Raw genomic sequence first — 115343 nt, 5'->3', positions numbered from 1 at the left:
GCCGCCGGAAAGCGGCGACAGCCTCGAAAAGTGCTGAACACCAGTCAAATTCCGTTTTGCCCGTTTCCTGAGCTTCCTGAGAATCCGTGATCGATGACACATATTCGGATCCCGAACCGGAACGAGTGCGTGACTACGACGACACCTCGGTGCATCCTGGCAGGTATGGAATCCGCTGTTTCGGCCCAACTCGTCGACGGAAGCACCCTCACACACCCGTGGGGCGGGACGAGCAACATCACCGATCTCGGCGGTGACGTTCACTGGATCGACTTCGGCGGTCCCAACGGAGCGCCGCCCATCGTGCTCGTTCACGGTCTGGGCGGCTCGCACCTGAACTGGGTGCGGGTGGCACCGGCGCTGGCGGCGCGCACGCGCGTGTACGCACTTGACCTCGCCGGATTCGGACTCACCTCTGCCCGTGGGCGACACACCGGCGTCGATGCCAACACAGTACTTCTGAATCGCTTTCTCGACACAGTGGTGGGTGAGCCCACCGTCCTGTTCGGCAATTCCATGGGCGGAATGGTCTCGGCAATGTCGACCCATGCCAGTCCCGAATCAGTCGCCGGCCTGGTCCTGGTGGATCCGGCGCTCCCCCTGCCCGTCCAACTTCCCGATCTGACCGTCGCCGCCCAATTCGCGCTCTACTCGATGCCGTACGTCGGTGAGCAGGTTCTCGGCTTCGGACGCCGAAAGATGTCAGACCGGCAGTTGGCCGCTCAGATGACCAGATTGTGTTTTGCCGATCCGACGCGAGCCGACCCCGCGGTCCTCGACGCGGGCGCTGCCTTGACGGCGATTCGCCGCAACGAACCTACCCAGGATGCCGAATTCCTTCAGGCAGCACGGTCACTGCTGATGACCCTCGCCCGTCCTGCCTCCTATCGAAAGACATTGCGAGAGATCACGACTCCGACGCTCCTGATGCACGGCGATCGCGATCGGCTTGTCCCGGTCGAGGCCGCACGGGCAGCCGCTGCTGCACATCCACACTGGACCACCATCATTCTCGGCGACACCGGCCACACCCCACAATTGGAGATTCCGGACGAGTTCACCCGTCATGCGCTCGCGTGGCTCGATCGCACGGGGCTGATCAGGAGCTGACACGTACCAACACTCCCCGGTGGAACGCCCTTGCCGATCGAGCAAGTGCCCCATCAACTTCGGAGTATCAAGAACGATTCGGCGGTCGTCTACGTTGGCAGGTCCGGCCCACCGGGGAACGCGAAACGGACACATACCCCAAAGCTCTCGAACCCTGGGAATGTGTCGGGGTACGCGCGTAGCGTGAGATTCAGGCCTTCCTCGGCCAAGCATTTCCGCGTCCCCTGCTTGTGTATCCGTTTCGGTTAAGGAGAGTTTTCAGATGCCCGCACGCACAGCGCTCGACGGAACACCCTGTTGGATCGACCTCACCAGCTCCGACACCGAGGTTGCCAAATCCTTCTACACCAACGTGTTCGGCTGGCAGGCTGACACAAACGACGACCCGCAGTACGGCGGCTACGCGATCTTCAGCAAAGACGGGCAGCCCATCGCCGGGCTCGGACCCCAGCAGGAGGGAAACCCCTACGGCAACGTGTGGACCACCTACATCTCCTCGACTGATGCGGCAGCGTCGGCGTCCAAGGCCCAAGCCGCGGGCGGAACGATCATGATGCCGTCGATGCAGGTCGGTCCTCAGGGCAGCATGGCGATCGTGGGCGATCCGGCCGGTGCCGTCGTCGGCATCTGGCAGGCAGATCAGCATCACGGCTTCGGTTTGGTCGGCGAGGCCGGAGCGCCGGTCTGGCACGAGACCTTGTCCAAGAACTACGCCGCGGTCCTGCCGTTCTACACCGACGTGTTCGGCTGGACTTACGAGTCGATCGGTGACAGCGACGAGTTCCGGTACTCACAGGCCAAGCAGGGTGACACCGTCGTCGCCGGTTTGATGGATGCCAGCTCGTTCCTCCCGGCAGAGGCGCCGTCGTTCTGGCAGGTGTACTTCGGGGCGGACGACACCGATGCGGCCGTCGCCAAGGTCGTCGAATTCGGCGGCAGCGTCTTGCGCGATCCCGAGGACACGCCCTTCGGTCGTCTCGCGTCGGTGGCCGATCCACTAGGTGCCAAGTTCCAGATCTCCACGATCATGGAATGAATCTCCGCGCGGAGGCCGCACCGGTCCGCGGTCTCTGCGCGCTGATCATCTGGAAAGTCCGGATTTGACCGCACAGATTTGAACACTCGCCCAGAAGGTATGCAGTTTTCTGCGTCCAACGCCTAATCTCATGGGATGCCCGCCCCCGCCCCTCTCCTCGATGTGTACTCGCAGCCGACTCTGTCGACGCTTGCGCCGTCGGTACTCGCTTCTCTCGGAGTGAGCGGCGAAGCGAACCGTCTCGATCTACAGCCCAGCAAGAAGACCGTAATTCTGCTGGTAGACGGGATGGGCGCGAACTTGCTCGCCCGCAACGCCGAACATGCACCATTCCTGAATTCACTGATCGGAACGCCCATCCGGGCAGGCTTCCCCACGACGACGGCCACCAGCATCGTCTCACTGGGGACCGGTCTGCCTTCGGGAGCGCACGGCATCACCGGCTACCAGTCCTACGTCGAAGAAGCCGATTCGGTGTTCAACTGGCTGGGTTGGCACAGCGCGGGCAAGAAGGAATCTCAGACCGACTCCATCGTCCCGGAAACCCTGCAGCCGCAAGCCACGACGTTTGATCGCGCCGCCGCAGCCGGCATCACCGTTACAACCGTCGTACCGTCGAAGTTCGACGGCAGCGGCCTCACCCGTGCCGGGATGCGCGGTGCCCAGTTCGCCGGAATCCAGGCATACGGAGACCTCCTCGCTCGCACCGTGGCGGCGTCGAAATCTGCCGACCGCACGTTCACGTACTGCTACATCAGCGAGATCGATGCACTCGGCCACGTCTACGGACCCGAGTCCGAGCCGTGGATCTTCCAACTGATGCTGGTCGATCGACTGGTCGAGCAACTCGCCGCGGCTCTCGGCCCGGACGTGAGATTGCTGGTGACGGCAGACCACGGAATGGTCGACGTGTCGGACGAGAACAAGATCGACTTCGACAACACTCCAATTCTGTCCAAAGATGTACTCGCTCTTGCCGGTGAACCTAGATGTCGTCACATCCACACCCGAGAAGGCGCTGCACAAGATGTTGCGGACCGCTGGCGCGCCGAACTGGGTGACCGCATGTGGATCGGGACGAGGTCCGAGGGCATAGTCGCAGGATTGTTCGGGCCTGCAGTGCATTCCGAGTATCACGGCCGGATCGGTGATGTCATCGCCATTGCGTCCGGGGACGTGGCCGTCGTACGTCGATCTGTCGAATCGGGACTGTCCGGCCTCCGTGGACAGCACGGCGCCCTCACTCCGGACGAACTGCTGGTACCTCTCTTGTCCTCAGGACAGCAGTAGGGTTCGCGCCCGGCGAATCTCGGGAACACCGACGACCTTGCATGCACCCAACAGGACGACGGCACCAACGGCCGCACCCGCCGACAATGAAATAACAGCAGCAAGCCTGGGCTCGGGAACTCGGTTCTGAACCGCCACCACCAAAGCGAGCGCACAACCACCTGCCAGAATTGCCGCCGCCGAAATCCTTCCGACGGTGGCCTGCACGCGACGGAATCCCAACAGCCCGTATCGCTTTCGAAGAAGGATGTGGCCGAGCACCGCTCCACACACGTAGGAGAACGAGCCGGCGGCACAGACGGCCAGGACCAGCCTTTCGTCACTCGCCAACAGTGACGCAAGAAGGACGAGCACAGTCTTGGCGACCACCATCACCAGGGCGATCACCGCGGGAGTTCGGGTGTTGTTGTCGGCGTAGAACACTCGCAGCTGAAGCATGACCATCGCAAAGGGCACCAGCCCGAATGCACTGACCGCAACGGCCGTCCCGATCAACCGGGCACTGCTGCCGTCGACCCGGCCGAAGAAGATCAAGGTGGTCAACGAGGGACCGAACACCATGAGCGCCACAGTCACCGGGATCAGCGCCACCACAGAATACCGGGCTCCCCGGCCGAGATCGGATACGACGCCGACGTCGTCACCCGCAGCAACCGACCTGGCGATCCGCGGCATCAGCACCGTCAACAACGACACACCGAGAATGCCGTACGCCACTTGAAACAGCAGATCCGCGTGCGTGTACATCGAGTAGACGTGACGGGAGAGAGTGACCTTCATCGTCACCCACACACCGATCTGGCCGGCAACGACGTACACAAGTACCCAGCCGAGCAACGGCGCCCCGACGCGCACCGGTCGCCAGGTGTGCGGTACGACGCGCACGCGAAGGCGCCACCGAAACCCGTTGCGGTGCAGCGCTCGAGCAACGACGGCGGTTTGCGCCACGATCCCGAGCAGAGTGCCGATACCGATCACCAGAACCTGCGCGGTGGTCATCGACTCGGGAGTCAGAGCCACCGGCCCCGGGATACACAGGAAGACCGCGACCGTCACCAGAAGGACGACGTTGTTGATCACCGGCGCCCAGGCCGGCGCGCCGAACACCGATCGAACGCTGAGCACAGCCGTCATCATCGCCGTGACGCCGTAGAAGAAGATCTCCGGAAGAAGCAAGTAGGCGAAGAGCGTCGTGAGCTCTCGTTGAGCCGGATCATCGATCACGGCCGAGACCAGAGGCGGCGCGCACACCACGGCCACTACCGTCACGAGCGCAAGAGCCAGCGCTCCGACGGTGAGAACGCGCTGCGTCTGCTCTCGTTCGAGCGTCCGCCCACGGCTCCGTTGCCGCGTCAGATACGGAAGCAGGACGCTGGCGAGAATCCCGCCGAGGAGGAGCTGATAGACCATGTTCGGGAAGCTGTTGGCCGCGTTGTACGCATCACTGACGAGGGCGATGCCCAGGACCGCGGCAAGGGCAAGGGTGCGGACGAAGCCGGTGATCCGACTGACCGTGCTGGCGAGCGCCACTTGCCCGCCCATCTTCGCCAAGCTGCCGCCCGTCACACCATTACGTTCGGACTCCCGTTCGGACTCCCCCACGTTCTCGACCATCTCGCCAGAGTGCCACATCGCAGACGTTCGACGATCCGGACGGAAACGGAAGGGCGCCCCGAACCGTGGGTTCGAGGCGCCCTTCCGTAAGGAACAATCAGGCGGATTCTGCTCCAGCCAACGGCGGCATGACGACAACCTGACCGGCGAAGGACAGACCCGCACCGAAGGCGAGAAGCAATGCCTTGTCGCCCGGCTTGCACTGGCCGTCGCGCAGCATCTGCTCCATGGCGAGCGGGATCGAGGCCGCGGACGTGTTGCCCGTCTCGGCGATGTCGTTGGAGACGGGGAAGCCCTCGGGCAGCTTCATGCTGCGAGCGATGACCTCGTTGATGCGCTGGTTTGCCTGGTGCGGCACAAAAGCGTCGATGTCCTCGATGCCCAGCCCCGACTTCTCCAGGGTGCGAGTGGCGACCTTGCCCATCTCGAAGGCAGCCCAGCGGAACACGGCGGTACCGGCCATCTTGATCCACGGACGAGGTCCGGTCGGGTTCTTGGTGTAGTCGAGCCAGCTCGGCTCCTGAACGATGGCGTCGGACTGGCTGCCGTCCGAACCCCACTCGACCGGGCCGATTCCGACGGTATCGCTCGGGCCGACGACGACTGCGCCTGCGCCGTCACCGAAGATGAAGCGCACGCTGCGATCGGTGGGCTCGGTGGCCTCGCTCATCAACTCGACGCCGACGACGAGTACGTGATCAACCGTGCCACCGCGAACGAGGTCGCTGGCCACTGCAAGAGCGGTACAGAAACCGGCGCAGCCTGCCGCGACGTCGAAAGCAGCCGGACCCTTGATGCCGAGTTCGTGGGCGACGATGGACGCAGCCTGGGGAGTCTGCAGGTCCCACGTCGACGTCGCGATGATCACGGCACCGATCTGCTCGGGTGCAATGCCGCTGACGTCCAGTGCTTTACGGGCAGCGCTGATCGACATCGCGAGGATGCCTTCACCTTCGCCGGAGAACCGGCGCGACTTGATACCCGATCGCGTCTGGATCCACTCGTCGGTGGAATCGATCAGCTCGCAGATCTCGTCGTTGGTCACGACTCGCTCCGGGCGGTGAACGCCGAGCCCGAGAAGGACGGACTGCCGACCTCCGGCCACACTGGCAATCGGCTTACCCATTGATCGATCTCCTCGTTGGTTTCTGGTGATGACGCGCATTCGACATCACACGTTACGTACAGGACATAAGCCCCTGCCTCTCAGGTCACCGTTCGATCACGGCAACAACATGAGGCTGGCTCACATTACGCTTCGGTCAGGTATGTAGTCCAGATCCACGATCAGGCGCGCAAATGAGCTAGAACTGCCAAAACACGACGATGCCCGCTTTCGGAAGCCGACAGGCCGAGTTTTGCGAAGATATTTCCTATGTGCTTGCTCACAGCGGTGTCGCTGACGACCAGTTTCCTGGCGATTTCCTGATTTCCCAACCCCTCCGCCATCAGTCCGAGAACCTCGGACTCGCGTGGCGTCAGCGATCTGATCGGATCGTCGGCGCGTCGACGGCTCATCAGTTGGGATACGACCTCGGGATCCATCACCGTTCCACCGTCGACGACCCGGTTCAATGCGTCGACGAACTCGGCTACCTTCCCGACTCGTTCCTTGAGCAGGTACCCGACCCCGCCGGCGCCTCCTGCCAACAATTCACCGGCGTAGCGATCCTCGACGTACGCGGAAAGGACCAGGACGGGAAAGCCCGGGCGAAGCCTGCGCACCTCGATCGCCGCTCGAAGTCCCTCGTTGGTGAAAGTAGGAGGCATCCGGACGTCGAGCACCGCGGCGTCGGGGGCGGTCTCCTCGAACACCGTGAGGAACTGCGCGGCGTCGGAGACAGCAGACACCTCGAAGCCCTCTCCGCGGAGCAGCAGTGCCAGCCCCTCTCGCAGGAGAGCGTCGTCCTCGGCAATCAGAATCCGCACGGTAGTTCCACCCTCATAGTTGTCGGTCCACCCTCCGGGCTCTCCAATACTGCGGTTCCTTCGAAAGCCTCGACCCGGCGTCGAATACCCGCCACGCCGCCGCCCGGGCGTTCGTTCGCGCCGCCGTGACCGTCGTCGATCACGTCGATGAGCATCGTCTCACCCGACGAGTCGTCCGACGTCTCCGTCCGTGCCGTGACGGTGACCCTGCGGGCTCCGCTGTGTTTTGCGACGTTGGTCAAGGCCTCGGCGACGACGAAGTACGCAGCAGCCTCGACGGCAGCCGGGGCACGGCGGAGCTCGTCGATCTCGAGTACGCAGGGCACGGCGGAGCGCCCGGCGAGCGCCGAGATCGCGCCCTCCAGACCCAACTCGTCGAGGATCGGCGGGTAGATGTCGTGCACCAACGTCCGGAGTTCGCTCAACGCCTCGGTGGCCGCATCTTGGGCCCGATGCAGTTGTGGCAGAGCCTGGTCCGGATTGTTCTGCAACGACCGCTCGGCCATCCCCAACATCATCACCACCGCGACCAGACGGTTTTGCGCTCCGTCGTGCAGATCCCGCTCGATGCGCTTGAGTTCGGCCGAATGCGCGTCGAGCGCCGCAGCGCGGCTGGCCGTCAGGGCGGTGACGCGCTTCGAGAGGTCCGAACGCGTATCCGGCGCAAGCAAAGTCGTGGTCGACCAGCTGATCCATTTCGCCATCGCGGGGATCAACCACCACGCGATCAGGAAGTACAGGATGCCGATCAACGGCATTCCGGCAGCGCCCAGCCACGACGTCACGGGGTACGGATTGTTGACGGGTTCACCGGCGGGCATCTGCTGCCAGTACAGCGGGACTGCAATCGCATTGAGCGCACCGAGTGGCAGAGCAATGGTCAGCATCGCCGCGACGAAAGCACCCAGACCATGAATCGACAACCAGGCCGCGTCGCGCCTCGTCGACTGATCGGTGAGGAACCGGCTCCAGTCCCCGAATGTCGGATTGCTGGGCATCGGTGGGTATCGCTGCAGAACAGGGCGTCCGGTGTACGCAGCGGTGCGTTTGCGAGCCAGGCCGGCCCACCACCGGAGCACTCGCACGTACGACGGCAACAGCAACCAGCCGACGATCAGAATCGAGAGCGACAACAGAATGAGACCGACCATCAGAAAGAACAGGGAAACCACAGCTGCCGCGCCCTCGACGAGCACGTACACCGCAGCCCTGGTTCTCTTCTTCACTGCCCCAGCATGCCGCACCACACCGCACGATCCACTACAGCTGGCTACACCATTGATTCGGGACTCTGCTGGATGTCGACGAATGGCGAATCTCCATAGCGTTCTTCCCATGAAGAATCGACACTCGGTCCTCGCCCCGCCGGCTCCTGGTGCCACGGGAGCTCGAACATCTGCCGTGCGACTCGAAGGGGTCAGCAAGGTCTACGGCAACGGCCGCGGCGCCGTGACCGCCCTCGACAACGTCAGCCTCACTCTGCCGCGCAGCACCTTCACCGCAGTGATGGGCCCGTCCGGATCAGGTAAGAGCACTTTCCTGCACTGCGCCGCGGGCCTCGACCGACCGAGCAGCGGATCGGTGTGGCTGGGCGACACCGAAATTTCACAACTGAAGCCGAAGGCCCGCAGCATCTTCCGTCGCGATCACATCGGTTTCGTCTTCCAGGCCTACAACCTGCTCGGCGCTCTCGACGTCGAGCAGAACGTCACGCTCCCCCTACTCCTCGCCGGGCGACGAGCCGACAAGCAGTACCTGACCTTCGTCCTGGAATCCGTCGGACTCGGATCACACCGAAAGCGCAAACCCTCCGAACTGTCCGGCGGTCAGCAGCAACGCGTCGCAATCGCGCGCGCCCTCGTCACTCACCCCGACGCACTCTTTGCCGACGAACCGACCGGCGCCCTCGACTCCCGCAGCGCCAAGCAGGTTCTGGAGTTGTTGCGCCGGACGGCTGCCGAGTTCGATCAGACCATCGTCATGGTCACGCACGACCCGGTGGCCGCGTCGTACGCCGATCGTGTGCTGTTCCTCGCCGACGGGAAACTTGTCGGGCACATCGACCGCCCGACCCCGCAGCAGATCGCCGAGCGCATGACACACCTCGGGGACTGGTGATGATGAAAGCGCACACCTTTGCGCACCTGAAAGCGCATCGCTCCGGTTTCGTCGCCGTGTTCGTCTCCGTATTCTGCGCAGCGCTCCTCACCTGCGGTCTGGGTGTGCTGCTGGAATCGGGAGTGCGAGGCGGTGTCTCACCACATCTCTACGCCGGTGCCGACGCCGTCGTGAGTGCACCACAGGCGCTCGAGGTCAAGGAAGACGCCGATCAGCCCTTTGCCGAGCGAGTTCTCCTCGCCGGCGATACGGTCCGCAAGCTCGACGCACTCGATGTCACCGTGGTTCCCGACATCTCCGTCCCCGTCAGCACCGCCGAGGGCGTCGTACTCGACGCACATCCTTGGGAAACAGCACAATTGGCGCCGTACTCGCTCATCGAGGGGCGCGCTCCGCAGAGCCGCGACGAGGTGGTCTCGACCACGGGCGCCGCGCTCGGCGAGCGAATCACGCTGGCTCACGGCGCGATAGCCGACGAGTACACCGTCGTCGGCACAGCTGATTCGGCTTCGGCGCCGTCACCCGACCGTCCGGCACTCGTCTTCCTCGACGACGCAGAGGCCGAACGGTTGTGGCCGCACCAGAACTCGGTCACCGCAGTCGGATTGATCGCTCCCGAAGGCGTCAACGCCGCCGCTCTCGCTCGCGACGCACTCGCCGGATCCGGTGCGGAGGTCTCGACCGGCACCGCACGCGGAGGCATCGAATTCCTCGACGCCGGTGCTGCGCGGACGCAGTTGATCGTGCTCTGCGCGTCGTTTGCCGGTCTCGCGTTGATGGTCAGTATGTTCGTCGTTTCCAGCACGCTGTCGCTCTCGATCAACGCCAGACGCCGAGAGTTCGCTCTGCTGCGGGCAATCGGAGCCACCACGCGGCAAGTGCACGTCATGATCGGACGTGAAGTGCTGCTCGTTGCTGCTGCGGCGGCAGCTCTCGGCGCGGTGCCCGGATACCTGCTCGCCCGAGTGCTTGGCGCACAGTTCGCCGACGCCGGGGTCATGCCCACCGATTTCGCGCTGGCCTACAGCCCGCTTCCGGCGATCGCAGCTTTCCTGATCTGCGTACTCACTGCCCGCGCGGCAGCGGCGATCGCGGCACGACGACCGGCGAAGCTCGACCCCGTCGAAGCGCTTCGCGAATCCGAAAGCGGCCCGGCGAAACTGAGCCGCGGACGCATCGTCACCGGGCTGATCTTCGGCGCCGCCGGCCTCAGCGCCTGCGTCCTCCCTGCTTTCCTGCCCGGCAGCGTGGCGGCCGCTGGAGCCGGTTCGAGCGCACTGTTGTTGATCTTCTCGGTCGCGCTGCTCGGCCCCTTGTTGGTGCGCGGCATCATCAAGGTGATCGGCGGTCCGCTGCGCCGCAGTGGGTCGGCGTCCAAAGTTCTCGCTGCCGCCAACGCCGAATCCAATTCGAGACGGCTCTCGTCGGCGGTTGTTCCGTTGGCTCTCGCAATCGCACTGGGCTCGGTGCAGTTCTTCAGCCAGAGCACCGTCGCCGCCGAGGCGACCAACCAGTCGATCAAGGGCGTCACCGCCGACCTGATCGTCGGCGCACCAGCCGGTATCGCTCCCTCGCTCCTCGAGTCGATCGCATCGGTGCCCGGAGTGAGTGCGGCAAACCCGGTGGTCCGCAGTCAAGTCCTCCCGGTACCCAGCGGAGAGGAAGGCGGCTCAGCCGACAGCGCGATCGCGGCCCAGGGCATCGACGCCGCCAGCGCCGACGCGACCCTCGATCTCGCGGTGACCGAGGGCGACCTCAGCGCTCTGACCGGCGATACCGTTGCCGTGAGCGAAGACGGCGCCTTCACCCTCGGAGCCAAGGTAGGCCAGCGCGTCGACCTCTATCTGGGTGACGGAACACTGGTACATCCCATGGTCGTCGCAAAATATGGTCGCGGCCTCGGATTCGGGGACGTGACCATGCCGATCGAGACTTTGCGTCAGCACTCCACCGACGCTCTGATCGACACCGTTCTGGTTGCTGCCGAACCCGGACGGTCGGCCGAAGTCCAGCAGTCGTTGCGCTCGTTCCCCTCGATCGCCGCGATGAACCAGGACCAGTTCGGGGCCGCGGGCGAAGATCAGCGTCGTATGCAGTCGTGGGTCAGCATCCTCGCCGTCCTCGTCCTGCTCGGCTATCTCGCAGTCGCAGTCGTGAACACCCTGGTCGCCGCCACTGCCGAGCGTTCCCGCGAGTTCGCGCTCCTTCAACTGGTGGGCTCGCGGACGAGGCAGGTCCGAGCAATGATGCGCATCGAGTCGTTGATGGTGGTGGGAATCGCCGTCGTGGTCGGATCACTGATCGCCCTGCCGCCTCTGATGGGCATTGCCGTAGCGGTGTCCGGGCAGCCGATCCCGGCGATTTCACCGGCGATTTACGGTTCCATCGTCGCGGTGACCGCTGTTCTGGGATTTGTCTCCATCGCGCTCCCGACGCGCGCCGCTCTACGCAAGAACCCGATGGACGGAGTGCGTAACCACTGAGTGGCACTACCGTCGTCATCTATGGATGCGGCGGCCTGGGACAAGAAGTACGAAGAAACCGAGCTCGTCTGGGGCGCTCCTCCCAACGAATTGCTGGTGGAATACGCGACGGCCCTCCCCCACGGCCAGGCACTGGACCTGGCGTGCGGCGAGGGTCGTAACGCGTTGTGGCTCGCGACTCGCGGTTGGGAGGTCACCGGCATCGACTACTCGGCCGTCGCGATCGAGAAAGCCCGCACGATCGCGGCCCGCTCACCCCGATCGGTTCTCGACCGGCTCGACTACCGATACGGCGACGTCACCGTCGCGGATTACGCCTCGAGGAACGAGCAGGGATACGACTTGGCCCTGCTTCTTTACCTTCATCTGCCCGCACCACAACGCACCCTGGTTGTGAACCGTGCCATAAATTCTCTGAAACCTGACGGAATCCTCATGATTTTGGGTCACGACCGAAGCAACATCGACTACGGCGTCGGCGGGCCACAAGATCCCGAAATCCTTTACACACCAGAAGAATTGATGCAGGAGTTCCGCGGAAAGCTCGAGTTCGAGATCGCCGGAAATCCCCACAGGCACACCGAAACGGGAATCGCGGTCGACGCGCTTGTCATCGGACGCAAATCCGGTGTTGGCAATGCAAAGAACGGCTAGTAACATGTATTAAGTTACCGACGAGTAATAAACTTCGGGCGGTACTAGGAGTGCTGGACCGCACCACCTCACTGGGAGAAGCAGAAGACATGGGCCATTACAAGAGCAACGTTCGGGACCTGGAGTTCAACCTCTTCGAGGTTCTCGGACTGGAGAAGCCACTGAGCGAAGGCGCTTGGGGCGACCTGGATGCCGACACTGTCCGCAACATGCTGGCAGAGGTCGCACGCCTGGCCGAGGGACCGCTTGGCGAATCTTTCGCCGATGCGGACCGCAACCCCCCTGTCTTCGATCCCGAGACGCACACCGTTGCACTTCCGGAATCCTTCAAGAAGTCGTTCAAGGCTCTGTGGGATGCCGAGTGGTACCGCATGGGATTGAGCGAGGAGGTCGGCGGCGTGCCGGTTCCCCGCTCCGTCGTGTGGGCCATCGGTGAGCTGATCCTGGGCGCACAGCCTGCAGCGCACATGTACCAGGCCGGACCCGCCTTCGCGGACGTGCTGTTCAACAACGGCACCGAAGAGCAGAAGAAGTGGGCAGCCACCATCGTCGAACGCGGATGGGGCGCCACGATGGTCCTCACCGAGCCCGACGCCGGCTCCGACGTCGGTGCCGGACGCACCAAGGCGATCAAGCAGGACGACGGCTCCTGGCACATCGAGGGCGTCAAGCGCTTCATCACCTCGGCCGACTCGGACGACCTGTTCGAGAACATCTTCCACCTCGTTCTCGCTCGCCCCGAAGGCGCCGGACCGGGCACCAAGGGCCTGAGCCTGTTCTTCGTCCCGAAGACGCACTTCAACTTCGAGACCGAAGAGTTCGGCGAGCGTAACGGTGTCTTCGTCACCAACGTCGAGCACAAGATGGGCCTGAAGGTCTCCGCCACGTGTGAGGTCACCTTCGGCGGCCACGGCATCCCCGCACAGGGCTGGCTGGTCGGCGAGGTCCACAACGGCATCGCCCAGATGTTCGACGTCATCGAGCACGCTCGAATGATGGTCGGCACCAAGGCAATCGCCACCCTCTCGACCGGTTACCTCAACGCTCTCGACTACGCCAAGCAGCGTGTTCAGGGCGCAGACCTGACCCAGATGACCAACAAGGCAGCACCGCGCGTGACCATCACGCACCACCCCGACGTGCGTCGCAGCCTGGCAATGCAGAAGGCATACGCCGAGGGCCTGCGCGCGGTGTACCTCTACACCGCAGCACACCAGGACGAGGTTGTCGCCCAGCTCGTCTCGGGCGCAGACAAGGACACCGCGTTCCGCGTCAACGACCTGCTGCTCCCGATCGTCAAGGGCGTCGGCTCCGAGCGTGCGTACCAGTACCTGACGGACAGCCTGCAGACCCTCGGTGGCTCCGGCTTCCTGCAGGACTACCCGATCGAGCAGTACATCCGCGACTCCAAGATCGACTCGCTGTACGAAGGCACGACGGCCATCCAGGCTCAGGACTTCTTCTTCCGCAAGATCGCTCGTGACCGCGGCGTCGCGCTCGCTCACGTTGCGGGACAGATCAAGACCTTCATCGACAGCGAAGCCGGCAACGGTCGTCTGAAGGCGGAGCGCGCACTGCTCGCCACCGCACTCGAAGACGTCCAGGCCATGGCTGCCACGCTCACCGGCTTCCTCATGGGAGCTCAGGAGCAGCCCACCGAGCTGTACAAGGTCGGCCTCGGCTCCGTCCGCTTCCTGATGTCCGTCGGCGACCTGCTCATCGGCTGGCAGCTGCTCCGCCAGTCCGAGATTGCTCTCGCAGCACTCGACAACGGCGCTTCCGACAAGGACAAGGGCTTCTACGAGGGCAAGGTCGCCATCGCGTCCTTCTTCGCCAAGAACGTCCTGCCCGAGCTCACCGCTTCACGCGAGATCATCGCGAACACCGAGAACGACATCATGGAGATCGACGAAGCAGCATTCTGATTCGTTCCTGATTCATGAAAAGTGCCGGTCCCGAGAACGTTTCGGGGCCGGCATTTTCGGTTGTCGGCACTCGGTGGTGACTGGTGTCATCTGCGCTCGATGGTCGGGCAACTGATCTGCGCGGACAGTACCGACGTCGTCGGTTGCTCGCCCGGTCGTGCCGCCGTACCCGCCAGGGAAAGCGCCACGCGCCTGCGGTCCGGAGAACTGACTATTTCGACGGACTTGTCGTCGCCACCGCCGAAGGACACGAACTGTCCGCTCTGATCCGAGAACTTCATGATCGCGGACCCGTGCTGACCTGGTTCGGGTTTCTCGTTCACGTAGACCTGCAACTGGAAATCACGTCCCGGATATTCGCCGCCGCCGTCGTACTCGTAGAAGGAACTCGTGTGCACCTCGTAGGCCCACTGACGGTGACCGGCGGGCAGCGAATCCGCCCAGTTGTGCTCGAAACACGTGACGGATCCAGGCAGCGAGACATTGGCTGCGCCGCTCCACCCACCGGACAGGGTGATGGCTCCGTATGGCGCTGCTTCGGACTCGTGCCGATCGGAGGGCAAGGGCGGCACCGTCAAGGGTCCGACATTGCGACCGGTGAACTCGAAAAGCCTTTCGCTCGACACGAACGGGGGCGACTCGCGCTCACCGGCACAGGAGACAACCGACAGGGTGGCCATGACCAGCACCGCGCACATCCCGCGTCTACGAACCGGCACCTCGACTCCCCCGTTCCGTTTCCAACAGAATACATACCGTTCGGTCTCCAAGTTGCCGGACGTGTCCGACACATCCCATTCATGGGACAGCTCGCCCGCTACCGATGTGATTGGGTGAGCACGAACGTCCACTGAACCAGCACTCGGTTCTTTCGAAGGCCGAGTAGATCAACAGACAGGTGATCATCGTGGTCGCACCAGAGCACGCACAACCCGATTACGCCCCTGACCTGGCATTGACCGCCACGGACTTGGCGCTCGACGGCCCATGGGGGCCGGTGTTCGGACCCGTCAATCTCGAGATTCGTGCGGGCGGTGTGACCATCCTCGAAGGCTCGGCCGGTTCAGGACGTACGTCCTTACTTCTGACACTCAGCGGGCGAATGAAAGCCAGTTCCGGATCACTGTCCGTCTTCGGTCGAACGCGTCCCCGAGAGATCTTCGAGATCGCCGGGATCGCCGGGTTCGAGGACATCGACGAGCTTGCCGAGTCCGTCACCGTCCGCGATCTGATCACCGAACAAATTCGCTGGGATGCTCCCTGGTACAAACTCGTCGGACGCGCCGGAGACCGCGAACTCGAAGCGGTGTGCGCTCCCGTCTTCGGCGATCATCCGTTGCCTGCGCTCGGCCGATACGTCAGCGATCTCGGGGAACTCGAGGCGACCCTGCTGCGTATCGCCGTCGCGAACACGAAGAAGCCGGCCTTGCTGGTCGTCGACGATCTCGAACAGGTGCGGCGTGACTCCGAGCGCGCATATCTCGTCGAGCGACTGGTCGAGATGGGGAGCTACCAGACCATCATCGCGTCGACCGTCAACCCGCTGCCCGACGGATCACCCATCGATGCCGTCACCCTGCTCCAAGAAGTCACCAATCCCGACCAAGAAGGGGCGAGGTAACCGCGATGCTCGCTGGAATGTCTCTCGGAACCGAACTCAAGCGGTTCTCCCGCGGCGCGATGCCCAGGATCGCACTCGTCACCATCATCTTGATGCCACTGCTGTACGGCGCGATGTACCTGTGGGCCTTCTGGAATCCGTTCGGTGAGGTCAACAAGGTCCCCGTCGCGCTGGTCAACACAGACCGCGGTGCGATGGTGCAGGGTCAGGAACTCAACGCGGGCGACGAGGTAAGCCAAGCGCTGCTCGATTCCGGTGAGCTCGATCTCCACCTGGTCTCACAGCAGGAAGCCGCTCAGGGAGTCTCGGACGGCACGTACTACTTCTCTCTCACCTTGCCTGAGAATTTCAGCGAGGCCGTGGCCTCCCCGACGACCAAGGACCCCCACAAAGCTCAGTTGCAGTTCACCTTCAACGACGTCAACAACTACCTCGGCACCATCATCGGCCAAAACGCCGCCCAGCAGGTCCTCAGTCAAGTCAGCGACAAGATCGGCGCGCAGTCCGTCGAGACGGTCCTGGTCGGATTGACCGACGCGGGTGCAGGTTTGAAGCAGGCCGCCGACGGAGCACTCCAGCTCTCGGCCGGAGTGAACACTGCCAACGCCGGAGCCGGCGAATTGGCGTCGGGCTCGAAAACGCTGGCCGACAACATGGTTACCGCACGTGACGGCGCAGCCACTCTTGCCGGCGGTACAGCGCAACTCTCGACCGGTATCAATACCGCCACGGACGGTGTCCTCGCACTGACCGACGGTTTGGGGCAGCTCGATCTCGGGGCCGTCCAACTGGGCGACGGCGCAAGCCAACTCAGTGGTGGCGTCACCCAGGTCGTCGACCAGCTGAGCGTACTCGGGAACACACAAGCAGACGTCGCACAGCTGGTCGGTCAGGCAGTGGCCAGCCTTCGACTGAACCCGGATCCCGTCAGCCAACAGATCGCCAACGCCCTCGCGCCTGCCCAGGACATGCTGCGCACTCAGGGCTTCGGCGAAGCGACCATGGGTCAACTGGGCGAACTCAAGAGCGGCGCACAACAACTCGCTTACCAACTCGACGATCCCTCGAGCACCTTCCGCGCCGGGCTCAGCGCCGCGGCCAACGGCGGCGGTGAACTCCGCAACGGCCTGGTACAGCTGCGTGACGGCGGTCAGCAAGTCAACGACGGCGCTCAAACCCTCAGCAGTGGACTGGTTCAACTCACCGACGGCAGCGTCCAACTCTCCGACGGTGCAGCCAAACTCGCCGACGGAACCGAGCAACTCCGTGCCGGGTCTGCCGAACTCGCAACCAAACTCACCGAGGGCGCCGGCCAGGTTCCCAGTTGGACCGATCAGCAGCGAACAGCAACCGCTCAAACCCTCTCCAGTCCGGTCGAGCTGCAGGAGACCTACGAGAACCGGGCAAGCACCTTCGGTACCGGTTTTGCTCCGTTCTTCCTGCCCCTCGCACTGTTCGTGGGCGGCATCATCACCTGGATGCTGCTCAAGCCGCTCCAGAACCGGCCTATCGCAAACGGACTCGGCGCGCTGCGAGTGGTCCTCGCCTCGTACTGGCCGGCCTTGCTCATCGGCATCTGCCAGGTGATCGTGATGTACCTGGTCGTGCACTTCGCCGTTGGCCTGCACCCCACGCACGCCCTCGGCACCGTCGGATTCCTGATGCTCATCACTGCCACGTATATGGCGTTGATCCAGGCGTTCAACGCCATCTTCGGAGTCTCCGTCGGACGCGTGATCACCCTGGCGTTCCTGATGCTGCAACTGGTTTCGGCCGGCGGCATCTATCCCGTGGAAACCACCGCGAAACCGTTCCAGATCATCCACCCGTTCGACCCCATGACCTACGCGGTGAACGGGCTTCGACAACTCACCGTCGGCGGCATCGACTCGAGGCTGTGGGTCTCGATCGCCGTCCTCGGCGGCCTTCTCGTCGCCTCACTCGGGGCCAGTTCACTTGCTGCACGCCGAAATCGGCAATGGACCATGGACAGGCTGCATCCGCCGATCGAAGTCTAGGTCAGGGTCTCCGGCCAAGGCTCCACGGTCAGCGCAGGCCATTCCCTGCGCCACCGTGCTGCCTTGGCCTCGTAAACCTCTCGCGGCGCCAGCACCGGGAGGGGCGGACGATCATGTTTTGAAGCTGCCTCGCACGTGATGCAGACCCTGCCAGGAACCTTTACGACAGGGTCTGCATTCGGCTATCTCAGATATCGTCGGAGCTGCCGATCAGCTCACGTCGAATATTCTATTTCGCGCTCATCGATCGAGGCTTGCCCACCCGCCGCCTTCCATTGATGCGGTCCACAACCCGACCAACGTCAGCCCGTAAAACGCTAGCGTGTTCTTGACACTTCCGGTCCAGAAATCAGACGACATGAGTTCACCCTTCTTTACGAGAGTCCGACAAGGAATTGTTGAAGCGGAAACCTAAGGGCGTAGAACGTCATGGTTGCAAGTTCAGCCAGGTCCGTGCTCATTGCGTTGAGCGACATCTAGTTTCTCCTCAGATTGAACAGGGTCACCGGGGGTAACCGAATGACAGTTGGAGCGGGATATCCATCAGATATGTAAATAACATCGGAAGCATCTGTTCTACGGTCTGCCCCAGCGACGCGGTACCTTGCTGCACGGATCCCATCAGCCCTCTCCTCCACTCGCGGACATGTCGAGCGAGATGGCGTTCAATCCATCAAGCCCGTCGCCTAACGATGTTGCAAAGGACGGGATAAATGCCCGCAGGAGGGCCATGAACTGACCTAACATTTGTTACTCCGTTTCCAGTAGGTAATTGCTCTGACTGTGGCGCGGGGCCAGGTCGGTTTATCCGGCACAACAGTGGTTGCCAAGCGAGGTTTTGGGGAAGCCCGCAACTCCTCGTGGTGCCGACAACTGTACCCAAAATTTGCAAATTAGGAACTCGTTCTAGGAATTTTTCTTGCCATAGATGGAATTCATTTAGTTAGCACTAAAGTCCTAGTACTATAGTTCGGTTCATTAAATCTTTAGGACTAGAAATTTTGCACCGAAAGCGAGATGGAACCGCTTGCAGGATCAGAAAGCCACCCGAATCACGGATTCAGGTCGCGCAGCCAACTTCCCGATCACGGCTTCACGAACACTATTCAGTGGCACAAGAATTGATTGCGAGCCAACCTTACGGCGATTGCCCATAAGCCATGACTTCGAGACGATACCGATGCCGTCCAATCCGTGCCGGACGACCGAATTACATCGAGCAGGCTGCGAGACAAAGCCGCAGAGACAGGCCTGCATTCGTCACAGCCGAAGCAGCATTCGCCATCTCCCTGGCGACACCCGCGCCCATTGTCACAATTGCCGAAACACACACCCGAACTCGCAACACGGCGTCATACGGCGAACGGGTTGGAGCACGGAGACCCGCACTCCAACCCGTCCAGGTTCTTACGATCAACCTTGCAGCCGATCGACTTACTGGTAGTAGAAGTTCACCTTCGAGGCCCTATCCGAAAAGATGAACGCATTGCCATGGAGGAGGAACTCCCCTGCATCGATGACGGCGTCCGCCCCGCCGCCCGACCACTGCCCTGTGCGAGTTGTTGTGCCGTCCAACACGGTCGGAGTGTCGGTGGACATCCTGACCTCACCACCGCTCGTCACGGTGCTAGCCATCGCCGAGTCACCCTGCATGCACCATCCACCCGCGGCATTCGTTGTGGCGGTGAAGGTCGTGATCGGAGTCGTGCTGGAGGATGAGCTGTATAGCTTGCCAGTGACCTGGGCGCCCACTACCGCTTTGGCACCAGAAGGCACGCCCGCCACGTGGGCGTCCGGGCCGACGTAGAAATTGCCACATACCTGATACGCAGAGGATGCGGAAAGAGTTACGGCGGAGCCAGCAGCGCCGACGGTGGCAGCGGATGCAATACCGGTTCCGGCGAGCACCATCGCACCGGCTGCGGTACCGAGCAGGACACCTCTGACGGAATTCTTGGCAGTCAACTTCACGAGTTCTTCCTTCGGTTGAATTGATAGACCCCAGGCGTTCAATTCATAGGCGAGAGCGCGGAGTCCTTAACGCTCCAACCCGATCTGTTCTGACCATCTCTTATCACCAACCGACCTGCTATCTTCGGGGCTATCGCCAACTTCGCATTTATGGCCCTGCTCGCAGGGCTACAGCTTTCCCTAAAAGGGAATGCCCTGGTGAGAGCTCGCATTGAACAGGACCCGAAGCTCTGGTGACGTGAGTCACTGTACTCACATTTCGTCCATCCGGGAACAGGTTCTAGAAATTTTTCGTCCAACCTCGATATTTTTCTCAATGAAATTTCGAGCATCGAATGCAAAGCGTTTAAACCGACAATCCAAATAGTCGAGAAGTTTGAAAAGCCACGACAGTCGTCGAGCAGAAAATATTCCGATATATCGCACGTTGCACGAAAAGCCACATAGACAAACCACACTTTCACCGTAGAATGTTCATTTGTTAGTGATGATTGCTATTCACATTGGAGAAACCTTATTAGCACTAAAGAATTAGACGTAAAGTATTAGAAACAATCCACCAAATATCGGAAGAGATTTTCACCATGAGGGGACCCAGACAATCATGGATGAACGTCGCAGCACACTGAAAGTTCGTGAAATTAGCGCAGACGATTCCGAAAGGCGCAAGGTCTTGCGGGGGTTCAACTACCAGAACTACAGCTGGATGCGTTGAATCCGGCCGGTTGTCTCCATGCACGGACGGACGAGACAGCAGGGTCGACACGGATCGGCCACAGTTCGTGGCCGTGGCGGACGCACTGCGACCAGGGAAGACACGCCTCTCACGCCGAAATCGGCAATGGACCATGGACAGGCTGCATCCGCCGATCGAAGTCTAGGTCAGGTTCTCCGGCCAAGGCTCCACGGTCAGCGCGGGCCATTCCCTGCGCCACCGTGCCGCCTTGGCCTCGTACACCTCTCTCGGCGCCAGTACCGGGTTGGGGCGGACGATCATGTCGAAAAGGTCGTCGTAGCCATGCGGGGCATACACGTCGACGGTGCCGTCTGATCCCTTGGTGATCCCGAAACAGCAAGTTGTGGAAGCGAAGTGGTCGATAGCGTCGCGGCAACTGGTGAACGGAACGCCGGGAATCCCGAAATGTTGCTCGTACCACAGGTGCACGCGGGCTTCGTTGCGTACTTCGACATCGGCATCGACATCGGCGAACAGTTCTGCCGCCGAACGAATCACACGGTCCTCCGCGTCGTAGCTCAGATCGCCGGCGTCGAAGTAGAAGAGGTCGTAGTCCTTGATTCCGGCGCCGAGGTCACGGCCGTCGATGTGATTCCAGACGGTTTGGAAGAGCCCACCCGCCGTCAGGTACCACTCCGGCAATCCCAGCTTCGGTGCCCGATCCACGATCGTTGCGACCACCGGATTGGCCAGGGCGATCTCGAGAAATCGTTCGCGCATGCTCTTCAGCCTCTCATATGACAAGCAAACTTGACATCTAGTGACAAGTATTCTTTACTTTTTGCATGACTGGAAAGGCCGGCGACAACAACGTGCGGGAGCACCGACGCCTCGCCGGCCTCACCCAGGCGCAACTGGCCACGGCAGGTCAGGTGAGCAGACAGAGCATCGTCTCCGTCGAACGCGGCGACTATGCACCGAGTGTCTACCTGGCACTACGCCTGGCACTGGCACTGGGGACCACCGTCGAAGCGCTCTTTCCCCTACCCGAATCGGAACTCACCACAGAAATTCCAGAGGAGACGGCATGAGCACCATGATGAAGGCAATGCGGTTCGTCGGCGATCTGGACGACGACTTCTACAAGGACGAGCGTCAGCGCGACGTCTGGAACGAAGCCTCGGCGGTGGGACTCCAGAGTGTCTTCTGGGCAATATTCGTCAGCTCGGCGATTCTGCCCTGGGTCGCCGGCCGAACAGGGGCGTGGATCTCGCTCGCGCTGCTGATCGTTGCGTTGTTCGGCTCGTTGATCACGATCATCTATGCGAAGCGTCGCGACGTCGATGTGTACGTGTTGTCCACCTACGGCCGTCCTCGCGTGGTGATCAGCATCGCGCTCTACCTCGTGGCCGCTGTCGGAATCATGGCCCGTCTCGAATTCGATTCGTACGAAGAATCGTCAACCTGGGTCGGCGCGCTGGTAGGCGCCATCATCGGCGGTGGCGTCGCAATCGCAATCGTCAAACTTCACCAGCAGCGCGCCAAGCGACGCGAAGCGGCCGAAGAACTTCTCTGAATTCCGGAAGTCTGCCCAGCACAACGGAATCCATAGAGTTGGTAAAATCGTGCCAGGTCAACCGATCGCGAGTAACGTCGAAACGGTGAGCACTCGCCTCGGATACCAGATGCCCAACTTCAGCTACGGCGGTCCGGTCAAGGACCTCTTCCCCACCGTCATAGCGCAGGCCCGCGAAGCCGAAGCCGCAGGCTTCGACACTGCATTCGTGATGGATCACTTCTACCAACTCCCCGGAATCGGAGCGCCGGACGCCCCGATGCTCGAGGCCTACTCCGCGCTCTCCGCGCTGGCGACGGCCACCGAGACCATCCAGTTGTCTGCACTGGTCACGGGAAACACCTACCGCAATCCGCCCATGCTCGCCAAGACCGTCACCACCCTCGACGTGGTGAGCGGCGGTCGGGCCATCCTGGGCATCGGCGCCGGCTGGTTCGAACTCGAACACAATTCGTTCGGATACGAGTTCGGCACTTTCACCGAGCGCTTCCAGAAACTCGACGAAGCCCTGCAGATCATCGCGCCGATGCTCCGCGGTGATCGCCCCACCTTCGACGGCAAGTGGTACCACGTCGAGGACGCCATCAACGAGCCTCGCGTCCGCGACGACCTACCGATCCTGCTCGGCGGTGGCGGTGAGAAGAAAACGTTCGGCCTCGCCGCTCGCTTCGCGGATCACCTCAACATCATCTGCGACCCGTCGGAACTGCCCCGCAAGATGGAAGCACTTGCGGCACGCTGCGACGAAGCCGGTCGCGATCCCGCAACCCTCGAAACCAGCTTCCTGACGTTCATGATGATCGACGAGGACGGCGACAAGGCTCGCGCGCATCAGCGAACATTTCTCGCGGAGCGTGGCCTCGACATCACCACCGCGCCGGAAGACGTGGTCGCCAAGGCCACCGAACGCCATTTCGTCGGCAGCCCGGACGACGTAGCCGAGCAGGTCCAGACGCGCATCCTCGACCACGGCATCGACGGCGTCGTGATCAACCTGATCACGAACGGCGAAGAGCCAGGCATCGTCGACCTCGCGGGCCGCACCCTCGCCCCACTCGTCGGCAAGTAGTTCCCTACTCGCACTTCACGATCGGCACCGGGTCGTACTTGACGGTCCGGGTGTTCGAGGAAATCTCGGCGCCACTCGCGTGGTCGGTGATCACGCGAGTGTCGCTGACCGTGAACCCGGGCGCACCGCTCGAAGCCACACAGCCAGGCCCCTCCGGCAAGGTCACGGTGTTCGGCGACGTCGGCGACGTCCGCGGGCCGGTCGTCGACGTGACATCGACAGTTTTGGTTCCCCAGATCCGAACGGTGATGTTCGACGACGTCGCAATCGTCTCGATCATCACGCCGGTCTTCGCCGGATTACGGAACTGCAGGTCGATCGCACCATCGAAGATGGTCGCCTCACGAGCCTCGGGGTACCGCGAGATGTAGTAACTGTGCTCGGTGTGCGCGACGTCCTCCATACCTGCGAAATACGTCGCGTTGTAGAGCGTCGTCGCGAGCTGGCTGATACCGCCGCCGACAGCCTTGTCCGGGCGACCGTTGTTGATGATCCCCGACTCGATGTATCCCTGCGCCGCACCGCGCGGGCCCGTGTACTCGTTGAGCGAGAACGTGTCACCGGGCTTGATCACGGCCCCGTCGATCTCCGACGCGGCCAGGCCGATGTTCACACCAGACGCGTATTCGAAACCACCGGTAGTGAATTCGCCGATCACCTCGTTGATGCCGAGGGCCTCCGCGGCTTCGGTGGTCAACGCCGGCGGGACCGGTCCGTAAACGGCGGGCGTTGCCCGAGAAGCCGTGCTGCCCAACAGAACCGGAAGTTCCTTGACCGTGTCCGGCCAGTTGATCAGATCACCGACGACACCGGGCACAACCGACGGTTTGCCACCGGCGAAGGTGAACGACGCGTCCTTGGGTTGTACTTCCGTCGACGCCAACTGCGGAGTCAGAATCTTGATCGCAGCATCCGTGTTGTACTGCGGAGTCAGCCCACCCGAGCCGTCGGGTGTGAAGGTCAGAACCTCGCCGATCTGATCGACGCCGAGTGTCGCGACCTTGCCGTCACGGCCGTTGACCACGACGTCACCCGAGACAGCTGGAATAGCGATCTCCTGCAGCGCACGATCGACACCGGCCTGAGTGACCGTCACCGGAACCTCGTCGACCGGAAGATCGACGACGCCACCATCGGACCATTCAGCGGCGAAGGTCGAACCCGCCTGCTGCGTTTCGAGCGCCTGACCGGCAGCGGGCGAAACACCAGTCGCCTTCCCGTTCTCGAACACGACTGCACCTTCGACGGGCGCACGATCGCTGTTCGCCGCGAGCTGCGCCATCGACGCATCCAACGCACCCTGGTCGATTGCCGACACCACGGGCACCTCGCGGGAGCCGAAGAACGACGTGATGCGGGTGATCGGGTTGATGGGCTGAGCGTTCACGCCCGACAGCGTCGCCGACCAGTCGACGTCCACACCCGCAGACGCGGGAACGATCTCGGAGTCGACGCCGCCTGCATGTACCGCTACCGGTTCGACGAGCCTCGGGCCGAGTTGGGCGCGCAGCGTGGCTTCCGCGTCGGCGGGCGTGAGATCACCGATGTCCACCCCGGCGACCTGAGTGCCGCGTGGTGTCTTCCCGGACGAGGTGAAGATGTCCACTCCGTAGGCAATCGCTGCGACGGCAAAGATGGCGCCGACTGCTATCGCCGGTTTGACCCACTTGCGGGAAGACTGCGAAGCGGGCACCACCGGTTGTTGCGGCGCCGGGGGTGCAACTACCTCTGGTTCTCGGACAACAGGCTCGTACTGCTGCTGGATGGGTTCGAGTTGCTGGGTGTCGTACTGCTGCACGAACTCGGGACGCGGCGGCTTCGGGGGAACCACCACTGCCGGGGGCTCGAACTGCTCTGTCTGCTCGTCGATGGCTTCTGTCGCCGGAACCTCGTCGACTACTTCCGACGGCGGTGCGTCCTCCGCTGGGACGACAGGGATGACGGTGGTGACCTCGTTTGCCGATTCGTCGACTGTCGCTTCCGTGGAATCGCTTGCTTCTTCGTCGACAGGCCTTGGTGCTTCGGCTGGTTCAGGTTCTACTGATTCAGCCTCGACAACAGCCTCAGTGTCCTCAGGGGCCTCGGGTTCCTCGACCGACTGGGGTTCCTCGACCGACTGGGTTTCCTCGACCGACTCGGTCTCTTCGACCGCCTGAGGTTCCTCGACCGACTCGAGTTCCTGTTCCGGGAGGGACGAGTCCTCGCTGTTCGTCTTCTCGACGGACGGACCCTCTTCGTCACTCACCTGTTGGCTCCTCGCTGCATCAACCGTCGCTGCGGCGCTCACCGACAACTCAATACAGGATATCCGGACATACGAGAGCCCCGCGCTGCTGCCAGGTCGGGGGTCAGGCAGCAACACGGGGCTGTCATGAATATCGGTAGCTATTCTGCAGCGTTACACGCCTGCGCGAAAAAGTTTGCAAAGAGTTCGGGGATCCGGCCACCCCTCGTGGCCGGATCCCCGATTACGCATCCCCTCGCGACGATCACTGCAGGTGAGCGCAGTTTTCAGTCGCATGGGGAGATTGTGGAGCGGTTACCGCTCGATGATCGCCGTGACACCCTGGCCACCGGCCGCACAGATCGAGATCAGGCCGCGGCCCGAACCCTTCTCAGCGAGCATCTTTGCGAGGGAAGCCACAATACGTCCGCCGGTTGCCGCGAACGGGTGACCTGCAGCCAAGGACGATCCGTTGACATTGAGCTTGCTTCGGTCGATCGATCCCAATGCGCCGTCGAGGCCGAGGCGTTCCTTGCAGTACTCGTCCGACTCGAAGGCCTGCAGGGTTGCCAGAACCACCGAAGCGAAGGCTTCGTGGATCTCGTAGTAATCGAAGTCCTGCAAGGTCAGACCGTTGCGGGCCAGCAAACGCGGGATCGCGTACGTGGGAGCCATGAGCAACCCGTCTTTGCCGTGGACGTAGTCGATGGCAGCGGTTTCGGAATCGACGAGGTGCGCCAGAACCGGAAGATTGCGCTCGGCTGCCCACTCGTCGGTGGAGAGGAGCACTGCAGAAGCGCCGTCGGTGAGCGGCGTCGAGTTGCCTGCCGTCATCGTCGCGTCGCCGAGCTTGGTACCGAAGACGGGCTTGAGCGTCGACAGCTTCTCGACGGTCGAACCGGGACGGAGGTTGTCGTCGCGGGTCAGGCCGAGGAACGGGGTGACGAGGTCGTCGAAGAAGCCGCGGTCGTAGGCAGCTGCCATGTTCTTGTGGCTGGCAGCGGCAAGTTCGTCCTGGTCCTCGCGCTTGATGCCGAATTCCTTGGCGGTGATCGCAGCGTGGTCACCCATCGACTTGCCGGTGCGAGGCTCGCCGTTGCGCGGAATCTCCAGGCCGAGCATGCCCGCACGGACGTTGCCGAGCAGCTTGATGCGGTCGCCCGTGGACTTCGCGCGATTGAGGGAGAGCAGGAACTCGCGTGCCTGATCGTTGACGCCGATCGGAGCGTCGGACGTGGTGTCCGTGCCGCCGCCGATGCCCGAATCGATGCGGCCGGCCGAAATGGCGTCGCCGACGGCGATGATCGACTGCAGTCCCGTGCCGCACGCCTGCTGAAGGTCGTACGCCGACGTGTACGGGCTCAGCGCGCTGCCGAGAACGGACTCGCGAATGAGATTGAAATCACGGCTGTGCTTGAGCACCGCACCGCCGACGACCATGCCGAGCTTCTCGCCCTGCAGATTGAATCGGCTCACCAGACCGTCGAGCGTCGCAGTGAACATGTCCTGGTTGGACGCCTGTGCGTACGCCTTGTCCGAGCGTGCGAACGGAATGCGATTTCCGCCGACGATCGCAACCGGACGGCGCTGACCTGCAGAATTTGCAGCGGCTGTGGCCGGTGCAGTGCGCGGTGCGGCGGGCTTTGCATTTGAACGGGCTTTGCTTGTCACTTGCGTCTCCAAGGATGGTGCGATTACCTGTTGAAGACTATTCTTACTCAGTAGTAAGTTACTTGTCTATCGCCGCATTCTTTCGATTGCCCGGTGAGAGACAACCCGAAACACAACAGAAGGTAGGACCGTGGCAGCCAGCAAGGGAGCTCCCGACCTCTATTCACAGTTCCTCTCGTCCGCCCCCGGCGCATTCATCGCGTCGAAGGCCGGCCTGCCCAGGCCCGAGAACCTGCGTCGCTACAAAGCAGGGGAACCCGCACTCGCCGGACCTGTCCTCATCGGCGGCAAGGGTCGACTCGCAGAACCACTTCGCGTACTGCTCTCCGACTACCCGGCGGCTCAGGCACACGACAGCAGCTTCGGCGGACTCGTGTTCGACGCCACCGGAATCACTCAGGTCAGCGAGCTCGAGCAGCTGTTCGAGTTCTTCCAGCCCGTAATCCGCAACCTCGCACCGTCGGCTCGCGTCGTCGTTCTCGGCACGACGCCGGAAGAAACGTCGAGCGTCGACGAGCATGTCGCGCAGCGCGCTCTGGAAGGCTTCACCCGCAGCGTCGGCAAGGAGATCAAGCGCGGCTCCACCGCTCAGCTGGTCTACGTCTCCCCCAAGGCATCCACCGGACTCTCCGGCGTGGAATCGACTCTGCGCTTTCTCCTTTCGGCAAAGTCCGCCTTCGTCGACGGCCAGGTCATCGTCGTCGGCACTGAAGATTCCGTCGCGCCCGCAAGCTGGGACAAGCCGCTCGAAGGCAAGGTTGCCGTCGTCACCGGCGCAGCCCGCGGTATCGGCGCCACCATCGCCGAGGTCCTGGCCCGCGACGGCGCGCACGTCGTCTGCGCTGACATCCCGGCCGCCGGCGAAGCGCTGTCCGAGACCGCGAACAAGGTCGGCGGCACGTCCCTCGCCCTCGACGTCACGGCAGCCGACGCAGCCGAGGTCCTCGCAGCTCACCTCCTCGAGCGTCACGGTGGAGCGGACATCATCGTCCACAACGCCGGCATCACCCGCGACAAGACCCTCGCCAACATGGACGAGGGCCGTTGGAACATGGTCATGAACGTCAATCTTCTTGCACCGCAGAAGATCACCGAGCACCTCGTCGAGAAGGGCGCTCTCAAGGAAGGCGGCCGCGTCGTCGACGTCTCCTCCATCGCCGGCATCGCGGGCAACCGCGGCCAGACCAACTACGGCACCTCCAAGGCCGGCGTCATCGGCCTCGTACACGCCGAAGCTCCCGTCCTGGCGAAGAAGAACATCACCATCAACGCCGTCGCACCGGGCTTCATCGAGACCGCCATGACCGCAGCCATCCCCTTCGCCACCCGCGAAGCCGGCCGCCGCATGAGCTCGCTCCTGCAGGGCGGCGAGACCGTCGACGTCGCCGAGACCGTCGCATACTTCGCCAGCCCGGCCTCCAATGCCGTTACGGGACAGGTCGTTCGCGTCTGCGGCCAGAGCCTCCTGGGCGCATGATGGCAACAAAGACCGTCGCGCTCACCGAGCAGCCGAAGACCCTCGACATCTACTCCCGCGCGGTACTGGGATTGTTGCCGTGGAACAAGTCCAACTCGCGCTCGGTGCCACAGCAGACCTTCACCCTCACCGGACTGAAGGTCGACACCGACAATCTGGCGGCGTACTGCCGCGTGACCGGACTGCGGTTCGGCGACACTCTGCCGATCACCTACCCCTTCACCTTGGCCTTCCCGACCGTGATGAAGCTGATGGTGTCGAAGGACTTCCCCTTCGCCGCCGTCGGCTCCGTTCACGCCGAGAACGTCATCGAATCACTGCGGCCCATCTCCGTCAGCGAACCGCTTGACCTCTCGGTGCATGCCGAGAACCTGCGTGAGCACCGCAAGGGCCTGCTGATCGACGTGATCACCGAAATTCGGGTGGGACGGGAACTGGTCTGGCGACAGACCTCGAGCTTCCTGAACCAGCAGAAGACCTCCCTGTCCGGCCAGCCCGGTCCGGAGCCCAAGGCCGACGAGGTCCCCCCGATGCCGATGAGCACCATCCGCGTCGACCAGACCACGATCAGCAAGTACGCCGCTGTCTCCGGCGACCGTAATCCGATTCACGTCTCGTCTCTGGGCGCGAAGGCTTTCGGTTTCCCGAAGACCATTGCTCACGGAATGTGGAGTGCCGCGGCAGTTCTGCGGACCGTCGAGGGGTCCGTCGCGGACAAGGTCACCTACCGCGTGCGTTTCGGCAAGCCGATTCTGCTACCGGCGACGCTGAATGCCTACGCTGATCGCACCGACGACGGCTGGGATCTGTCACTGCGCCACCCGAAGAAGGGTTACCCGCACGTCACTGCGACGCTGCGCTGACCTGAGTTTTGTCGGGTTCCCACCCGCCCCAATTGAGCGAACGTACCTTTCGGCGCCTTGGATGCGCTGAAAGGTACGTTCGCTCAGATTGGTTTGAGAGCTATTCGGACTTCTTCTTGCCCGACAGACCGCGCCACGCGAGGGATTCGAGTAGATCCGCTGCGGCATCCACTTCGATTTCCCCACCCGCGACCCGGTCGGCTACCGCCTCACCGGCGCCGACGAGCGCGATGGCGATGATCCCGTAATCATGCGCGGCATCAGGATCCTTGGTGCTGGACTCGAGCAGATGCGCGGTCAACTCGATCAACCGATCGCGGCTGGACTGCACGGTTCCCGCAAAAGCCTGCTGCCCGACGGCCTGACGGTAGAGCACCATCCACGACTTGCGGTTTGCGCCCACGAACCCGAGGAAGCCCTCGAGAGCGGCGCGCAATTGTTCACGCGGAGTCAGGTTCGGCGCGCCGGCCGGGGCGAGGGCCTCGAGGAAGCGGAGCCCTTCACGATGAATGCACGCCGCGAACAACTCTTCCTTCGAGCCGTAGTACAGGTACAGCATCGGCTTCGAGATCTCGGCTTTGGCTGCGATGGTGTCCATCGAAGTTTCGTGAAACCCCCTGTCGGAGAACACGTCCACAGCCGCGTCGAGCATCTGCTGCTCACGCACTGCGCGTGGCAGTCGCTTGGTACCGCCGGCCATGCTTCCTCCAACCACAGGGTAAATGCCGATCTTACTCTACGGTAAGATTGCGCGTCGAATCCTGACTTCGACTCAGCAGGTCACGGCACCTTTGGCAGCGGCAACTGTGACCACAGCCTGATCGACCCGCGTCTGCGGAAGCTCACCCGACGCGACGGCCTGCTCGAGATGATCGAGAACCCGCGGAACGTCGTCGGTGGTCAGCCACAATGCCTGATCGACTCCAGCCACCAGCGCAGCCTGAACCGCGTCGGCAATATCGTATCGGTCGGTGATCGCCTGCATTCCGCTGAGGTCGTCGGTGAATACCGGGCCAGTGAACGGCGCTGCGCCGTAACCCACTCCGTCGCGAAGCAACGCAACGGCTGCGGGGCTGATGCTGGCAGGGGTACCGGGCTCGGTCAGACCGGGAACCTCGAGGTGACCCATCATGACGCCGACTCCGGTTCCCGACAGCTCACGGAAGGGAATCAGGTCCGACGCGATCAGATCCTGTAGCGGCGGCGTTGTCACCTCACCCCGGTGCGAGTCACCCGACGCGCTGCCATGCCCGGGAAAGTGCTTGATCACCGGGAAGATTCCGGCGTCGCGCATCCCCTGCGCGTACGCACCGGCGTAGGCAACCACGGTCTGGGGGTCGTCGGAGTACGAGCGGTCCCCGATCACGGAGTCGTCGGGTTGGCTGCTGACGTCGACGTCGGGGGCGTAGTTGACGGTGATCCCGAGATCCTTCAAACCGCGTCCACGCTCGAGTGCCATCTGGTACGTCTGTTCCACTGTCATGGTCTGCGCCGTTTCCCTGGCCGACGGATCGGGCCCGAGGATGTCCGCGACGCGCGAAACCCGTCCACCTTCTTCGTCGATCGTCACCATCAACGGCAACTTCGACGCCGAAGCAACCTGCGGCACTTCGCGATTGGTGAGCATCGACTGATCGGTCCAACTTCCGACGAAGATACCGCCGATCTCCTCGTTCTGCACTATCGACAACGCGTCGTCGGTCCCGGTGACGCCGACGTTGAGCAGCTGGGCAAGTTTCTGACGCAAGGACAGCGAGGCTAGAAGGTCGCTACCGCACGATGCGGCGACGGGTGCGGAGCTCGATGCCGCAGGCGTCGACGTGATCTCGGTGCTGGTGCTGGTCGGGGCGCTCGAAACCGGATCGGCGGTCCCGTTTTCGCCCGAGCATCCCGCAACCAACCCTCCGCACAATGCAATGGTCGTCGCAGCCTTCAGAAACTTGATCCGCATACCTCGACCGTAACGGACCCGGTACCCATACACTCCCTCACGGGCACATCGGGACGGTAGCCTGGAAGAGAACCGATTCCCCCGCTGACGAGGAGGTCGTGATGCCACAAGGTCTGATGCTCATCGCGTACGACGGTTCCGACAACGCCAAGCGTGCAGTCGACTATGCGGGGCGTTTCCTCTCCGCCAATCGTGCTGTTCTCGTCACTGCCTGGGAGCCCATGGTTCGCCAGGCCGCTCGCATGTCCGGCCTGTCCGGGGTGATGCAACCGGAGTGGGTTCCCGACGACGACGTCGAGGACATCGCCTACACCGACGCCAAAGTCACCCTCGCCGAGGGCGTCGCACTGGCCGAGGCCGCAGGCCTGACCGTCGAAGGCAGAAGCGCCGAGTGCCGATCCGCGATCTGGTCTGCAATCTGCGAAACCGCAGACGAATTGGACGTCGACATCATCGTGACCGGCACCCGTGGCACCACGGGTTTGCGGTCGCTACTGCAGAGCAGCGTCGCGGATCATGTTCTGCGTCACAGTCATCGGCCGGTGTTGATCGTCCCTCCGGGGAAGTGACCTTCGCGCATTCCTGATCCGTGGCCGACTAGTGTCGAAAGCACCATGGACGGTTTTGTTCTCTCGCGCCCCGATCACAGCGTGGTCACCCGCGGCGTACGACGCAGCTTCGACAGCTCCGACGCGGCCACCAACGCTCTGTCGGCAGGTACGACAAAGCTGATCGTCGGAGCGCTCCCCTTCGACCCGGCTGCCGCAACGGCGTTGTACGAACCTGCCGAGGCGACGATCGCGTCGCGGCCGTGGCAACCGCGCGATCCCCAGGCCCTGCCCACGACCCGGGTTGACCGGGAGATCCCGTCGTCGTCGGAGCATCTTCGTCGAGTGGAAAAGTTGATCGGACGCCTCCGCAGTGGAGAGATCGACAAGGTTGTCGCGGCTCGCACTGTGGAACTTCGCACGCAGACCCCGATCTCCCCAACCGCGCTCGCCGCACGCATGGCGGCGCTCAATCCCGTCGCCAACACCTTTGCCGTCGACCTCTCTGCTGCGGGAGCCGAATTCGCGGGCCACAGCCTGGTCGGCGCGACGCCCGAAGTATTGGTCAGTCGACGCGGGCGCGTCGTGACGTGTCGCCCGTTGGCCGGGACCACCAAGCGATCCGCCGACGCCGATCAAGACCGCGAGGCAGGCGAAAGCCTTCTGCATTCGACGAAGAATCTGGCCGAGCACGCCTTCGTGACGTCGTGGATCCGCGAGGTCCTGCAACCGATGTGCAGTGATCTGTCGGTGCCGGCAACTCCCGAACTGACCAATACTCACGAGGTCTGGCACTTGGCCAGCCCGATCCGCGGCTCGCTGCGAAACGACACTACTGCGCTCGACCTCGCCATCGCGCTGCATCCGACGCCCGCGCTGTGCGGAACACCCACTGACGCGGCACTGAAGGTCATCCGCGAGACCGAGGAACCTCGGCGTTTCTACGGCGGCGCCGTGGGATGGTGCGACGAGGCCGGTGACGGCGATTGGGTGGTTGCCATCCGCTGCGCCGAGATCGGTGCAGACGGCTTCACTGCCTGGGCCAGCGCGGGTGGCGGAATCGTCGCCGAATCGGATCCGCAGGACGAACTCGACGAGACGTCCACGAAACTGCGCACTCTGTTGACCGCGCTTGGTGCCGAAACCCTCGACTGACCAGCACGTCACGAGGGTAATCGTCCGGATTCTCGAGTGCGGGTGATACCTTGACCCGAGCAGTTCGTACGGGCCGGTAAGTCCGTCCGACCGCGAACGACCGACTAACGACCAATTGGGAGATCCGCGATGACGAAGTTCCTTGTCCCCGGTGTGGCCAGCGCTGTCATCGGTGCCGTTCTGGGTGCCGGCGTCATCTTCGGTGTCACGGCCGCCGCGTCGGACAACACTCGTCCCGAGATCGACCGCAGCGGAAACGCAGATTCTTCCGTGCTGAACCAGGTTGAGTACGGCAGCCGCTGAGAGCGCAGGCCTCGCGAGTTCCCGTTCTTCCGCCGACGCAGCGGTGTCTTCGGTAGACACCGCCCCGTCGGCAGAGCCCCTGTCGAAGCGGTGGCTGTTCGGCGCCTCCGTCGTAGCGTTTCTTCTCTCTTTCCTGCAATCGCCGGGTCTGATCACCGCTGACACCAAGTACGACCTGACGCAGAATCCGTTCGGTTTTCTCGAACGCGCCTCGCATCAGTGGAGTAGTCAGGCCCCGCTCGGCCAGGTTCAGAACCAGGCCTACGGATATTTCTTTCCGCACGGGCCGTTCTTCGCGCTCGGCGAGTTGGCGAACGTTCCGCCGTGGGTCACCCAGCGCATCTGGTGGGCGCTGCTTCTGATCGCGGGTTTCTGGGGCATCATCCGCGTTGCCGAGGCTCTCGGTATCGGCAGCCGTAGTTCGCGCGTCATCGCAGCGGTTGCCTTTGTTCTTTCTCCCCGCGTGCTGACCACGCTCGGTTCGATTTCCTCGGAAACCCTTCCGATGATGTTGGCGCCGTGGGTGTTGTTGCCGGTGGTTTTGGCCTTCGGCCCTGTGCGTGGAAAAGGAGTCCCTGGACTCCCTGACCACTCACGGGGGTTGAGGCGGTTGGCCGCACAATCCGCACTTGCCGTCGCACTCATGGGTTCGATCAACGCCGTCGCCACCGCCGCGGCCTGCCTGGTCGCGATCATCTGGTGGCTCTCGCACAAACCCAACCGAACATGGCTGACGTTCACCGCGTGGTGGGCGCTGTTCGTCGCTCTCGGCACCCTCTGGTGGATCGTGCCGCTACTTCTGCTCGGCAAGATCAGCCCACCGTTTCTCGACTACATCGAGTCCGCCGGTGTCACCACTCAGTGGGCATCGCTCGCCGAGATACTTCGCGGCACGGACAGTTGGACCCCGTTCGTCTCCCCCGAACGCATTGCCGGCGCCGTCCTGGTCACCCAACCCGCAGCAGTCGTCGCCACCGGCCTGGTTGCCGCCGCCGGCCTCGCCGGGCTCTGCATGCGGTCCATGCCTGCTCGCGGCCGGCTGACGCTCATCCTGTTCGTCGGTATCACCGGCCTGGCCGCGGGTTACGTGGGTGAACTCAGCTCGCCGGTGTCGGAGTCGGTGCGCCTGTTCCTCGACTCGGCAGGCGCGCCGCTGCGCAACGTCCACAAGCTCGAGCCGTTGGTCCGTCTGCCGCTGGTGCTCGGACTCGCACACCTGCTGGCCAAAGTGCCGCTGCCGGGATCAGTTCCACTCGCCCGATGGCGGCGTGCGTTCGCCCATCCCGAGCGCGAACCGATGGTCGCACTGACCAGCCTGATCCTCGTTGCCCTCACCCTCTCGACCGCCTTGGCCTGGACGGGAAAGCTCGCTCCCCGCGGTGCGTATCCGGACGTCCCCTCGTACTGGAACGAAGCAGCGCAGTGGCTCGAGGACAACACCTCCCCCGGATCGGAAGCCGAACGTGCCCTGGTCGTCCCGGGAGCGCCCTTCGGCAGCCAAGTCTGGGGTCTGACGCGCGACGAACCGCTTCAGGCGTTGGCGAGTACGCCGTGGGCAGTACGTGACTCGGTCCCCCTGACCCCTCCCGGCGCCATCCGAGCGCTCGATTCGGTGCAACGTCTCATCGCCGACGGACGTCCGTCGGACGGCCTCGCACAGACCTTGCTGGGGCAGGGCATCCACTACCTGGTGATGCGCAACGACCTCGACGGCGAAACGTCGCGCTCGGCCAGACCGATACTCGTGCACCAGGCGGTCGAAGGCTCGCCGGGGATCAAGAGAGTCGCCCACTTCGGTGAAGACGACAGCCCCGAACCGATCGAAGGGCTGGTCGCGGACAGCGATCTGCGGCCCGGTTACCCAGCCATCGAGATCTTCGAGGTCACCCCGCCCGACGGCACCACGGCGGTCAGCGGCCCGTACTCCGTCGACCTGAACCAGGTTCCGCGTGTACAAGGTGGGCCGGAATCGTCTGTGCGACTTCACGAAAGCGGGCTGGTTCCGGGGACCGGGCCGATGATTCTTGCCGCCGACGCCGAAGCTGCGGGACTGCCCGTCGATTCGGTCACCGTCACCGACACACCGCGCGATCGAGAAACCGATTTCGGTCAGGTCGACAACCACAGTTCCGCCCTGCGCACCCCCGACGACGCTCGTCGTACCTACAATCTGGTGCCCGACTACCCGGTTGCGAACACGCCTCTCGTGGAAGGCCGTTGGAGCGGAGCTTCGATCACCGTCTCCAGCGCCGCCTCGGATGCCACCCAGCTGGGCGGCACTTCACCGTCGAGCAGTCCCGCGTCGACGGTCGACGGCGATCCCGCCACCGGCTGGTTCAGCAACGGCATCGAACGAGCCCTGGGCCAGTGGTTGCAGATCGACTTCGACACACCGATTTCCAGCGGGTTGCTTCATCTGACCACCAGTGCCGCGGCAATCGGTGCTCCCGTCAAATGGCTCGAGGTCTCGACACCGAACGGCAGCACAGCGGTGAAGGTGGAGCGTCCCGGTGAGCCCATCACCGTCTCGATCCCGGGCGGCACCACTCCGTGGGTACGCATCACAGCGACTCACACCGAAAACGGATCGCCTGGAACACAGTTCGGCATCAGCGAACTCTCCGTCGAAGACTTCTCCGATCGCAGCGCACCGAAGACCGTACCGATCCGTTTCGACACGGTCCTGCCGAATACGCCGACGGGCGCATCCGTGAACGCCTGGAATCTGAGCCAGGAGTTCCCCGGTCGCAACGCGTGCGCGGACTCGACCGACCGCGTGCGGTGCAGCAATGCATTAATGGCGATACCCGAAGAGCCGAGCCGTTTCCAACGCACACTCACGGTGCCCGAAAATACAGTCGTTGCACCGACACTGACCGTCCGGGCGCGTCAGGGCAACGCCCTCGAAGATCTGCTTTCCGTCCCCGGCCGAATCACGGCTTCGGGTTCGAGCGACATCGGCGACACACGCGGATCTGCCTTCGCTGCCACCGACGGCGACGCACGCACCACGTGGTCGGCGCCGCAGAGCACCACCGAACCGGGCGGCCCGAAACCGACGCTGACTCTCAATCTTCCCGAGCCGACCCTGGTCACCGGCCTGGACATCACGCGGGGACTCGGCACCCTGCCGTCGCTGCCGACCAGCGTCGCGGTGAATCTCGGCAACGGGCCGCAGGTGCGAGAGCTGCCCGAACCCTCGGACGATACGCCTCGAACCATTCGAATTGCCCTCTCCCCCTTCGTCACCGACAAGATCGTCCTGAGCATCACCGATTGGGAACCGGTCCTCGATCAGACGGCGCTCGGCTTCGCCCAGGCGCAGCCCACCGGCCTCGCCGAGGTCGGCGTCATCGGTGCCGACGGAACCCCGATCGCCGGTTCGGGAGTGCAGGGCTCGGACTCATTCGACAACCGCACCGTCACCGTCACCTGTGGCGATGGCCCGACCATTTCGGTTGCCGGACAGCAATTCCCCACCTCGATCACGGCGACGGCGACGCAACTTCGGACCGGCGCACCCGTCGAGGCACGTGTGTGCGGTCTGGACGCTTCGGCGACTTTGCCGGCGGGACAGCCTGAAGTGGTCGTCGAACCAGGCCCCGCATTCTCGGTCGACAATCTCGACCTGACGGCGGTCGGTCCTTCAGCCGCGCAGCGGAATACACCGCTCGAATCGACCGCGTGGACGGCGAATCACCGCGAACTCACCGTCACGAACTCGTCCATCGATCAGCTGATCGTCAATCCCGAGAGCACCAGCATCGGTTGGATCGCCACCGCGCCGGACGGTTCCGAGCTGACGCCGGTGGTCGTGAACGGTTGGCAGCAGGGCTGGATCGTGCCGGCAGGCACCGCGGGAACCGTCACCATCGACTTCCCCAGCGACCGTTGGTACCGCCTCGGCATATTCGGCGGGCTCGTGTTGCTGATCCCGCTGCTGTTCGCGGCACTTGTCCCTACGCGCCGAGAGCCCAAGTCCCTCACACCACCCCGTCCGTGGCGCAGCGTCGCGGCAGGATGGGTGGGCGTGCTCGCGGCGGCCACCGTCATCGGCGGCGGAGTGGGAGCGGCGATCGCAGTTGTGTGCTCGATCCTCGGACTTGCCGCGCTGCGAATCTTCGGCCCGGCTCGGACCGCACGCATTCTCGTCGGCACCGCCGGCGTGGCCGCGATGATCGGCATCACGCTGCTCTCGACCGGACCGTGGCGAGCACCGGGCGGCTATGTGGGCGACTCGTTCGCGATTCAGTTCTCGATGTTGGTGGCCTTGGTCGTGACCGGGTTGGCCGCGTTGCCCTTTGCCGGTTCACCGATATGGCGGCGCTTCTCCCAGCGCGTCACGGCGACGCGCGCCGGTTCCTCCACCAAGGCGTAACTGGCCGAGGCCACAGCGACGCTCAGGACGACCGTCAACGCCAGGACGTAGAAGAAGCTGCCCGAGAACGGAACTATGCCGAACACGGGGAACACAGCGTTCAGTACGGCCAGGTGCCAGATGAACAGGCCGTAGGACCAGCGTCCGATTGCCAACGCCAGCGGGCTCGCCAGGAATCGATGCTGCGATTGATCGCGCAACACCAATGGCGCGATCAACGAAAAACTGATGATCGCGCCGAGTGCAATCTTGATCGCGTACTGCCACGGCTCCGGCCGCACCAGACCTTCGGGCCCGGCCAGATCGGTGCACGAGAGAACGAAGGCCACAAACGCAACAAAAGTCAGGAGCACCCGCCGGTGCGCGAGGCGATGCATCCACGTCGACGGGCCCACGGCCAGCTCGGCCAGCACCATGCCGGCGCCGAACCACGGCAGGTAGCCCGGCAGCCAGTTGTCGTGGTGAATGGCGTCCGGAGTCGGGATCGGAATGAAAGCCCACGTCAGCGCCAACACCGACACCCCGAGCAGAAGCGGTAGCCGGAACCGGGCCGAGTTTCCGCGTAGTCGCACCATCAGATACGCGAACAGCGGCAGTAGTACATAGAACGCAACCTCGACCGACAGGCTCCACATCTGCGTGAGGCCCTCGGTGAGTGTCAACGGCACGAACACCTGCGCCAACCCCAGATTCGCCAACCACACTTGGTAGCCCCCGCCGGCACCGGGCAGGAACAGCAGGATCAGGACCACCGCCACCCAGTACGCCGGCAGAATGCGCGTCGCGCGGGAGATCCAGTACCGGACGGTCGACTGCGGCTGCCCGATTCCGCGGGCCTTTGCCGCGTGGGGGCGCCACAGGAGAAATCCGGACAAGGCAAAGAACACCGCTACGGCGAGATCGAGTCGACCGAACGCGCGCCCGATCGCGCCGGACTGCGCTTCACCGGTTTGGAACGCGACATGGGTGACGAGGACACCGAGCGCCGCCAATCCACGCATACCGTCCAAAGCCGGAACGAAGCCCCGAGCCTGTGGCGGGACCGTCTGAGGGGAATTCGTGGAACTGATCATCACGGATAAGTGTGCACCCCAGGCCGATTGAGGGAAACCACCAGGGACTCACAACAAAATGCCTGGCCAATTCATGCCCTCATGCGACAAACCGGGCCGGTGGACTGTTAGTGTTCTGCCACACATGGTGTCCATCGGGGGCCCCATGCGATCTGCGCAGCTCATATTGTGCCGGTTGGGGAACCTCGAAAGACTTAACGGGTTAGGAGTCACAGCATGGCGGAACGCTCAGGGCCGAGCCGGATACTTCCTTGCATTCTGGTGGGCCTCGGTGCCTTCCTTTTGGCCATCGCCATCCTCATTCCTACCTACACGGTAGGCAAGCTGGAGAAGACGCCACTCGACCTCGAGGTGACCACCGTCGCCACAGGCACCGGTAGCGTCCTCAACTCGGCGGCCCTCCTCGGCGGAAAGGCACAGGTCGACACCAACGTGCCGATCGTCGCTCAGCGCTACGTCACCACGCAGGACCCGTCCGACGCCGACATCATCACCGTCGAAGCCGGCCAGACCGTCCGTCGTACCGACAAGCAGGGCGACACCGGACTGCTGACCGCAACCCTGGACCGCGTCACGCTCGATCGCGTCAGCTCGATGCCGACCAACGATCCGGTCGGAACCGTCCAGACGTCCAGCGACCAGCCCGCCGAAGAAGTTTCCCGCGACGGTCTGCAGTACAAGTTCCCGTTCAACACGGAACAGAAGAGCTACCCCTACTTCGACCTGAACGCTCGCGCCACGAAGGACATCGACTTCGTCGAAGAGACCGAGATCAACGGTCTGAAGGTGTACCACTTCCAGCAGACGATCGATCCCGTCGACCTGTCGAAGGTCGTCAACTCCCCCACCAACAAGCTGAGCCTGCCCGCCGACACCTGGGGCGTTCCCGGTGGCGCTACTCCGATCACGATGACGCGTTGGTACACCAACGTCCGTGACCTGTGGGTCGAGCCCAAGACCGGCGTCGTCGTCAAGGGCCAGGAGCAGTTGCACCAGTACTACGGACGCAACAAGGACTCGGTCGACGTCGAGGTTCTCAAGGTCACGCTGCCCTTCGACGAAGCAACCATCGAGTACCAGGTCCAGCAGGCACGTGACGGCATGGACAAGCTCTCGCTGTTCGGCCGCACAGTCCCGATCGTGGCAGGTGTCCTCGGTGTCATCGCGCTGATCGCCGGTATCTTCCTCGGCATTCGCGGCGGCAAGGGCGGAACTCCGGCCCGCGCTGCACACGGCGGAACGAACCAGAATCCCAGCGGCCAGGGCTCGCCCGAGCCGGCTCCGGGTGAGCACGACTGGACCTCGGACGACACTCAGGTGATTCCGCGTCCGGATCTGCGCAAGGACTGATTCAGACAGTAAGCAGAGCGCCCCTTCCACACGGAAGGGGCGCTCTGCTGCGTTTCGGGGCTTTGTTGCCGGATCGGCGTACGGATTGGCGCAACGGGTCGTTCCCTCCGCGTGGTTGCGGGCTTAGCGTTTTCTGGAAGTCCAGACCACCCCGAACACGAGGAGCCACATGCCCGCATCAACAGTTCTGGGTTCGCACATCTGTGTCAGCGATCTGACGCGACGGAGATTTGTTGTCGGCACGGCTGCATTCTCCGGGCTGTTCGCCGCCGGTTGCGCGAGGTCCGCCGGTACCGAGGGCGATTCGGCCGGGATGCGCACGGTCACGACCTCGCTCGGAACCTACGACATTCCGGTGACACCGAAACGCGTCGTCGCCATCGACTCCAGACTCGACCTCGAACCAGCCGTTGCGATGGGCCTGCCGGTCATCGCGTACAGCTTCGACGCCGCCGAGCCGTGGGTTCCGGCCGATCCCACGGCACAGGTGTTCGAGGCACCGGTCAACGTCGAGGCAATTCTCGCGCTGGAACCGGACCTGATCATCTGCACCGACATCGGTGAGGCCTCCGACATGTGGCCGCTACAGCAGTTGAGCCAGACAGCGCCTGTGCTTCCGATGGACTTCACGCGTCCGTGGCGCGAGAACATCGATCAGCTGGCGAGTTGGCTGAATCGCACCGAGAACCCCGACGTCCGTCAGGTCATCGGAGCGTACGAGGACAAGGCAGCCGGATTGAAGGAACGTCACGCCCCGAGCTTGGCGAGCAAGCAGATCGTGCTGCTGAACTACGTGAATCAGAAGGTCAACGGCGTCAACCGCAAGGGCATCTCCACGCAGGTGGCCGAAGACCTCGGCGTCCAGCTCCAGTGGCCGGTCGAGGGACAGAAGGAGATCTCTACCGAAAACCTGGTGACTTCCCTCGACTCGGCTGACGGAATGATCGTCACCACCGCGCCCGGCGTGGATCCCGTCAGCGACGACCGCGCGATGTGGAACCGTATCCGCGCAGTACAAGGCGACAACGTCGTCTACACGGGCGGGAACATCAACTACGGATCCGTCTACACCGCGATGCGTACGCTCGACTACTTCGACGATTTGTTCACGCGTCTGGAGAACTGACGTCGCTGTGAGGTGCCGGCCGGGCGCGGTCGGCACTTCGCACTGCGGCGACGGACACCGCCAAGGCCGTCGTCGACGCAACCACCACGGCGACGCCAATCAACTCTCCCGGCGTCTTCGCCCACACCAGCATGACCGTCGCCTCCACAACCAGTCCTGCCCACGCCAGAAGGGCCACTCGCGTGCGTTCTGACGCGATTGCGGACAGCAAGGCACCCTGGAGTACCGCTAGCGCTGCACCGTGCAGGGCGAAGGCCCACAGCATCGGAGCCACGGCGGCGTACGCGTCGCCCACGAGCATCGGCACCAGCGGGCCGGCAACCGCCGCCCCCAGAACCAACACGGCGCCGATACCGACGAGCACCGCCAACGCCGAGCGAACCGCTTGCGCCGAGTGCGCCGGATTCGCCATCTTCGGGTACAGCACGACGCCCACTGCCTGTGGCAGCCAGAACGCCACCTTCGTCGCGACGGCGCCGAGTGCGTAGACACCGGCGTCGTACTCACTGAGGACGACGCGGACGATCAGCAGGTCCAGCGAAGACAACGCGATCAACGCAAGCTGGACTTGTGACGCCGCGAGCACGGAGACGACGCCGATACGCACCGGACGGTCCTCGCTCACCGAGACGGTTCGGTCGACCACTCGAACTATCGCCACCAGCAACGCAGTTCCGGCCGCGCCGGCGACCAATGCCGCGCCTGCTCCGCCACCGAAAGCCAGAACGATCACTGCCGGAAGGACTTTCATCACCCCGGCTCCGGCCAGCACGGCACTGAGAGTGCCGAACCGACCGTGACCCTGCAACAACCCCTGCTCCGTTGCCAGTAGAACCAACATGGGCGCAGTCACCAATGCCGAGAACGACGCCACGATTCCGGTGTCGAGCAGCCACGCCATCGCCGGAGCGAGCGCCACCGCGAGGACGGCGACGATCGCGGTGCATCGATACCCCAACGACCGCAACGCATCTGTGCTCTTGCCACGCACCGCCTCGCGGGCGACCACCGTCTGCAACGCCAAAGCCGGAACCGCAAGTACCAACTGGGCGGCAAGCAGACTCGCGAACTCGCCGTAGCCGACCGGACCCAACCATCGGCTGGCCAACCATGCCAACAGGTACGACGCGACATTGGCCGTCATCGATCCCACCAAAACCATGCCGACCCCGGCCGCGGCGGCGCGATCGAGTGGTTGGCGAGGCATGGCAGTAATGATGCACCACGTATCGTGCGCGTCATGACAGTGCAAGCCGGATACCGCCGTTACCTGCCTGCGGCGTACAGCCTGGCGCTGGCACTGTTGATCCTCGGACCGCTGCTCGGCCCCGGCTACCTCCTGCTGCGCGACGCCGTCAGCACGCCGCGCTCGTACTTGACCGACTCCGCCCTCGGACTCACCGACGCCGCGGCCCGCGCCGTTCCCCAGGACGCGCTGATCGCAGCGTTGAGCACCGTGATCGACGGCGGACTGGTGGTCAAGTTCATCCTGCTCGTGGCGCTCTGGCTCGCCGGTTGGGGTGCGGCGCGCATGGTCGCCGTCCTGCTGCCGACGGCCGGTCTCGGTCCACAACTGGTCGCGTCGACGGTGATGCTCTGGAACCCCTACGTGGCCGAGCGCCTGTTGCAAGGACATTGGAGCCTGCTGACCGGTTATGCCGCACTGCCGTGGATCGTGTGTGCCGGAATCGGAGTTCGCCGAGCCACGCCCGGGTCCTGGTGGGCGTTGGCCGCGTCACTGGCATTCGCGGGCCTGACACCTACCGGCGCTCTACTCGCTCTGACGGCCGCACTGGTGGTAGTTGCCACCCCCGGAGGCCGAACCTCGGCCATGCGGCGTGTCTGCGGCGCTATCGGGCTGTTCCTCGTCGCCGCCTCGCCGTGGTTGGTCGCCACCTTCGTATCCGGAGCAGCAGGCGACGGTTCCGATCCGGCGGGAGTCGCCGCCTTTGCCGCCCGAGCAGAACCGGGACTCGCGACGCTCGGCAGCCTCGCCGGTCTCGGCGGTATCTGGAACTCGGCAGCGGTACCGTCCACGCGCACAACACTCTTCGCATTGGTGGGAACAGTTCTTCTGCTTGTCGTGGTGTTCGCCGGTATGCCCGCTCTGTGGCGCCGACGCCGGAATCCTGTTGTCAGTGGACTCGGACTGCTGGCCCTGTTCGCGGTGCTGGGTCCGACCATGGGCGCTACCCCGTGGGGTCTCGACGCCGGCCGATGGTCGGTCGAGGTGTTCACCGGCACCGGTCTACTGCGTGACGCGCAGAAGTGGGTCGCGCTGGCCGTCCCGTTCTACGCACTTGCTGCGGCCGCCGCGGTGATGTGGGCAGGCAATCGGTTCTCCCTCCCCCGCCCGGCATTCTCGGTTGCCGCCGTCGTGGTGACGATCGTGGCACTGCCGGATCTGGTGTGGGGTGTCGGCGGCGCGTTGAAGCCCGTGCACTACCCCGGGTCCTGGACCGTGGTGACCGAGCAACTGCGAGACGAAACCGGTGACGTTGCAGTGCTTCCCGCCGGAATGTTCCGCGCGTTCCCCTACAGCGGTGATGCGCCGGTACTCGACCCTGCACCACGCTTCCTGCCCCTCGACGTTCTGCAGACCGGCCAACTGGTGGTTGCCGGTGGTGCTGTCGGCGGCGAGGGGACTCGGGCAACTCGGGTCGAGGACCTACTGCTGGCCGGCGGAAGTCCTACGCAGTTGGCCGATCTCGGAGTCGGATGGGTACTGATCGAGCGCGGGACACCAGGTCAACTCGGCAACTCGGCAACCACGCTCGACGGCTTGGAACAGGTCTTTGCCGACAACGATCTCGAGCTCTACCGGGTACCGGGAGATGTTGCCGCGCACGAAGCCTCGACCGGCGCCCGAACGGCCGTCATAGTTGCGCATCTCGCCTGGATACTGATGGGCGTGATCGCGCTGATCTCAGTCGGACTGAACCAGAACCGAATTCGACTCGCGAGGCGCGGCCAGTCCTGAGACCCACCGACCGTCCTTGTGCGCGGTCAGCACCTCGAGCACTCCGGTGCCGGTCTGCTCCCAGGAGAACTCACCGGACCACACCCGAGCTTTCTCACCGAGCACCATGCGAAGTTCGTGGTCGCGGAGCAGAGTGCCGGCAGCCTGCGTCAGATCGGCGATGTCGCCGTCACCGGCATTCTCGCCCCCGACCAGAAGGCCCGTCACTCCGTCGACGATCGAGTCGGTCAGACCCTTCGAACTGCGGTAACCGATCGTCGGAACACCGTGCTGCGCAGCCTCGATGACCGCCAGGCCCCACCCTTCCTTCCGCGAAGGCATGAGGTGGATCCACGATTGCGCCAGCAGTTCGTGTTTGCGAGCCTCGTCGACGTGGCCGTAGAACGAGACGGCGTCACCGATCCCCAACTCGGCGGCGCGATCGCGCAGGTTCTGCTCCCACCAACCACCACCGATGACGTCGAGATGGATGTCCGGAAGCGTCGGCCGCAGGGCTGCGACCGCTTCGAGTGCGTCCTCGATCTGCTTGTGCGGCACCAGCCGTGAGAGAACCGAGATGGTGGGACGCTCGGCCCTGGTGATCGATCCGCCCGCGTCGACGCCGACGGGGAGCCGATCGGCACCGTTACGCACCACGGCAATTCGTTCGCGCTCGACACCGAGGTCCACCAATTCTTCCGCTGAGGGAAGCGACACCGTCAGATACTGACTACGTCGATGGGTGCGCGGTGACAATCGCGATTCGACCCACCAGCCGATCCGGCCGACGAGCTTGCCTGCCACCGGCCACTGTTCGCGATGGCAGTGATGGACCAGAAGCGTGACCGGTGCACCCGCCACGGCCTTCGAGAAGAAGGGGATGCCGTTCTGGGTGTCGATCACCGCGTCGGGGCGGATGCCCTTGAGCGATCCGAAACCCAGACGTCCGGCGGCAATGGCGGCCAGAGCGCGGGGGTACACGCTGAAACGTCCACCGGCCCGGCTGATCGTGATGCCGTCTCGAACCTCCGACGCGGGCGCCCCGGGATACGACGCCGTCCGCAGCGTCACCTTGATACCGCGCTCGGCCAACTGGGATCCGACCTGCTCGAGGTAACGCTCGCTTCCACCGCCCTGGGGATGCCCGGTATCGCGCCAGCAGAGCAACAGAACCTCGCGCACGTGCGTTACTCCCTGAGTTGGTCGGTGGCCACCCCGGTTCGGGCGATCCTGCGGGATGCCCCGCCTGACCGGCCGGTAACCCTGCCGAACACCCTAACTGTTCGAGCGTCCGTATTGCCGCGCTCCTGACGGTGTTCGTGGACCGGGCGACCCAGTGGCTAAAGTTGCTACCCGTGACCAAGCCCGCAGTGACCCGCATTTTCGGCCGACGGGCAACCCTGAAACGCTCGTTCGGCCTGCTCAGCGACTTCCGCCACGAGCAGTCCGCGCCCGACATCTTCTACGGCGCGCTTGCGCGCGACTCCGTCGAATTGATCTCGGACCTGCACGAAGGTCACACCGGACGATCCCTCGACGGTCTCACTGTCCTCGACGTGGGCGGCGGTCCGGGCTATTTCGCGGAGGTCTTTCAAGCCGCAGGTGCCCGCTACATTCCCGTCGAACCCGATCCGTCGGAGATGCATGCTGCGGGTCTGACCGTGGGCGGCGCGGTGCGTGGATCCGGTTTGGCACTGCCGTTCCTGGACTCGTCCGTGGACATCTGCTTCTCCTCCAACGTGGCCGAACACGTCAGCGAGCCCTGGCTGATGGCCGAGGAAATGCTGCGCGTGACCAAGCCCGGCGGCTTGATGGTTCTCTCGTACACCCTGTGGTGGGGTCCGTTCGGCGGCCACGAAACCGGACCGTGGCACGCGCTGGGTGGCGAGTACGCAGCCAAGCGGTACCTACGCAAGACCGGACGCGAACCGAAGAACAGATTCGGGGTGTCGTTGTTCAAAGTCGGCGCCACGGACGGCTTACGCTGGGCCCGTGGAACCAGCCAGGGCACGTTGCTCGCCGCGATCCCGCGCTACCACCCGTCGTGGGCGTGGTGGATGGTCCGAGTCCCCGGTCTGCGGGAGTTCCTGGTGAGCAACCTCGTCGTGGTTCTCGAAAAGCGATAGCGACATGCGCCTCGCAGTCGACATCGGTGGTACCAAGATGGCTGCCGGGGTCGTGTCCGAGGACGGCCGCGTTCCCGTGTTCGACAGCGTTCCGACGCCGCAGACCGACCCGTGGGGATCCTGTGCGGCGCTGCTCGAACGAGTCGCAGACGGCCGAGAGGTCGACGGTGTCGGCATCGCGTGCGCCGGGCCGGTGGACACCGTCGCCGGCGTCGTCGCTCCCATCAACATCACCGAGTGGGCACAGGGATTCGAGCTCGTAGCGGGCGTCCGCAGCGTCTTTCCCGACGCCGGAACCGCCCTCGCAATGGACGGAGCCGCAGCGGCATTGGCGGAGTTCCACCACGGCGCCGGACGCGGAACCCCGAACCTCCTGAGCCTGGTCGTCTCGACGGGAATCGGCGGAGGAATCGTTCTCGGCGGTGAGATTGCTCGGGGTCGCACGGGGAACGCCGGTCACATCGGCCACATCGTCGTTCCAGGATCTGCCGAACCGTGCAGCTGCGGGGGCGTCGGCTGCCTCGAGACGGTGGCAAGTGGACCGTCCGCGGTGCGATGGGCTCGTAGCCAGGGCTGGTCGGGGAACACCGGCCGTGAACTAGCCGAGGGTGCACGCAGCGGCGACGCGATCGCCGTGGACGCGCTTCACCGTGCAGGCACGGCGCTCGGTGGTGCCATCGCCTCGGCGGCTGCCCTCCTGGACGTGGACCTCGCGGTGATCGGCGGCGGTTTCGCCCAGTCGGGTACACCGCTGTGGGAACCGATGCTCGACGCGGCTGCCCGACATGCCCGTTTGTCGTTCGTCGCCGGGCTCCGGATCGTTCCCGCCGAGCTGGGTGGCGCCGGAACTCTGACCGGTGCGGGCTTGCTCGCGCTCACCGCCGTTATCTGACACGCGTTCTTCCCCGATAAATCCGCAGGGAGTCCCACTAAACGGGTGCCACCTGTTCCCAATTTCTGTAACGTGTTTTAGTGTTCTGACTCACACCGTTACGGGCATTGCACGTGACGCCTACGGGAAGGAGGTGACCGTGAGCCCAGACGCTTCCTCATCTGACGTTGCCTCGACTGCTTCTTCGACCGATGAAACCGAGCATCACGCCCAGGTCGCCCGACCAAGCGATTCCCTCCGCGACACCGAAGACCTCCGTGAGCGCCTGGAACGGTGGATGGTCGGCAAGGTGCCGAGCGGATCCACTGTGACCGTCGCCGACGTCACCTTGCCCGCAGCCAACGGCATGTCCAGCGAAACCATCCTCTTCGACGCCACCTGGGACGGCGAACATCATCCCTTGGTCGCTCGGGTGGCGCCGACGGAATCGACCATGCCGGTCTTTCCTGCCTACGACCTCGAATCCCAGTTCCGCACCATGGCTCAGGTGCGCGAGCACTCGGCAGTGCCCGTACCCGCGGTGTACTGGTCGGAATCCGACCCGGACGCGTTGGGTGCGCCGTTCTTCGTGATGGAACGCATCTCCGGCGACGTGCCACCGGACGTCATGCCGTACAACTTCGGATCGTGGGTCACCGAAGCGTCACCCGAGCAGCGAAAGACCCTGCAGCGCAGCTCGGTCGACGTCCTGGCTCAGTTGCATGCCATCGACAAACCTGGTGAGCGTTTCGACTTCCTCCGACTCCCGAATTCGGGAACGACTGCACGAGAAGCATTCACGGCGCACATCGCCGAGCAGCGCGCGTACTACGAGTGGGTGGTCTCCGACGGGATCAGATCACCGCTCATCGAACGTGCCCTCGACTGGATCGAGGAGAACAATCCCGCGGACGATTCGCCGGCAGTGCTCTGTTGGGGCGACTCGCGCATCGGCAACGTCATGTACCAGGACTTCGCGCCGGTAGCCGTACTGGACTGGGAAATGGCAACTCTCGGCCCGCGGGAGATGGATCTGGGCTGGATGGCATTCCTGCACAGGTTCTTCGAGGACATCGCCGGACTGGCGAACCTACCCGGTCTTCCCGACTTCCTTCGACTGCCGGATCTCGCGCAGACCTACGCCGAGATCACCGGCCACACCCCACACGATCTGGAGTTCTACGTTACCTATGCCGCACTGCGTCAGGCGGTCATCATGTGGCGAATCCAGGCTCGCGCCATAGCTTTCGGCCAGTCACAGCGACCCGAAGACCCCGACGACATGATCATGCACCGCGCTTCGCTCGCCGCGATGCTCGACGGTACCTACTGGGAGAGGTTGGCCTGACATGCTCTCACCGATGGACGACTATCCCGTTCACCAGATCGCCGAACCGATCCGTCACGTAGCCACCTCGGATCGAAACTTCTACGACCGCTACTACTTCAACTGCTACCCCACCGAATCCCCCGACGTGTTCCTCATCGTCGGACTCGGCCAGTACCCCAACCTCGGCGTCATGGACGCCTTCGCGGTACTGCGCCGCGGTGACGACCACATCGTTGCTCGTATGTCGAAGGCTCTGGGCGCCGACCGCACCGACACCACCGTCGGGCCTTTGCGCATCGAAGTGCTCGAAGGGCTGCAGAAGCTCCGCGTCGTCCTCGAACCGGGCAGCGAATACGATCTCTCCTTCGACATCACCTTCGATGCCACTATCCCGGCGGCGCTCGAGCCCAAGCACTTTCGCCGTCAACTCGAACGAGTCACGTTCGACACCTCACGCTTCCTGCAGACCGGAACCTGGACCGGATCGCTCACCGTCGACGGGGAGGACTTCGCGATCGACCCGAAGACGTGGCGAGGTAACCGCGACCGCTCGTGGGGTGTGCGTCCGGTCGGTGAAGCCGAACCGCAAGGCAGACGCGCCGTCGACGGAATCCAGAACTTCTTCTGGATCTACGCGGTCATGCAGTTCGACGAGTTCACGATCTCGGTGATCATGCAGGAAGACGAGCAAGGCAGGCGCATCGTCGAAGAAGCCATGCGAGTGTGGCCGGACGAAGCCAGGGACAACGAATGGCTCGGCCGACCCGAACACGAACTGACGTTCTGCCCCGACACCCGCGACGTCACCGGAGCGACCATCACCTTCCACCGGCCAGGCGGTGAAGTCCTCACCGTCGCCTGCGAACTGCTGCTGGCCAACTACATCGGAATCGGCACCGGCTACGGGCTCGAACAGGACTGGCGTCACGGAATGTGGCAGGGCGAACTCGTCGTACAGGGACTGCGCCACAAGGTCCACGAGATCGAACCGTTCCAACGCATGTTCTCCCCCGTCGACAATCTCGCGTCCTTCACTCTCGCTGAGGGCACGAACACCAACACCGGCACCGGTCTTTTCGAGGTAGCCGCCATCGGACCGCACGAGAAATACGGATTCACCAGTTTCACCGACACCGCACAGGCAGATGACGCGTATGCCCTCGCGGCGACCGACAACACCGAGGAATGAATTGATGACTGACTACGACAAGCTCTACATCGGTGGAGCATGGGTGGCCCCGGCCACCGACCAGGTACTCGAAGTGTTCTCTCCCGCAACGGAGGAGCGCGTCGGCAGCTGTCCCATCGCAGCACCGGCAGACATCGACGCGGCCGTGTCCGCAGCCCGCGCGGCGTTCGAGGGACCGTGGTCACGCACCACCCCCGCCGAGCGCGGCGCGATCCTCGCCAAGGCCGCCAAGCTGATCGAAGAGCGCAGCGCGGAGATCAACCAGCTCATCTCCAACGAGATGGGCCAGCCGCCCGCCATGGTCGGCATGATGCAGCAGACCCCGTCGATGGCGACGCTGGGCTACTACGCCGAGCTGGCCGACAAGTTCGCGTGGGAAGAGAAGCGCACCGGCGCATTCGGGCAGACCAAGGTGACCCGTGAGCCCGTCGGCGTCGTCGCCGCCGTGCTGGCTTGGAACGTCCCGCTGTTCCTGGCGATCAACAAGCTGGCCCCCGCACTGCTCGCCGGCTGCACCGTACTGCTCAAGCCCGCACCCGAATCCCCTCTCTCCGTCCACGTGATCGCCGAGATCTTCACCGAGGCAGGCGTTCCAGAAGGCGTCATCTCCGTGCTCCCCGGCGGAGCCGAGACCGGCGAATACCTGGTCTCTCATGCGGGCATCGACAAGATCACGTTCACCGGATCCAGTGCCGTCGGCCGCAAGATCGGTGCCATCGCCGCACAGAACCTCAAGCGCTGCTCCCTCGAACTGGGTGGCAAGTCCGCCGCGATCATCCTCGAGGACGCCGACATCGCCGCCGGAATGCCGATGCTCGTCATGTCCGGCCTGATGAACACCGGTCAGGCCTGTGTCGCTCAGACCCGAATCCTCGCTCCCCGTTCGCGTTACGACGAGGTCATCGAGGGAATGAAGACCGCCGCAGGCTTCATGACCGTCGGCGATCCGTCCGATCCCGCAGCACAACTCGGCCCGCTGATCTCCGAGAAGCAGCGCGAGCGCGTCGAGGGTTACATCGCCAAGGGTAAGGAAGAAGGCGCGCGCGTCGTACTCGGTGGTGGACGCCCCGCCGGCCTGGACAAGGGCTGGTACGTCGAGCCGACCATCTTCGCCGACGTGGACAACTCGATGACCATCGCACGCGAGGAGATCTTCGGACCCGTTCTCTCGGTGATTCCGTACGACTCCGAGGACGAGGCCATCAAGATCGCCAACGATTCGGATTACGGCCTCGCCGGATCGGTGTGGACCACCGACATCGATCACGGACTCGAAGTTGCTGCGCAGATCCGCACGGGTACCTACGCGATCAACTGGTACGCCTTCGATCCCGGATCGCCGTTCGGTGGTTACAAGAACTCCGGTATCGGGCGCGAGAACGGACCTGAGGGCCTCGAAGCCTTCTGCGAGACCAAGTCCGTACTCATGCCGCCCGGCTACGTGGGCTGACCCACCCGGGAGTTGGCACCCTTTGCTGACAGTTGGCACCCGTTCCGACCTGCCGGAACGGGTGCCAGCCCCATGAAATGGGTGCCAACTCCCAGCGAATCCACAGATCCACCCGGTACCGTCGAAAACGAATCAGTCATCTCACAAAGGACATTCATATGCTCACCAACGCCATCAACGCTTTCCTCGCACTCTGGGGCAGCGCCTCCGTCGGCAGCAGTGGATACCAGATCCCGCCGGGAACCCTTCCCTTCGGTTCCTGAGACAGGACAACAGAACCCGCTGAGCGCACTTCGCGCTCAGCGGGTTCTCTGTTTCGCCGACCTGCATCTACCGGTCCAGAACGTGATCCTCCAATTGATTCTCCTGACCTGCGACCAATGCTTCAGCGTCACCGGCGTCCACGTGCCCGAACCAGGTACCGCCGGGGTTCGCGATCACCAACGGCCCCAGGTTGCACGGGCTCAGACAACCGGTTCCGGTCACCTTCGACGAGGTACCTTTGGCCGCCGCGCTCATCGCCCGGTGCAACGGTCCTGCTCCGTACGCCATACAGCGAGGGCCCTTGCACACCAACAGATGCCTATCGTGCTGCTCGATCACGGACCACGCCGGACTGCGATACGACGCCGGACTCGCGGTGATCGGCTTTCCCGCCGAGTCGAGTTCGTCGATCACCTGCCCGGCCACCGCACCTTCGAGCGTTTCCGTTTCATGGAGCGTCACTTCCAGTTCGGCGTCGATCCGGGTTTCGCGCCAGTTCGCAACCGCCTTGCTGGTCCACGTGAGCAGGTACCGATCCCTCGGCACCGCAACTGGAATCAACACGACCTTGTCGACGTCATCGACATGGGCTCGATCGAGTTCCTCGTGAAGGCTCGGCGAGGAGACATCGAGGTACGCAATACGAACGTCGACGTCGGTGCCCGCCTGAACAGCGTCGAGCATCCGTCGTGCAGCCGACTCGTCCAGGCCGCTGACAGTCGGCCGTAAGACGACAATCACCCGACGCGAGCACCGGTTGTTGCTCATGCCGACGGCGCGGTTGTCCAGTCGATGCTGCTCGACGGAGCCAGCCCGAACTCTTCGATCTTCGCGCGCAACTGTTCCGCGCCGTAGATATTGGGGAACCCACTGGTGAACATGGCGAGCGGGAGTACGACGAAACGGTTCTGCTTGACTGCGTCGAGGTCACGCAGGCCTTCTCGGCTCTTGATCGCGTCGATCTTGCCCTGTACTTCGTCGGCACTCTTCTTGTAGTCCATGATCACGATGATGTCGGGTTCTGACTTCGCGACGGTCTCCCAGCTCGCTTTGAACCAGGTGTTGTCGACGTCGGCGAACACATTGGTTCCCCCGGCGACGTCGATGATTCCGTTGGGGGCTCCGTTGCCGCCGCTGGTGTACAGATCTTCTTCACCGCTGTCGTAGATCAGCACCTTCGGCTTGTCGGCGGCATCTGGCGCGGACTCCAGACGTGCCAAACGTGAATCCAATTCGGTCAATGCCTCGGCGGCGGTGTCCTCGGTTCCGAACAGCTTTCCGTAATTGGTCACGTCCGCACGAAGGGCATCCCACGGACCCATCGTGCCGAGCGCGGAATCCGCTGCGGCACTCTGCCGACAACTATCGGAGATCACATATGCATCGATGTTGTTGCTCTGCAGCGATTCCGGCGTCACACCGGAGGCTCCCTTGAACAAGCCACTGTAGGAGCCGACCACCAGGTCCGCCTGCTTACCCAGAATCGTCTCCATCGTGATCGTTCCGTCCAGGTGTGGGACGTCGGCGATTCCGGGACCGAACATCGAGTCCATGACCGCGTCGTTGTTCGTGTTCAACACGACGGCAGCGAGACGATCCAGACCGCCGACTCGGAGAATGGTACCGATATTGGCCGCATTGCTTGTGGCAACAACCTTTTCGATCGGAAGCTGGAAAGTGCTTTCCGTTCCGCAGTTCTCCAGCGTGACCGAAGTCTTGTCCGCGGCTTCGTCGACGGGCGCGGTTGCCGAGCATCCGGACACGGCCAACAACGCTGTCGCGGCTACAACCGCACCGAACGACGCGCGGGTCTTTACGTGTATCAAAGTGCACTCTCCGAAAATGTGTGTTGTGGTTGAGAATTTCGTGATTCGAATACGAGGTGTGAACGGCCTGTCGCGGGGTTCACGAGTTCGAAAGTCTCGACGCCGAAAACAGTTGCCACCACCGAGGTGGTGAGTACGTCGGATGGATGTCCGAACGCCCTGGCCACTCCATCCGCGAGCACGAGCACCCGATCGCACACTGCCGCAGCCAAATCGAGGTCGTGCAGTGCCATGATCACCGTCCGGTCCAACGACCGGACCAGATCGAGCAGTTCGAGTTGATGCCGGATGTCGAGATGATTGGTCGGCTCGTCGAGGATGAGCACACCGGCGTCCTGCGCGAGACCTCGGGCGAGAAACACCCGCCGACGCTCACCGCCGGAAAGCGTGTCCATCGAAGAGAACCGGTGCTCGATCATTCCGACCTCGCCCAGAGCACGATCGACGACGGCATTCTCGTGCTTTCCACCGACGCTCCAGGGCTTTGCATGTGGCGTGCGGCCCAGACTCACGTACTCGTGAACCAACAAATCGGCGGGACTCTGCTCTTCCTGCGCCACAAAGGAAATGGCTTTGGCCCTCGACCGCGCGGACATCGCGTGCACGGAGTCGCCGCCGACACGAATGTCACCGCCGGCGATCGGCCCGAGACCCGCGAGAGCACGCAAGAACGTCGACTTGCCCGATCCGTTCGGACCAACCACGCCGACCACTGCGCCGGCGTCGGCCGCGATGTCGACGCCTTTGACGATGGTTCGACGGTCGATGCGGACAACGACTCCGGACGCGGTCAGCGCCAGGGCTCGGGCGCTCACGAACTGCCACCGAATCGGTAGCGCCGACGGCCGAGAAGCAGGAGAAACAGTGGGGCCCCGATCACCCCGGTCACCACGCTCAGCGGGATCTCGGTCGGCCGCAACGAGGTCCGCGCCACGACGTCGACCCACACCAGGAAGGACGCGCCGATCAGTGCTGCCGCCGGTAACACCACTCGATGTCTGGCTCCGACGAGCATGCGTGTGACGTGCGGTATGACCAAGCCTACGAAGGCAATCGCGCCGGACACTGCAACCATCGTGCCGACCAACGCTGCCAGCACGCCGAACAGCACGTTTCGCAGGGTTCGGACGGGAATACCGAGCGAAGCCGCGACGTCCGGTCCGGCCGCCAGCGCATCCAGCCAACCGTGCAGGGCGAACACCGCTGCCGTCAGCAGGAACACAACGATGACCGGCGCCCACAACTTGTCCCAGGATGCCCCGGCCAAACTTCCCAGGAGCCAGAACAATACGGACTGCGCGGCCTGGGAATCATTGGTACGCAGCACCAGAAAACTCGCGATCGCCGACAGGGCGGATGCGGTAACGGTGCCGGTCAGAACCAATCGCAGTGGAGTGATACCGCCTTGCAGCGTCGCGATGGTGAAGACGAGAATCGCAGCTCCCAACGCCCCGATCATCGCGCCGAAACTGAGCGCCCACACTCCCGCGCCGGCGAACAGTCCGGTGGTGATGACGGCGGTGGCACCGACACTCGCGCCGGACGACACTCCCAGCAGGTGGGGATCGGCAAGAGCGTTACGGACGAGGGTTTGCACCACCGCGCCGGCGACGGCAAGACCAGCGCCGACGGCCAGACCGAGCAGTACCCGAGGTGCTCTGATCCCCCACACGATCGCAAGTTCGGAACGCGTGACGGGTGGGCCTCCGAAGCGCGAGTGCACCACGTCCACCACAGTGGACACGGGGAGCATCTCGGATCCGAATGCCAACGCGCACACAGCAGAGAGCACGGTGACGACCAGCAGAGCGGGCAGCACGATACCCGGACTGAGCCGTCCTCGCGGCGCACCCGCCTTCGGCGGAGGCAGGTGGGTAGGTGGAGACAGAGCTCCGCCAACAGCATTCATGGTGTGACCGATCCATCCTCGTGGCATGACACAACGTCAACGAGGGTGGTATCTGGCTACGGTCGACGCAGGGACGACCTCACAGTGGCGGGACCGCGCCGGAATTGCACCGACTTCCCATTACCTCGATGATGACGTCAGAACCATAACGGACTGTGGTCACCATTCCGCACACCGGATCAGGATTCCGACGCGATCATCGATCTCGTCTGCCGCACGACGGCTTCCGTTCGCACTCGAAGTTCTTCGGGTGAATCCGATTCCAGCACAACCCGATGCACCTGGCTGTCCACGGCAGTCACAGTCAGCCGCGATGTCAGCAACGCATCCTCCGCACTGAAACCGCGGCTCTGCAAGTAATCCGAAAAACCCAGTACCAGTTGCCGATTCATTCCTTCGACCTGCTCGATGAGCTCACGCGTACGCGGAACCTGATCGTAGAGCAGGTGAAAGAACTCTCGCGGCTTACTGTTCACTTCGACCGCGCACTCCACCAACATCCTCACGGCCTCGTCCGGGGTGAGCTCACGCTCGACGATGTCGGCAAGGCAGAGCGCAAAACTCTCCCGCGCAGCACTCACGTGACGGTTCGCCAACTCCGAGAGGATCTCGTACTTGTCGCCGAAATACTGGTAGAGCGAGCCCACCGACACCCCTGCTTCGTCAGCGATCCGGTTGGTGGTCGCTGCCATGGCTTCCGAAGCGAAAACGCGAGTAGCTGCCTCCAGGATCGCGTCGTAGGTAGCCCTCGAGCGCTGCTGGGAGGGCCTTTTCCGCCGAGTCGACACGGTCCTCCGATGCGAGTTGTCAGCCGCGACGCCGATACCGAGAATTGTGTAGGTGACCAGCGCCGATTACTCGAAGTTTATGCCCGACCGGTACACCGACCACATGCCGGCGCCGACCCCGACGTGGTGGGAGTGGAACGGCAACACCGTCCACGTCGCACGGGCCGTGGTTCCAGACGCGCCGGTTCGTGTTCTCGGCATCCACGGCGCCGGCGGCTACTCGGGCGCGTTGTGGCCGTTCGCCGGGATCGGCGTGAAACTCGGAGCCGAAGTCCTCTTCCCTGACCTTCCGCTGTACGGCGACACCGTCGTAGCCGATCCCGCCGGCGTCCGGTACGAGCAGTGGGTCGATCTCCTCTGCGATCTCGTCCGGGCCGAGAAGGCAGCCGACGATCGGCCGCTGGTGTTGTTGGGAGCCAGCATCGGCGGTCTGCTGGCCTACGAGGTAGCCGACGTGGCGAACATGAGCAGCAATCGGGAGCTCGCAACGCTGTGCGCAACCGATCCGCGCGGTGGCGGTGTTCGGGTGCCACTCGGATTCCTCAGCAGCTACTTCTCGTTCGAGCACACCGCACCCGAAGCATTTCGGACGACGCCCGTTCTGCTCACCCACCCGGCCGACGACCGATGGACGCCACCCGAACTGAGCCTGCAGTTCCTCCGCCGCATCAACGCACCCACCGAATTCGTGATGCTGGACGGGTGCGGGCACTTTCCCGTCGAAGAGCCGGGCCTGACGCAGTTCCACGACGCCGTCGCCACACTGCTGCACTCCGTCGCCGAGCGTCACCGCACGAAACTGTCGTCACCCGCCTAGCCTGAGAATCGTGAGCACCGAAACGGAAGCATCGGCCGACGAGAGCACCACGACGGTCGTACTGGCGTTTGCGGCGAACGCGCTGATCGCCGGTGCCAAGACGGCGGCCGCCATCGTCACCGGATCTGCATCGATGGTCGCAGAGGCCACCCACTCCTGGGCCGATACCGGCAACGAAGTGCTGCTGCTGATCGCGAACCGCCGCTCGAAAAGGGTTCCCGACCGAGACCAGCCACTCGGCTACGGCCGGGAGGCATACATCTGGTCGATGTTCGCCGCTCTCGGACTGTTTGCACTCGGCGCGGGTGTCTCGATCACTCATGGCATCCAGGAACTGTTCCATTCCGAACCGGCGTCCGACTTCGGTGTCGCCTACGCCGTCCTCGGCGTCTCGTTCATCCTCGAAGGCATCTCGTTCCGGCAGGCGTACAAACAACTCCGAAACGAAGCGTCCGCCGTGAACCGCGACGTCATGACCCAGGCACTCAACACATCCGACCCGACGACTCGGGCCGTGTTCGCCGAAGATGCTGCGGCACTTATCGGTTTGGTCATCGCGTTCGTCGGTGTTCTGTTGCACCAGGTCACCGGTTCACCCATCCCCGACGCCCTCGGCTCCATCTTCGTCGGCATTCTCCTCGGGGTCATCGCAATCATTCTGATAGATCGGAACCGCCGCTTCCTGGTCGGCGAAGAGGCCTCACCGACGCTGCGGGCAGCAGCCGTCGAAGCTCTCACCCAACTGCCCGAGATCAACCGAATCACGTTCCTGCGTATGGAATACCTCGGGCCGCGACAGGTCTACCTGGTGGCCAGCGTCGACCTGGTCGGTGACTACGCGGAATCCCGTGTGGCCCACACGTTGCGCGAACTCGAGCGCTCACTCGAGCAGAGCCCACGTGTCGTGCGGGCGATCCTGACCCTCTCGACCCCCGAAGAACCGTCGATCACAGTCTGAACTTCCGGCCGGGCGATAGGCTCGGGCGATGCGCACACTGATCGTGATTCTGGCGGTTCTGGGATTTGTCGTCGGGGGAATTCCCCTGGTGGGCAGTCTGATCGACGTGATGACCAGCCCTGACGAGACCATCGTCTATCAGGGTTCCTACGTACCGTTCCGGGACGTGCAGATGGCTCGGGACTACGAGTCGACAATAGCCACCGCCTACGAACCCTTAGACGGACCGCGCTGGCTCGTCCTGGCCTGCTATCCCTTGATCGGAGCAGCATTGGGCGCTGCGACGGCCGTCGTACTGGGACGTCGCGGGTGGCACCTGACGCGAGCCTGAACAGACGCCGATGGCCACCCGCCGTCTACACGAGGGTGGCCATCGAAGAAGGAGTGCTTCAGATGTACATCGCCGGATCGATGTAGCTGTTCGGGTCCACCAGTTTTTCCTTGGTGGTCCGTGGCCGCGCCACCGCCGGGATACCCGTCGCGATGGATTCGGCCGGAACATCTCTGGTGACAACGGCATTGGCGCCGATAGCGCTACCTTCACCGATGACGACAGGTCCGAGGATCTTGGCACCAGCGCCGACGGTGACCCGGTCTCCCAGCGTCGGGTGACGCTTGACCTGCTCGAGCGAGCGACCACCGAGAGTGACGCCGTGATAGAGCATCACGTCGTTACCGACCTCGGCCGTCTCCCCGATCACGACGCCCATGCCGTGATCGATGAAAAACCGCCGACCGATGGTGGCACCGGGATGAATCTCGATGCCGGTGACGAAGCGTGTCAGCTGCGAGAGCACTCGCGCCGGGCCGCGTAGCGCAGGGACGGCCCACATGCGATGCGCAACCCGATGCGCCCAAATAGCATGCAGCCCTGAATAAACGAGCGCGTTCTCCACATTGCTGCGCGCGGCAGGATCCTGACCGCGCGCAGCCTGCAGGTCCTCGCGAATTGTCCCGAGGATACTCACAAGTCTCAGTCCCGGATGTGTTCGAACAGCGGGGTGGAGATGTAACGCTCGCCGAAGTCGCACACGACAGCCACGATCAGCTTGCCGGCGTTTTCCGGACGCTTCGCCAACTCGAGTGCTGCCCAGACGATGGCGCCGGACGAGATGCCGCCCAGGATGCCTTCCTTGGTGCCGAGTGCGCGAGCGACCTCGATGGAATCGGGGAACGAGACGTCGATGATCTCGTCGTAGATCTCGCGATCGAGGACGTCGGGCACGAAGTTCGCGCCGATTCCCTGGATCTTGTGGGGGCCGGGCTGGCCACCGTTGAGGATCGGTGAGTCGATGGGCTCGACGCCCACGATCTTGACCTCGGGCTTGTACTTGCGAAGGGTGCGTCCGACGCCGGTGATAGTGCCGCCGGTGCCGATGCCGGACACGAAGATGTCGACGGCGCCGTCGGTGTCGGCCCAGACCTCTTCGCCCGTCGTTGCCTCGTGGATGGCCGGGTTGGCCGGGTTCGCGAACTGGCTGGCCGAGACAGCGTTCTCGGTCTGCTCGACGATTTCCTTGGCCTTGGCGACCGCACCGGCCATGCCCTCGGATCCCGGGGTCAGCACGATCTCGGCGCCGTAAGCACGCAGCATCACGCGACGCTCGGTGGACATGGTCTCGGGCATGGTCAGGATGACCTTGTAGCCGCGAGCAGCACCGACCATGGCGAGTGCGATACCCGTGTTACCGCTGGTTCCCTCGACGATGGTGCCACCGGGCTTGAGTGCACCGGACTTCTCGGCGGCGTCGATAATCGCCACGCCGATCCGGTCCTTGACGCTGTTGGCCGGGTTGTAGAACTCGAGCTTGACGGCGACCTGTGCGTCCAGGCCCTCGGTTAGACGGTTGAGCCGCACGATCGGGGTGCGCCCGACCAATTCGGTCACGTTGTTGTAGATCCCGCTCATATCTGGTCCTCCTGAGGATCGAGTGTGTCGACCCGCTCGCTGATCACTGCTTTACGGCTGAACTGCATAACGGCTGAACTGCTTAACGGCTACAGGCAAGGGCATACAGACGACCGATGCCGCATCGGTTCATCAAATTGAACCAATGCGGCATCAGGCCACTACATACGGGGGCGGTTTATCAGGCCAACCGCTGCTTCAGAGCTTCGAACTCGTCGCGAATGCCGGTCGGCAGCTTCTCGCCGACGAAGTCGAACCACTCTTCGATGAGCGGGATCTCGGCCTTCCACTCGTCGATGTTGACCGCGAGGGCCTCGGTGATGTCGGCGTCCGACACGTCCAGGCCTTCGATGTCGAGTGCCGATCCGGTGGGAACGACGCCGATCGGGGTGTCGATACCGGCAGCCTTGTGCTCGATACGCTCGACGATCCACTTCAGGACGCGAGAGTTCTCGCCGAAGCCTGGCCACAGGAAGCGTCCGTCGTCGCCGCGGCGGAACCAGTTGACGTAGAAGACCTTGGGGAGCTTGGACGCGTCGGCGGACTTGCCGAGGTCGATCCAGTGCTGGAAGTAGTCACCGACGTTGTAGCCGAGGAACGGCAGCATTGCCATCGGATCGCGGCGAACCGTACCGACCTGGCCTTCGGCTGCTGCGGTCTGCTCGGAGCCGACCGTTGCACCCATGAAGACGCCGTGCTGCCAGTCGCGAGCCTCGGTGACCAGCGGAACCGTCGTCTTGCGGCGTCCGCCGAACAGGATTGCCGAGATCGGCACGCCCTTCGGGTCGTCCCACTCGGGAGCCATGATCGGGCACTGCGACATCGGGGTGCAGTAACGCGAGTTGGGATGAGCCGCATGGGTGCCCGACTCGGGCGTCCACTCGTTGCCCTTCCAGTCGATCAGGTGCTGCGGGTCGCCTTCGAGGCCCTCCCACCAGACGTCACCGTCGTCAGTCAGAGCGACGTTGGTGAAGACCGTGTTGCCCTGGTCGATGGTGCGCATGGCGTTGGGGTTCGAGGACCAGTTGGTGCCGGGAGCCACGCCGAAGAAACCGAATTCCGGGTTGACGGCGTACAGCTGTCCGTCCTCACCGAAACGCATCCAGGCGATGTCGTCACCGAGGGTCTCGGCGCGCCACCCGGGGATGGTCGGCTGGATCATCGCGAGGTTGGTCTTGCCACAAGCGGAGGGGAATGCCGCCGCGATGTAGTAGGCCTTGTCCTCGGGCGAGATGAGCTTGAGGATGAGCATGTGCTCGGCCAGCCAGCCCTCGTCGTGCGCCATTGCCGAGGCGATACGCAGCGAGTAGCACTTCTTGCCCAGGAGAGCGTTTCCGCCGTAGCCGGAACCGAAGCTCCAGATCTCACGATCCTCGGGGAAGTGGGTGATGTACTTGGTGTCGTTGCACGGCCACGCGACGTCTTCCTGGCCTTCGGCCAGCGGAGCGCCCAGCGAGTGCAGCGCCTTGACGAAGAACCCGTCGGTGCCGAGCTTGTCGAGAACCTTGCTGCCCATGCGGGTCATGACGCGCATGGAGACGACGACGTACTCGGAATCGGTGAGCTCGACGCCCAGCTTCGGGTCCTCGGCGTCGAGGGGGCCCATGCAGAACGGCACGACGTACATGGTGCGTCCACGCATGCAACCGCGGTACAGGTCACCCATGAGGGTGCGCATCTCCGCCGGGTCCATCCAGTTGTTGGTGGGACCTGCGTCGATTTCTTCCTTCGAGCAGATGTACGTACGCGATTCGACTCGCGCGACATCGGACGGATCGGAGTTGCCGAGGAAAGAGTTCGGCTTCTTCTCGTCGTTGAGGCGGGTGAAGGTTCCTGCCTCGACCAACTTCGTTGTCAGTCGGTCCCATTCTTCGTCCGAGCCGTCTGCGAAGACGACGCGATCAGGCTGGGTGAGTTCGGCAACCTCTTGCACCCATGCAAGCAGTTCCTTGTGCTGCGTGGGGGGCGTGCCGTCAGTTCCATTGAGACCGGGAATGGTCGCTGAGGTCATCAAACTCTCCTGGGGTGAGCCGGAACCGGGTTCTCGTGACACCGGATGCGAACTGCAGCGCCCCGATACCAGTCGATCCCGGTGTCCCCCTCTCGACGGGGTCCAGCCGCGTCATCCACTCACGTGGATTTCACGGACGCCGGGTGTCCTATGTATTGAGGTTAACGCTGGCTGTTCACCTGCAGGTAATCGGGTGCGGTCAGAAATGTCACAGAAACGATTCAGTTGGTGTGTTCAGGTGCCTACCCGGCGCTCAGAGCACATAAACGGAAGCTTTTCAGAGCGCTCCGGCATCGATTTTCTGCCACACGAGGGCGCCTTCGTCGTCTCGACTGCATTCCCAGGCCGAGTAGTCGCCGTCCGACTCGATCATCGTGAGGCGATCGGCGCTACCGTCGCGATCGAAATCGGACACGATCACGACAGCGTCGTCGGAGTGGACGACACGGCTGTCGACCGTTCCGTCACCGTCCAAGTCGAAGGCGTCGAAGTTCAGGTCGCCGGCATCGACCGGTCCCGACGCGGGCCCGAAGGTCTCGGGCTCGATACGCCCAGGATCGAGCGCTTCGGCTTCGTGCCCGTCGATGTGTCCGGCCGTGATCAGAAATGCTTCCATTACTCCCCCTACTGGATGGTGACCTACTGCTTCGGCAACCCCTACCGAAACCGTCCGCTCAGTATTACCAGACCCCGACGATCAGTCGTGGCCGAAATTGCCGCACTGTGGAGAACTCTGCACTCGCGAAATGATCAGTAGGCGGTGTTCAAAACGGCGAGGTCGCGCTCGCACGACGCGAGCTGACCCGATCTGGCCGCGGCGAGCTCACGAAGTTCACCGTCGATCTCCACGATTCGAGCCTGCGCCGACGCCAACTGCTCGCGACTCTCCGCCATGATCGCCGCTCCCAGATCCGCCTCGGCCTCGAGCAGCACGCTCTGCACTCGCTGCTCCCACTGAGCGCGAACCGCCGACATCGATTCGACGATCCACGACCTGGAGTGGGCACGATCGGCCGTCAGCCCGCGAGATCGCGCCAACCACCACGCCGCGGCGCCACCCAGAATCAACGTCACGGGGATACTTGCGAACTCCAAGGCCGGAATCATTTCCAGCGGAGTCACTGCGATACGGCCGAGGCCGAGACCCGCGGACGCGCCGACAAGAATTGTCACCCGGTCCTCGTTTCCGCGCTGACGGCCCGGCAGGCCCTCCGGAATCTGCGGGGAAGGCATGTATCCGTTCGTCCCCGCAGATTCCACCGCTGCCGCCATCGCGGCGTCGAACACCCGGGTGTGGTGGTCGACCTCGTGCTGCAGTCGCGTCGGCACGCTGCCCAATTCGGCTCGCGAGGCCGTGTCGACCCAGGCACGTGCCCCGGCGACCGTCGCCCGGGTTGCCTCGGCGATTTGTTGTGACAGATCCCCGCGCGCTCGTTGCAGTCGGCTTCGCACCTGCACCAGGCGTTCGCCTCGCCGGCCGTCACGGTCTGCGAGCAGCTGCGATCGCTCTGCCCGCAGTTCGGCACCAGGAACACCGTCACGTAGATTCCGGATCTCCATCTCGATCATCCGGCGCGTCTGTGCGATGACTCCGGAATCCGAACCACCTGCTTCCCTCTCCCGTGCCGCCCGGCTCACGACCGCAACGAGTGACTGCTCCTGACCAGGCGCAATCGGGACCACCGGAGCCTGAGCAAAAGCGGTGCAGTGCGAAGCGAGAATCTCGGCATCACGCCGGCGCACCGCCTGCCAGTCTCGATAGACGTCGACGCGGGTCAGCGCCACCACCACCGGGGTTCCGCGCGCCGCAGCGTCGCCGAGGAGAAGGAGATCCTCGCGTCCGATCACACTGGCGGCGTCGACGACCAGAAGTACGACGTCGGCGTCCACCTCGCGTGTCACTGACGAACAATCATCCGAAGCATCGAACATCTGCGCGACGTCTTCCCGTCCACACCTTGGTGGACCGACAACGTAAATGCGAGTGCCCCTGCATGTTTCGGCGGCGACCTGGCGACCCGGATCGGATGCCGGATTCCATCGCTGCACCACGCGCAGCACCGAATCCGGAAGTACCGAAACGCTATTCATCGGTCACCGCCGGGGCAGAGCGATCGCCTCCGAGCTGCGCCCACCGACGCACATACCCGCGTCGAATCAGTGAGACCCTTTGTTGCGGACACTGTTCCGACTCGTCCACGAGCTCGCCCCACCACCGGCTGCACGTGCCCGCGTCGTCAGCGGTACGAGGATCGGGAGGCTCGCCTTGACGCAGGGCTCGAATTTCGGGGCTCATCATCGCCGCCGCAGCGCCGAACAACACCGCGGAGTCCGAACTCAGATACAACTCGATCTCGTCCCTGCCCGCAGCGCTGCGCGAGGCAGATCGCCTCAGCGCCGGGCCGATCTGCTCGACCCGGCCCCACCACTGCGCCTCCAGAACAGGTCCGAGAGCCGCCAACAACTCTTCGACGCCGCGCCCGGTCAGTGTCTCCACCGGAACCGTGGGCACGCCGACGTTCTCCGAGATTTCCGCCGCCCGTCCCAGCGCCTCGTCCCAGCGCGGACCGAACAAGTCAGCCTTGTTCGCAGCGACGACCACACGATCGGAAACTCGGGCAATGGCTCGGCCGTCGACGTCGCGGACCGCGTCGACCACCACGTAGACAACGCAACGAGGACCCAGATCGGGGTTCGACGTTCCAGGGACATCGAATGCCCTCGACTCGGTCACCACAACCGGTGCGCCGACAACTCTGCGCGAGAACCGGTCGTCGCGCCCCAGGATCCGCGCCAAAGACGACCGCCCCACCCCGGCTCGCCCGGCGACCACCAATTCGAGCGGCGCTGTCAGCGATCCGAGCACCGAGTGAACCGCCTCTGCGGCTCCCGAATCGATCGACGTCAGCCGATATGCCAGAGCGCGCAGCTGATCGATCGGCTCCGAGCAGGCGTCGTCGATCGATTCTGCGGGCAACATTCGTGACCAATTACTGCATGCAAATCCTGTGTTCATCCCCACCCCACGTCCCCATCGTGTCGGTGAGATTCTGTCAGGTTCTCGGCAAGGACGGCAGGTGACACCACCCTTTCGCCGACAGTCCGAAGTCGACGGTTTCAGGACTTTCCGTGGAAAGTCTCAACTCAAACTTCAGACCCGTCTGCGCTAAACGGGGGTCATGCGTGACAATGGGTTCGTGAACGAAGCCGATCAGCATGCACCGCAGACCCCTGACACGGGGCAGACGGACCACACCAAGGGGTCCCGTCTCCATCCGAGAGTGACCAGCTTTCGCTCTCGCCGGGGTGCGCTGACCGACGCACAGCAGCAGGCTTGGGACCGTCAGTGGCCGCTCATCGGCGCCGACGTCTCGGACACACCGCTCGACGCGAACGCCTGGTTCGGACGCGAAGCACCCCTGATCATCGAGATCGGTTCGGGTACCGGCACCGCGACGGCCGCAATGGCCAAGGCGGAACCGCACGTGAACCTGATCGCGATCGAGGTGTACCGCCCCGGGCTGGCGCAGCTTCTCCAGCAGGTCGAACGCGAAGAAATTCCCAACGTCCGCGTACTGCGCGGTGACGCGATGGACGTACTCGAGAACATGGTCGCCCCCGAATCGCTGACGGGCGTCCGGGTGTTCTTCCCGGATCCGTGGCCCAAAGCCCGACATCACAAGCGTCGCCTCCTGCAGGGGCCGACGTTCGCGCTGATCGCCAACCGTCTCAAGCCTGGCGGAGTGCTGCACGTGGCAACCGATCACGCCGAGTACGCCGAATGGATCGAAGAAGCCGGCAATGCCGAGCCGCTGCTGACCGCACTCGACTGGGAGTCTCCGATGACCCACGAGCGTCCGGTCACCAAGTTCGAGGACAAAGCCCATAAGGTCGGAAGTGCAATCACCGAGCTTATATGGGGGAAGATCAGAGCATGAGCGTCAGCGAACAGCTATCCGACGACGTGACGTCGTCGGAATCTCCTCTCGACTTCGGTCGTGACTCCCGCCACCCCAAGCGGGTGCTTCTGGTCTGGGACGCCCCTAACCTCGACATGGGCCTCGGCGCCATCCTCGGTGGTCGGCCTACCGCCGCCTACCGGCCACGATTCGACGCTTTGGGTCGTTGGCTGCTCTCTCGCACCGCCGAACTGTCCGCACAGAACAGCGGCACGCTCGAGCCTGAAGCGACCGTCTTCACCAACATCGCGTCCGGCAGCGCCGACGTCGTTCGTCCTTGGGTCGAAGCCTTGCGTAACGTGGGTTTCGCGGTGTTCGCCAAGCCGAAGGTCGATGAAGACAGCGATGTCGATTCGGACATGCTCGAGCACATCGCGCTCCGGTACGGCGAGGGCCTCGCCGGAATCATGGTCGCCTCCGCCGACGGCCAAGCGTTCCGCGAACCTCTCGAGGACATCGCAGCAACCGGTATCCCGGTCCAGGTTCTCGGGTTCCGTGAACACGCCAGCTGGGCTGTGTCGTCCGATATCTTGGACTTCGTCGATCTCGAGGACATCCCAGGTGTCTTCCGTGAGCCTCTGCCACGGGTAAGCCTGGACACCCTGCCCGACGAGGGCGCCTGGTTGCAGCCGTTCCGACCGCTTTCTGCCCTGCTCATCGGGCGAAAAAGTGTTGCCGAGTAGGAGTTGATCAGTGTTCGCCAGCTGGGGAAGCATCGTCTATCGAGCCCGCTTCACCGTCATCGCTGTCATGGTGGCGGGGCTCCTCGGGCTCGCTGCGTACGGCCTGAGCCTGCAGGATCATCTCAGCCAGAGCGGCTGGGACGATCCGGGGTCGGAATCGGTAGAGGCTGCCAAACTCGCTGACGGCACGTTCGGACGCAGCACGACGGGTGACGTTCTGGCGCTGTACACGGCGCCGGAGGGCAAGACCGTCGACGACCCCGAGTTCCAAGCGAAGGTCATCGACAATCTGCAGCGACTCGTCGCCGACAACCCCGACCAGATCATGAAGATCAACGGCTCGTACTTCAAGGTCGACAACGGTCTCTCGGTGGCGGCCCTGGCGGACAAGACCAAGCAACACGCGGTCACCAGCATCGCGATCGCCGGAGACAACGACACCGCGGTGTCCAACAACTTCCGCGACGTCGAGTCGCAGTTCTACATCGACGGCGTCGACGTGCAACTCGCCGGCCTGCAACCTGTCGCGAATTCGCTCAACGACACGATGGCCAACGACATCAAGCGCATGGAAATGCTCGCGATTCCTGCTGTCGGTGTCCTGCTGTTCTTCGTCTTCGGTGGCGTCGTCGCTGCTGCCCTCCCGTTGATCGTCGGCGGTCTGACCGTCATCGGCGCCAACGGCATCATTCGACTGATCACCAACTTCACCGAGGTCAACGCGTTTGTTGCGCCCGTGGTCTCTCTGGTCGGCCTGGGTCTCGCGATCGACTACGGACTGTTCATCGTCAGCCGTTTCCGAGAAGAGATAGCCGAGGGGTACGACACCCCGACCGCTGTACGCCGAACGGTCATGACGGCGGGTAGAACGGTCATGTTCTCGGCGACCATGGTTGCCGTCAGCCTCGGCGGTCTGCTGTTGTTCCCGCAGGGCTTCCTCAAATCGGTGGCTTACGGCGCCATTGCTGCCGTCATGCTTGCCGCGATCTCGTCCATCACGATTCTTCCCGCGATTCTCGGCATTCTCGGCAAGCGGATCGACGCGCTGACCTTCAAGAAGCTGCGCCAGACCAAGACCAACGAGGAAATCGAGAACGGTTTCTGGGGCAAGCTCACCCGCTGGGTCATGCAGCATCCGCTCAAGGTCGCGGTCCCGATCGTCGCGGCTCTACTGCTGATGATCATTCCGCTGACGGGCATCAAGTTCGGCGGTATCAACGAGACGTACCTGCCCCCGGACAGCCCCACGCGTGTCGCGCAGGCGCAGTTCGACGAACTCTTCCCCGGCAATCGCACCGAGCCCGTTCGACTCGTCATCGAGGGAGCCGACAACACCACCCTCGGTCAGATTTCCAAGACCGCAAATGCTGCGCCGGGTCTGGTCGAGAAGTTCACCCCGGAGGTTGCGACGAAGGACGGTGTCAACGTCCTCAAGGCCGGTCTGACGGAGCGGAACGAGGCACGTCCCACCATCGACTATCTGCGGTCCGCGGACTGGCCCGAGGGCACAACTGTGCTGGTCGGCGGTACTCCGGCCATCGAGCAGGACAGCGTCGACGCATTGCTCGATCGTCTGCCGCTGATGGTCGTATCCGTCATCCTGCTGACGACCTTGCTGATGTTCTTGACGTTCGGCTCGCTCGTCCTGCCCATCAAGGCCGCATTGATGAGCGCGCTCGGACTGGGTTCGACGCTCGGAATCCTGACCTGGATCTTCATCGACGGGCACGGTTCCGGTCTCTTGAACTTCACGCCGGGACCGATCATGTCTCCCGTCCTGGTGTTGATCATCGCGATCGTCTACGGCCTGTCGACCGACTACGAAGTGTTCCTGCTCTCCCGCATGGTCGAAGCGCGCGCGCAGGGCGCGAGTACTACCGAATCCATCCGTATCGGCACGGCACATACCGGCCGGATCATCACCGCTGCCGCACTGATTCTGATCGTGGTCACCGGCGCATTCGGCCTGTCCGATCTGGTGATGATGAAATACATCTCCTACGGCATGATCTCCGCGCTGATCATCGACGCGACTCTCATCCGAATGTTCCTGGTCCCCGCGACCATGAAACTGCTCGGCGACGACTGCTGGTGGGCTCCGGCCTGGATGAAGCGGATCCAGCAGAAGATCGGGCTGGGCGAGCCGATCCTCGACAACGAGCTGGTACTCGCGAACGTCCCGCAGATCGCGCCTGTCGGTGCGATCGCCGGACCGGGGCAGCCGCGCAAGATCGAAGCGGCCTCGCGGGTCATGCCGCCGCCTGCCCCGGCTGCACAGCCGGAAAGCGGACCTCGCGTTCCCGATCCTCTCACCGAGCCCATTCCGCTCAGCGAAATGGCGATCAAGGCACCCAACACGGAGGCTCCCGCCGCGGAGAAGCCGGCACCGCGACGTCGTCTCGATATCGGGAGTGCAGCCAGCGCCCCCCAGAACCTGATCGAGGCACCTGTACCCAATCCCTCGTACCGGCCGCAACCGAATGCCAGCGACAAGCGCAGAAACCCCACGCCCGCTGCGCCGGCCGAGCGTCCCATCGAGAGTTGGTTGTCGGACCTGCGGGCCCGGGAACAGACTCCCCCGGCCTCACGTCCACTGCCGGTGGTCCGGACGCCTTCGCGGACAAACGGTTCGGCGACCAACGGTGCTGCCAGCAGCAGTTCAGGCTCCAACGGCGCGAGCCGGAACGGCTCCGCAAACGGTGCTACCAACGGCTCTGCAACAAACGGTTCAGCCCCGACCTCGGTGGAGGCGACCCCCCAGTCGCCGCCTCCACCGACCGCTCCGGAGCGTCGTAACGGGGTTTTCACGGATTCGCCTTCGCCTACCAACGAGCCCCGAGTCTCGGACGCCACCCCTGACGGCGACGACAACGCCACCGGCAGGCACCGGCCTGACGACGCAGGCGCCATCAGCGTGAGCGAGCTCATCGCTCGCCAGAAGCGAAGCTGACCTGCTCCTGCTCCTGCTTGGCGAAGGCTCGTGCATAACGTGTCCCGACCAGCAGGAGCAGCAAGCCGACCACCAGGAAGGCAACGCTACGCACCAGCCCACTGAGTGTGGCCAGGTCGAAGAGGAACAGCTTTGCCACGGCCGCACTGGTGAGAGCAAGCCCGGCTCCGAGCAAGACGCGAGCGTGCTGGCGGTTGTTCAATCCGAGCACCAGCGCTGACGTGGCGGCAAGCATCCACACTATGGTTGCAACACTGTGCCCGGCAACGAAACCGGTTGCACTGTCGAAAATTTCGACGCCGGATGAGACGAGCGCGCACGTCACCGCGTAGAGGACACCGAACCCTGCGCCCGCCCATAGAACCGCCGCGTTGGAATCGGCAATCAACTTCAGTCGGTGAATCGCCCAGACCAGCATCACCACCGCGCCTATCGCCGTCAGGCTCGAGAGCGCCGTGATCGCACCGAGTTGCATGGATGCGGCGCGAGCGGTCGTCAACGCTTCCGGCGGAACCGTCGTGAGGTATCCGATCGATCCGATTGCCGCAAAGGCGGTTCCGAGCGCGAAGACGAAGCGCGAACCCGCATACAGCGAGACTCCGAGGAAGATCATTCCGACCGTGAGGATCAGCGGTACGACCAGAGATTCAGTCGCCCCGGAGAAGCAGCAGAGCAACAATGCGAGGGCGCCGGTTGCGCCCAGTCCGAATCGCAGTTGCGTCGGCAAAGGCTTGGCCGCCGCTGCAGCCGAAAGAAGTAGTGCCGCAGCAATTCCGTACAGCACTGCGGATTCGGTGCGCCCGAGCACGGCTCCGACGCTCATCAGCGGAAGGGACGAGACAACAAAGGTAGCGGTGGACCACGCCCCTGCAATGCCGTCACGCGAGGGCGAACCCGTCCACTGCATAACCATCGCGCAGCCGGCCCCCACGATTGCAACCACGCCGGCACTGATCACCAATTGCACTGCACTGTTACCGGATTCGCCGAAGATGGACTCCGACGCTATCGCTGCGAGCAGTGCGAGAACCACCGGTACGGTGCGCGCCATGCCCAGGTACTTCCAGTCACGACCGAGCTGGGCGGAGAATGTCGCCGACTGGATCGCGAAGAGGAAACCGATGAGGGTCAACGATATTCCCGACGTCAACACGGGAGCCAGCAGCGCTGCTCCCAGAACGATCATGAGCGCCAGCGATTCGGAATCCCACTTCACGGCGAGGGCAACGCCGGCGGCGGCGATTCCGAAGGCAATCACCACCGCGAGCGGTGTCGTCACCCAACCGTAGAGAACGGAGGCTGCGACGACATCGAGATACATCCCTGCAAAACCTGTGGCAGCCAGGGCAATTGCCCCAACTTTGCCCCCTGGCCGTCCGTGGACCCGCACCCCGGCAAACACCAAGGCGCCGGAAAGGAGCGCACCGCCGAGCACCCGCAGCGGAGGTCCGAAGAATCCGGCCTGCGCTGCAAGTACCAGCAGCATCACGACGCCGATCAGTGTGACGGCAACACCTGCCGCGGCCAGGAGTCGACTGATGACACCGTCGCGTTGCCACCAGGGCTGGCGAGGCGCGGCAACCGGATACGTCGGCGGCTGCCACGCGGGCACGCTCTGCTGAGGACGCATTGGTGGCATCTGCGGCACCTGTGGCGCCGGAGATGCGGGTGCCGGAACTACCGGCATGGGCGGGGTCGCAGTAGCCGAGGACAGCTGAGTCTGCAGGATCGACAGGTTCTGGCCCATGTGACGCAACTGCCGGCCGATGCTGTCGCACTCGGCCGAGAGGGCGGTCACCAGTCGCGGATCGACGGCGGAAAAGCTCGGTGTGGTCATGGCTTCGAGCTTGCTGCGTGGCCGAACCGATCAGATGAGTAGTACTACTCGATCAGCCTGGGGACTTCTCGTACTCAACTGACAGGGCACTAACGCCGAGGTGCCGCGTTCCGCAATCGTTCGGACAGAAGCCGACCCGAAGTGTGAAGCGGAGCGGGATCCTGACGCGCCCGAGCAAGGACCAGCGCGCCCTCGAGTGCGGACAGAGCGAGAATTGCCTCGGACTCGGCGTCTTCGCGGGACCAACCGTCTGCCTCGAGGCGCTGAGCCAGCAGTGCGAGCCACGAGTTGTACCCGTCCGCGCAAGCACCGCGGATGACCTCGGATTCGGTTGCGGCATCCAGTGTTGCCGTAGCCAGGGCGCATCCACGTTCGTAGTCCGAATCCGACAAACGCGCAGCCAATGCGGCGGCGAATGCCGAGATCGCGGTGGCTGCATCGGGTGAGCTCTCCAGCAGGTGCCGGATGAAATCGGCCATTGCCTCGCCACGTCGCCTCAGAGCCTCGCCTGCGAGTTCTTCCTTGCCGCCGGGAAAGTGAAAGTACAAGGAACCTTTGGTAGTCGCACTAGCCGAGAGAACTTCCGACACCCCCGTTCCGGCGTAGCCCTTCCGCTGCAACAAATCGGCAGCGGCATCGACCAACAAATCCCTCGTAGACATACGTTCAATATACCGATCAGTACACATATCGACAACACTTGAAGTGCATAAATTGTCAAAACCTTGCATCACTAGACCGATTGGTACATGATTCGGGAATCAACAAACCGGAGCGCGGACAACGACGCTCACGACGACGAAGGACTGAATCGATGTCACCGAATTCCCCGAACAACACCACCACGACCGTCCTCGGACCGGACGAAGACCTCGCCGGGACCCTCGCGGCCACCGGCGTCCGGATGATGGTTCGTAACAAACAAACCGAGGGAGGTCTCTCTCTTGTACAACACCGCATCGCTCCGCATTCGATGACCTCACCGGTCCATCGCCACAGCCGGGAAGACGAGTACACGGTGGTTCAAAGTGGCCGCGTCGCAGCGATGGTCGGAGACGAGGTCGTCTACGCGGAGACCGGCGCCATGATCTTCAAACCGCGTGGCCAGTGGCACGCCGTGTGGAATCCCGACGACGCTCCAGCGCGGATTCTCGAAATCATCACGCCCGGAGGAATGGAAGACCTGTTCGAACTGATGCCGAAACTACTGGCCGAAGCAGGTTCCGCCGCGGAATCGGTTGCAGCGCGGGTAGAAGCAGACTTCGGGATCGAATTCGATCTCGTTGCCACCGCCGAGATCGCACAGACACACGGTGTGGGATTCGGCATCGAAAGTCACTGACCGACTGTCAGCACCTACCGATCGAAGGAAGATTCATGCTTGTACTCACCGGAGCAGAAGACCTCAGCGCCAACCTGAACCAAGAGCTGGGCGTCAGCGACTGGCACGATGTCACCCAGGAGTCCATCGACGAGTTCGCCCGGGTCACCGGCGACGATCAGTGGATTCACGTCGATGTGGATCGCGCGAAGGAGTCGCCGTTCGGCGGAACCATCGCGCACGGCAACTACACGCTCTCACTCGGCCCCAAGTTCTCGTACGCAATGTTCTCGCTCGAAGGTTTTGCGTTTGCTCTCAACTGCGGATTCGACAAGGTCAGGTTGCCCGCTCCGCTTCCGGTCGGCTCTCGTGTCCGCATGCGCGCGACGTTGAGCAAAGTCGAACCGATCAACGGCGGTGTCCAGATCACGGTGACGCAGACGTTCGAACGAGAACACGGTGACAAGCCCGTGTGCGTCGCCGAGATGTTGACCCGCGCGTATCACTGAAAGGTCAGGAGCCGAACATCTTTCGGATCGTGGTACCGAAGGGATGCTTCGCGGTGACACTGCCGAATCGCACCTTGCCGTGCACCACCAGATGCAGCGGGCCCATCTGTGGGCCGGAACGAACCTTGTTCGACGCGCTTCCCCCGACTGCCTCGACACCGTTCATGTCCACCGTCGCCTCTTCGGGAACGATCAGTGAAATCGAGCTGGCGTAGTCGTCGATCGAGATGTTCACGACCTGCGTCTGCATCACCGCACGCGTGAAATCGATAGTCACACTGGACATTCTGGTGTCGACCACGACAGCTGGTGGAACGATCCAGGCACCGTTCCGCGTCACCGTCGCCATTCGTCCACGGATCACGGCAGCATTTGCCGCTCCGTAAGTACCTACAACCGGAGCCCCGACGGGAGCGCGGTAAGGCGGGCTCGGGTGAACCGGCGGCGGTTGGGGTTGGTACGTCGGCGCCGGGTAGGGCTGGCCTTGGTACATCGGCTGACCCGCATTGGGATACGCGGGTGGGTCGTAGTCGGAGATCAGTGTGATGCCCGGAAGATCGGCGAGAACCGAGTTGAGCTCACCTCGTGTCTTTGCGGCCAAGGCAGTGTCCATGCGCTCGGTGAACTCACCGAGCGAGAGCATCCCTTGACCGACAGCTTTCTGCAGCAGCTCGCCGACATGCTCTCGTTCGGCATCGGATACGCGTAGATTCCTGGCCTCCATGATTTCCAGGATAAACGTTATTCGAGACCTTGTTCTATCGCGTATCGCGTGAGCTCGACGCGATTGGCCAACTGAAGCTTCCGAAGCGTTGCCTGCACATGGTTTTCGACGGTCCGGTGGCTGAGCGAGAGCCTCGTGGCGATCTGTTTTGCGCTCAGCCCCTTGGCGACAAGACGGAGCACTTCGGTCTCACGGTCGGTGAGCCGAGGCAGCTCGGGTGCGCGATCGTCGGCCGGTGCCGTCGACATCCGGCGGTACTCACCGAGCACCAATCCGGCGAGGCCGGGGGTGAAGACGGCTTGTCCGTCGAAAGTCGCTCGCACGGCCTCGAGCAGTTCCGCCACCGAAGCACTCTTGACCAGGTAACCCGACGCTCCGGCTTTGACCGCGTCGAGGACGTCGTCACGTTCGGCAGAGGCCGAAAGCACCAGTACCTTGCTCTTCGGCGAAACCTCGAGAATTGCGGTGGTGGCGTCGGCACCGTTTCCGTCCGGCAGGTTCATGTCCATCAGAACCACCGCCGGTTGCACGGCGGCGGCCCGGCGGCGCGCACTCTCGACACCCTCCGCCGTGGCGCTCACGGTGAAGCCGGCAGCTTCGAGGTCCCGGGAGACACCGTCGCGCCACATCGGGTGATCGTCGACGACCATCACCGTCACCGGATTCTCGCCATGTTCGTCAGCCGCGCTCACTTTTCCCCTTCGGAACGTTGATCTCCCATTCGGTGCCCTCCCCCGGCCCGGTTTGCAGGACTGCAGTGCCGCCGAGCACCTGCACTCGGCCGAGAATGGACTTCGATACTCCCATGCGGCCTTCGGCTTCGGCCTGCGCCAAGCGACCCTCGGGGATTCCGACGCCGTCGTCGCGGATGCTGACGATCACCTCGTCCGGCAAATCTTCGAGCAATACGTATGCCTTCGCCGCGGGCCCGGCGTGCAGCCCGACATTGGACAGAGCATTGTCGACGATGGCTGCCAGTTCGATGGCTCGATCACGCTCGATCACGACGGGGTGCGCGGGCGTCGACACCGACACCGACGTGCTTGCCTGCGTGGTCAGCAGCGGACACAGATCCACTGTCTGTCCGCCGACGTCTGCCGCGGCGCCCGAAACCTGCTCGGAGATCAGCATTCTCAAGGCGACCTCCTGCTCACCGGCCAGAGCAGCCAGTTCAGCTGCCTCGCCGCCGAGTGCCGCACCTCGCCTGCGCACCATCGCCAGCACCTGCAGAACGCCGTCGTGTACTTCGCGTGCCAAACGCTCGCGCTCTTCGGTGGCCGCCGCCAGACGGACGGCTTGCTCGAGTTGTCGATGCGAGCGCCGAGCGGTGGTGGTGGCCAAGCCCAACGCCAGACCGACCGATACGAGCACGGGAGCCGTCGCATCGCGCCAGAGGTCCAGGTTGACCTGGTCGCGGATGATCGCGCTGGCCGCCGAGATGACAACTCCGGACGCCATACCGAGCCACGGCCCGCCGAGAATTGCCGCGGAGATGACCGCGTTGGTGGCCCACAGCGTGGTGGGCAGCGTCTGGTGATTCTGATACCACTCGTGGTCGGAGACCAGCCTCGTCGACGCCATCAGCAAGATGACGACCACCTGATCGGCGATCACCACCTGATACCGCGGCAGCTTCTTCCCGAACAAAGCACCGGATGTCCCGAGCAACAGTGCCGACACCCCGGTCCACACGGCCATCAGAGCGACGAAGAACCAGCTGAGCCGAGAGTTGGTGTAGTCGGAGGCCGAGGCGAACTGGTAGCTGATCGCGTACACCAGCGTGACGAGCCGAAATGCCTGCGCCGCCCGCCACAGCGGGGCATCAGGGTCGGTGTCGACGCCCGACGCCTCGCGAACGGTCGGCTGATAGTGCAGCCGACGACGGCGGGTGGGCTCAGTCATCGGGAGGAGTGGGGTTCACGATGCGAGGCTCGGCGCGCGGCTCATCGGGTTCGGCGGGGAACAGTGGGGTGTCCGGATCTTCGACGTGCAGTTCGGCGTACGCGATGTCCGGGTCGTCGGCGAGGAGGGAACGAATAGCGGTATTCAGGACCGCGACGATCGGAACAGCCAAGAGCCCGCCGACGATTCCAGCGAGAACGATGCCCGTTGTAATGGCGAGAACGACTGCCAGCGGATGCAGGCGAACAGCGCGACCCAACAACAGCGGTTGCATCACGTGCGCTTCGAGCTGCATGACGCCGATGATGATGCCGAGGACAATCAGCGCCGTCAGGAAACCCTTCGTGACCAGAGCGACAAGCACCGCGAGAAAACCGGTCAGAAATGCACCGACGATCGGAATGAACGCGCCGATGAACACCAACGACGCCAGCGGCAGGGCGAGCGGCACCCCGAGGATCGCCAGGCCGGCACCGATACCGATCGCGTCGGCGGCGGCAACCGCGACCGTGGCGCGCACGTAGCCGATCAGCGACCCGAAACCTGCAGAACCGGCGATCCGTACGCGACGACGCGCGTCGGTGGGAACTATCCGGGTGACGAACTGCCAGATCTGATCGCCGCCGTAGAGGAAGAAGATGAGAGTGAACAGCGTCAGCAATGCCCCGGTGAAGATCTCGCCGATGACTGTCGCCGTGGTCAAAGCGCCGCTGGTCAGGGACTCACGATTGGATTGCACCGACTTGACGACCGAATCACCTGCCTGGCGGATCTGATCCTCGCTGAAGTGCAGCGGACCGCTGGTGAGCCAGTTCTGAATTTGCGTGACGCTGGCCGTGAACTGGTCGGTGAGCTGGGGCAACCCGTCGATGAACTGCTCGACGACAAACGTCATGATTCCCGCGACCAGCCCGATCGAGGCAAGCAGAACGACGATGACGGCTGCCGAGCGGGGAACACCCCACACCTGTAGCCGATCGACAATCGGGATCAGCAGAGCTGATGCCAGCAGAGCCAGCCCCACCGGGATGAGCACGGTTTCGAGGCGGAGTACGACGTACCCGAGAACCAACAGTCCGGCGAAGATCACAATGAGGCGCCACGACCATTCCGCAGCGATGCGCACGCCGGGATGCACCGCCCGAGCGTCGGCGGAGATGGGTTTGTTCATCCTCGATGCTCGCTCCGCACGCCCCCTGTTTGCGTTCACATCGCGAGCCTAACCGGCCCGGCCGACACAGGTGAGCGGACGAATAATCGGACGCGCGTACCAACACTTCGACCTCTGCCAGCTAAATTGAACCCTGTGCGGGCCTCATACAGAGCAATAGCGGTGACCATCCGCAGCCGGTGGCCCCTCTATATGCTCTCCATGCTCGCAGCCAATCTGATCGGCGCGGTACTGGTCTTTGCCTTCGTCCGGTACGGCGTGCCGATCCAGGAGTCCGACGCGATAGTTGCCGACCGGGTCCGCAACTTCGCGATCTTCGGCGTGTACCTGGCATTCGCCGGCGCCGTCAGCCTCACGGCGGCGGCGATGATGTTGAAGTCGGTCATTCGCTGGCGGCTGCGCGGGGGTCCACCCACGAGGTCCGAGCAGATGGCGGCACTGCACGCGCCGCTTCGCCAGGCCATCGTCCACCTGGTGCTGTGGATTCTGGGGGGCATCATCTTCGTGTTCCTGACCATCACCGAGATGCCCGGACTCGCGATCGCCGTGATCGTGACGGTCTGCATGGCCGCGACCACGACCTTCGGGTTCACCTACATGCTCGGTGAGCGCATTTTGCGTCCGGTCGCCGCCCAGGCCTTGAGCGAGGGCGAATTCGATCGGACCATGGCGCCTGGCGTCGGAACCCGGCTGGCGATGACCTGGGGTCTCGGCACGCTGATGCCCGTCGCAGGCATCATCTTGCTGTGCTCGACGCAGCTCACGACCGATCTCGAGTTCTCCCCCGACTCTCTCGCGTGGGCGATCCTGCTCATCTCGATCATGGCGATCGTGCAGGCCTTTGCGCTGTCGATGCTGACGGCTACCCAGATCTCCGATCCGATCCGCCAACTGCGACGCGCCATCGAGCGGGTGCAGCGCGGCGCCACCGACGTACGCGTCGAGGTGTTCGACGGCAGTGAGATCGGCCGGCTGCAGGTCGGCTTCAACCGCATGATGAAAGAGTCCGACGAGCGTCGTCTGCTGCGTGAGCTGTTCGGTCAGCACGTCGGCGAGGATGTGGCCCGGCGCGCGTTGAAGTTCGGTACCGAGCTGGGCGGCGAAACTCGATTCGTGGCAGTTCTGTTCGTCGACATGGTCGGATCCACCGGTGCCGCGGCCGAGCGCCCGCCGGGTGAAGTGGTCGAACTGCTCAACGAGTTCTTCCGTGTGGTCGTCGACGTCATCGATCGTCACCATGGTTTTGTCAACAAGTTCATGGGTGATGCAGCGCTCGCCATCTTCGGTGCACCACTCGATCGACCCGACGCTCCGACGGCAGCCCTCGCTGCGGCTCGCGAGCTGCGGTTCAAGCTCAACGACATCACCGGCCTCGACGTCGGAATCGGTGTGAGCGCGGGGCTCGCGGTCGCCGGCAACATCGGTGCTGCCGAACGTTTCGAGTACACCGTGATCGGTGATCCGGTCAACGAGGCGTCACGGCTCACCGAGCTCGCGAAACTTCGGCCCAGCCGGGTGCTGGCGTCGACGAGCGCGTTGTACTTCGCCGACGAAGAGGAACAGGCCGAGTGGGAACTCGGAGAGCAAGTCCAACTGCGTGGGCGCCGACGACTGACGCATCTGGCGTGGCCGGAAAAGTATCCAGAGGTCGATCCGGATCAAATTGGTTAGGGTGAGTCGATGGCTCAGCCTGGAAACACCCCACGGCGACTGAGACGACCACGCTCGCCCGTGGCCGAGACCAGTCGGGTCAGAGGGCGCTTCTGGTGGCTGAAGTGGCTGCTCGGGGTGGCTCTGATCGCTCTTCTGATCGTCGAAGGTGCAATTCTGTGGTCCAAGCTCAGTGAGTCCTGGCAAGCCTTGACCGAAATCCATTGGGGTTGGGTGGCCGCGTGCGTCGCGGCGCAACTCATTTCGCTCAGCGGATACGCGTCCGTTCAGCAACGTCTTCTCAATGCCGCCGGTGTGATTGCCGGTCACCTCAAGAACCTCTCGGTCATCTACGCCAGCACCGCGATGGCGCTGACGTTGCCAGCCGGCCAGGTCTTCTCGACCGCATTCACCTACAAGCAGACTCGGAAGTGGGGCGCTACACCAGTTGTCGCGTCTTGGCAGTTGGCGGTGTGTGGAGTGATCGCTGCGGCGACTTTGGCGCTGTTGGGTGCCGCGGGCGCGTTTGCCTTCGGCACCAAGGTCAGCCCTATAACGCTCACGATCTCGATCATCGGCATGGCGGCACTGTTCCTGGCGTTGCGATACATAGCCCAGAATCCCGGCAGTATCGAGCGAATCGGGCATCGAGTCCTAGCCCGCTACAACCGAATTCGCAAGAATCCGCTCGGCCACGGGATGCGACGCTGGTCCGAGATCCTGAAGCAACTGGATACGGTCGAGCTCAGCCGCACCGACTCGGTCATCGCATTCGGGTGGTCGGCCATCCATCGTGTCGCCGATGTCGCTTGTTTGGGTTTCGCATGTTGGGCTGTTGGCGCGGAGCCCTCTTTTGCTGGGCTCCTGATCGCTTTCGCCGCCGCAAAAGCAGTCGGCAGCATTCCGCTGGTTCCCGGCGGGCTGGGTTACGTCGACGCTGCTCTGGTCACCGCGCTGACGATCGCAGGGGCCGGCGGAGCGCAGGCAATCGCGTCGGTGTTCGTGTATCGGATGGTCAGCCTCGTCATGGTCGCTGTCGTCGGTTGGATCGTCTTCTTGATCACTTTCCGTGCAACCCACCACGAAGACCTCGAGATGGACCTCGAGTTCGAACGCCGCGAACAGCCGGGCGTCTAGCGTCGCAACGCTGCCGCCATGTCGTCGAGGTGTGCCCGGCTGATCCGAACGGCTGCCTCCGCGTCGCCGGCTTCGATGGCGTCCACCAACATTCGATGTTCGTCCGCGTCGGGCTGGCTGTGTGGATGCAGGTCCAGAACCGCGATCAACTCGATCAACGCAGCCCGCAGACGCGGTACAAAGGTCTCGAAGAGTTCCGACAGCACGGGATTGTGTGCCGCGTCCACCACTGCTCGGTGGACGGCGATGTCGGCGTCGACGAACGCTGCGTCGCCAGAGTGCGCTGCGGCAGTTCTACCGTCGAGCGCTTGCCGCAGAGCCGCGACGTCAACGGCATCGCGCCGCTGCGCAGCGAGGCGAGCTGCTTCGATCTCGACCGCGTTGCGCACCTCGACGACGTGAAGGATCGCCTCGGCTTCGAGCACTCGGGGCCACTGATCCGGAGGCGTCGTACTCCGTAGGAAGACCCCGGCGCCCTGCCGCGATTCGAGCATGCCGAGGCCCGCGAGAGTCCGCACTGCTTCCCTGATAGTGGACCGCCCGATACCCAACTGCGCAGCAAGAGTGGTTTCACCTGGAAGTTTGGCGCCGACTTCCCATTCACCGCTCACGATCCGCGCGCGTAGCAACTCCGCGGCCTGGTCGGTGAGCAGCCGACGCTCGACGATCGGGGACACGTGAACTCCTCAGGTTGTCTGATAAGTAATTTCGTTCTAGTGTAGCCCGCATGGCTACAGGAGCACTCCTTCTCGACTGCCGCGGCGGGGCCTGAAAGACCGGCACCCCTCCGCGGGGTTTCGCCATGCCGGTCTCTCGACTCGACCGCAGGAGAAACCGAAGATGAGTACTACCCGCGCCAACCGCTGGAACAACCAGAAGCCGTCACCCATGCCGTCCGAGCGCTATCGCGCCGCGTGGGATCGCGTCGACATTCCGACTTTCGAGCGGACGTGGCCGTCCAATCGCACCACCGCGGCGCCCCTGTGGGTGCCCGTCGATCTGCGTGACGGCAACCAAGCCCTCGCAGAACCGATGGACCCCGAACGCAAGCGTCGAATGTTCGAACTGATGGTGGCAATCGGCTACAAGGAAATCGAGGTCGGCTACCCCTCCGCGAGTCAGACCGATTTCGATTTCGTTCGCGACCTGGTGCGCTTCGATCTCGTTCCCGACGACGTCACTATCGTCGTATTCACTGCCGCGCGTACGGATTTGATCGAACGGACATATCAATCGATCGAGGGGCTGCCTGACGCGGTTGTCCACATGTACACGGCGACTGCGCCGACGTGGAGAAACGTCGTTCTCGGCAAGGAGCGAGAAGAGTTGCACGACATGATTTTCCGCGCCGCGCAAGACGTTGCTCGTGGCGGCGAAGGCCACGACGGCTGGCGACTCGAGTTCTCACCCGAGGTCTTCAACCTCACCGAACCCGACTACATCCTGCAGGTCTGCAACAGTCTCACCGAACTCTGGGACGCCAGCCCCGATCGCCCGGTCATCCACAACCTCCCTGCCACAGTCGAAATCGCCACCCCCAACATCTATGCCGATCAGATCGAATACATGCACCAGAATCTGGCCCGACGCGATTCGGTGATCCTCTCGGTCCACCCGCACAACGACCGCGGCACCGGCGTTGCGTGCGCCGAACTGGCAGTGCTGGCCGGCGCGCAGCGCGTCGAGGGATGCCTGTTCGGCAACGGCGAGCGGACGGGCAACGTCGACCTGGTCACACTGGGGCTGAATCTGCATGCACAGGGCGTCGATCCGGAAATCGACTTCTCCGACATCGACAAGATCCGTCGAACGGTGGAGTACTGCAACAGAATTCCCGTCCACGAACGCCACCCGTACGGCGGCGATCTCGTGTACACGGCATTTTCCGGAACCCACCAGGACGCGATCAAGAAGGGCTTCGCGCATCACTACGAGAGCGCGGAGGCTGCCGGCGTCGATCCGGGATCGGCGCCTTGGGCGGTCCCTTACCTGCCGATCGACCCCGCCGACGTCGGCCGCGACTACCAGGCGGTCATTCGTGTGAACAGCCAGTCGGGCAAGGGCGGAATCGCATATCTGCTGCAGACCGAGTACGGGGTCGAACTCCCCCGGCGCCTGCAGATCGACTTCGCCTCGCGGGTGCAGCTCGAAACCGACGACTCGGGCACCGAAATGACTGCCGACCAACTGTGGAAACTGCTGCTGCGCGAATACGGGTACAACGGAGGAGTGCGTCGGTACTCACTGGAACACACCGCCGACGGTGATCAGTTGTTCGTTGCCATCGATCGCGACGGGCGCGAGGTCACCGCCGCGGCCAGTGCGTCCGGGCCGGTCGAGGCATTGAGCAAAATCCTGACCGAACAGGGCTCGGCCGTCGAGGTTGTCTCGCTCACCCAGCATTCACTGCCCCGCAACCCGAATTCTTCCGGGAGTGCGACTTCGGCAGTCACCATTGCAGAGTGCGTGGTGAACGCCGAAGGGCGCTGGGGCATTGCGGTGCATCAGTCGGTGACAGCGTCGGCGCTTCACGCGGTCTACGCCGCAAGCACAAACACTGTGATGCAGCTCACATGATCTTGCGGAAGGATTTCCTGGGGTCCATAGTTGAAGCTACAAGAACTTGAACATTCAACTACTTATTCAGGAGCTTCCATGACCACCGCAACCTTGCCCGCATTGACCGCCGGAACCTGGGTCATCGACACCGTCCACTCCACTGTCGGATTCTCGGTTCGCCACCTCATGGTTTCCAAGGTTCGTGGAACGTTCGACGAGTTCTCCGGAACGATCACCGTTGCCGAAGACGGAACCCCCGCCGTCGAGGCCGAGATTTCCGTGGACTCCATCAACACCAAGAACGAGCAGCGCGACGGCCACATCAAGTCCGCTGACTTCTTCGACGTCGAGAAGTTCCCGAAGGCCACCTTCAAGTCCACCGCAGTGCGCTCCAAGGGCAGCGACTTCGTCCTCGCCGGCGACTTCACGCTCCACGGCGTCACCCGCGAGGTCGAGCTGAACCTCGAGTTCAACGGCGTCAACCCGGGCATGGGCCAGGGCCCCGTCGCCGGATTCGAGGCCACCACCGTCATCAACCGCAAGGACTTCGACATCTCCATCGAGATGCCCCTCGAAGGCGGCGGAGCAGTTGTCGGCGACAAGATCACGATCACCCTCGAGATCGAAGCCGGCCTCCAGGCCTAACAACACTGTGCGCCTTTATTAACCGCCCGCGGTTAATAAAGGCGCACAGTCGTATGGTGTGAGCGTGAAGAAGTACGCACCATTCCTGCTGATCGACGCCATTCTTGTCATAATCTTCTGCGCGATAGGGCGCCGTACCCACGAGGAAGCCAATGCGCTCGCCGGTCTGGCGAAGACATCCTGGCCCTTCCTGACCGGCCTGGTGATCGGATGGGCTGCCACGTTCGCGCTCTACCGCGACAAGTTCAACGCCGTTCTCCTTGTTCCCACCGGCGTTGTCGTTTGGCTCGGCGCCGTCGTCTTCGGGATGATCCTGCGAGTGTTGAGTGGCCAGGGCACCCAGTTCAGCTTCATCGTCGTCGCGACGCTGGTCCTCGGCGCGTTCCTTCTCGGTTGGCGCGCACTCGCTCCGCTGGTAGTGAAAATCCGCACCAAGTCGTAACCAAACTCCACGGCTCGGAACCACCCGAAATGCCCGAGCACGTAGGACACTTTTCGGATGAGCAACACTACGGAGCCCGTCGAACGTAGCGAGAAGGAAGACCGGGGGTTCTTCGGCCAACCCTTTGCGCTGGCGAACCTGTTCGGCGTCGAGATGTGGGAGAGGTTCTCCTTCTACGGGATGCAAGGCATCCTCATCTATTACCTGTACTACAGCGTCAGCGACGGCGGCCTCGGCATCAGCCAGGCGGCAGCGACCAGCATCGTCGGCGCGTACGGCGGCACCGTCTACCTGTCGACGATTCTCGGGGCGTGGGTGGCCGACCGACTGCTCGGCTCCGAGCGCACGCTCTTCTACAGTGCTTCGCTGGTGATGGCCGGCCACATCGCACTGTCGGTTCTTCCCGGCATGTGGGGTGTCGGCGTCGGCCTCGTCATGGTCGCCTTCGGCAGCGGCGGCTTGAAGGCCAATGCGACCTCTCTGGTCGGAGATCTCTATTCCGAACAGGATGTTCGCCGCGACGCCGGATTCTCCATCTTCTACATGGGCATCAACATCGGCGGTCTTGTCGGTCCGCTGCTCACCGGAGCCGTCCAGGACGCCTGGGGATTCCACGCCGGTTTTGCTCTCGCTGCCGTCGGCATGGCGCTCGGCCTGATCCAGTACACGCTGGGCCGCAAGCATCTTCACGGAATCGGTGCCGAACCCGGCAACCCGTTGCCCGCGGACAAGCGCGCACTCTACATCGGGATCGGCATTGCCGCGATCGTCGTCGTCGCGGTCGCCTCCGTCACCGGCTTGATCACGGCGGACAACATGTCCGACGTCGTTGTCGGACTCACGATCGTCGCGTCGGTCGGTTACTTCCTCCTCATGCTCACCAGCAAGAAGGTCACCAAGGTCGAACGCAGTCGAGTCTTTGCGTTCATCCCGATGTTCATCGCGAGCGCGGCCTTCTGGTCGCTGTTTCAGCAGCAGTTCACCACCGTGCCGGTGATCTCAGACAAGCTCCTGGACCGCAATCTCTTCGGTTGGGACTTCCCGCCGACGTGGGTACAGTCGATCAATCCGGTGTTCATCATCATCTTTGCCGGGGTGTTCGCAGCGATGTGGACCAAACTCGGTGACCGTCAGCCGTCGTCGCCGATCAAGTTCGCGCTCGGTACCGGCACGATGGGTCTGGCGTTCCTGGCGTTCATCCCGATCACCGGGGGCGGACCGAACAGTGCACCGCTCCTCGGCCTTGCCGGTGTGCTTCTGCTCTTCACCTTCGCCGAACTCTTCCTGTCCCCCGTCGGCCTTTCCCTTGCAACCAAACTCGCGCCCGAGCATTTCCACACTCAGATGGTGGCGTTGTTCTTCTTGTCCGTTGCATTGGGTTCTTCGATGGCGGGAACCTTGGCCGGTTACTTCGACATCGACGACAGTCGCCCGTTCTTCCTGATCATCGGTTTCTCGTCGATCGGAATCGGAGTGATTCTTGCTCTTGCCTCGCCGTGGATCAAGAAGCTGATGCAGGGCGTGAAGTAGACGGGCTCACTTCACCCACAACCACAGAGCCAACACGAATCCCGCTATCGCTACTGCCACACGCAGTACCGATGGCGGGATTTTCTTGACGACGGGCGGGCCACACCAACCTCCGGCCAACGCGCCGAGCGCCATCGCCAACGCGGCCACCCAATGCACCTGTCCGGAGAAGGCGAAGATGAGTGCAGCCACAAGATTGGCGATGCCGAGAAAGAAACTCTTCAGGATCGTTGCACGCCACACCGTTTCGGAAGTGAGGATGAGCGTCGCAGCCAGGAAGATGACGCCGGCACCGGCACCGAAATAGCCGCCGTATACCGCGACGGCGAACAGTGCTGCGGAGTAGATTCCGGGGCGGTCGCCGCCGCCGGACAACTCACGAATCTTCGGTTGCAGCAGCAGCGCGAGCGAGGCGAACACGACCATCGCCGGCACAACGGATTCGAACGAACCTTCCGGTGCCAACCACAGGATGAGGGCACCGATGATGCCACCGGCAGCCGAATAGAGAGACCAGCGAACAAGTTTCGGACCGGTATCGGCAACTTCACGGGACGAGTTCGCCAACGCTCCGACGCCGACGGCCACCAACGCGACGGTATTGGTCATGTTCGCGCTGACCGGTGAGAGCCCGACGCTCAGCAGCGCCGGATACGAAACGATCGATGCAAGACCGGTGACAAAACCGACTAGACCGCTGAAGAATCCCGCTACGACGAGGAAAAGGAAATCGAGCAGGTTCACGAACCAGGAATCTACTCGCGGTGCCCGGTACTACTTGTCGGCAGGCTTGCCGAGTTCCTGGAAGAGCTTGTCCGTCATCTGCATTGCTCGATCGCCGCCGTCGGCGTCTGCGACGAACACCGCGAACGCGAAGTCTCCGCGTGATCCGTAGAACCAGCGATCGTCACCGCTCGCTGCACCGGCCGCCATCATGTCCGGGTACCCAGCCAGTCCGCCGGCGCCTCGCATGGCGTCACGCAGACGATTGTTGACGTCGCCGGGCAACGCCGTCGGCGTGACGTCGGCGGTAGCCGGTTGTCCGAAGACCATCATCGGCATCGGGGCACTGCCGCGGGCGATCGATGCCGCGAGCATCGCCATTCCGAACGGAGTTACCGTCGGTGCGCTCGCGTCGTTGGACGTCTTGTTGGCCATGACGTTGTTCATCGCCTGGTCCACGCCGGGGCGGTTCGCGGCAAGCACTGCTGTCTGCTGTTCGAGTCCCTGAATGTGGAAGCCGTTGCCGAGTCCGAGTTGCTGCCCGGTGTCGGCCAACTGCTCGGGTGACACGGCGCCGGGGTCGACGCCGTTCTGCATCGACGATGCGAGACGGACCAGATCGAGGGCACCGCCGGCCGGGCGCAACCCGGTGAAGGCGATCGGGCCCTGTTCGATGGCCTGATTGTTCTGTGCTGCAGCCAGAATGGCGCCGTCCGACGGGCGGATCGCGACGATGGCCGCAGGAGTACCTGCACTGACGACAGCTTCGATCGCGGCGAGTTGAGCGTGCGAATCGAGGGTCGCGGCGACGTCGGGGCCGGGAGGTCCTTGGAAGCCGGCTTGCTTGATCGGGAATCCGTTGGGCTCGACCAGATTGACCGCCCAGCCGGCGGTGGCGTCGCGATTGGCCTGCCACACGGTCCGCAGTGGGTCCAGCAACGGCGAGTTGATTCGACGGTCGGAGGCGATCAGCTTGGGTGTCTTGACCACGACGACGCCGGGGATCGCAAAATCGCTTTCCAGGTAGGCGTAGTCGGGATCGCGGAGCAGTACGGCGGTGACGGGCTTGCCGGGGTTTGCGGCGAGGTCGGCCAACATCGACTCCGAAGTGACCAACGGTGCGACAGGTTCGAGCACCGTGGCGAGGCGACGAGTGGTGTCGACGGGGTCCGGCATGGTGGCCGGGTCGAGAGTGATCGCGTTGATGGTCTGCTCGTTCATGAGCAGGGTGCCGGTGCTGTCGACTACCTTCGGCGGCGCTGCGTCCGTGCGGGTGTACGAAACGGTGCGACCGTTGCCGAGGTCGGGGACGAGGACCGACGGGTCCCAGGACACACGCCAGCCGACCGACAGATCACGAACCTCACCCTGCGACTGGTAGCTCCAGTCCTTGCCTTCGCCGAAGTTCCAGGACGCGTCGAGTGTGAAGAGTCCGGAGTCGCTACCCAGATCCATGACCTGAGCGACGTCGAAGTCGGTGGACTTGGCGGCCAGTCCGTCGAACATCTGCTGGATCGACGGCCGCGCCGCGTTGGGGTACGACGTGAGCGCCGCGGCAGCTTCGGCGTCGTGGTTGTTGAGGGCGGTGACGAAGTCCTCCACCACCGAGGCGGCGTCGGATTTCTTCTCCCCACCGATGACACACGACGCGAGCGCCACTGTCAGAACGACAGCAGTTATCGACGCAACGACATATTTTCCACGACGGTTGTGCTGTCCTCCGGGCCCCATGCATGTAACTCTTTACTTCTGTCACACGAGTAACAAGCACGGGATGCCTACGAACGTGTCACGGTTGAGCTACGACGGTGTGATCCAACTGCAACGGAAAACAGGTTTCAGCGCAGAAAAGTGCCCGCTACCTGCACTGCAGGCGAAGAGCTGTCCGCACCCGCGATGAATACCGCAAATGCGAGGTCTCCCTTGATTCCGACAAACCACCCATGTGCCGGGCCACCCTCGGTTTCGGCCGTGCCGGTCTTGCCGAGAAGCCCCGCAATGTCCTGCAACGACGTCGCCGTACCGCCTGTGACGGTCTCGCGCATCATCACCCGCAACTGTTCGGTCACCTCCGCGGGAGCCGGTGCAACGGTCTGATCTGCCACGCCGGGCTGTCCCTTGACCAACATCGGCGCGGGTGTCGTTCCGTTGGCGATCGAGGCCGCCACGAGAGCCATCCCGAAGGGCGTGGCGGTCACCGTGCCCTGTCCGATCGCGGACTCGACGCGTTCGGCGGGGGTGTTCGCGTCAGGGACGTTGCCCGTCACCGTCGTGAGTCCGGGGGTGACGTAGTCGACGCCGAGCCCGAACTGCAGCGCCGCCTTGTGCAAAGCATCGGCGGGCAGACCGACGGCCATCCTCGCCATTGTGGTGTTGCACGACTTCGCGAACGCGGTGTGCAGCGGAACCGATCCGAGGTCGAACTCGTCGTCGTTGGGAATCTGACGGCCCTCGATGTTCTCGGTACCCGGGCACGGCAGAACGGTGTCCGGTGTAGCGACGCCGGCTTGCAGGGCCGCGGACGTCGTCACGGTCTTGAACGTCGAACCCGGTGGGTACAGGCCGGTCAGAGCGATCGGGCCCTGTGCGTCGGCGGGGGCGTTCTGGGCCACCGCCAACACCGCTCCGGTCGACGGCTGCAGCGCAACGATCGCCGCCTGTTGTGTCACCCCGGCGAGCGCATTCTCGGCCGCGAGTTGCATCGGTCGGTCGATCGTTGTGGCGATGTTCGGAGCAACCGGCCCGTCTCGGCCGGCGACGGTGGTGACGGTTCCGTTCTGCTTCACCTGCTGTACCGCCCAGCCCGCGGACTTGTCCTGCCCCTCCTGCCACAGATCGGACAACCCACTGAAAGTCGGCGACGCCAGAGTTTTGTCCACCGAGAGCAACCGAGCCTGCGGCGCCAAGCTCACTCCGGGAATCGCCACCAACCTCTCCTCGATCGGTGAAAGATCCTCGGCCCGCAAAGTGATTGCGGTGACCGGCTTCCCACTTGCCGACGCAAGATCGCCGCTCAGCGATGCCGCCGTGATCGTCGGTGCGATGGGCGAGAGAAGGGCCGCCACGGCTGCCGTGTCCACCGGGGGCACCGCGGCGGAATCGAGATTGACCAGCGTCACCACCTGCTGCTCCATGATCGGCTGGCCCGCCGCGTCCAGCACCGACGGCGGAGCACCGGTGGTGGGTGTGTAGCGCAAGGTCGTCGAGGAGGTCAGGTCCGGAGCCAACAGCGCCGGGTCCCACTGAATCAGCCAGTTGTCCCCGCTTTTCGACGCGTTTCCCCGCGTCGAGTAGTTCCAGTCCTGACCTTCACCGAACTTCCACGCCGCATCGAGTGTGAACGTCCCCGCAGAATCACCGGACTCGGTGGCGTCGGAGACGGTGAATGTTCCCTCGTCCTTGCCCAGCCCGTCGATCAGAGCCGAAATCGCAGTCGACGCCGCCGCCGGATCGGTGGTCAGGGCTGCCGCCGCTTGCACGTCATCGGACGTGAGCGCGGAGGCGAACTCCTCTGCCACTGATTTCGGCTGGTCAGGGCCAGAACTGCAGGCAACTACCGATCCTGCGGCCAATACCCCCAGTGCCACGGCAGCCACGGGACGACGGAAAGTTCGGAAGCTCTGACGAGCGTGTGAAAGGCGCACGACTCCGATCATGCCCGAATTTGTGGCGCCAGTTCGACTATCGGTGTAATCATGTAATCAGTGCAATAAATGCACGCCACACTCCACCAGCTCTCCGAGGAGAACGCCATGAAGAACTCACAAAACTCCGGCGACCGCAGGTTCGGCCGTCCCGGAGGTTGGCAACAGGCGTCGGTTCCCGACGCGAGTGATGCGTCCGACTGGTTTGCCGGTCGACTTCCAGATGACTGGTTCACCGGAACGGCCGACGTCCAGGTCGACCGCGAAGAAATCGTCGTGATCGGTGAACTCCCGGCAGTCGACGGTGGCGAGGCCGCCGCGGACGGAAGGATCTCACGCTTTCGCGAAACCACGCGCGCCGACCGGATGCGCATCGCCGACGAGGCCGAGGCTCGCTACGGGCGCAAGGTCGCCTGGGGTGTACGTCTGGACGAAAAGACCGTCCTGTTCACACATCTCGCAGTTCCGGTGATGACACGACTACGTCAGCCCGAACGCAAGGTTCTCGACACCTTGGTGGACGCGGGAGTTGCTCGCTCCCGAGCGGACGCTCTCATGTGGACAGTCCGGTTGGCGGGCAAGCACAGCGAACAATGGCTCACCGAACTCCGCGAAGCGATGTCGAAGGTCGACGACCTCCGATCCGAGGGTCCGAAAATCTGACGGCCCGAAAATCTGAGCACCGAACACCGACGAGACCGACAGCACAGAATAATTCGATTGCACGGGACCGTTCGAGTGTTCTAACCTGGAACACGAATCATTCCCGACAGAACAGGAAACGGGCCGTTGCTCCTCTAGAGGTTCATCACGCGAAGGCACTCGCACCCATCAGCACTTGCTGAGCCGGGCGCACAGTCCAAGCACCCTCTGGAGTACTCATGACCCAATCCCATCTTTCTCTGTCGCTCTCGGATCTCACCTTCATCTGGCCGGACGGCGAATCAGTCTTTTCCCACACCAATTTTGTATTCCCCAGTGGCCGTGTCGGTCTCGTGGGACTCAACGGATCGGGAAAGTCGACTCTGCTGCGGTTGATCGCGGGAGAGCTCTCACCGGAATCCGGATCCGTGACCGCTTCCGGCGAGGTCGGCTACCTCCGTCAGGACATCACACTCGATCCGAGCGTTCGGGTGGATGACATCCTCGGTATCCACGAACTCCGAAACGCATTGCACCGCATCGAAACCGGCGACGGCTCCGAATCCGACTTTGCGCTGGTGGACAACAACTGGGATATCGAGGAGAGCGCCCTCTCCACCTTGCATCGACTCGGCCTCGAGAAGGTGGTTCCGGATACCGCAGCATTGAGCCGAACTGTCGGCACCCTCTCCGGCGGAGAGACCGTCTTACTCGGCTTGACCGCAACGCTGCTGAAGAATCCACAGGTACTTCTCCTGGACGAGCCGACCAACAACCTGGATCGCGACGCTCGATCACGAGTTCATGCTGCAGTCCAACAGTTTCCGGGAACCGTGCTGATCGTCAGCCACGACCGGGAACTGCTCGACACCGCGGAGTACACGATCGAACTACGTCGGGGGGATCTACGCGTGTTCGGCGGCAACTACTCGCACTACCAGGAGGTCGTGACCGCTGAGCAGGAAAACGCACTCGCCACCGTTCGCGACGCCAAGGCCGATCTGGCAAAGCAGAGCCGCGAGCTGATCGACGCTCGAACGAAACTGGACCGGCGTAAGCGCTATGGGCAGAAGATGTTCGAGAACAAGCGGATGCCGCCGATCATCGCGCAGACACGAAAACGTCAGGCCCAAGTTTCAGCGGGAAAGCTGGCCCTCAACCATATCGGGAAGGTGGACGAGGCCAAGTCTGTCCTGTCGGAGGCAGAGGAACTCCTTCGAGACGATCGCGAGATTCGTCTGGATCTGCCTGCTACAGAGGTTCATCCGGGGCAGCAGGTTGCGCGGCTCGACGAGGTGACGTTGCAGAGCGGCCAAGTGGTATCGCTCCAGATCACCGGACCGGAGCGGATTGCGATAGTGGGACGCAACGGAATCGGCAAGACGACGTTGCTCGATGCACTCGCCGCGTCGACTCCGTTCGTAGCCTCTCGTGCGCTCCCCCAACGTCTCGACGTGTTCGACGAGGACCTCTCGGTGGCGGACAACGTCGCGTTGGCCGCGCCACACGCGACAGCCGAGGAAATTCGCGGGCAGTTGGCACGGTTCCTTTTCCGGGGAACGGATTCCGACGTATCGGCATCCGCACTCTCCGGCGGTGAACGATTGCGTGCGGCGTTAGCCACGATCCTGCTGGCCGAACCCGCGCCCCAGCTGCTTCTTCTCGACGAGCCGACCAACAACCTGGACCTACCGAGTCTCGCCCACCTCACGCAGGCACTTTCCGATTTTCGCGGCGCCATGGTGGTGGTGAGTCACGATCTGCCGTTCCTTCGCGGCATCGGCATAACGCGATGGATCAGCATGGACGAGACTGGTATTCGAGACATCGATCCCGAGTAGGCCGACGGTTGACGCTGTCGGCGCTCGACGGTCTGGCCTACCGTGGGGCGATGTGCCTTCACCTCGACGCAACCGCCGCGCTGTCGCTCGCAGGTTGGGTTCGCGAAGAACCCACTCGATCGGCCTCTGCCCCAGTTCCGCAACCACTGGTCGGCGGTTGTGACCAACTCGTAGTGTGGGCGAGTTCGTTCTCCGTACTTGCCAGTTCCGACGACCAGGTGTGGTTTCTCTCGGCGGAGAACTATGCCGGTGGCGTTGGCGTCAGCGATGAGGCGTTTCCCTGGAATGCGTTCCGGCACGAGAGCCTGGCGGTCGCTTCCGGGCCGGCGGAGCGCGCGGCGATCAACGCCTTCTGGTCCACTCACCTCCCGGTCCTGCTGTCGGTGCGCAATGGGTACGAGTACTTGGCGCTCGCACCCGACGGTCAGGTTGTCCGTGGAGGAGAGCCGGAGTTCGAGGAGGTCACCATCGTCGCCGCTGATTTCGAGGCTCTGATTCGGGGCATAGCCGCAGGCGTCAGCACTGCAGACCCCTCCACCGATGCATTGCTTGGAACAGTGGGTACTGCCCAGCCGGGCAGTGACCAGTAGCTCTGAGGGAGGCCGAGTTGACGGCCCGACTGTTCGTGAGAGCCCACGCCATCCGTCGAATGGGTCCGGACGACTACTCGAGTTCACGTGCGTAGCAACTGGCACCCATACTGGACGGGTGTTGCACGACGTGAGAAATCCGGTGGACGGTGCGCGGATCACCTATCAGATCGTGGGCGATGGCCCACCCCTGTTGATGGTGCACGGCACAGCGTTGTCGCGCTCCATCTGGCGTGGCTTCGGGTACGTCAAGGCACTTCAGGAGCAATATCGTCTGATCCTCGTCGACATGCGGGGTCACGGACGCAGTGACAAACCACACGACTCCGATTCGTATGCAATGGATCTGGTGGTCGGCGATCTCCTGGAGATCCTCGACACGGAGTCTCCGTTCGAGCCGGCACACGTCCTCGGATACTCGTTCGGCGGACGTTCGGTGATGTCGCTGACAGTCGAGCACTCCGAACGGGTGCGATCGCTGACCGTCGGGGGCGGTAGCAGCCGACCGATGACGGGCGCGTTCGACGCATTGTTCTTCCCGGGTTGCATCGACGTACTCGAAAGCGGCGGTATCGAGGGATTTCTGACCGGTTGGGGCGTGAGGCGCGGCAAACCGGTGGATCCTCAGACTGCGACTGCCTTCCGAATCAATGATGCCATCGCGCTCGCTGCCTACATGCGCCGCGCAGAGAAGGAGCACGGCATCGACGACGCCGTGCTGCAACGGATCACCACACCGGCGTTGTTGTTCGTCGGATCGAGAGATCGCGAGCGCCTGCCGGATACCGAGCATCTCGCGTCGCTGATCCCGGACAGTGCCTTGACTGTGATCGAAGGGGCTGACCACGCAAGCGCAGTCGCAGACTCCGATGCTGTACTGCGTGCGCTCATTCCGTTCCTCAGCCGACAGTAGTCCGCCTTGAACCTCTCGCTACTGCGATGTGAGCACTCTCGACTCCAGCGCGGTCACCGGTGGTTGCCGCAAGTCCAAGCGCCTCAACAACTGGGCATTCGCGGCAACGACCACAGTGGATACCGACATCAGGATTGCTCCGACCTCCATCGGCAGCACGAACCCGACGGGCGCCAGTACTCCCGCAGCGAGGGGAACCGAGATCGCGTTGTATCCCGCTGCCCACCAAAGGTTCTGAACCATCTTCCGGTAGGTGGCGCGGGAGAGCTCGATGACCGAGCTCACCGAACGCGGATCATCGCTGGCCAGAACAACTCCCGCCGACGCGATCGCCACGTCGGTTCCGGCACCGATCGCGATGCCCACATCCGCCTGGGCGAGTGCCGGCGCATCGTTGACCCCGTCACCGACCATCGCCACGCGGTGGCCCGCAGCCTGAAGCCGAGATACCTGCGCTCCCTTGTCCTGCGGAAGCACTTCGGCGAAAACTTCGTCGATCCCGAGCCTGCGAGCCACCGAATGGGCCACGGCCTCCGCGTCTCCGGTGACCATGGCCACCCGCACACCGCGAGCATGGAGGGCGTCGACGGCCAATGCTGATTCCGGGCGAATCTCGTCGGCCAATGCCAATGCGCCGATTACCTTCTCGTCACGCACTACATGCAGGACGGTCGACCCGTCACTGAGCCACTCTTCGGTCCCCGGGATTGCGGTGGCCCCGACCGATCGCAGCATCCCCGGTCCGCCGACACCGACGCGTGCACCGGCGACGTCCGCAGCAACCCCGATCCCGTTGTGCGCCTGAAAGTCGGAACCCGAAGTGAATTCGAGCGACAACTCCTGCGCCGCCGCGACGACGGCGCGCCCGAGTGGATGTTCGCTGTCGAACTCGACGGCAGCCGCTGCGCTGAGAACGTCGTCATCGGAATACCCGTCGACACCGCGTACACCGACCACTGCGGGCTCCCCCTTGGTGAGAGTGCCGGTCTTGTCGAAGAGAACGGTGTCTACGTTACGCATCGCCTCGAGGGCCATGCGGTCGGTGATCAAGATCCCAGCCCGAGCCGCCCGTTCCGTCGCGATCGAGACGACCAGTGGAATCGCCAACCCGAGCGCGTGCGGGCAGGCGATCACCAGAACGGTGATCGTCCGGGTGACTGCGCTCTCCGGGGTGCCCCAGATACTCCAGGCGATCGCGGTCAGCACTGCCGCGCCCAGTGCGTACCAGAACAGCAGAGCAGCGGCCTTGTCCGCCAACACCTGCGCGCGACTCGACGAGTTCTGGGCTTGTTCGACCAGGCGCCGGATTCCGGCGAGCGCGGTGTCTTCTCCCACGGCGGTGACTCGAAGCCGAAGTGCCGAGTCGGTGGCTACCGTGCCGGCCACCACCTGATCTCCGACAGTCCGGCGGACGGTCTTCGACTCGCCCGTGATCATGGATTCGTCCATGTCGGCGCTTCCCTCGACCACCGTTCCGTCCGAGGGAACACGGGCGCCGGGACGAACTATCACCAGGTCGCCGGTCGCCAGAGCTGCGGTGGGCACGGTTTCCACCGATTCCCCCACCACCCGTTCTGCCTCGTCGGGCAGCAAAGCGGCAAGTGAATCCAAGGCGCTCGATGTCTGACTGAGCGAACGCATCTCGATCCAGTGGCCCAACAACATGATCACGATCAGAAGCGCGAGCTCCCACCAGAAATCGAGAGTGTGATCCACCCAGTGCAGACTCGCAGACCATGACGCGAAGAAGGCCACGGTGATCGCGAGCGCGATCAACAGCATCATTCCCGGCTGCCGAGAACGGATTTCGGCAACAGCGCCGGCGAGGAACGGCTTGCCACCCCAGAAGTACATCACCGTGCCGAGTACCGGTGAGATCCATTCCACCAGAGAGTTTTCCGGCAGTGTGTACCCGACCAGATCAGCGAACATCGCGTCTGCCGCAACGACCGGAACCGCGATGACCAGCATGACTGCAAACAACGTCCGGAACTGTGCGACGTGATCCCCGTGACCACCGTGTGCCCCATGCTCCATCTGGCCATGGTCCATCTGACTGTGATCCATGTGGCGGTCATCCCCTCGCGTGTGATTGCAGCACAGCACCGGTCAAGCCATCAGCCTCGAACGTATGCCCAGGTAGCCACCCGAGCAAGGTCACGCGGCCAAGGCCTCCTGTTCAACTCCCCTTCAACATCGCTTCCATCTGAGTGACTTCCGCCTGCTGACCGGCAATGATCGCTTCTGCCATCTTCTCCGCCGACGGGTCGAGCCCGTTGTCGAGTTCGGTCTGGGACATGGTGATGGCACCCTTGTGGTGCTCGATCATCATCGTCAGCCACAACTTGTCGAACTCCGCGCCACTGGCATCGGTGAGGGCGGTCATGTCGTCGGCCGACATCATTCCCGGCATCTCGGCCATCCCGACGCCGTGTCCCGCGTGCGCCGACTCATCCATGCCCTCCATCGAACTCGACGAAGGCTCGGGGCGTCCCCACTCCGTCAACAATTCGGTCATCTGAGCCATCTCCGGGCCTTGCGCTGCCTCTATCTGCGCTGCAAGAGAGAGAAGTTCGGCATTGTCGGTTCGACCGTCGACCATTCTGGCCATGTCCAATGCCTGCGCGTGATGCGGGTACATCCCTTCGAGAAACTCGATGTCGGCAGCATTGACACCCGAAGGAATCTCCGACTGTGCTGCAAAACTGGTTGTTTCGGAAGAATGGTTGATGCTCTCCCCGGAGTTGTCCGAGCATCCGGCAATCAACAGTGCTGCCGCTGCCACAACCGGAACGAACCGCGCGGCGCTCTTCCTGACCGTCAAAGACATGTTTTCACTCCCGAGAATTGATTCTGTCCGATATGCACTGCACCACAATTGATTTGACAAGAGTGCTGCACATGCACAGTTGCCACGTTACCGGCGAAAATCCACCGCGAAGCCCGATAACCGGCTCGAACAGGCTTCCTTCATCGAATCTTCACAGTCGAGTGGAAACCACCACGCGCCAGCAATGCAGACACGCAGTCGACTAACCTCGGTCTGATGAGCGCCGAACTACGACCTGGCGAGGAACCGGGGCGCGTTCTTGTCGTCGACGACGAGACTGCCCTCGCCAAGGTTGTCGCCAACTATCTGACACGCGAAGGATTCACCGTGCGCCTCGCCCACGACGGGCCGAGCGCAGTACGTTCGGTGCGCGAATTCGAGCCCGCGCTGATAGTGCTCGATCTAATGCTCCCGGGCTTCGACGGCATGGAAGTCTGCCGACGAATCCGTACCTTCTCCGATGCGTACATCCTGATGCTGTCCGCCCGCGGTGACGAGTCGGACAAGGTGACGGGTCTGGCGGCCGGCGCAGACGACTACGTGGTCAAACCCTTCGGCCCCCGCGAACTGGTTGCGCGAGTGAAAGCACTGCTCAGACGGCCACGCGCGTCGAGTTTGCTGCCAAAAGTGCTGCCGACGCCTCCCGGTCTCGACATCGACGTCCTGGCCCGCACGGTCCGTGTCGACAACACCCTGGTCGATCTCACTCCCACCGAGTTCGCGTTGCTCTCCGCGCTTGCATCCCGACCCGACGCTGCCTGGAGTCGGGCCGAGATCATCGCCTCGGTGTGGGGCTCGTCCTGGTACGGGGACCAGCACATCGTCGACGTCCATGTGCGTGCATTACGCCGCAAACTCGGCGACGACGCGACCGATCCTCGGTTCATCAGAACCGTCAGGGGCGTCGGATACTCCCTGAGGTCGTCATGAACGCGGTCGTCATGAGCGGGGTCGTCATGAGCGGGGTCGTCATGAAGAAACTCGGGCTACGCGGAAAACTGCTGCTCGCACAGCTTGTCGTCCTGTTCGTTTCCTGCCTCGCCATCGCCGCCGTTGCCATTGCCGTGGCTGCCCCACTCTTTCACAACCACCTCATGATGGCCGGCATCGAAGACTCGAATGTCCGTACCCACACCGAAGAGGCATTCGCTCAGACCATGACCATTGCACTGTTGTGCGGGATCGCGGTCGCACTGGTGGGCGCAAGCATCGCCGCGGTCTACATCGTCCGACGCATCACGGCCCCGATCTCAACGCTGGCGGAGGCGGCTCAAAGCGTCGCAGACGGGAACTTCGACGTGACAATCGGCAGGTCCGACGTAGATGCCGATTTCACGCGTCTCGAAACTGCCTTTGCCGACATGGCGGCACGCCTTGATCATTCGGATCGGGTCCGCAAACGCCTGCTTGCCGATCTTGCCCACGAATTACGCACTCCGGTATCGACTTTGGCTGCGTACGTGGACGGCATCGAGGATGGCGTCCTCCCCACGGACAACTCTTCATGGTCGGTCATGCGCGATCAACTCGAAAGACTGCGTCGGCTCTCTTGCGATCTGGCGGACGTCTCCGCGGCCGACGAACACGCTCTCGAACTCGATCGCCGAGACGAGAAGATCGACGACATCGTTTGCAGCGCAACGGCAGCAGCGGCGCCACGTTTCGCCGATCGTGGAGTCGAATTGACGACCGCGCTACCTCCGCAACCGATCACGGCCGAGGTCGATCGCCAACGAATCGAACAGATCCTCGCCAATCTGCTCGAAAACGCGTTGCGGCACACTCCGAGCGGAGGTTCGGTGACGGTGACACTCGCACGGGAAGGTGACCACCTCTCGGTGTCCGTCACCGACACCGGTGACGGAATTCCCGCAGACCAACTCGAATCAGTCTTCGACCGTTTCCATCGCGGTGATCGATCCGACGGTTCCGGTTTGGGGCTCACGATTGCGCGCAGCCTCGCGCTCGCACACGGCGGCGATCTGTCGGCGCTCCGAAACGAGCAACCTCTCGGCAGCACGCTGATCCTCACCTTGCCGACAGGTTTCAGGCTGCCGCTTTGAACGGATCGTGCTCGGCGATCAGCTTCTCGAGTCGAGCCTCGTCCACTCGAACCCTGACAGTGGATGCCTCCTGCTGATCACGAATCACCTTGGCCAACGTGAACGTACTGGTGACCAAGAACAGCAAGGACATTCCGAGAAATCCGCGTTGCCACGCATCGATCGGAAGATACGCAATTCCGAGGAGGGTGCCGACAAAACTGACGGCAAAGGCTATTCCGGCCTGAAGATAGAAGGCTGCAGTGGTCTTCGAGGGTGTTGTCGGTGTGCTCATGCTTCGAAGTCTGCTCGCCCATCCCGGCACTCGGATGCGTAGTCCTACTCGAGCGCGCACGGTACTTCCCCGGCAAAAATCAGATGCCGTCACCCATCCTGGTGGATAGTCTCGGTCCCGTATCCGGAGTTGTTCCAGAACAGTCAGACGGCAGGAGTGATCGATGACCCGCAGACATATAGCCATGGTGAGCATTCCGGCACCGGGCCACGTCAATCCGAGCCTGGCGATCATCGCGCGTCTCGTCGCCGCCGGTCACCGCGTCACCTATGCCAACGACGAGTCGATGCGTGAGATCATCGAGGCGACCGGGGCCGAATTCGCACCGTACGTCTCCACGCTGCCCAGCCTCGTCCCTTCTCCCGACGGCGCCGAATCCGAGAAGAGCTGGGACGGGGATCTGATCGATCAGTTGACGATTTTCCAGGACGATTACGAGTCGATGCTGCCGCAGCTACGCCGAATCTACGAAGACGATCGCCCTGACCTCTTTCTCTACGACATCGCCGGCATTCCGGCACGAATACTGGCTCAGCAGTGGGGCGTTCCCATCATCCAGTTGTCGCCGACGTACGTTGCCTGGGACGGTTACGAAGCCGACGCCGCACCGATGTACGACGAAATTCGTTCCGATCCGAGAGGCGTCGACCTGCTCGATCGGGAGACCCGGTTCTTCCGCGCCGAAGGCGTCGAGGTCGATCCACGTGAGTTCACCGGACGCCCACCCCGTGCAATCGTGCTGATCGCAGAATCGATGCAGCCCAACGCCGAACGCGTGAACCGCGACGTCTACACGTTCGTCGGCCCCGCACTCGAACCGAGCAGTCAACCTTGGGTGAACCCGGATCCCGAACGCAAGCTCTTGTTGATCTCGCTGGGTTCAGCATTCACCGATCATCCGGATTTCTACCGCACCTGCGTCGAGGCTTTCGGCCAGATGGACGGCTGGCACGTCGTCCTCCAGATCGGAAAGCAGGTGCAGATCTCAGATCTCGGACCATTGCCCGACAACGTCGAAATACACCGTTGGGTACCGCAGTTCGCGATTCTGCAGCAGGCCGACGCGTTCGTGACCCACGCGGGTATGGGCGGATCCAGCGAGGGACTGGTGACCGGGACACCCATGATCGCAGTGCCGCAAGCCGTCGATCAGTTCGGCAACGCCGACTCGCTCGTCGACGCCGGTGTCGCAGTACGCGTCGACAGCGCTACCGTCACGGCAGTAGAGCTTCGTGAGGCGCTGACTCTGGTGAGCGCCAACGAGTTCCGCCGGCGCAGCGCGGAGTTGGCAGAAGAACTCGCAGCGGCGGGCGGTGTGTCCCGTGCCGTCGAATTGATCGAAGCCGCTCTACCCGGCAGCGGGCCCAGATAATGTCTGCTACCAGTGCCAGGCGTCGCCGCCCACGTTCTTGATGGTTCGCTGCAGCACAGTGATGGTGGTGACAAACTCCTCTTCGGTGATTCCCTGCATCCGCTCTTCCTGCAGCATCTGCTGTACCCGCGCGGCGCGATCGAACTGCTCGGAGCCCGCATCAGTCGGGCGAAGGACAGACCCGTCTTCGCGCGCCCACCCCAGTTCGAGGGCAGAGTCGACGGCGTCATCGATCACGTCGGTGGATTCGTTCGGACCGATCGTCCGCAAGAGGACAGCGCGCTCCACTCCTTCAGGGTGCAGCGAAAGTTGGTGCAGGACCCACCACCCCGGCTGGGTGACGCCGATCGCTTCGAGTGCTCCGCGCGTGCGCGTGCGAATCGCTTCACCGGCTCGCGCGGTCCAGAATCCGATCGGCTGGTTGGCCGGTGGCTGCATCGCTTGTTTGTTCATGCACACGACGATAAAACCTCAACGGAAGTTCAGGTCAACCACCAGCGAGGTGAAGTTCTACATATGTTGCGTGATTGCTCGGCCGATAATGCGGGCGGCGTCGGGGAACTCACCCGGGTTCGGTCCGGCGTAGTTGAGCCGCAAGAACTTTCCAGTCGGTTCTGCCGGGAACCAATCGTCACCGGCCCCGACGATGACGCCGGCCGACCGGCAGTCCTGCACCACGCGTTCGACGTTCGTGGTGTCCGGGAGCCGAAGCCAGAGGTTGAGTCCGCCTTTCGGTACGGCGTCGAGGTGAGCGTCCGGCGCGTACTCGCGCAGACTCGACACGAGGAGGTCGCGTCTGGCCTCGAGTTGGTGACGAAGCCTGCGCAAGTGCGTTCGCCAGGCCGGTTGGGTCACGACGTCGAGCGCTACCGCTTGCAGCATCCCGCTGACATACATCGAATCTGCCTGTGTATCAGCCAGAATCCGCTCGTACGCCGGACCCCGAGCGATCAATCCGGCAACTCGCACCGATGGGGACACGCTCTTGGTCAGCGCACGAAGGTAGACGACGTGACCGCTGTCGTCTCGTGCAGCGATGGGGCTGGGATCTGCGGTGATTCCGAAGTCGAGCGCCGAACTGTCCTCGATGAGGAATGCGCCGTGCCGACGGACGGTGTCGAGAACCTTGTCAGCCAACGACGGCGACCACAGCGCTCCGGTCGGACTCGCGAAGCTCGGTTGTGCGTAGAACGCACGGGCACCGGTCTGTTCGAATGCACGCGAAAGCTCTTCAGGATCAGGACCGTTGGCGCCGCTGGAAATCGGAATGACCGTGACTCCAGCCTGTGCGGCGGCCAGGATCGCTCCCCAGTAGGTCGGCGATTCCATGAGCAACGGACGTCCCTCCCCCACCAACGCGCGAAAGGACGTCGCAAGCCCACCCTGACTGCCGGGAAGTACAACCACGTCGTTCGGCCCCGGCGGAGTGATCCCGGCAGGAGTGGCGGAACCCAATTCGGAGGCAAACCAGGACTGCAGTTCCGGAAGCCCGGCAGCGAGGGGCCGATTGAACACGGCGTCGGTTCGCGTCGCCCTGGTGAAGGCTGCACGAACCAGACCTTCCGGCAACAGCTCTCGGGCCGGATAGCCGGAATGCAGCGCGATCACGTCGTTGGAGGTGGACTGCAGCGCCATGGGCAACTGCAGACGATAGTTCGGCGATCCGAGCGCCGCTGTCTGCCACCCGTAGTCGTTGGGTCGCACGACGCGCGCCGCGCGCACGAAGGTCCCCACACCGGGACGAGCCTCCACAACCCCCTGAGATACCAGTGTTCGCAGCGCCTTCTGCACGGTGACCGGACTCGCCCCGTGCAGGCTGACGAGCGACCGAGTGGACGGAAGCTTCGCGCCTGGAGGAGCCGTCGCGATCCACTCACGCAAGGCTGCGACAATCCTCGAACTGCTATCATTGGACATGTCGAATCATAGTAGCGCTACTCTTCTTTCGCCGCTAGCGCTATCGCGAATCAATGTCCGTTTCCAGACCGAACCCTGAGGCGCCCTTCTCATCTGAAACACAACTCACCCACCCGAACCGGAGAGGTACGTAACCGCGTGAACACACCCATCGATCAGGCCCGCAAGCTCGAGAATGTCAGGTACGACATCAGAGGGCGAATTCTCGACAAGACCGAAGAACTCGAGGATCAGGGACACACGATCCTGCGACTCAACGTCGGCAATCCGGCCCCCTTCGGGTTCGAAGCTCCGGACGAAATCATGATGGCCATGATCCGCAATCTCCCTACCGCGCAGGGATATTGCGATTCTCGCGGACTGTATTCGGCGCGCACTGCGGTGGTCCAGTACTACCAGACGCGGGGTATCACCGACGTCACCGTCGACGAGATCTATCTCGGAAACGGTGTGTCCGAACTGATCACCCTGACGATGCAGGCCCTCTGCAATCCAGAGGACGAGATCCTGATTCCCGCTCCCGACTATCCCTTGTGGACGGCTTCGGTTTCACTTGCCGGCGGCACGCCCGTCCACTACCTCACCGATGAAAGCCAAGGCTGGGCACCGGACTTCGACGATCTGGAAGCTCGGATCACGCCGCGCACCCGAGGGATTGTCGTCATCAATCCCAACAATCCGACGGGCGCCGTCTACTCGACGGAGGTGCTGCAACGCTTCGTGGATCTAGCGCGCAAACACGATCTGATGCTCTTCGCCGACGAGATCTACGAAAAGATCGTCTACGACGGCCGATCCATGACAAACCTTGCGACGATGACCGGGCGAGACGTTCTGTGTCTGACGTATTCGGGACTGTCCAAGGCCTACCGCGTGTGCGGATTCCGAGCCGGATGGCTGGCCATCACCGGACCACTCGAGCGGGCGTCGAGCTTCATCGAAGGCATCAAATTGCTGGCCAACATGCGAATGTGTGCCAACGTGCCGGCGCAGCACGCTATCCAGACTGCACTCGGCGGACGCCAGTCCATCGAGGACCTGTTGCTCCCACAAGGTCGGCTGACGGCCCAGCGCGATCTCGCACACACCACGCTCAACAGCATCGACGGGATCAGTTGCCAACAGGCCGACGGGGCGCTGTACCTGTTCCCCAAGCTCGACGTCGACAAGTTCGGCATCGTCGACGACGAGAGGTTCGTTCTCGATCTACTGGAATCGGAGAAGATTCTTGTCAGCCACGGTCGCGCGTTCAATTGGATCGAACCCGATCACTTCCGGTTGGTGACTCTCCCCAACACCGACGATCTCTCGACGGCACTCGAGCGACTCGGCAACTTCCTCAGTTCCTACAGCCAGTAGCCCTGGGTACCGGGCCCACATACGACTGAACGCCGACCGGATTTCCGGTCGGCGTTCAGTGGTGAAAATCAGCAGGCGATCAGGCAGTGACGATCGCGTCGAGGGCCGAGTAGAACAAGCCCAATCCGTCGTCACTGGGACCGGTGAGAGCCTCGGTGGCGTGCTCGGGGTGCGGCATCAAACCGACGACCCGGCCGTTGGCCGAGGAGATGCCGGCGATACGACGCTGCGAGCCGTTGGGGTTCTCCTCCGAGTAACGGAAGACGACGCGGCCTTCGCCCTCGAGTTCGTCGAGAACCTTCTCGGACGCCTGGAAGCGACCTTCACCCGACTTGAGGGGGATGAGGATCTGCGCGCCGGCCTCGTATCGCGAGGACCACGCCGTGTTGTTGGCTTCGACCGTCAACCACTCGTCGCGGCAGATGAAGTGCAGACCCTGGTTACGGGTCAGGGCACCGGGCAGCAAACCTGCTTCGCAGAGGATCTGGAAACCGTTGCAGATGCCCAGGACCGGCATGCCGCCCTTGGCTGCTTCCACGACCTTGCCCATCGCGGGAGCAAAACGTGCGATCGCGCCGCAACGAAGGTAATCGCCGTACGAGAATCCGCCGGGCACGATGACCGCGTCGACACCCTTGAGGTCTGCATCGCCGTGCCAGAGTTCGACAGCTTCACCGCCGGCCAGGTTCACTGCCCGCGCCGCGTCGATGTCGTCGAGCGTGCCGGGGAAAGTGATTACTCCGATACGTGCGCTCATGCCTCGACTCGCCTGACGGTCCAATCCTCGATCACCGTGTTGGCCAGCAGGCCTTCGGCGATCTTCTCGAGTTCGGCGTCTTCGACACTGCCGTCGATCTCCAACTCGAACCGCTTGCCCTGACGGACATCGGATACTCCTGCAAAGCCCAGGCGAGACAGTGCCCCGACAATTGCCTGTCCCTGGGGGTCGAGAATCTCGGCCTTGGGCATGACTTCGACGACGACACGGGCCACGTGCTGCTCCTCGGTACTAGTGCGCGAACCCGGAGTGAAACGCTCGGGTGATGGCCAGTTTACCGGGCGGACCCGAGATGGTTCGCATCGAGTGATCGGGGCGTGACGGCCACCACCTGTGAAACCCGCCTGCGAGTCCCTTCGGGGCGGCGCATACTCGAAATCATGCGACTGACACATTTTGGCCATTCCTGTGTGCTCGTGGAGTTGAACGGCTCGAAGATCCTCTTCGATCCCGGCAACTTCTCGCACGGATTCGAAGGCATCACCGGCCTCGACGCCATCCTCGTGACACATCAACACCCCGATCACGCCGACCCGGCGCGGCTGCCCGAACTGGCCGAAGCGAATCCCGACGCCGTGCTCTACAGCGATCCGCAGACGGCTGAAAAGCTCGGTGGGCGCTGGACCGGCGTCCGGCCGGGCGACCGGTTCAGCATCGGCGACGTCGAGGTGACCGGAACGGGCGGAGAGCACGCAATCATCCATCCGGACCTACCGATGATCGACAACACCGCGTTCCTCCTCGGTGACGCCACCAACCCGGCACGGTTCATGCATCCCGGCGATTCCCTCTACGTCCCCGAACAGAAGGTCGACGTTCTCGCCCTCCCCGCCGCCGCACCGTGGCTCAAGATCTCGGAGGCCATCGACTACCTCCGCGCGGTGGCGCCGCGCGTTGCGGTTCCCATTCATCAAGCGATCATCCGCGACGAGGCCGCAGGCATCTTCTACGGTCGCTACTCGGAAATGGCTGCCGACGGCACCGAGTTCCGAGTTCTCGACGAGGAGTCGAGCGTCGAAGTCGCCTGATTCGGTTCTCACGCACTCACATCGACGATGATCCAGCCGGTGCTCGTGCCACCGGCTGCGTCGGTGAGTGTGTAGAGAATCCTGTCGGTGCCTGCCTTCGTTCCGGCTTCGAACACCACTTCGCCGTTTTCGAGCTTCACGGTGCCACCGAGAAGTGACGTCGCCCCGACGCCGGTCACTTTGATCGAATCTCCGTTGCTGTCATGATCATTCGCGACGGCGTCGACGGTGACTGTGCCGCCTGAGCGGACCCGCGCGGTGTCGAGTGCGGCGTACGGTGGGATCGGGCTTGCCGTGTACCGACCGACGTCGTCGAGTCGAGCCGAGGCAACCTCCGCCGCATCGACGATGGCAGCGAATTCGGTGCCGTCGAAGCGCGAGAGGTCGTTACCGTTCATGATGGTCGATCCCTCGGCGCCGCCGCCGTGGTAGTCGTCGGCATAGAAGTTGTGGCCCAACTCGTGGCGGAGAACGCGGCTGAAGTTGCCGTCGGACTCGGCACCGACATGCGCGTAGCTGTGGTCGAGTTCGAACTTCGAGTAGTAGGCATTTCCGCCACCGGATGCGCACACGACGGTCGCCTGATCGACACTCGACCCGACCTGATCGGACCACAGATCTTCTAACTGCTCGAGATTTTCACAACTGCTCGAGTACGGATCGCCGGCGGAATCTGCCCGCAGGACAACTCGACCGAGGACCGGCCGAATCCCGACGTCTCTGATCCAGATGGCAGCGGTGCGGGCCATTGATTCCTCGGCCCGATCCAGAGCGACGGCGGCACTGCCTGCGCCGTGCGCGGAGTACCACTCGCCACTGAGGTCCAGTCCGACCACGAACTGCTTGACCGTCTTGCCGACCCTTGCGGCCGAGGCCGGCGCAATGGCCGCGGTGGGCCACTTGGGTTTTGCGTCGATCGGCGCCGTGCTGCGACCGACCACCTCGGATCCGACGAACTCTATCGAAACACCACGATCGAAAATCACCTGCCCGCGCAGTGTTCCGGCGGAGTCGACGATGGCCGAGACGATTGCGTCCGGACGCCCTTCCACGCTGCCGATGTACGAACGGGGCGCCGGGATCACCGCGTCGGTCAGCTCTCCGTCGCTGTCTTGCACAGCCATCGAGAACTCGGATCCCCGCAGGTTCATCTTGTGAAGGCGCAGTGTGAGTTGCTCACCTTCATCGTCGACGGTTGCGGTGCGGACGCCATCGCTCGATCCGCTCGATCCGCTCGACCCGCCGTCGACACTGCCCGTCGGCAGCGTGTGAACCGCGCCGGTCGGAGCGGCAGACGCGAGCGCCGGAACGAACGCAGCACAGACGACTGCGCCCACAGCCACGGCGACAAGACCCTCGGCCGACTTGGAGAACACTCTCGTGCGCATGGCGAGATCCCGATCCCATCTACTAGCGGCAGATTAACTGCACGCACTCTAGCAGTGGGAGAGCTGGCTGACCCAGCGCTCTAATTAATCGTCCGTTTTATGCGATTTTGACCCACTCTGCACTACTACCAGCAAGGAAGTGGAGAAACGCGAAGAGTCTGCCCGCTCGGACAACCCGGACAGACGACATAGTCTCGTAGCTATCAAATAGTTGCCAACTGCCGAATTCAGGCAGCGCCGAGCTCCTGAGACGGGGAGTTCCACCGATACACCTGCGAGTCGGCTTCGTGGAAGAGGGCAAGGTCGACGGCGTCGAGGACGGCCTGACGTGGGCCCTCGTTTCCCAACTGCTTGGCCGTGATCGACAATCTGACCAGTCCCCCACGTTTGGCGGCACGCCCGGCGCCGAGAACCAATGCGCGACACCACCACGGCTCGGCCTTGAAGCCTTCGCCGATCCCGAAAACCCTTCCCCGTTGCAAGGTTCCGCGGGTCAGATCATGTACTGCCCCGAGGCCTGCCATCGTGCGAAAGCCCGTCTCCGGCAACACCGACATGGCACCGGGCGATGCCACCCAGCGCGGCGGTGCGAACACCCGGGTCCGAAGGCCTGCATGCTCGAGAACGCGGTCCGCAGCGAGTAGTCGCAGTTTCGCTTCGTGCTTCGACAGAGTGGCGAACTCGGCTCGGCGACGCTTGGTCGCGGCCTGGTCGTAGCCGTGCAGAACGATGGCATCGCCGTGCTCGCGACGCTCACGCAGCCAAGCCGTCGTCACCGCGTCGTCGGCCAGTCGGTATTTGTCCTTCAGTCGCGGCGCCACCAGGAGCGACAAGCGGACACCTCGAGTGTCCATCTCGTCTGCGAATCCGGCAGCGAGATAACATGTCTCGTCTCTGATTCCGGATACCGACACGATCAGTTCTGCGGACATACTCCGATAGTGGCAGCTGTGGGTGAACAGCACACTGCCGCCGGATGATCATCCGGCGGCAGTTTTCAGCGCACCTACTGGTTCTTGGAAACCTCTAGTTCTTGGGAAGCGCAGCTTCGATCGCGGCGACAACCTCGGGTGCGTCAGGCTCGGTCCGCGGACGGAAGCGGTTGACGACGGTGCCGTCCGGTCCGATCAGGAACTTCTCGAAGTTCCACTGAATGTCTCCCGCAGCGCCTTCGGCGTCGGCCGCCTTGGTGAGCTCGGCGTACAGCGGATGCTGGTTTTCGCCGTTCACCTCGATCTTCTCGAGAAGCGGGAACGTGACGCCGTAGGTAGTGGAGCAGAACGTCTCGATCTCTTCGGCGGTACCCGGTTCCTGCCCCATGAACTGGTTGCACGGGATACCGATCACGGTCAGACCGCGATCGGCGTACTCGCTGGCCAGCTTCTCGAGCGCCGAGTACTGCGGGGTCAGTCCACACTTGGACGCGACGTTGACCACGAGGACGGCGCGGCCGTCGTATTCACCCAAAGAGGTGGGCACGCCACCGAGGGTGTTGATCGCGATGTTCTGTACTGGAGTTGTCATAGGCTCCAACTTAGCGACTCTCTCGCGCACTGCTCCTTCGCGCACTGCTAATTCGACGCTCCGAGAATGCGATCGAGGTCGTCCAGAACGGTGAGGCCGCCGAGCGGTCCGACGCCGGTGATCCAGTAGGACATGTCCACCAGATGCGGGTTCGGGAAGAATCCGGCGTTGTCGGCCACGGCCTTCGGCATCGTGCCGGCATCGGCCGGTTTCGCGGAGGTGACCAGGATGAGGTCGGCGTTGGCTCCGGAGACGAATTCCGGGGAGAGGTCGACGGAGATCGAGTTCTCCCAGTCGCGTGCGGGAATCGTGAGTCCAGCACATTCGAGAGTGCTTCCGGCAAACGACGTGGGTCCGTACAGCGTCAGAACGTCGTCGCGTGGGCGGATCAGCTGAGCGGTCTTGCCCTCGGTGCTGTGCTTGCTCGCCACTTCCTCGCAGCGTGCCGTGTAGTCACCGAGCAGTTCACCTGCCTGATCGGTCTTGTTCAACGCCTCTGCGACGAACTGGACGTTGTCCTGCCACGGATCGGTCTGAGTTGCCATGTAGACGGTCGGTGCGATGGCAGCGAGCTGCTCGTACATATCACCGTGCCGCGATTCCGTTCCGATGATCAGGTCCGGGCTCAGTGCGACGATCTTCTCGAGGTTCGGTGCCGCGACGGTTCCGACCATCTCGATCTCCGCCGCTTTCTCACCGAGGTACGCCGGAACGCCGGTCGTCTCGCTGAGTACCGCGGTGCCCACGGGAATCACGCCGAGCGCTACCGACGTGTCGAGCTGAACCGGCTCGAGCACGACAACTCGCTGCGGATCCGTCGGTACGTCGGTAGTTCCGCGGGCGTGGGTGACCGCGTGCACGGTGTCGGCAGACTGACTGCCGGAATCGGTCTTGTCGTCACTGCCACACGCCGTTGTCGTTGCCACGATGGCGGCGAGGACAAAACCACCCAGCACGTACTTCGCCCGCGAGTTACTGCGTTTCATTCCCAACACTCCTGTTACCGACTGCTTTCGACCGTCACAGCCACGCGCATTCACCACGGCTGAGCAAAGGATTCACCATCCAATAGTCTGGTGAGCCTAACCTACGAGACTGGAGCCTCATCATGTCTTCCCTCCCCTGCCACAGCGACGGTGTCCTGGGGAAGGCATCTATGCAGTGCTTTCCGGAATTTGTCGCCAATCCGCAAACCAGTCGACGCCCTCACGCCTGTACACGGCAGTCGTCGACCGCCGGCGAACCTATGGTCGGTCGCGCCGGAATGACACATCTGTGGGTATTGATCGAGCACCCCGGCCCCTGGCCGGCGTCCGCCCCTGACGACATTCTCCCCGTCGCGCTCACCGAAAAAATCTACGCAGCGCAGGGCCGTATCCGTGTCGTGGTGATCCGGCGGACCCGCAACCGCCGAGTCCTCACCCCGACGTGCGTACTCGCCTGGACGGACGGCACACGCCAATGGATGCGGGAAGGGTCGGTCGACCGATACGAGGACCTGTCGGTACTGCCGTTCGAATCGATGGCCACCGGAGCGGAACCCGACTTCGGCCGCTCCCGCACGGAACCGCTCTTCGCAGTCTGCACACATGGAAAGAAGGATGCGTGCTGCGCGGAACTCGGCCGCCCGGTCGTGGCGGCGCTGAACGCGGCACAGATCGCAGATGTGTGGGAATGCAGTCACATCGGCGGAGATCGTTTCGCGGCCAACATGATTGCGTGGCCCGCCGCAGTCTATTTCAGCCGACTGGACGGCAACTCCGCAATCGATGCAGCCGAAAAATACCAAGCCGGAGAATTGGAGCTGCTGCACCTGCGCGGCCGGGCGGCACTGTCACAGGCCGCTCAGGCCGCCGAACACGCAGTCCGACGCGCCACCGACATCGTCGCCACGGACGCACTCGAGAGCATCAGCGAGAGTATGGACGGAGAACACACGACTGTCGATCTTCGGTTGGAGGGGAGAGACTTTCGCGTCGTCGTTCGCTCCGGTCCTCCAGGGCTGCCGTTCCGACATGATTGTGGTGCCGGAGGGACCGTCGAATGGAGCGGATGGACCGTCGAGCACGTTCGCGAGCAACCCCACTGACCACTCGATTTCGACAAGAGTGCCCGGCAGGCCATCGAACCGAGATTTGCGCTGACTGACAACACTTCGAATCAGGTCGCGATGAAGGATCGACGCCCCTGGTGTTTACAGCTTGCATTCTTCCCATGACCACCGCACTGACGCCGAATGCCGTACCCCGGTCTGCTGATCCGATCAAAAGTGAGGTCGACTACGAAACACTGGCAGAGAAATTCCGTCCGATCTTCGCGGACATCGCACAAGGCGTCGTCGAACGCGAACGCGATCACGTACTTCCCTTCCAACAGATCGACGCACTCAAGAATGCAGGCTTCGGCGCCGTTCGGGTGCCGACAACACACGGTGGATCGGGTGCGAGCATCCCGCAATTGATCCGCTTACTAGTCGAGCTGTCGAGCGCCGATTCCAATATCACCCAGGCCCTGCGCGGACATTTCGCGTTTGTCGAAGACCGACTGGTCGCCGACCCCGGCCCGGAGCGTGACATCTGGCTCCGACGCTTCGCGGAGGGACAGTTGGTCGGCAACGCATGGACCGAAATCGGCGACGTTGCATTGGGCGAAGCCAATACCAAGGTCTCGCCCGCACCCGATGCCGACCATTTCCTGGCGAACGGGGCAAAGTTCTACAGCACGGGTTCCATCTTCGCCGACTGGATCGACCTGTACTCGCAGCGCACCGACACCGGCGCATTCGTGATCGCGGCGGTCGAGGCGAGACAACCCGGTGTCACACACAGTGACGATTGGAACGGGTTCGGTCAGCAGACGACTGGCTCCGGTTCGTCCGTCTACGAGGACGCAATTGTACAGCCGGAGAACATCTTCGACTTCTCGACACGATTCAAATACCAGACCGCGTTCTACCAATTGTTCCACCTCGCCACTCTCGCCGGCATCGCCAAGGCTGCTACGATCGAGATCTCTCGTCGAGTTGCCTCTCGTACTCGAACCTTCAGTCACGGCAACGCTCCGAGATACGCGCAGGATTCGCAGATCCAGCAAGTTGTCGGCGAGGTGTCCTCTGCTGCCTTTGCAGCCGAGGCCGTTGCACTGCACGCAGCACAGTCGTCCCAATGGGCTTACGAAGCCGCATTCTCCGGCTCGCCGGAGGAAGAGAAGGCCGCCAACATCGCAGCCGAAATCGATTCGGGGCGAGGGCAAGTCGCCTCGATCGGACTCGTCGTGCCGGCCACGGCCAAGATCTTCGACGCACTCGGTGCTTCCGGAGTCAGCCGCGACCTCGATCTCGATCGATTCTGGCGCAACGCCCGCACCGTCGCCAGCCACAATCCGGTCGTCTTCAAATCCAAAGTTGTCGGCGACTACGAAATCAACAGAACCGAACCGATTTACGTGTGGGCCATCGGGACCGCACCGACCGAAAAGGATGAACAGGCATGACCGTGACCAGTGAAACCGAAGTCTTCGTCGGCGTTCCCGACACATCCGAGGGCTGGATCGACCGGGCTCGCGAGGTGAGCAACATCCTTGCCGCCGACGCACTCGCCCGCGACCGAGCCGGCGAACCACCGTTCCGAGAAGTTCAGCTGCTCAAGGACAGTGGTCTTGTGACGCTCCTGGGCCCGGTCGAGTTCGGCGGCGGCGGGCAGCGATGGGAGACCGCCTACAAGGTGGTTCGGGAGATCGCCCGCGCCGACGGCTCCATCGGACAACTGCTCGGATACCACTACCTGTGGGCATGGGCAGCCAGATTGGTCGGAACAGATCCGCAGATCTCCGCTGTCGAGGAGCTGTACACGAGCAACCGATTCTTCTTCGGCGGCGCGGTCAACCCTCGAGACACCGACCTCACCGTCGCGGACCGCGGAGACACCCTGGTGTTCAACGGTGTGAAGTCGTTTTCCACCGGCGGCCGAGTCACCGACCTCACGGTGCTCGAAGGAATCATCGACGGAACTGCGACGCATGTGTTCGCAATCGTGCCGACTGCTCAGGACGGCATAGTCTTCCGCGGTGATTGGGACAATCTCGGGCAGCGCCTCACCGATTCCGGCAGTGTCGAGATCAACGACGTCGAGGTCGACTGGGCAAGTGCGGCAGGCTTTGTCGACAAGGAATTCCAACCTCTGGTCTACAACACCCTGAACTTCCCGGCGATCGAGATCGTGTTCGCCAACTTCTACCTCGGGATCGCTCGTGGCGCACTGGACACTGCCGCCGAGTACACCCGAACCCGTACGCGTCCATGGCCGTACGGCGGTGACAACCGCGAAATCGCAACCGACGAGTGGTACCTCCGTGAGGGCTACGGCGACTTGCAATCCAAGCTGTGGGCAGCGGAGGCCTTCGTGGACCAGGTCAGCCGTGAGGCCGACGCCGTGCTCCACGACGCTCGCGAAAACCTCACCGAGCAGGCTCGCGGCGACCTCGCCGTACGCATTGCGGCCGCAAAACTTCGCGCCGCCGACGTCTCCTTGGAGATCAGCAACAAGATCTTCGAACTGACCGGTGCCCGAGCCACGTCCAACGACGTCGGCCTGGACATCTACTGGCGCAACATCCGGACGCATACCCTTCACGATCCGCTCGCGTACAAGCGCCGTGAAGTCGGTAGTCGTTTTCTGACCGGCGAGATTCCCGAACCGACCTGGTACACCTAGCCACGAACAGAAAAAGACCGTCGCACGGTTGGTGCGGCGGTCTCTTTCATCGTTACGACCAGGATCACTGATCGTAGATCGGGTTCCGCGCCTGCAGCGCAGTCAAACGTTCAGCAGAGCGGACGTTTCTAGTGATGGCTCACGAACGACTGTTTGGTGCCGGTCGGAGCCGTTTCGAGCTTGTGCTGCTCTTCTTCGTCCTCGTCGTCGAGCATCGTGGCTTCGTTGAACGGAATCTTCCCGTCGAGTACCTCGACGACGCGTTCCTTGTCGATCGTCTTGGTCCAGGCGCCGACCAGGAGAGTCGCAACCGCATTGCCCGAGAAGTTGGTGATCGCTCGCGCTTCCGACATGAAGCGGTCGATTCCGACGATGAGTCCGACGCCGTCGAGAAGCTCGGGGCGATGGCTCTGCAGTCCGCCTGCCAGCGTGGCCAGACCGGCGCCGCTGACTCCGGCAGCGCCCTTGGAGGCGATGATCATGAACACCAGCAGCGAGAGCTGTTCACCGAAACCGAGTGGCTGTCCCATGGCGTCGGCGATGAAGATCGAGGCCATCGTCAGGTAGATCGCGGTGCCGTCGAGATTGAACGAGTAGCCCGTGGGAACGACGATGCCCACCGTGGTGCGCTCGACGCCTACGTGCTCCATCTTGGCGATCAGACGCGGCAGTGCCGATTCGGAGGACGACGTGGCGAAGATGAGCAGGTACTCACGGGCCAAGTACTTGACCAGCTTGAAGATGTTGAATCCGGTGACCGCGCGCAGCAGCGTTCCGAGAACACCAAAGACGAAGATCAGGCAGGTCAGGTAGAAGCCGATCATCAGCGTGCCGAGCTGGACGACGGCGTTCAAACCGGTCTGGCCGACGACGCTGGCGATGGCACCGAAAGCACCGATCGGGGCGAGCCAGAGGATCATCGTCAGGATCTTGAACACGAGCTTCTGGATGTATCCGACGGCCTTGAGGATCGGTTCACCCGACTTGCCGAGCGACTGGATCGCGAAGCCGACCAGAAGGGCGACGAACAGAGTCTGCAGCACGCTGCCGGCTGTGAGGGAGGACAGCATCGACGTCGGAATGATGGACGCGATGAAGTCCCAGGTACCGCCCGCGCTGTGGGCCTGATCTGCAAGCTTGGCCACGGAGGCCGCATTGGGCGTGATGTTCAGGCCACTGCCCGGGTTGAGCAGGTTGCCGACGCCCAGGCCGATCGCGAGTGCGATGGTGGACATCCCGATGAAGTAGGCGAGTGCGAGGCCGCCGACCTTGCCGACCTTGGCCGCCGCTCGAACCGAGCCGATGCCGAGCACGATGGTGCAGAAGATGACCGGGCTGATCATCATCTTGATCAGGCTGACGAACAACGTGCCGAGTACACCGACGGACTTACCGAACTCGGGTGCGAGCCAACCGACGAGGATGCCTCCGATGACCGCGACGATGACGCTCATGTAGAGCCAATGCGTCTTGTCGCGCTTTGCCTTGGTGCCCTCGGGCTGTGGGGAACCGTCTACTGTCCCTGTTGCCGTGCTGCTCATGGGGTGTCCTTTGGATCGGATATCTGTGAAGTGATCGGGATCACTTCGAGTCGTGGAGAATTCTTGTTGCAAACAGGTGGGCCCGGAAGTTTGTGTTCATTACGTTCAGGAGGCGCTCGATGGTCGAACGAAAGACCGGCCGACGTATGAGCGTCGCCAGGCAGATCCTGCTCCTGCAATTGGCGTTGTTGGCGCTGGTCATCGGTGTGGGGGCCGCGCTCGCAGTTGTCGACGAACGCCGAGACAGCGACGACGCGATCCGCAGGCAGGTGAGCTCGATAGCGCAGACTCTCGCCCTGTCGGATTCGACGGCGGCAGCCCTGACGAGTCCGGACCCGACCGCGATTCTGCAACCACAGACCGAGAAGATCCGACAGGCAACCGGCGTCGATTTCATCGTGGTGATGGCGCCTGATCGCACTCGGTTCACCCACACGAGCCCGGAGCTGATCGGTCAACTCTTCACCGGGAACATCGACCGCGCACTTGCCGGCGTGACCTTCACAGAGACGTACGCCGGGTCGCTGGGGCCGTCGATCCGCGCAGTCACTCCTGTCTACGATTCCGGCGGAACCTTGGTCGGTCTGGTTTCTGCCGGTGTCACCCGCGAGCAGATCACCAAGCAGTTCGCCCAAAGTGTTCCGGTCATCCTGTTCGTTGCCGGCGGCGGTCTTCTTGCCGCCCTCCTGAGTTCACTTCTGGTGAGTCGGCGTATCCGGCGACAGACCCTGGGGATGGCGCCGGATGAACTGCGCACCATGTACGAACACCACGACGCCGTCCTGCACAGCATCGGTGAGGGTCTGGTGGTGATCGGGCGAGGCCGAAGCAGAGATGCGCGAGTGGATATCGTCAACGACGAAGCGCGTCGCCTCCTCGATCTACCGGACGGGCCCGTGCCACTTTCGTCCATCCCCGAGACCATGCGAGTCGACGACGCCTCTCCCGCGAAGGATCAAGTGCACCTCACCGACAAGCGTGTGCTGGTGGTCAACCAACACCCGGTTGAGTGGGAGGGCAACAGAATTGGCACCGTGCTGACAATTCGCGATCACACCGAATTGCAGAACGTACTCGGGGAATTGGATTCGGTACGCAGTTTTGCCGAGTCGCTTCGATCGCAAGCCCACGAGAGTGAAAATCGTCTGCACACGATCATCACGATGGTCGAGTTGGGCCGGAACGAAGACGCAGTAGCCTTCGCCACCAATGAATTGCGAGTGTCCCAACAGTTGATAGATCGTCTGATGAATGCGGTCCACGAACCGGCGCTCGCCGCACTGCTGCTCGGGAAAATGAGTGAAGCGACCGAACGCGGGGTCGACCTGACCATCACCGAAGACACCGCGCTCGGTCCGGTTCCTTCGCTCAATGCACGCGAGTTGGTCACGCTGGTCGGCAATCTCGTGGACAATGCTATTGACGCATCGCGCGCGAGCGAGTCTCCGTGGGTGGAAGTGACGGTAATGGAAGAGGATTCGATGATGGTTGTTGCCGTCGCCGACAGCGGCCCGGGAATGACACCCGAAGCACTCGAAAAGGCCAAGGGCCGTGGCTACTCCACAAAAT

99 protein-coding genes, 1 pseudogene and 1 riboswitch (1 of these 101 cut by a window edge) are annotated in these 115343 nt (G+C 63.2%); of the genes and pseudogenes, 53 read left to right on the top strand and 47 right to left on the bottom strand.

Translation table 11 applies throughout. The annotated features are described in order from the left end of the window. Nucleotides 1-165: 165 nt before the first annotated feature. The 3 genes from GN300_RS16510 to GN300_RS16500 all read left to right on the top strand — a co-directional run bounded on the left by GN300_RS16510 (nt 166) and on the right by GN300_RS16500 (nt 3436). Nucleotides 166-1110, top strand: a complete 945-nt coding sequence (locus GN300_RS16510) for an alpha/beta fold hydrolase (RefSeq protein ID WP_063314941.1) — start codon at nt 166-168, stop codon at nt 1108-1110. Nucleotides 1111-1372: 262 nt separating this feature from the next. Further along, nucleotides 1373-2146 (top strand): VOC family protein, encoded by a 774-nt coding sequence (locus GN300_RS16505; RefSeq protein WP_042452552.1) that lies wholly within the window; start codon nt 1373-1375, stop codon nt 2144-2146. A gap of 135 nt (nt 2147-2281) precedes the next feature. After that, nucleotides 2282-3436, top strand: coding sequence for an alkaline phosphatase family protein (locus GN300_RS16500; RefSeq protein WP_042452555.1), 1155 nt, complete (start codon nt 2282-2284; stop codon nt 3434-3436). Here GN300_RS16500 and murJ read toward each other — a convergent pair. From murJ to GN300_RS16480, 4 genes are all read right to left on the bottom strand, one after another. Continuing rightward, nucleotides 3422-5050, bottom strand: a complete 1629-nt coding sequence (gene murJ, locus GN300_RS16495) for a murein biosynthesis integral membrane protein MurJ (RefSeq protein WP_233405657.1) — start codon at nt 5048-5050, stop codon at nt 3422-3424. The genes GN300_RS16500 and murJ overlap by 15 nt on opposite strands. A 97-nt stretch (nt 5051-5147) precedes the next feature. Further along, complete coding sequence (locus GN300_RS16490) at nt 5148-6176, bottom strand: beta-ketoacyl-ACP synthase III (RefSeq protein ID WP_003945837.1); 1029 nt, start codon at nt 6174-6176, stop codon at nt 5148-5150. 161 nt (nt 6177-6337) lie between these two features. Beyond that, nucleotides 6338-6979, bottom strand: a complete 642-nt coding sequence (locus GN300_RS16485; RefSeq protein ID WP_063314943.1) for a response regulator transcription factor — start codon at nt 6977-6979, stop codon at nt 6338-6340. Next, complete coding sequence (locus tag GN300_RS16480) at nt 6967-8205, bottom strand: sensor histidine kinase (protein WP_223304493.1); 1239 nt, start codon at nt 8203-8205, stop codon at nt 6967-6969. Before GN300_RS16480 ends, GN300_RS16485 begins: the two co-directional genes overlap by 13 nt. 109 nt (nt 8206-8314) lie before the next feature. Here GN300_RS16480 and GN300_RS16475 point away from each other — a divergent pair, with 109 nt between their 5' ends. The 4 genes from GN300_RS16475 (at nt 8315) to GN300_RS16460 (ending at nt 14159) form a co-directional block, all read left to right on the top strand. Continuing rightward, a complete protein-coding gene (locus tag GN300_RS16475) occupies nt 8315-9097 on the top strand; it encodes an ABC transporter ATP-binding protein (protein WP_051649487.1) in 783 nt (260 codons plus the stop codon). Next, nucleotides 9097-11580: an FtsX-like permease family protein gene (locus GN300_RS16470; protein WP_063314944.1), complete on the top strand. Its 2484-nt coding sequence runs from the start codon at nt 9097-9099 to the stop codon at nt 11578-11580. Before GN300_RS16475 ends, GN300_RS16470 begins: the two co-directional genes overlap by 1 nt. A gap of 21 nt (nt 11581-11601) precedes the next feature. Further along, nucleotides 11602-12234: a bifunctional 2-polyprenyl-6-hydroxyphenol methylase/3-demethylubiquinol 3-O-methyltransferase UbiG gene (locus GN300_RS16465; protein ID WP_063314945.1), complete on the top strand. Its 633-nt coding sequence runs from the start codon at nt 11602-11604 to the stop codon at nt 12232-12234. Between the two features lie 89 nt (nt 12235-12323). Then, a complete protein-coding gene (locus GN300_RS16460) occupies nt 12324-14159 on the top strand; it encodes an acyl-CoA dehydrogenase (protein WP_007734578.1) in 1836 nt (611 codons plus the stop codon). 86 nt (nt 14160-14245) lie between these two features. On the opposite strand, the gene GN300_RS16455 is transcribed toward GN300_RS16460, so the two are convergent. Next, nucleotides 14246-14878 (bottom strand): hypothetical protein, encoded by a 633-nt coding sequence (locus tag GN300_RS16455; RefSeq protein WP_223304492.1) that lies wholly within the window; start codon nt 14876-14878, stop codon nt 14246-14248. A 179-nt stretch (nt 14879-15057) separates the two neighbouring features. On the opposite strand from GN300_RS16455, the gene GN300_RS16450 reads away from it, so the two are divergent. Continuing rightward, a complete protein-coding gene (locus GN300_RS16450; RefSeq protein WP_054826521.1) occupies nt 15058-15780 on the top strand; it encodes an ATP-binding cassette domain-containing protein in 723 nt (240 codons plus the stop codon). A 5-nt stretch (nt 15781-15785) separates the two neighbouring features. Next, nucleotides 15786-17798: a YhgE/Pip domain-containing protein gene (locus GN300_RS16445; protein WP_058039138.1), complete on the top strand. Its 2013-nt coding sequence runs from the start codon at nt 15786-15788 to the stop codon at nt 17796-17798. A gap of 1434 nt (nt 17799-19232) precedes the next feature. Here the strand turns inward: GN300_RS16445 and GN300_RS16440 are convergent. Both GN300_RS16440 and GN300_RS16435 read right to left on the bottom strand, forming a co-directional pair. Next, nucleotides 19233-19769: a hypothetical protein gene (locus GN300_RS16440; RefSeq protein WP_054781872.1), complete on the bottom strand. Its 537-nt coding sequence runs from the start codon at nt 19767-19769 to the stop codon at nt 19233-19235. Nucleotides 19770-20646: 877 nt separating this feature from the next. Then, a complete protein-coding gene (locus tag GN300_RS16435) occupies nt 20647-21225 on the bottom strand; it encodes a nucleotidyltransferase family protein (protein WP_063314946.1) in 579 nt (192 codons plus the stop codon). Nucleotides 21226-21290: 65 nt separating this feature from the next. On the opposite strand from GN300_RS16435, the gene GN300_RS16430 reads away from it, so the two are divergent. The 3 genes from GN300_RS16430 (at nt 21291) to GN300_RS16420 (ending at nt 23090) form a co-directional block, all read left to right on the top strand. Continuing rightward, nucleotides 21291-21536, top strand: coding sequence for a helix-turn-helix transcriptional regulator (locus GN300_RS16430; RefSeq protein ID WP_007734566.1), 246 nt, complete (start codon nt 21291-21293; stop codon nt 21534-21536). Then, nucleotides 21533-22021 (top strand): hypothetical protein, encoded by a 489-nt coding sequence (locus tag GN300_RS16425; RefSeq protein WP_050655513.1) that lies wholly within the window; start codon nt 21533-21535, stop codon nt 22019-22021. The genes GN300_RS16430 and GN300_RS16425 overlap by 4 nt, the downstream gene beginning before the upstream one ends. A gap of 85 nt (nt 22022-22106) precedes the next feature. Further along, on the top strand, nt 22107-23090 hold the full coding sequence (locus GN300_RS16420) for an LLM class F420-dependent oxidoreductase (protein WP_172403486.1): 984 nt from the start codon (nt 22107-22109) through the stop codon (nt 23088-23090). Nucleotides 23091-23094: 4 nt separating this feature from the next. Here the strand turns inward: GN300_RS16420 and GN300_RS16415 are convergent, their stop codons facing one another. Further along, nucleotides 23095-25335, bottom strand: a complete 2241-nt coding sequence (locus GN300_RS16415; RefSeq protein ID WP_063314947.1) for a VanW family protein — start codon at nt 25333-25335, stop codon at nt 23095-23097. A 294-nt stretch (nt 25336-25629) separates the two neighbouring features. Further along, the gene (locus GN300_RS16410; RefSeq protein ID WP_063314948.1) at nt 25630-26985 is read right to left on the bottom strand and encodes an acetyl-CoA C-acetyltransferase; all 1356 of its coding nucleotides are present in this window, start codon (nt 26983-26985) and stop codon (nt 25630-25632) included. Between the two features lie 130 nt (nt 26986-27115). Between GN300_RS16410 and GN300_RS16405 the strand changes: the two genes are divergently transcribed. Both GN300_RS16405 and GN300_RS16400 read left to right on the top strand, forming a co-directional pair. Beyond that, nucleotides 27116-28462 carry a 3-oxoacyl-ACP reductase gene (locus tag GN300_RS16405; RefSeq protein WP_063314949.1) on the top strand — a complete coding sequence of 449 codons (1347 nt, stop codon included), beginning with the start codon at nt 27116-27118 and terminating at the stop codon, nt 28460-28462. Beyond that, the gene (locus GN300_RS16400) at nt 28462-29325 is read left to right on the top strand and encodes a MaoC/PaaZ C-terminal domain-containing protein (protein ID WP_063314950.1); all 864 of its coding nucleotides are present in this window, start codon (nt 28462-28464) and stop codon (nt 29323-29325) included. The genes GN300_RS16405 and GN300_RS16400 overlap by 1 nt, the downstream gene beginning before the upstream one ends. Nucleotides 29326-29425: 100 nt before the next feature. Here the strand turns inward: GN300_RS16400 and GN300_RS16395 are convergent, their stop codons facing one another. Together GN300_RS16395 and GN300_RS16390 are read right to left on the bottom strand one after the other, a co-directional pair. Next, a complete protein-coding gene (locus tag GN300_RS16395) occupies nt 29426-30025 on the bottom strand; it encodes a TetR/AcrR family transcriptional regulator (protein WP_003945885.1) in 600 nt (199 codons plus the stop codon). A gap of 72 nt (nt 30026-30097) precedes the next feature. Beyond that, nucleotides 30098-31276 carry a glycoside hydrolase family 3 N-terminal domain-containing protein gene (locus tag GN300_RS16390; RefSeq protein WP_058039141.1) on the bottom strand — a complete coding sequence of 393 codons (1179 nt, stop codon included), beginning with the start codon at nt 31274-31276 and terminating at the stop codon, nt 30098-30100. Between the two features lie 101 nt (nt 31277-31377). Here GN300_RS16390 and GN300_RS16385 point away from each other — a divergent pair, with 101 nt between their 5' ends. The 4 genes from GN300_RS16385 (at nt 31378) to GN300_RS29910 (ending at nt 37660) form a co-directional block, all read left to right on the top strand. Next, nucleotides 31378-31845: a universal stress protein gene (locus GN300_RS16385; RefSeq protein WP_003945900.1), complete on the top strand. Its 468-nt coding sequence runs from the start codon at nt 31378-31380 to the stop codon at nt 31843-31845. A gap of 45 nt (nt 31846-31890) precedes the next feature. Next, on the top strand, nt 31891-32979 hold the full coding sequence (locus GN300_RS16380) for an isochorismate synthase MenF (RefSeq protein ID WP_063314951.1): 1089 nt from the start codon (nt 31891-31893) through the stop codon (nt 32977-32979). 129 nt (nt 32980-33108) lie between these two features. Beyond that, nucleotides 33109-33282: a DUF2613 domain-containing protein gene (locus tag GN300_RS16375; RefSeq protein ID WP_003945488.1), complete on the top strand. Its 174-nt coding sequence runs from the start codon at nt 33109-33111 to the stop codon at nt 33280-33282. 43 nt (nt 33283-33325) lie between these two features. Continuing rightward, nucleotides 33326-37660 (top strand): alpha-(1->3)-arabinofuranosyltransferase, encoded by a 4335-nt coding sequence (locus GN300_RS29910; RefSeq protein WP_063314952.1) that lies wholly within the window; start codon nt 33326-33328, stop codon nt 37658-37660. A gap of 23 nt (nt 37661-37683) precedes the next feature. Here GN300_RS29910 and GN300_RS16365 read toward each other — a convergent pair. Next, nucleotides 37684-38733 (bottom strand): annotated as a pseudogene (locus GN300_RS16365) (acyltransferase family protein); the annotation flags it as partial. A 216-nt stretch (nt 38734-38949) separates the two neighbouring features. On the opposite strand from GN300_RS16365, the gene GN300_RS16360 reads away from it, so the two are divergent. Both GN300_RS16360 and GN300_RS16355 read left to right on the top strand, forming a co-directional pair. Continuing rightward, a complete protein-coding gene (locus GN300_RS16360; protein WP_007734539.1) occupies nt 38950-40083 on the top strand; it encodes a DUF3068 domain-containing protein in 1134 nt (377 codons plus the stop codon). A 169-nt stretch (nt 40084-40252) separates the two neighbouring features. Then, entirely contained in the window at nt 40253-41209 is a 957-nt protein-coding gene (locus GN300_RS16355) for an ABC transporter substrate-binding protein (RefSeq protein WP_063314953.1), read from the top strand. Here the strand turns inward: GN300_RS16355 and GN300_RS16350 are convergent. Further along, nucleotides 41190-42416 carry a lipopolysaccharide biosynthesis protein gene (locus tag GN300_RS16350; RefSeq protein WP_030534642.1) on the bottom strand — a complete coding sequence of 409 codons (1227 nt, stop codon included), beginning with the start codon at nt 42414-42416 and terminating at the stop codon, nt 41190-41192. The two genes, GN300_RS16355 and GN300_RS16350, sit on opposite strands and share 20 nt — an antisense overlap. A gap of 33 nt (nt 42417-42449) precedes the next feature. Between GN300_RS16350 and GN300_RS16345 the strand changes: the two genes are divergently transcribed. After that, nucleotides 42450-44189, top strand: coding sequence for a hypothetical protein (locus GN300_RS16345; protein WP_063314954.1), 1740 nt, complete (start codon nt 42450-42452; stop codon nt 44187-44189). Here the strand turns inward: GN300_RS16345 and GN300_RS16340 are convergent. Beyond that, entirely contained in the window at nt 44136-45350 is a 1215-nt protein-coding gene (locus GN300_RS16340) for a glycosyltransferase family 4 protein (protein ID WP_063314955.1), read from the bottom strand. The genes GN300_RS16345 and GN300_RS16340 overlap by 54 nt on opposite strands. A gap of 173 nt (nt 45351-45523) precedes the next feature. Between GN300_RS16340 and GN300_RS16335 the strand changes: the two genes are divergently transcribed. The 5 genes from GN300_RS16335 (at nt 45524) to GN300_RS16315 (ending at nt 51134) form a co-directional block, all read left to right on the top strand. Further along, nucleotides 45524-46294, top strand: coding sequence for a bifunctional 2-polyprenyl-6-hydroxyphenol methylase/3-demethylubiquinol 3-O-methyltransferase UbiG (locus GN300_RS16335; RefSeq protein ID WP_003945692.1), 771 nt, complete (start codon nt 45524-45526; stop codon nt 46292-46294). Between the two features lie 4 nt (nt 46295-46298). After that, nucleotides 46299-47186 carry an ROK family protein gene (locus GN300_RS16330; RefSeq protein ID WP_007734524.1) on the top strand — a complete coding sequence of 296 codons (888 nt, stop codon included), beginning with the start codon at nt 46299-46301 and terminating at the stop codon, nt 47184-47186. A 139-nt stretch (nt 47187-47325) separates the two neighbouring features. Further along, on the top strand, nt 47326-48513 hold the full coding sequence (locus GN300_RS16325) for a phosphotransferase family protein (RefSeq protein ID WP_063315146.1): 1188 nt from the start codon (nt 47326-47328) through the stop codon (nt 48511-48513). A 1-nt stretch (nt 48514) separates the two neighbouring features. Then, on the top strand, nt 48515-49684 hold the full coding sequence (locus GN300_RS16320; protein ID WP_063314956.1) for a hypothetical protein: 1170 nt from the start codon (nt 48515-48517) through the stop codon (nt 49682-49684). A 4-nt stretch (nt 49685-49688) separates the two neighbouring features. Continuing rightward, nucleotides 49689-51134, top strand: coding sequence for an aldehyde dehydrogenase (locus GN300_RS16315; RefSeq protein WP_003945530.1), 1446 nt, complete (start codon nt 49689-49691; stop codon nt 51132-51134). Nucleotides 51135-51464: 330 nt separating this feature from the next. Here the strand turns inward: GN300_RS16315 and GN300_RS16310 are convergent, their stop codons facing one another. From GN300_RS16310 to GN300_RS16290, 5 genes are all read right to left on the bottom strand, one after another. Next, on the bottom strand, nt 51465-52166 hold the full coding sequence (locus tag GN300_RS16310; RefSeq protein ID WP_054781993.1) for a (2Fe-2S) ferredoxin domain-containing protein: 702 nt from the start codon (nt 52164-52166) through the stop codon (nt 51465-51467). After that, nucleotides 52163-53224: an ABC transporter substrate-binding protein gene (locus tag GN300_RS16305; protein WP_063314957.1), complete on the bottom strand. Its 1062-nt coding sequence runs from the start codon at nt 53222-53224 to the stop codon at nt 52163-52165. The genes GN300_RS16310 and GN300_RS16305 overlap by 4 nt, the downstream gene beginning before the upstream one ends. After that, on the bottom strand, nt 53221-54039 hold the full coding sequence (locus tag GN300_RS16300) for an ABC transporter ATP-binding protein (RefSeq protein WP_063314958.1): 819 nt from the start codon (nt 54037-54039) through the stop codon (nt 53221-53223). Before GN300_RS16300 ends, GN300_RS16305 begins: the two co-directional genes overlap by 4 nt. Continuing rightward, nucleotides 54036-55043, bottom strand: a complete 1008-nt coding sequence (locus tag GN300_RS16295) for an iron ABC transporter permease (RefSeq protein WP_047269567.1) — start codon at nt 55041-55043, stop codon at nt 54036-54038. The genes GN300_RS16300 and GN300_RS16295 overlap by 4 nt, the downstream gene beginning before the upstream one ends. A gap of 115 nt (nt 55044-55158) precedes the next feature. Further along, nucleotides 55159-55296, bottom strand: a riboswitch (cobalamin riboswitch). 16 nt (nt 55297-55312) lie between these two features. Then, complete coding sequence (locus GN300_RS16290) at nt 55313-55921, bottom strand: TetR/AcrR family transcriptional regulator (protein ID WP_082845673.1); 609 nt, start codon at nt 55919-55921, stop codon at nt 55313-55315. A gap of 52 nt (nt 55922-55973) precedes the next feature. Between GN300_RS16290 and GN300_RS16285 the strand changes: the two genes are divergently transcribed. From GN300_RS16285 to GN300_RS16275, 3 genes are read left to right on the top strand one after another with little or no spacing between them, the layout of a single operon-like run. After that, complete coding sequence (locus tag GN300_RS16285; protein WP_063314960.1) at nt 55974-56738, top strand: alpha/beta hydrolase; 765 nt, start codon at nt 55974-55976, stop codon at nt 56736-56738. Nucleotides 56739-56748: 10 nt separating this feature from the next. Further along, nucleotides 56749-57696, top strand: a complete 948-nt coding sequence (locus GN300_RS16280) for a cation diffusion facilitator family transporter (protein WP_042452614.1) — start codon at nt 56749-56751, stop codon at nt 57694-57696. A gap of 28 nt (nt 57697-57724) precedes the next feature. After that, nucleotides 57725-58027, top strand: coding sequence for a hypothetical protein (locus tag GN300_RS16275; protein WP_063314961.1), 303 nt, complete (start codon nt 57725-57727; stop codon nt 58025-58027). A gap of 58 nt (nt 58028-58085) precedes the next feature. Here the strand turns inward: GN300_RS16275 and epsC are convergent, their stop codons facing one another. From epsC to GN300_RS16245, 6 genes are all read right to left on the bottom strand, one after another. Beyond that, entirely contained in the window at nt 58086-58664 is a 579-nt protein-coding gene (gene epsC / locus GN300_RS16270; protein WP_003945907.1) for a serine O-acetyltransferase EpsC, read from the bottom strand. Between the two features lie 5 nt (nt 58665-58669). Next, nucleotides 58670-59605, bottom strand: coding sequence for a cysteine synthase A (cysK, locus tag GN300_RS16265; RefSeq protein ID WP_003945916.1), 936 nt, complete (start codon nt 59603-59605; stop codon nt 58670-58672). A 181-nt stretch (nt 59606-59786) separates the two neighbouring features. Continuing rightward, nucleotides 59787-61616: a phosphoenolpyruvate carboxykinase (GTP) gene (locus tag GN300_RS16260; RefSeq protein WP_003945806.1), complete on the bottom strand. Its 1830-nt coding sequence runs from the start codon at nt 61614-61616 to the stop codon at nt 59787-59789. Nucleotides 61617-61893: 277 nt separating this feature from the next. Continuing rightward, nucleotides 61894-62232, bottom strand: coding sequence for a DUF6802 family protein (locus GN300_RS16255; RefSeq protein ID WP_063314962.1), 339 nt, complete (start codon nt 62230-62232; stop codon nt 61894-61896). A 134-nt stretch (nt 62233-62366) separates the two neighbouring features. Then, entirely contained in the window at nt 62367-63518 is a 1152-nt protein-coding gene (locus GN300_RS16250) for a hypothetical protein (protein ID WP_232329989.1), read from the bottom strand. A 181-nt stretch (nt 63519-63699) separates the two neighbouring features. Continuing rightward, nucleotides 63700-64596, bottom strand: coding sequence for a GTPase domain-containing protein (locus tag GN300_RS16245; RefSeq protein ID WP_063314963.1), 897 nt, complete (start codon nt 64594-64596; stop codon nt 63700-63702). A gap of 199 nt (nt 64597-64795) precedes the next feature. Here GN300_RS16245 and trmB point away from each other — a divergent pair, with 199 nt between their 5' ends. From trmB to GN300_RS16230, 3 genes are read left to right on the top strand one after another with little or no spacing between them, the layout of a single operon-like run. Continuing rightward, the gene (gene trmB / locus GN300_RS16240; protein ID WP_037132323.1) at nt 64796-65554 is read left to right on the top strand and encodes a tRNA (guanosine(46)-N7)-methyltransferase TrmB; all 759 of its coding nucleotides are present in this window, start codon (nt 64796-64798) and stop codon (nt 65552-65554) included. Beyond that, nucleotides 65551-66258, top strand: a complete 708-nt coding sequence (locus GN300_RS16235) for an NYN domain-containing protein (RefSeq protein ID WP_003945733.1) — start codon at nt 65551-65553, stop codon at nt 66256-66258. Before trmB ends, GN300_RS16235 begins: the two co-directional genes overlap by 4 nt. A 10-nt stretch (nt 66259-66268) precedes the next feature. After that, nucleotides 66269-69208, top strand: coding sequence for an MMPL family transporter (locus GN300_RS16230; protein ID WP_007734492.1), 2940 nt, complete (start codon nt 66269-66271; stop codon nt 69206-69208). Here GN300_RS16230 and GN300_RS16225 read toward each other — a convergent pair. Both GN300_RS16225 and GN300_RS16220 read right to left on the bottom strand, forming a co-directional pair. After that, nucleotides 69183-71045, bottom strand: a complete 1863-nt coding sequence (locus GN300_RS16225) for a DUF2339 domain-containing protein (RefSeq protein WP_063314964.1) — start codon at nt 71043-71045, stop codon at nt 69183-69185. The two genes, GN300_RS16230 and GN300_RS16225, sit on opposite strands and share 26 nt — an antisense overlap. 89 nt (nt 71046-71134) lie before the next feature. Further along, complete coding sequence (locus GN300_RS16220; protein ID WP_042920278.1) at nt 71135-71707, bottom strand: TetR/AcrR family transcriptional regulator; 573 nt, start codon at nt 71705-71707, stop codon at nt 71135-71137. A 152-nt stretch (nt 71708-71859) separates the two neighbouring features. Between GN300_RS16220 and GN300_RS16215 the strand changes: the two genes are divergently transcribed. Further along, nucleotides 71860-72387, top strand: a complete 528-nt coding sequence (locus tag GN300_RS16215; protein ID WP_063314965.1) for a cupin domain-containing protein — start codon at nt 71860-71862, stop codon at nt 72385-72387. A 35-nt stretch (nt 72388-72422) separates the two neighbouring features. Beyond that, nucleotides 72423-72875, top strand: a complete 453-nt coding sequence (locus tag GN300_RS16210; RefSeq protein WP_003945664.1) for a MaoC family dehydratase — start codon at nt 72423-72425, stop codon at nt 72873-72875. 4 nt (nt 72876-72879) lie between these two features. Here the strand turns inward: GN300_RS16210 and GN300_RS16205 are convergent, their stop codons facing one another. Genes GN300_RS16205 through GN300_RS16190 form a run of 4 tightly spaced genes read right to left on the bottom strand, consistent with a single transcriptional unit; the run spans nt 72880 to nt 76672 of the window. Continuing rightward, on the bottom strand, nt 72880-73599 hold the full coding sequence (locus GN300_RS16205; protein ID WP_007734485.1) for a DUF1707 domain-containing protein: 720 nt from the start codon (nt 73597-73599) through the stop codon (nt 72880-72882). Nucleotides 73600-73616: 17 nt separating this feature from the next. After that, nucleotides 73617-74249: a response regulator transcription factor gene (locus GN300_RS16200; protein WP_042453521.1), complete on the bottom strand. Its 633-nt coding sequence runs from the start codon at nt 74247-74249 to the stop codon at nt 73617-73619. Between the two features lie 28 nt (nt 74250-74277). Beyond that, a complete protein-coding gene (gene macS / locus GN300_RS16195) occupies nt 74278-75501 on the bottom strand; it encodes a MacS family sensor histidine kinase (RefSeq protein ID WP_007734482.1) in 1224 nt (407 codons plus the stop codon). Next, entirely contained in the window at nt 75494-76672 is a 1179-nt protein-coding gene (locus GN300_RS16190) for an AI-2E family transporter (protein WP_063314966.1), read from the bottom strand. Before GN300_RS16190 ends, macS begins: the two co-directional genes overlap by 8 nt. 192 nt (nt 76673-76864) lie before the next feature. On the opposite strand from GN300_RS16190, the gene GN300_RS16185 reads away from it, so the two are divergent. Together GN300_RS16185 and GN300_RS16180 are read left to right on the top strand one after the other, a co-directional pair. After that, a complete protein-coding gene (locus GN300_RS16185) occupies nt 76865-78343 on the top strand; it encodes an adenylate/guanylate cyclase domain-containing protein (protein WP_003945952.1) in 1479 nt (492 codons plus the stop codon). A 9-nt stretch (nt 78344-78352) separates the two neighbouring features. Continuing rightward, on the top strand, nt 78353-79459 hold the full coding sequence (locus GN300_RS16180; protein ID WP_042452628.1) for a YbhN family protein: 1107 nt from the start codon (nt 78353-78355) through the stop codon (nt 79457-79459). On the opposite strand, the gene GN300_RS16175 is transcribed toward GN300_RS16180, so the two are convergent. Beyond that, nucleotides 79456-80136: a FadR/GntR family transcriptional regulator gene (locus GN300_RS16175; protein ID WP_007734477.1), complete on the bottom strand. Its 681-nt coding sequence runs from the start codon at nt 80134-80136 to the stop codon at nt 79456-79458. The genes GN300_RS16180 and GN300_RS16175 overlap by 4 nt on opposite strands. A 163-nt stretch (nt 80137-80299) precedes the next feature. On the opposite strand from GN300_RS16175, the gene GN300_RS16170 reads away from it, so the two are divergent. The 4 genes from GN300_RS16170 to GN300_RS16155 all read left to right on the top strand — a co-directional run bounded on the left by GN300_RS16170 (nt 80300) and on the right by GN300_RS16155 (nt 84635). Continuing rightward, nucleotides 80300-82036, top strand: coding sequence for a 2-isopropylmalate synthase (locus tag GN300_RS16170; RefSeq protein WP_063314967.1), 1737 nt, complete (start codon nt 80300-80302; stop codon nt 82034-82036). Between the two features lie 78 nt (nt 82037-82114). After that, nucleotides 82115-82663, top strand: coding sequence for a YceI family protein (locus GN300_RS16165; protein ID WP_003945643.1), 549 nt, complete (start codon nt 82115-82117; stop codon nt 82661-82663). A gap of 64 nt (nt 82664-82727) precedes the next feature. Continuing rightward, complete coding sequence (locus tag GN300_RS16160; RefSeq protein ID WP_050655475.1) at nt 82728-83105, top strand: DUF3054 domain-containing protein; 378 nt, start codon at nt 82728-82730, stop codon at nt 83103-83105. 57 nt (nt 83106-83162) lie between these two features. Further along, nucleotides 83163-84635: a peptide MFS transporter gene (locus tag GN300_RS16155; RefSeq protein ID WP_003945468.1), complete on the top strand. Its 1473-nt coding sequence runs from the start codon at nt 83163-83165 to the stop codon at nt 84633-84635. 6 nt (nt 84636-84641) lie between these two features. Here GN300_RS16155 and GN300_RS16150 read toward each other — a convergent pair whose 3' ends face one another. The 3 genes from GN300_RS16150 to GN300_RS16140 all read right to left on the bottom strand — a co-directional run bounded on the left by GN300_RS16150 (nt 84642) and on the right by GN300_RS16140 (nt 89014). Beyond that, nucleotides 84642-85379 carry a sulfite exporter TauE/SafE family protein gene (locus GN300_RS16150; RefSeq protein WP_003945554.1) on the bottom strand — a complete coding sequence of 246 codons (738 nt, stop codon included), beginning with the start codon at nt 85377-85379 and terminating at the stop codon, nt 84642-84644. A gap of 30 nt (nt 85380-85409) precedes the next feature. Continuing rightward, complete coding sequence (locus GN300_RS16145; protein ID WP_007734469.1) at nt 85410-87089, bottom strand: NTF2-like N-terminal transpeptidase domain-containing protein; 1680 nt, start codon at nt 87087-87089, stop codon at nt 85410-85412. Between the two features lie 107 nt (nt 87090-87196). Then, on the bottom strand, nt 87197-89014 hold the full coding sequence (locus GN300_RS16140; protein WP_063314968.1) for a penicillin-binding transpeptidase domain-containing protein: 1818 nt from the start codon (nt 89012-89014) through the stop codon (nt 87197-87199). A gap of 96 nt (nt 89015-89110) precedes the next feature. Here GN300_RS16140 and GN300_RS16135 point away from each other — a divergent pair, with 96 nt between their 5' ends. The 4 genes from GN300_RS16135 to GN300_RS16120 all read left to right on the top strand — a co-directional run bounded on the left by GN300_RS16135 (nt 89111) and on the right by GN300_RS16120 (nt 92988). Continuing rightward, entirely contained in the window at nt 89111-89665 is a 555-nt protein-coding gene (locus GN300_RS16135; protein ID WP_003945732.1) for a hypothetical protein, read from the top strand. Nucleotides 89666-89883: 218 nt separating this feature from the next. After that, nucleotides 89884-91485: an ABC-F family ATP-binding cassette domain-containing protein gene (locus tag GN300_RS16130; RefSeq protein ID WP_042452635.1), complete on the top strand. Its 1602-nt coding sequence runs from the start codon at nt 89884-89886 to the stop codon at nt 91483-91485. Between the two features lie 8 nt (nt 91486-91493). Next, nucleotides 91494-92075 (top strand): hypothetical protein, encoded by a 582-nt coding sequence (locus GN300_RS16125; protein ID WP_228232461.1) that lies wholly within the window; start codon nt 91494-91496, stop codon nt 92073-92075. A 142-nt stretch (nt 92076-92217) separates the two neighbouring features. After that, complete coding sequence (locus GN300_RS16120; protein ID WP_058039300.1) at nt 92218-92988, top strand: alpha/beta fold hydrolase; 771 nt, start codon at nt 92218-92220, stop codon at nt 92986-92988. 18 nt (nt 92989-93006) lie between these two features. Here GN300_RS16120 and GN300_RS16115 read toward each other — a convergent pair whose 3' ends face one another. After that, a complete protein-coding gene (locus GN300_RS16115; RefSeq protein ID WP_063314969.1) occupies nt 93007-95055 on the bottom strand; it encodes a heavy metal translocating P-type ATPase in 2049 nt (682 codons plus the stop codon). A 112-nt stretch (nt 95056-95167) separates the two neighbouring features. Next, the gene (locus tag GN300_RS16110; RefSeq protein ID WP_063314970.1) at nt 95168-95818 is read right to left on the bottom strand and encodes a DUF305 domain-containing protein; all 651 of its coding nucleotides are present in this window, start codon (nt 95816-95818) and stop codon (nt 95168-95170) included. 216 nt (nt 95819-96034) lie between these two features. Here GN300_RS16110 and GN300_RS16105 point away from each other — a divergent pair, with 216 nt between their 5' ends. Together GN300_RS16105 and GN300_RS16100 are read left to right on the top strand one after the other, a co-directional pair. Continuing rightward, nucleotides 96035-96748 carry a response regulator transcription factor gene (locus GN300_RS16105; RefSeq protein ID WP_063314971.1) on the top strand — a complete coding sequence of 238 codons (714 nt, stop codon included), beginning with the start codon at nt 96035-96037 and terminating at the stop codon, nt 96746-96748. After that, nucleotides 96745-97881, top strand: a complete 1137-nt coding sequence (locus tag GN300_RS16100) for a cell wall metabolism sensor histidine kinase WalK (RefSeq protein WP_233405656.1) — start codon at nt 96745-96747, stop codon at nt 97879-97881. The genes GN300_RS16105 and GN300_RS16100 overlap by 4 nt, the downstream gene beginning before the upstream one ends. On the opposite strand, the gene GN300_RS16095 is transcribed toward GN300_RS16100, so the two are convergent. Further along, nucleotides 97865-98155, bottom strand: coding sequence for a YiaA/YiaB family inner membrane protein (locus tag GN300_RS16095; RefSeq protein WP_003945505.1), 291 nt, complete (start codon nt 98153-98155; stop codon nt 97865-97867). The two genes, GN300_RS16100 and GN300_RS16095, sit on opposite strands and share 17 nt — an antisense overlap. 163 nt (nt 98156-98318) lie before the next feature. On the opposite strand from GN300_RS16095, the gene GN300_RS16090 reads away from it, so the two are divergent. Then, nucleotides 98319-99527, top strand: coding sequence for a macrolide family glycosyltransferase (locus tag GN300_RS16090; RefSeq protein WP_063314972.1), 1209 nt, complete (start codon nt 98319-98321; stop codon nt 99525-99527). Nucleotides 99528-99533: 6 nt separating this feature from the next. On the opposite strand, the gene GN300_RS16085 is transcribed toward GN300_RS16090, so the two are convergent. Beyond that, nucleotides 99534-99980 (bottom strand): MarR family winged helix-turn-helix transcriptional regulator, encoded by a 447-nt coding sequence (locus GN300_RS16085; protein ID WP_007734451.1) that lies wholly within the window; start codon nt 99978-99980, stop codon nt 99534-99536. A 57-nt stretch (nt 99981-100037) separates the two neighbouring features. Further along, complete coding sequence (locus GN300_RS16080; RefSeq protein WP_007734449.1) at nt 100038-101444, bottom strand: PLP-dependent aminotransferase family protein; 1407 nt, start codon at nt 101442-101444, stop codon at nt 100038-100040. Between the two features lie 138 nt (nt 101445-101582). On the opposite strand from GN300_RS16080, the gene GN300_RS16075 reads away from it, so the two are divergent. Next, nucleotides 101583-102803, top strand: coding sequence for a pyridoxal phosphate-dependent aminotransferase (locus tag GN300_RS16075; protein ID WP_003945423.1), 1221 nt, complete (start codon nt 101583-101585; stop codon nt 102801-102803). Between the two features lie 79 nt (nt 102804-102882). Here the strand turns inward: GN300_RS16075 and purQ are convergent, their stop codons facing one another. Beyond that, nucleotides 102883-103560: a phosphoribosylformylglycinamidine synthase subunit PurQ gene (purQ, locus tag GN300_RS16070; protein WP_003945887.1), complete on the bottom strand. Its 678-nt coding sequence runs from the start codon at nt 103558-103560 to the stop codon at nt 102883-102885. Continuing rightward, entirely contained in the window at nt 103557-103796 is a 240-nt protein-coding gene (gene purS, locus GN300_RS16065; RefSeq protein WP_003945817.1) for a phosphoribosylformylglycinamidine synthase subunit PurS, read from the bottom strand. The genes purQ and purS overlap by 4 nt, the downstream gene beginning before the upstream one ends. Nucleotides 103797-103961: 165 nt before the next feature. On the opposite strand from purS, the gene GN300_RS16060 reads away from it, so the two are divergent. Then, nucleotides 103962-104609 carry an MBL fold metallo-hydrolase gene (locus GN300_RS16060; RefSeq protein ID WP_007734446.1) on the top strand — a complete coding sequence of 216 codons (648 nt, stop codon included), beginning with the start codon at nt 103962-103964 and terminating at the stop codon, nt 104607-104609. Nucleotides 104610-104617: 8 nt separating this feature from the next. Here GN300_RS16060 and GN300_RS16055 read toward each other — a convergent pair whose 3' ends face one another. The 4 genes from GN300_RS16055 to GN300_RS16040 all read right to left on the bottom strand — a co-directional run bounded on the left by GN300_RS16055 (nt 104618) and on the right by GN300_RS16040 (nt 108507). Further along, nucleotides 104618-105997 (bottom strand): Ig-like domain-containing protein, encoded by a 1380-nt coding sequence (locus GN300_RS16055; protein WP_039973421.1) that lies wholly within the window; start codon nt 105995-105997, stop codon nt 104618-104620. 227 nt (nt 105998-106224) lie between these two features. Then, the gene (locus GN300_RS16050; protein ID WP_007734443.1) at nt 106225-106929 is read right to left on the bottom strand and encodes a DUF2334 domain-containing protein; all 705 of its coding nucleotides are present in this window, start codon (nt 106927-106929) and stop codon (nt 106225-106227) included. A gap of 94 nt (nt 106930-107023) precedes the next feature. Next, a complete protein-coding gene (locus GN300_RS16045; protein WP_003945816.1) occupies nt 107024-107521 on the bottom strand; it encodes a glutathione peroxidase in 498 nt (165 codons plus the stop codon). A gap of 47 nt (nt 107522-107568) precedes the next feature. Beyond that, nucleotides 107569-108507 (bottom strand): ABC transporter substrate-binding protein, encoded by a 939-nt coding sequence (locus GN300_RS16040; RefSeq protein WP_054781002.1) that lies wholly within the window; start codon nt 108505-108507, stop codon nt 107569-107571. 278 nt (nt 108508-108785) lie between these two features. Here GN300_RS16040 and GN300_RS16035 point away from each other — a divergent pair, with 278 nt between their 5' ends. From GN300_RS16035 to GN300_RS16025, 3 genes are all read left to right on the top strand, one after another. Next, complete coding sequence (locus GN300_RS16035; protein WP_233405655.1) at nt 108786-109610, top strand: sucrase ferredoxin; 825 nt, start codon at nt 108786-108788, stop codon at nt 109608-109610. A 125-nt stretch (nt 109611-109735) separates the two neighbouring features. Then, a complete protein-coding gene (locus GN300_RS16030; RefSeq protein ID WP_063314974.1) occupies nt 109736-111013 on the top strand; it encodes an acyl-CoA dehydrogenase family protein in 1278 nt (425 codons plus the stop codon). After that, nucleotides 111010-112233, top strand: a complete 1224-nt coding sequence (locus GN300_RS16025) for an acyl-CoA dehydrogenase family protein (RefSeq protein WP_054188015.1) — start codon at nt 111010-111012, stop codon at nt 112231-112233. The genes GN300_RS16030 and GN300_RS16025 overlap by 4 nt, the downstream gene beginning before the upstream one ends. A gap of 128 nt (nt 112234-112361) precedes the next feature. Here GN300_RS16025 and GN300_RS16020 read toward each other — a convergent pair whose 3' ends face one another. Further along, nucleotides 112362-113774: a C4-dicarboxylate transporter DctA gene (locus GN300_RS16020; protein ID WP_007734438.1), complete on the bottom strand. Its 1413-nt coding sequence runs from the start codon at nt 113772-113774 to the stop codon at nt 112362-112364. 119 nt (nt 113775-113893) lie between these two features. Here GN300_RS16020 and GN300_RS16015 point away from each other — a divergent pair, with 119 nt between their 5' ends. Further along, nucleotides 113894-115343 carry the 5' portion of a sensor histidine kinase gene (locus GN300_RS16015; protein ID WP_063314975.1) on the top strand. Its footprint extends 137 nt past the window's final position, so only the first 1450 of its 1587 coding nucleotides appear in the window; the start codon lies at nt 113894-113896; the stop codon falls past the right edge of the window.

Source organism: Rhodococcus sp. Ni2 (assembly GCF_021352185.1).
GTDB classification, from domain to species: domain Bacteria; phylum Actinomycetota; class Actinomycetes; order Mycobacteriales; family Mycobacteriaceae; genus Rhodococcus_F; species Rhodococcus_F qingshengii.
Note: the sequence above shows the minus strand (reverse complement) of the source record. Positions and strands in the feature narration are given on the sequence as shown.

What these genes read in the sequence shown, in the direction of transcription:
- murJ (WP_233405657.1), bottom strand. Translation starts at nt 5,050, where the DNA reads ATGGTCGAGAACGTGGGGGAGTCCGAACGGGAGTCCGAACGTAATGGT.
- GN300_RS16490 (WP_003945837.1), bottom strand. Translation starts at nt 6,176, where the DNA reads ATGGGTAAGCCGATTGCCAGTGTGGCCGGAGGTCGGCAGTCCGTCCTT.
- GN300_RS16170 (WP_063314967.1), top strand. Translation starts at nt 80,300, where the DNA reads ATGAGTACTACCCGCGCCAACCGCTGGAACAACCAGAAGCCGTCACCC.
- GN300_RS16085 (WP_007734451.1), bottom strand. Translation starts at nt 99,980, where the DNA reads ATGAACAAACAAGCGATGCAGCCACCGGCCAACCAGCCGATCGGATTC.
- GN300_RS16145 (WP_007734469.1), bottom strand. Translation starts at nt 87,089, where the DNA reads ATGGGGCCCGGAGGACAGCACAACCGTCGTGGAAAATATGTCGTTGCG.
- GN300_RS16355 (WP_063314953.1), top strand. Translation starts at nt 40,253, where the DNA reads ATGCCCGCATCAACAGTTCTGGGTTCGCACATCTGTGTCAGCGATCTG.
- GN300_RS16245 (WP_063314963.1), bottom strand. Translation starts at nt 64,596, where the DNA reads ATGTTGCCCGCAGAATCGATCGACGACGCCTGCTCGGAGCCGATCGAT.
- macS (WP_007734482.1), bottom strand. Translation starts at nt 75,501, where the DNA reads ATGACTGAGCCCACCCGCCGTCGTCGGCTGCACTATCAGCCGACCGTT.
- GN300_RS16260 (WP_003945806.1), bottom strand. Translation starts at nt 61,616, where the DNA reads ATGACCTCAGCGACCATTCCCGGTCTCAATGGAACTGACGGCACGCCC.
- GN300_RS16255 (WP_063314962.1), bottom strand. Translation starts at nt 62,232, where the DNA reads ATGGAAGCATTTCTGATCACGGCCGGACACATCGACGGGCACGAAGCC.
- GN300_RS16425 (WP_050655513.1), top strand. Translation starts at nt 21,533, where the DNA reads ATGAGCACCATGATGAAGGCAATGCGGTTCGTCGGCGATCTGGACGAC.
- GN300_RS16040 (WP_054781002.1), bottom strand. Translation starts at nt 108,507, where the DNA reads ATGAAACGCAGTAACTCGCGGGCGAAGTACGTGCTGGGTGGTTTTGTC.
- GN300_RS16385 (WP_003945900.1), top strand. Translation starts at nt 31,378, where the DNA reads ATGCCACAAGGTCTGATGCTCATCGCGTACGACGGTTCCGACAACGCC.
- GN300_RS16360 (WP_007734539.1), top strand. Translation starts at nt 38,950, where the DNA reads ATGGCGGAACGCTCAGGGCCGAGCCGGATACTTCCTTGCATTCTGGTG.
- GN300_RS16220 (WP_042920278.1), bottom strand. Translation starts at nt 71,707, where the DNA reads ATGTCTACGAGGGATTTGTTGGTCGATGCCGCTGCCGATTTGTTGCAG.
- GN300_RS16400 (WP_063314950.1), top strand. Translation starts at nt 28,462, where the DNA reads ATGGCAACAAAGACCGTCGCGCTCACCGAGCAGCCGAAGACCCTCGAC.
- GN300_RS16435 (WP_063314946.1), bottom strand. Translation starts at nt 21,225, where the DNA reads ATGCGCGAACGATTTCTCGAGATCGCCCTGGCCAATCCGGTGGTCGCA.
- GN300_RS16225 (WP_063314964.1), bottom strand. Translation starts at nt 71,045, where the DNA reads ATGACCACACCGAGCTTTTCCGCCGTCGATCCGCGACTGGTGACCGCC.
- GN300_RS16080 (WP_007734449.1), bottom strand. Translation starts at nt 101,444, where the DNA reads ATGTCCAATGATAGCAGTTCGAGGATTGTCGCAGCCTTGCGTGAGTGG.
- GN300_RS16460 (WP_007734578.1), top strand. Translation starts at nt 12,324, where the DNA reads ATGGGCCATTACAAGAGCAACGTTCGGGACCTGGAGTTCAACCTCTTC.
- GN300_RS16395 (WP_003945885.1), bottom strand. Translation starts at nt 30,025, where the DNA reads ATGGCCGGCGGTACCAAGCGACTGCCACGCGCAGTGCGTGAGCAGCAG.
- GN300_RS16345 (WP_063314954.1), top strand. Translation starts at nt 42,450, where the DNA reads ATGACAGTGCAAGCCGGATACCGCCGTTACCTGCCTGCGGCGTACAGC.
- GN300_RS16045 (WP_003945816.1), bottom strand. Translation starts at nt 107,521, where the DNA reads ATGACAACTCCAGTACAGAACATCGCGATCAACACCCTCGGTGGCGTG.
- GN300_RS16510 (WP_063314941.1), top strand. Translation starts at nt 166, where the DNA reads ATGGAATCCGCTGTTTCGGCCCAACTCGTCGACGGAAGCACCCTCACA.
- GN300_RS16430 (WP_007734566.1), top strand. Translation starts at nt 21,291, where the DNA reads ATGACTGGAAAGGCCGGCGACAACAACGTGCGGGAGCACCGACGCCTC.
- trmB (WP_037132323.1), top strand. Translation starts at nt 64,796, where the DNA reads ATGCGTGACAATGGGTTCGTGAACGAAGCCGATCAGCATGCACCGCAG.
- GN300_RS16055 (WP_039973421.1), bottom strand. Translation starts at nt 105,997, where the DNA reads ATGCGCACGAGAGTGTTCTCCAAGTCGGCCGAGGGTCTTGTCGCCGTG.
- GN300_RS16500 (WP_042452555.1), top strand. Translation starts at nt 2,282, where the DNA reads ATGCCCGCCCCCGCCCCTCTCCTCGATGTGTACTCGCAGCCGACTCTG.
- GN300_RS16105 (WP_063314971.1), top strand. Translation starts at nt 96,035, where the DNA reads ATGAGCGCCGAACTACGACCTGGCGAGGAACCGGGGCGCGTTCTTGTC.
- GN300_RS16205 (WP_007734485.1), bottom strand. Translation starts at nt 73,599, where the DNA reads ATGGAGGCCAGGAATCTACGCGTATCCGATGCCGAACGAGAGCATGTC.
- GN300_RS16190 (WP_063314966.1), bottom strand. Translation starts at nt 76,672, where the DNA reads ATGAACAAACCCATCTCCGCCGACGCTCGGGCGGTGCATCCCGGCGTG.
- GN300_RS16390 (WP_058039141.1), bottom strand. Translation starts at nt 31,276, where the DNA reads ATGCGGATCAAGTTTCTGAAGGCTGCGACGACCATTGCATTGTGCGGA.
- GN300_RS16475 (WP_051649487.1), top strand. Translation starts at nt 8,315, where the DNA reads ATGAAGAATCGACACTCGGTCCTCGCCCCGCCGGCTCCTGGTGCCACG.
- GN300_RS16035 (WP_233405655.1), top strand. Translation starts at nt 108,786, where the DNA reads ATGACACATCTGTGGGTATTGATCGAGCACCCCGGCCCCTGGCCGGCG.
- GN300_RS16025 (WP_054188015.1), top strand. Translation starts at nt 111,010, where the DNA reads ATGACCGTGACCAGTGAAACCGAAGTCTTCGTCGGCGTTCCCGACACA.
- GN300_RS16200 (WP_042453521.1), bottom strand. Translation starts at nt 74,249, where the DNA reads ATGGTCGTCGACGATCACCCGATGTGGCGCGACGGTGTCTCCCGGGAC.
- GN300_RS16095 (WP_003945505.1), bottom strand. Translation starts at nt 98,155, where the DNA reads ATGAGCACACCGACAACACCCTCGAAGACCACTGCAGCCTTCTATCTT.
- GN300_RS16155 (WP_003945468.1), top strand. Translation starts at nt 83,163, where the DNA reads ATGAGCAACACTACGGAGCCCGTCGAACGTAGCGAGAAGGAAGACCGG.
- purQ (WP_003945887.1), bottom strand. Translation starts at nt 103,560, where the DNA reads ATGAGCGCACGTATCGGAGTAATCACTTTCCCCGGCACGCTCGACGAC.
- GN300_RS16445 (WP_058039138.1), top strand. Translation starts at nt 15,786, where the DNA reads ATGCTCGCTGGAATGTCTCTCGGAACCGAACTCAAGCGGTTCTCCCGC.
- GN300_RS16470 (WP_063314944.1), top strand. Translation starts at nt 9,097, where the DNA reads ATGATGAAAGCGCACACCTTTGCGCACCTGAAAGCGCATCGCTCCGGT.
- GN300_RS16180 (WP_042452628.1), top strand. Translation starts at nt 78,353, where the DNA reads ATGGCTCAGCCTGGAAACACCCCACGGCGACTGAGACGACCACGCTCG.
- GN300_RS16320 (WP_063314956.1), top strand. Translation starts at nt 48,515, where the DNA reads ATGCTCTCACCGATGGACGACTATCCCGTTCACCAGATCGCCGAACCG.
- GN300_RS16375 (WP_003945488.1), top strand. Translation starts at nt 33,109, where the DNA reads ATGACGAAGTTCCTTGTCCCCGGTGTGGCCAGCGCTGTCATCGGTGCC.
- GN300_RS16350 (WP_030534642.1), bottom strand. Translation starts at nt 42,416, where the DNA reads ATGCCTCGCCAACCACTCGATCGCGCCGCCGCGGCCGGGGTCGGCATG.
- GN300_RS16315 (WP_003945530.1), top strand. Translation starts at nt 49,689, where the DNA reads ATGACTGACTACGACAAGCTCTACATCGGTGGAGCATGGGTGGCCCCG.
- GN300_RS16130 (WP_042452635.1), top strand. Translation starts at nt 89,884, where the DNA reads ATGACCCAATCCCATCTTTCTCTGTCGCTCTCGGATCTCACCTTCATC.
- GN300_RS16135 (WP_003945732.1), top strand. Translation starts at nt 89,111, where the DNA reads ATGAAGAACTCACAAAACTCCGGCGACCGCAGGTTCGGCCGTCCCGGA.
- cysK (WP_003945916.1), bottom strand. Translation starts at nt 59,605, where the DNA reads ATGAGCGGGATCTACAACAACGTGACCGAATTGGTCGGGCGCACCCCG.
- GN300_RS16115 (WP_063314969.1), bottom strand. Translation starts at nt 95,055, where the DNA reads ATGGATCACAGTCAGATGGACCATGGCCAGATGGAGCATGGGGCACAC.
- GN300_RS16050 (WP_007734443.1), bottom strand. Translation starts at nt 106,929, where the DNA reads ATGTCCGCAGAACTGATCGTGTCGGTATCCGGAATCAGAGACGAGACA.
- GN300_RS16210 (WP_003945664.1), top strand. Translation starts at nt 72,423, where the DNA reads ATGCTTGTACTCACCGGAGCAGAAGACCTCAGCGCCAACCTGAACCAA.
- GN300_RS16090 (WP_063314972.1), top strand. Translation starts at nt 98,319, where the DNA reads ATGACCCGCAGACATATAGCCATGGTGAGCATTCCGGCACCGGGCCAC.
- GN300_RS16505 (WP_042452552.1), top strand. Translation starts at nt 1,373, where the DNA reads ATGCCCGCACGCACAGCGCTCGACGGAACACCCTGTTGGATCGACCTC.
- GN300_RS16140 (WP_063314968.1), bottom strand. Translation starts at nt 89,014, where the DNA reads ATGATCGGAGTCGTGCGCCTTTCACACGCTCGTCAGAGCTTCCGAACT.
- GN300_RS16330 (WP_007734524.1), top strand. Translation starts at nt 46,299, where the DNA reads ATGCGCCTCGCAGTCGACATCGGTGGTACCAAGATGGCTGCCGGGGTC.
- GN300_RS16165 (WP_003945643.1), top strand. Translation starts at nt 82,115, where the DNA reads ATGACCACCGCAACCTTGCCCGCATTGACCGCCGGAACCTGGGTCATC.
- GN300_RS16185 (WP_003945952.1), top strand. Translation starts at nt 76,865, where the DNA reads ATGCTCTCCATGCTCGCAGCCAATCTGATCGGCGCGGTACTGGTCTTT.
- GN300_RS16310 (WP_054781993.1), bottom strand. Translation starts at nt 52,166, where the DNA reads ATGAGCAACAACCGGTGCTCGCGTCGGGTGATTGTCGTCTTACGGCCG.
- GN300_RS16020 (WP_007734438.1), bottom strand. Translation starts at nt 113,774, where the DNA reads ATGAGCAGCACGGCAACAGGGACAGTAGACGGTTCCCCACAGCCCGAG.
- GN300_RS16110 (WP_063314970.1), bottom strand. Translation starts at nt 95,818, where the DNA reads ATGTCTTTGACGGTCAGGAAGAGCGCCGCGCGGTTCGTTCCGGTTGTG.
- GN300_RS16215 (WP_063314965.1), top strand. Translation starts at nt 71,860, where the DNA reads ATGTCACCGAATTCCCCGAACAACACCACCACGACCGTCCTCGGACCG.
- GN300_RS16465 (WP_063314945.1), top strand. Translation starts at nt 11,602, where the DNA reads ATGGATGCGGCGGCCTGGGACAAGAAGTACGAAGAAACCGAGCTCGTC.
- GN300_RS16235 (WP_003945733.1), top strand. Translation starts at nt 65,551, where the DNA reads ATGAGCGTCAGCGAACAGCTATCCGACGACGTGACGTCGTCGGAATCT.
- GN300_RS16030 (WP_063314974.1), top strand. Translation starts at nt 109,736, where the DNA reads ATGACCACCGCACTGACGCCGAATGCCGTACCCCGGTCTGCTGATCCG.
- GN300_RS16100 (WP_233405656.1), top strand. Translation starts at nt 96,745, where the DNA reads ATGAACGCGGTCGTCATGAGCGGGGTCGTCATGAGCGGGGTCGTCATG.
- GN300_RS16380 (WP_063314951.1), top strand. Translation starts at nt 31,891, where the DNA reads ATGGACGGTTTTGTTCTCTCGCGCCCCGATCACAGCGTGGTCACCCGC.
- GN300_RS16060 (WP_007734446.1), top strand. Translation starts at nt 103,962, where the DNA reads ATGCGACTGACACATTTTGGCCATTCCTGTGTGCTCGTGGAGTTGAAC.
- GN300_RS16275 (WP_063314961.1), top strand. Translation starts at nt 57,725, where the DNA reads ATGCGCACACTGATCGTGATTCTGGCGGTTCTGGGATTTGTCGTCGGG.